Here is a 113,977-nt window from a genome sequence, read left to right as displayed (position 1 = left end):
ATGGCGAATGCGCCGTGCTGTCCGTGGACGCCACGCTGCCGCTGACCGACATCGTGTGCCGCGCCCGAAGCTGGCAGGTCCTGCCCGCGGCGCAGGCCGACACCTTCTCCCAAAACCCATAACGCCAGGAGACAAGCCCCATGCAATCCGATTCCCCCGCAGTCCGGCCCAAGCCGCGCCTGCAGCACTTTGCCGAGGTGCTGATGGTGCTGGCCCTGGCCGGCATGGTCATTGCCGTGTTCGTCAACGTGGTGCTGCGTTATGTGTTCCATACCAGCATCGTTTCCTATGAGGAAATCTCGCGCCTGCTCTTCGTCTGGCTGGTGGCCATTGGCGCCATCGTGGCTGCGTTCGAGGGCAGCCACCTGGGCTTCGACCTTGTGACATCGCGCGTGGGGCCTGGCGCGCGCAAGGCGCTGTTCTGGGTGTCGCAGGCGCTGGTCCTGGTCTGCATGGGCCTGCTGCTGTGGGGCTCCTGGGCCCAGGTGGAGGCCGGGCTGAACAGCTACAGCACGGTGCTGGGCTATCCGCTGGCCCTGGGCGCCGCGGCCACCCTGGTGCTGGCCGTCGGCCTGCTGGTGGTGTCGCTGCGCGACCTGCGTCGCGGCGCGCCGGCGGAAAACCATGCCGAAACGACGGTCGAGTAAGGAGTACGCACCATGGTTGTGACCCTGATCTTTCTGGCCGTGCTGATTGGTGGCATGGTGATCGGCATGCCCATCGCCCAGGCACTGGTGCTGACCGGCGTGGCGCTGATGTGGCACCTGGACTTCTTCGACTCGCAGCTGCTTGCGCAGAACCTGCAGGCCGGCTTCGACAACTTCCCGCTGCTGGCCGTGCCCTTCTTCATCCTGGCCGGCGAGCTGATGAATGCAGGCGGCCTGTCGCGCCGCATCATCGACCTGGCACGTGCCTATGTGGGCCATATCCGTGGCGGCCTGGGCTATGTGGCCATTGGCGCGGCGGTGCTGCTGGCGTCCATGAGCGGCTCGGCCATTGCCGATACCGCCGCCCTGGCCACCATCCTGCTGCCCATGATGCGCGACCAGAAGTATCCCGACAGCTACAGCGCGGGCCTGCTGGCCTCGGGCGGCATCATCGCCCCCATCATTCCGCCGTCCATGCCCTTCGTCATCTACGGCGTGACGACCAACACCTCGATCAGCAAGCTGTTCCTGTCGGGCGTGGTGCCGGGCCTGATCATGGGCGTGTTCCTGATCTTTGCCTGGTGGTCCATCGCCCGCAAGTACGACCTGTCGCGCGGCGAGCGCATGGCCTGGGGCCAGCGCCTGAAGGCGCTGGCCAAGAGCTTCTGGGCCATGATGATGCCGGTCATCATCCTGGGCGGCCTCAAGGGCGGCGTGTTCACGCCCACCGAGGCGGCCGTGGTCGCAGCCGTCTACGCGCTGTTCGTGTCCATGGTGATCTACCGCGAGATGACATGGAGCCGTCTGTACGCCGTGTTCCTGGCCGCCGCCAAGACCACGGCCGTGGTCATGTTCCTGTGCGGCGCCGCCACGGTGACGGCCTACATGATCACCCTGGCCGACCTGCCCAACATGCTGGCCGACAGCTTCTCGGGCCTGCTGGGCAGTCCCGTGCTGTTCATGGCCACGATGATGCTGTTCCTGCTGGTGGTGGGCACGGCCATGGACCTGACGCCAACCATCCTGATCTTCGGCCCCGTGTGCGCGCCGCTGGCCGTCAAGGCCGGCATCGATCCCATCTACTTCGGCTTCATGTTCATCTATGTGGGCTGCATCGGCCTGATCACGCCGCCCGTGGGAACGGTGCAGAACGTGGTCGCCGGCGTGGGCCGGCTGCGCATGGAGACCGTGATCAAGGGCACGAACCCGTTCCTGATGGTCTATGTGCTGCTTGCCGTGCTTTTCGTGATTTTTCCGCAAATCATCCTGGCCCCTCTGCGCTGGATGCATTGATCCCTCACTACAACCCAAGGAGATGAACATGCGTATTCCCTTTGCACTCGCCGGCCTGATGGCCGCCGTCACCACGCTGGCCGCCACGGGCCAGGCCATGGCCCAGGACTTCAAGCCGCGCATCGTGCGCTTCGGCTATGGCCTGGTCGATGAGTCCAACCAGGGCCGCGCGGTGCGCTTCTTCGCCAAGGAGGTCGAGAAGGCCACGGGCGGCAAGATGAAGGTGCGTGCCATCGGCAATGCCTCGCTGGGCTCGGACACGCAGATGCAGCAGGCGCTGATCGGCGGCGCCCAGGAGATGATGGTCGGCTCCACCGCCACCCTCGTGGGCCTGTCGCCCGAGATGGCCGTCTGGGACACGCCCTTCCTGTTCAGCAATGTCAAGGAAGCCGACGCCGTGCTCGACGGCCCCGTGGGCGAGAAGGTCAAGGCCACGCTGGAGCCCAAGGGCATGGTGGGCCTGGTCTATTGGGAAAACGGTTTCCGCAACCTCACGAACAACAAGCGCCCTATCGCCAAGATGGAAGACCTGGCCGACGTGAAGCTGCGCGTGATGCAGAACAACGTCTTCCTGGACAGTTTCAAGGCCCTGGGCGCCAATGCCGTGCCGCTGCCGTTCTCCGAGCTGTTCACGGCGCTGGAGACCCGTGCCGTCGATGGCCAGGAAAACCCCTTCAACACCGTGCTGTCCAGCAAGTTCTATGAAGTGCAGAAGTACCTCACGGTGTCCAACCACGTCTACAGCCCCTGGATCGTCACCGTCAGCAAGAAGTGGTGGGACACGCTGAGCCCGGCCGAGAAGAAGGTGCTGCAGGATGCCGCCGTCAAGAGCCGCGAGTTCGAACGCAAGGACACGCGCGAGGAAGCCGCCAAGGCCCTGGCCGACATCAAGGCCAAGGGCATGCAGGTGAACGAGCTGCCCGCCGCAGAAGCCAGCCGCATGCGCGACAAGCTCGCGGCGGTGAATGCCGGCATTGCCAAGACCGTGGGCCAGGGCACATGGGACGAGGTGCAGGCCGCCGTCAAGCAGGCGCGCGCAGTGAAGTAAGCTTCGGTGCAGGGCCGGACGCACCTGGGAGGGATGCTCCGGCCGACATTTCCCGAAAAGACAACGCCATACGGCGCTAAAGCAATAAAGCGATAGAGCGACAGAGAGAAAACGCGCATCAGCGCATCCGCAGGAACCCCGCATGAGCACCATCCACCCCATCGTCGAGCAGGTCACGCGCCGCATCCGCGAGCGCAGTGCCCAATCACGCGCCGCCTACCTGGAGCAGGTGGACGCCATGGCCGCGCGCCCGCCCGGCGCCCAGTCCATGGGCTGCGCCAATGTGGCCCATGCCTTTGCGGGCATTCCAGGCGGCGACCGCATACGCATCGTGGAAGAGAAGGCGCCCAACGTCGCCATCGTCACCGCGTACAACGACGTGCTCTCGGCCCATGCGCCGCTGGCACGCTATCCCGACATCCTCAAGGACGAGGCGCGCAAGCTCGGCGCCACGGCGCAGGTCGCCGGCGGCGTGCCGGCCATGTGCGACGGCGTGACCCAGGGCGCGCCCGGCATGGAACTGAGCCTGTTCAGCCGGGATGCCATTGCCATGGGCACGGCCATCGCGCTGTCGCACGACGTGTTCGACGCCGCGCTGATGCTGGGCATTTGCGACAAGATCGTGCCGGGCCTGCTGATCGGCGCCCTGCATTTCGGCCATCTGCCCACGGTGTTCGTGCCGGCCGGCCCCATGACCTCGGGCCTGTCCAATGGCGACAAGGCCAAGGTGCGCGAGCAGGCCGCGCAGGGCCTGGTGGGCCGCAAGGAGCTGCTGGCCGCGGAAACGGCCGCCTACCACGGCGAAGGCACCTGCACCTTCTACGGCACGGCCAACAGCAACCAGATGCTGCTGGAGGCCATGGGATTGCATGTGCCGGGAACGGCCTTCATCAACCCGGCCGAAGGCGAGCGCGAACTGCTCACGCGCGAGGCCATGCGCAGCGCGCTGGCCATCACCAAAAACCGCCGCTTCGCGCCCATTGGCCATGTGGTGGACGAGCGCTGCATCGTCAACGCCATGGTGGCCCTGCTGGCCACGGGCGGATCGACCAACCACCTGATCCATTGGGTGGCCGTGGCGCGTGCGGCAGGCATCGTCATCGACTGGAATGATTTTTCGGAACTCTCGGGCGTGGTGCCGCTGCTGGCCCGCGTCTATCCCAACGGCAGCGCCGACGTGAACCAGTTCCAGGCCGCAGGCGGGCCGGGCTATGTGATCGGCCAGCTGCTGAAGGCCGGTCTCATGCATGGCGATGTGCTCACCGTGCGGCCCGAGGGCCTGCAGGAATTTGCGCGCATTCCCGCCGTGGAAGATGGCCATCTCGTCTGGCACGAGGCCGAAGTCTCCGGCGACCTGTCCGTGCTGCGCCCGGCCGATGCGCCTTTCAGCGCCACGGGCGGGCTCAGGCTGCTGTCCGGCAACCTGGGGCGCAGCGTGATCAAGGTCAGCGCCGTGCCCGAGGACCGCCATGTGGTCGAGGCGCCCGCGCGCGTCTTCGACTCGCAGGAAGCGCTGCAACAGGCCTTCAAGGCCGGCGAGCTGGACCGCGATGTCATCTGCGTGGTGCGCTGGCAGGGTCCGCGCGCCAACGGCATGCCCGAGCTGCACAAGCTCACCCCACCGCTGGCCGTGCTGCAGGGCAAGGGCTACAAGGTGGCCCTGGTCACGGACGGCCGCATGAGCGGCGCCTCGGGCAAGGTACCCGCCGCCATCCATGTCTCGCCCGAGGCCTGCGTGGGCGGGCCGCTGGCACGCCTGCAAGACGGCGACCTGGTACGCCTGGACGCCGTGGCCGGCACCCTGGCCGTGCTGGTCGATGACACCGAATGGCAGCAGCGGCCCCTGGCCACCATGCCGCAGGCACTGCGCCAGGCCAACGGCCGGGGTTTTGGCCGCGAACTGTTTGCCGGATTCCGGCGCCACGCGCTCAGCGCAGAAGAGGGAGCTTGCACATGGATCAACGACTGACAGCACTGGCCATCATGCAGGACGCGCCGGTCATCCCGGTCATCGTCCTGCACAACGTCGCACATGCCGTGCCCATGGCCCAGGCCCTGGTCGCGGGCGGCATCCGCGTACTGGAAGTCACGCTGCGCACGCCCCAGGGCCTGGCCAGCATCGAAGCCATTGCACGCGCCGTGCCCGAGGCCATCGTGGGCGCCGGCACCGTGCGCAGCGCCGCCGATGCCCGCGCCGCCGCCAATGCCGGTGCGCGCTTTGCCGTGAGCCCCGGCTACACCGGCGCACTGGGCCAGGCCTGCCAGGGCCTGCAACTGCCGCTGCTGCCCGGCGTGGCCACCAGCGGCGAAATCATGGCGGCCCAGGATGACGGCTTCGACGAGCTGAAATTCTTCCCCGCCGTACAGGCGGGCGGCACGGCCATGCTCAAGGCCTGGCAAGGCCCGTTCGGCGACGTGCGGTTCTGCCCCACGGGCGGCGTGTCTCCAGACAATGCGGCGCAATTCCTGGCGCTGTCCAACGTGGTCTGCGTGGGTGGCTCCTGGCTGGTGCCTGCCCATGCGCTGGAGCAGGGTGACTGGCAGCGGATCACCGCACTGGCCCGCGAAGCCAAGGCTCTGGGTACCGCCTGACGAAAGGGCCGGTTGGACGCAGCGGGGCGCTGCGGCACAATCGTCGCCCTCCAGCCAGACGAGAGGGCCGCCGCCATGATGAAGATCGACTCCACCACCGTGCAGCTTGTGCTGGCCATTGCCGAGGAGGGCAGCATTTCGCGCGCGGCCGACAGGCTGCAACTGGCGGTGGCGGCGGCCTCGCGGCGGCTCAGTGACCTGGAGCAGCAACTGGGCGCCAGGCTGTTCAAGCGGCAGCCCCATGGAGTGCGCGCCACCGAGCCTGGCCTCAAGCTGCTGGCCCATATCCGCCAGATAGGCAACCTGGTGGAGCGCCTGGAGGCCGACGCCCAGGCCCTGGGCCGCGGGCGCGACGGCCGCATCATCATCGGCGCCCCCAAATCCGCCATCCTGCAGTTCCTGGCCGCCGATATCGCCGTCACCCAGCGCCGCTATCCCCACATCACGCTGCAGGTGATGGAGGAGAACAGCCGCATCGTCCAGCAACTGCTGCGCGACAAGGTCATCGACATCGGCATCTTCGAGAAGACCAGCGGCTTCGTGGATCTGCCACGCTCCGACTACCGCAAGGACAGCCTGGTGCTGGTCTACAGCCGCAGGCATTTCAGCTTTGCCGTCGAGCCGGTGGTACTGGACCAGTTGCTGGACTGCCCCATCGTCAGCCTGGGCCGGGGCTCGGCCATCCTGGCCGCTTTGCGCCGAGCCCACCGCAGCCGGGGCAGGGTGTTCCGCAACGATTTCGCCGTCAGCGGCTTCGACACCATGCTGGCCCTGGTGCGCGAAGGATTGGGTGTGGGACTGATGCCGCCCGGCGTGCTGCGCAGCTTCCACCCTGAGCCCGACCTGGGTTGGGCCGCCCTGGAAGGCGACTGGCACGAGCGCAGCTATGTGCTGTCCTTCATCGAAGGCCAGGCCCAGGAACAGGCGCTGCGCAACGTCGTCGCCGCCCTGTTGCAGGGCGAATGCGCGATCTGACCCTTCTGGTTTCGCGGATTGCGAAACCAGGCATGCGGCGCACAGGCTTGCCGCGATATCGGCGCCCGGCGACAGTCACTGCACAACAACGATGTGCAGGAGACAGACATGAAACGCCGCGACTTCATCGCGGTCGGCGCCACCGCGCTGGCCGCACCCTGGGCAGGGGCCGCGCCCCCGGCCTCCGAGCTGCCCAAGGGGCCCGCCAAGATCCTGGTGGGCTGGGCGCCTGGCGGCGGCACCGACGTGTTCGCGCGCATCGTGGGCCAGAAGCTGTCCGAGGTCTGGGGCCGGCCCGTGATCGTGGAGAACAAGCCCGGCGCCACGGGCTCGCTGGCGGCCGAGTACTTTGCCAAGACCCGCTTCACAGAAGGCATCAACCTGCTGATGGCCCATGTGAACACGCACGCCATCTCGCCGCAGATCTTCAAATCCATCACCTATGACCCGCTCAAGGACTACGCGCCCATCGCCCTGATCGGCGCAACGCCCCACATCCTGGTGACCAGCAGCAGGAACGGCCATGCCTCGGTGCAGGAAGTGGTGGAGCTGTGCCGCAAAAGCCCCGGCAAGGTCAGCTTCGGCTCTTCTGGCACAGGTTCGGTGCAGCACCTTGCGGCCGAGATGTTCAACATGGCGGCAGGTGTCAAGAGCATCCACGTTCCCTACAAAGGATCCGGCCCCATGCAGACCGACCTGATCGGCGGTCAGATCGACTTCAGCTTCGACACCATGACGGCCGCCACTGCCCAGGTCCGCGCAGGAAAAATGCTGGGCATCGCCCAGACCCGCGTGAACCGTGCCAAGGGATTCCCGGCCATGCCCACCATGGACGAGCAGGGCTTCAAGGGCTTTGACGCATCGAGCTGGTACGGCGTCGTCGGCCCGCGCGACATGTCCAGGGAACTGGCCCAGCGCATCAATGCCGACATCAACCGCGTGCTGGCCATGCCCGACGTGGTCAGCCGCTTCGACGGATACGGCGTGGAGGACGGCGGCGGCTCCGTGGACAAGTTCGCGGCCTTCATGGCTGCCGAATACAAGAAGTGGGGCGACGTGGTGCGCGCCGCAAAAATCACCGAAGAAAGCTGAGGACCCGGCATGAGCAATCCCCAATCCAACCCGCTGCAACTGCCCCTGCAAGGCATCCGCGTGCTCGACGTCAGCCAGGTCATGGCCGGCCCATTTGCCTGCATGCTGCTGGCCGACCTGGGCGCCGATGTCATCAAGGTCGAGCCTCCGGGCACCGGCGACCAGACGCGCGGCGCCATGGGCTTCAAGATGAAGGGCCCGGACAGCATGGGCTTTCTGAACATGAACCGCAACAAGCGGTCGCTGACGCTGGACCTCAAGAGCGACGAGGGGCGTGAGGCCTTCTACCAGCTGGCCACGACGGCCGATGTCATCGTCGAGAACTACCGGCCAGGCGTGGTCCAGCGCCTGAAGATCGACTATGAAAGCATTCGCCGCATCAACCCGCGCATCGTCTATGTCAGCATCTCGGGCTTCGGCCAGAGCGGTCCCTGGGCCCAGCGGCCGGGGTTCGACCTCATGGCCCAGGCCATGTCGGGCGTGATGAGCGTCACCGGCTACAAGGGGGAGAAGCCCGTCAAGGCCGGCGTGCCTGTGGCCGACATCGGTTGCGCACTGTTCGCCACCTACGGACTGCTGGCCGCCTACATAGGCGCACAGAAGACGGGGCAGGGCCAGCACATAGACGCCTCGCTGTTCGACTCGGCCATGGCTTTCTCGATCTGGGACATGTCCGAATACTGGGGCACGGGCGTGCCGCCCGCGCCACTGGGCACCAGCAACAAGATGAGCGCCCCCTACCAGGCCGTGAAGGCGCGCGACGGCTACTTCGTCATGGGAGCCACCAACCAGAAGCTCTGGGCCAGGCTGTGCGCGCTGCTCGGGCGCACGGACCTGGTGGAGCACCCGGACTACGCCACCGTGGCGCTGCGCCTCAGGCACCGGGAGGCATTGATAGAGGCGCTGGAAGCGGAGTTTGCCCATCACGACAGCGCCGACTGGGTGGACCGCATGCTGGATGCCGGCATTCCCGCAGGCCCGCTGCTCACCTATCCGCAGGCCTTCGAGGGCGAGCACGGCCAGCACCGCGGCATGTGCATGGAGATCGACCATCCCATCGAAGGCAAGGTCAAGAACATCGGCTTTCCCGTCAAGATGCTCGGCACGCCCCAGCAGGTGCGCCGCCATCCGCCGCTGCTGGGCGAACACAACGCAGAAATCATGGCCGAGCTCCAGGCACTGAAGGCCGCCGCATGAGCACGGCCCTGCATGAATCCGTGGCACTGACAGTTCACGCCGGGGGCACGGCCGAGATCCTCATCGACCGTCCCGAACGCCACAACGCCATGAGCATGCCCATGTACGAGGCCTTGCTCACGGCCCTGGAACGCTGCCAGGCCGATGCGGCCATCCGCTGCCTGATGCTGCGCGGTGCGGGCGGCAAGTCCTTCATCTCGGGCACGGACATCGCCTACTTCAAGGACTTCCATGACGGCCGGCAAGGCCTTGCCTACGAAGCCTTCGTGGAGCGCGTGATCGACGCCGTGGAGCGCGTCGCCGTGCCCACCATCGCCGTTATCGACGGCTGGGCCGTCGGCGGCGGCCTGGCCCTGGCCACGGCATGCGACTTTCGCATCTGCAGCACCGGCTCGCGCTTCGGTGCACCGATTGCCAAGACGCTGTCCAACACGCTGTCATCACGCAACATTGCACGCCTGGTGGCCGGCCTGGGCGTACCGCGCGTCAAGCGCATGCTGCTGCTCGCGGACTACCTGTCGGCCGGGCAGGCCGAGATCTGCGGGTTCGTGCATGCGGTCGTGCCGGCAGATCAGTTGCAAGCCCAGGCCCAGGCGCTGGCCGAGCGGCTCATGGCCTTGTCTGCGACCACTCAGTCAGCCGTCAAGGAAAGCCTGAGGCGCATGGTCGTGGAACAGCGACTGGAGGATGAGGATTTGGTGTCGGCGGTTTACGGGAGTGCGGAGTTTCGCGCGGGGGTGGCGGAATTCAACAGGCAATGATTTGAGCCAGCCTTGCCAGAATATGGCGCAATCCTACAAATTGCTTGGCTAAACTCCACAGCCTGGAAAGAGGCGGTAGTTGCATTCTGGGCCTGCAAGAGAAGGCCGGTTGCTGCGCGTAGCCGTCCCTCAGATCAACGCAGCCCGAGAAATCCCATGCAAATCAAGAAATGCATTTCCGTCCTGCTGGCCAGCAGCTTCATTGCCCCGGCCGTGCCTGCGCTTGCGGGCGAAGAGACTGTGCAACTCATGTCCAACGGCCGCTACCAGACCTACAGCCTGCCCGACGACGCGCAGCAGGTGCAACTGGTCGAGACCGTGGCCGGTAACTGCAGCTACAACCGCAACTGGGGCTATGACCTTGGCCGACGGGAGATGTGGGTCAAGGACGGTTGCGGCGGGCGTTTCCGCATCCTCACCGGCCAGGCCCAGGGCGCGCAGGGCCAGGAGGGCGAGAGCGACAACACAGGCGCCTGGATTGCCGGTGCCGCCGTGGCAGCGATTGCAGGCGCTGCCATCTTGGCCAACAAGCGCGACAAGGACCGCGAACGTGACCGCGACGACCAGTGGAACGATGACCGCTATCCGGGCTACCCGGGCCAGCAGCCCGGCTATCCCTCTTGGGGCGGGCGGGAGATCCGGGGCCAGAACGGCCTGTGCCTGGATATATCCGGGGGAATTCGCCCGGGCAATGGCCTCATCGTCTACCACTGCAGCGGCGGTGAGAACCAGCGCTTCACGTTGACGCGTGACGGCGAGATGCGCGTGGGCGACCTGTGCCTGGACGTGGCCGACGGCAACACCCGCAATGGTGCGCGGGTGATTGCCTGGCAGTGCCGCAACCAGCCCAACCAGAAATGGGACTGGAGCCGTGGCCAGATCCGCAGCCGCTTTGCCAACAAGTGCCTGGACATCGAAGGCGGCAATGCCCGCCCCGGCCAACCCGTGATCGTCTGGTCCTGCGCCGGCGGCCCGAACCAGCGCTGGAACTGAGGGCGCTTGTTGCACAAGCTCTCTCCCGCGCCCGGGCCAGTGCCCGGACGCAACGCCGTCGCGGGCTTGCGGCGGCGGGGGCCCTTGCAGTGGCTGGGCCTGATCACTGGCGCCGTACTGCTGGGCGATGCCGTGGTGCTGATGGCGCGTGGCATGTTCAATCTGGGCGTGACGCTGCCAGCGGTGCTGGGCCTGCTGTTCATGGCCTGCAGCTTCTGGCGCTCGGCCATTGCGCGCAGGCTGCGCGCCAGTGCATGGCTGCGGCGCGCCTGGTGGCTGGGCTGGGCGGCGTTGGCGATGTGGCTGGTCAGCCTGTTGGTGTTCTGGGCGCACCTGCTGTCCGCCTCGTCCGGGTTGCCACCGGAACAGCCGGTGCAGGCCATCGTGGTGCTGGGCAGTGCCACGCGTGACGGCCAGCCGTCGCTCACGCTGGCCCAGCGGCTGGACCGCGCTGCCGTGCTGGCCGCCCGCCATCCCAAGGCGCTGGTGCTCACCAGCGGCGGGGTGGACTTTGGGGAAAGCGAGAGCGAGGGCGCCATCATGGCGCGCTATCTGCAGCAGCGCCACGGCCTGCCGCCCGAGCGCCTGCTGATGGAGGAGCGCAGCACCAGCACGGCGCTGAACCTGGCCTGGAGCCTGCCCCTGCTGCAGGCGCGCGGGGTGGCGCCGCAGGCGGCAATCGCCATCGTCACCAGCGACTTCCACACCCTGCGCGCCGGCTGGATAGCCGAGCGCAGCGGCTACGGCCAGGCCTTTACCGTGGGTGCGCCCACACCGGTGACGATCCGCGCCAACGCCTGGCTGCGAGAGTACTTTGCAGTGATCAGCGGTTGGCTGCTGGGGGAATTCTGAGCCGTCTGTGCGATGGGCTGCGGCCTTGCGGATTGGCTCCACAATGTGATTCTTCACAAATCAACAGGAGTGAGACAGTGGCAAGCGAACAGCGTCCTTTCCGGGTTCTGGGCATACAGCAGGTGGCCATCGGCGGCACCGATAAGCAGCGCATGAAGCGCCTTTGGGTGGACATGCTGGGCCTGACCCAGACCGGCACATTCCAGAGCGAGCGCGAGAACGTGGACGAAGACATCCTGGCCATGGGCCAGGGCGCGAACAAGGTGGAGGTGGACATCATGCAGCCGCTGGACATCGACAGGAAGCCGGCCGTCCACACCACGCCGCTGAACCATATCGGCCTGTGGATCGACGACCTGCCGCTGGCCGTGCAGTGGCTGACGGCGCAGGGCGTGCGCTTTGCGCCCGGCGGCATCCGCAAGGGCGCGGCCGGCTACGACATCTGCTTTCTGCACCCCAAGAGCAATGACGAGTTTCCGATCGCTGGCGAGGGCGTGCTGATCGAGCTGGTGCAGGCGCCGGCCGAGGTGATCGCCGCCCTGGGCTGAGAGGCCTTCAGGCGAAAGGCTGGACACGCCGCTCGGCATGCTCCAGCAGCCACAGCCTTTTTCGGGCGCGCGTCATGGCCACGTACAGGCGGTTGCGCTCCAGAAAGGCCAGCGCGTGCGGGGCCGAGGCCGGAAAGCGGCCAGGCTCCATGAAGGGCAGGGCGACATGCTCGTATTCCTTGCCCTTGGCTTCCTCGATGGTGCTCAGATGAAAATCGAAGCCGCGCTCGGCCCGCACGGTTCGTTCGAAGCGCGTGGCCATGGCGGCCACCTGGGCCAGCATGTCGGGCACGGCCATGCCCGCCACCGAATCCATGAAAGCCTTCACGCGCTGACGCAAGGCCGCCGTCTGGGCCTGCGACAGGGCCACGCCAGCAAAAAGGCCCCAGACATCGGCCTGCTCCAGCAGGCTGCATGCGTCTGACTGAAGCGCCAGGGGCAGTTGCAAAAAGCGGCCAAAGGCCTGGAAGTTGCGTTGCCCGCCCTGCAGGCTGGACTGGTTGCCCAGGAATCGCCAGATGATCTGCGGGTTGTGCAGCATCTCGCCCGCCATGCGCTGGGCCAGCGTATGGCGGCTTGACGGATCGGCCATGTCGGCGCCATCCACGCTGCCCTTGCCGTAGAAAAGCGCACCTTCCACAAAGGCCGCCAGGATCTCGCTGCCCAGCACGCTGACCTCGGCCTTCCATGACAGCGCCTGCATGCCATGTGCATAGCAAAGGCCCAGCAGCAGGGCGATTTCGCGCTGCAGGTAAAAGCGCTTGAAGCCGTAGAAGCTGGCGGACTTGCCGGCGCGGTGGATGGCCCATTCCAGCGCGCAGGCATCCTGCTCATGGCGCAGGATCACGGTCAGCGAGGGATTGCGTGCGATGGCGGAAGGCGGCTCGCCTGGCGCAGCGGTTTCCGGGGCACGTGCCAGGCTGGCCTGGATCTGAAGCAATTGGTCAATGCACTCGCTGTCATCGGCATGCTGCAGCTGGTGCACGGTGCTGAAGCGCGTGGGCGCTGCAGTCAGCCCAACGTTGAACAGCGCATTGACCGCCTTGGCGATCTGCGGGCCAAAGCGCCGCGACTGGGTCAGCGCCAGCGTGGCCGTGGCCTGGGGCAGGAAGTCATCGAGCTGGTGGAGCTTGTCGCGGAACACGGACCAGGCCTGTGCCTCGATGTGCTGGTTGAAGTCGCCTGCGCCCAGAAAGGCGCAGCCGCTGGTTCCGACCAGGGCGCGCAGCAGTTGCAGCGAGGCCGGGTCCAGGTCATGCATCTCGTCGAACACCACCAGGTCGTAGCGCGGCAGGTCCAGCGCCTGGCCCTGCAGGGCGTCGCTGGCCAGTGCATGGCTGCAGTCGCCTTCGGCGTAGTACAGCGGGTCGCCGCAGTGGTCTATGCGGCGGCGCTCGTACTCGAAGAACAGGCCGGCCATGCGGTAGTCGAGCAAATACTCCTCGCAGAAACTCGCCAGTCCCATGCCTTCCTCGGCCAGGCGCTGGGGCAGCAACGACTTCTTGGCGCTGAGGTTGAAGTCCCAGAAGGCGTCCAGATCCAGATCGCCGGGCTGCTCGAACAAAGGGTCGGGCTGCCAGGCCAGCCGCTCGCACAACGCGGCATGTGCCTCGCGCACACGGGCCTGCAGTGCCACGCGGTCGGCCAGAAAACGGGCCCCAGGATCGCGGCGGCGGATCTGCTGGGCCGCCCAGCGCTCCACCGTGGTGATCTGTACCTGGGGCGGCACCTCGCGCACCAGTTGCTTCAGCCGGTGATGAAAGGCCGCCACGCCGGAGCGCGAATAGGCCAGCACCAGGATGCGCCGGGCCTGGCCGCTACGGCAGGCCTGGACCACCTTGCAGGCCAGCGTCGTGGTCTTGCCCACCCCGGCCAGCGCAGCCACGATGGCCGAACGACCCTCATGCGCCAGGATGGCCTGCTGCTCGCGCGACAGCAGCAGCGGCTTGCCGTGATCGGCAGGAAATTCCAGGGAGTGCAGTGACATGGGGGAGAAATCTGAGCGAAAGCGGCAAAAACGGGGAAAGCAGGTTCAGGCGCAGGCCGTCTGGATTGGAAACCGCGTGGCGACGACGGCGGGCACCCATTGTGGTCGTTTTGGAGAGGCATCTGGCAGGTATTGGGAATCCATTGCTGTGCCTGTAGACGCATCTTTTGAAGCGCTCGCCGGACAATTGGGCGATGTTGACCGCCGATGGCTGCGCGCTTGCGGCATGAAGAAGTCACCGAGGGAAACTTCTGCCAAAACACACCCAACATCGCTCAAAAATAAGCGAAGTTCACTCTTTTTGCAGCCCCTGAAAATGGGGAAACTATTTTTGGCAGGGAGCCGGCTTTTTCATTCCCAAAGCTTTTTTTGCTCATCAGAATGAAAAAAGCAGACCCACAGAGGAGTTTTTGATGACCGCCTGCAGCACCGCCCCGACGACTTCCGACAGCCCCGCACAGCCTGCGGCCGGCAGCCCATTGCAATGGCACGCACGCCCCTCCAGAAGCGACACGCTGCCGTTTGACGGCGCCTGGAGCGTGCAGGCCATTCAGGAACTGCTGGACAAACCCTTCATGGACCTGATGTTCCAGGCCCAGAGCGTGCACCGCGAGCACTGGCCCGCTGGCGACATCGAGCTGGCCACGCTGCTGTCGGTCAAGACCGGCGGATGCCCCGAGAACTGCGGCTACTGCCCGCAGGCGGCCGAGTTCGATACCGGCGTCAAGGCGGAAAAGCTCATGAGCGTGGACGAAGTCACGCGGGCCGCCCAGGCCGCCAAGAACGCGGGCGCCACGCGCTTTTGCATGGGCGCGGCCTGGCGCGCGCCCAAGGACCGCGACATCGAGAAGATGAACGAGCTGATCGGCGCCGTGAAGGGTCTGGGCATGCAGACCTGCGCCACGCTGGGCATGCTCCAGCCGCACCAGGCGCAGTCGCTGCGCGAAGCGGGCCTGGACTACTACAACCACAACCTGGACACCGCGCCCGAGTACTACCAGGACGTGGTCAGCACGCGCCAGTACCAGGACCGCCTGGACACGCTCAAGGCCGTGCGCGGCGCGGGCATCAGCGTGTGCTGCGGCGGCATCATCGGCATGGGCGAGACGCCTGTGCACCGCGCGGGCCTGATCGCCCAGCTGGCCAATCTCAACCCGCATCCCGAATCCGTGCCCATCAACAGCCTGGTGCGCGTGCCGGGCACGCCGCTGGCGGACAGCGAGCCGGTCGATCCGCTGGACTTCGTGCGCGTGATCGCGGTGGCGCGCATCACCATGCCCACGGCGCGCGTGCGGCTGTCGGCGGGCCGGCAGCAGCTGGGCGACGCCGTGCAGGCCCTGTGCTTCATGGCCGGCGCCAATTCCATCTTCTACGGGGACAAGCTGCTGGTCACCGGCAACCCCGATGTGGAAGCCGACACCACGCTGCTGCGCAAGCTGGGCCTGAGCGGCACGCGGACCTCGGTACAGGAGTGAGCTTTTTGAGCTTTTGAGCTAGCGGCTCAGGACTGCGGCCGGCCGCTGCCTTGCGCGGCGGCGGCCGCATCGTCGTCACCGGCATCGAGCAGCCGGGCCGCACGGTTGCTCAACGCGGAATCCGCACGGAAATAGCCCAGCACCGTATTGACGCTGCTGTGCCCCGTCAGCGCCATGGTGTCGGGCAGGGGCACGTTCTGGCGCCCGGCCTCGGTCACAAAGCCCGAGCGCAGGGAGTGCGCTGAAAAGTCGCCCTCCACGCCCGCCAGCGCGCAGCGCTGCTTGACGATGTCGCGCACGGCGGCCGGCGACAGGGGCTCGCCCACATGGCCGCCTTTGCGGATGCGCCGGAAGATCGGCCCTTCCTGTATGGCGGCGGCACGCAGCCAATCGGCCAGCGCCTGGGCCGCGCGCCCGGTCACGGGCTTGTGGTTCTCGGGCGCATCCCGCCCGGACTGGTTGGTCTTGGAGTGCGCCAGCGTGTAGATGAATTCCTGCGGCCCCACGGCGCGCAGATGGCGCATGTCGGCCCCGGCCACCTCCGAGCGGCGGCGCCCGCCGCTGGACCAGGCGAACAGCAGCAGGGCCCGGTCACGGCGGCCGCGCAGGCTGTCATCGCAGGTCTGCAGCAATTGCTCCAGCAAGTCGCGCGTCAGCGCATCCTTTTTGGCGGGCTGCTCGCCGCGCCGTGCATAGGCCTTGCGCGTGCGCGACATCAGCTCGCGCACCGCGCCGTCCTGGCAGGGGTTGGCCAAACCGTGCACCCGATGGGCCTTGGACAGCACCGCCATGCGGTGCACCAGCGTGTTGTGCGACAGGGAGCCTTCGCGGGCCTTGTATCCGGCCTCGACAAGGGCGCGGTCCATGTGCGCCGGCATTTCACTGGCCAGGCCCGCGCCCGTCTGCCGCTGGGCGTGGTCGATGATGAACTGCAGCACACAGGCCACATCCAGCGGCAGCTGCATCTGCCGCTCAAAGCGCAGCGCATGCCAGGCGGCCCAGTAGCGCATCGCACTCTGGTAGCTGTTTCTGGTGTTGGTGGATTCGCCCTCGCGCAGCAACTCGCGCACGGCCTGCTGGGCGGCAGGCTCCAGCCCCGCAGAGGGCAGGGTGCTGCCTTGCCTTGTGTCTTCCAGAGACTGGTCTTGGGGAGTCAGCGGAAAAGGGCCGTTGCGCATCCGTGGATTGTCGCCCGGCGCAGCAGGGCTGCCCACCGCGGAGCCTGCGGCCATGCAGGCCATGCAAATTTCAGTTTCCAAGCTTTCCAGAGGCTGCAGCGGCCTTTTGCCTGGGCAAAGCCGTGTAATGTGCGTATCCATACTGTATGAAAATTTCATATGTAATATTTAATACATGACACATATGATGTATTACACAATATTAAAATAACTCACGATAACAATCACTTATCGTTAGTAATCTGGAAAATAGTTCACGATATGCAGAAAACATCCACCCGCGGCGTGCAGGAAGCCGATGTCTGGGCCGCGGCAGACGCCTTGATCGCCCAGGGCCTGCGGCCGACCATCGAGCGCGTGCGCCAGCAAATCGGCCGAGGCTCGCCAAATACCGTCAGCCCGATGCTGGAGACCTGGTTTGCCACCCTGGGCCAGCGCCTGGGCGTGGCGGCAGGGCAGGGCGAGCTGCTGCCCTCGTCCGTGCCCGATCCCGTTCAGCGCCTGGCGCAGCAACTGTGGGACGCCGCCCAGGAAGCCGCCATGGAATCCGCCCGCGCCGCCCTGCAATCCCGAGAGGAAGCAGCCCAGGCCACGCAGGCCCAGCTGCAGGAGCAGCAAGAGCAAATGGCGCGGCGCGAGGCGTCCATGCAGGCGCAGAAAGAGGCCATGGACCAGGCCCTGCAAGTGGCCCAGGCGCAGTCGCAGGATCTTTCCCGCCGGCTGGATGAAATGCAGCAGCAGCTGCAGGACCGCGACGAGCGCCTGGAGGAAATGCGCGATGCGCTGGCCGAAGCGGCCCGCCAACGCGAGGCGCTGCAGCAAAAGCATGGCGAGGAAATGCAGTCCGCCGCGCTGGAGCGCCAGCGCATGGCCGAGCAATACGCGGGCAATGAGCGCCACATGCTCAACGAAGTGGACCGCGCGCGCCAGGAACTGGCGGCTGCCCGCAAGACCGCCACCGAGCAGGACCGCAAGGCAGCGACCCGCCTTGCAGAGCTGCAAGGCCGCTATGAAAAGAGTGAGGAGGAGCAGCTGGCCCTGCACTCCCAGCTGCAGACTGCCCAGAACGCGGCCACGCTGGCACAGGAGCGTGCGGCGGATCTGCGCAGCCTGCTGGAGGCACAGCAGCGATTGGCCGGCGCCGCCGTGCCCGATGCGGGCGCAGCACTGCCCTTGGGCCGGCGCGCAAGCCTGTCCGCCGCGCGCCGCTCCATGACGCGCCTCAAGGACAGGCGGGGCTAGCAGTCAGGGCTCGCGCCCCTTGGTGGCCGGGTCAGGACTGGAGTCGAAAGCCTGCCACCACGTCCGCCAGTTGCGCGGCCTGCTGCTGCAGCGACTGCGCCGCGGCCGTGGCCTCTTCGACCAGGGCCGCGTTCTGCTGGGTGGAATGGTCCATCTGGCTGACGGCCGTGCCGATCTCGGCAATGCCCGTGCTCTGTTCCTGGCTGGCGTTGCTGATCTCGGTGACGATGGCCGTCACGCGCTGCACGCTTTCCACCACCTTGCCCATGGTGGCGCCCGCGTCCCGCACCAACCGGCTGCCGGCATCGACCTGGCCCACGGAGTCGTCGATCAGCGCCTTGATCTCCTTGGCGGCGGTGGCGCTGCGCTGGGCCAGGGTGCGCACCTCGGAGGCCACCACGGCAAAGCCCCGGCCCTGTTCGCCGGCGCGGGCCGCTTCCACGGCGGCGTTCAGCGCCAGGATGTTGGTCTGGAAGGCAATGGAGTCGATCACGCCGATGATGTCGGCAATGCGGTGCGAGGACTGCTCGATGCCGCCCATGGTGCGCACCACCTGGTCCACCACGGTGCCGCCATGCGTGGCGATGTCCGAGGCGCTGCTGGCCAGCTGGCGCGCCTGGCGCGCATTCTCGGCGTTGTGCTGAACGGTGGCGGTGAGCTGCTCCATGGCGGCAGCGGTTTCCTCCAGCGAGCTGGCCTGCTGCTCGGTGCGTGCCGACAGGTCCTGGTTGCCGCTGGCGATTTCGGTGGAGGCATGGCGCACGGTCTCGGACGAGTCCCTGATGCGCACCAGCACCGAGGCGATCTTGTCGGTGAAGTGGTTGAACGCGCGTGCGATCTGCGTCAATTCGTCGTTGCCTTGCACCGACAGGCGGCGCGTGAGGTCGCCGTCACCCGAGGCGATGTCTTCCAGCGCATCGCGCACCACGGCCAGCCGGCGCGTGACGCGGGCGATGACGGCGCCCAGCAGCGCAATCGCCAGAATCAGCGAAATGGCAACGATGGCGCCTGATACCTTGAGCAGCGAACCCAGCGCGGACAGCGCCTCGTCGCGCTGCACGGCCACCACCAGTTGCCAGTCCGTGCCGGGTACGGCCTGGCCGTAGAACAGGAAGTCCTTGCCGCCGACGGCCGTGCGCATGCCGGTGTCCGCCTTGGGCAGGGCCTGGAGGGCGTCGGCACGCAACTGGGGCGAGAGCGCGGAGACGGGCTTGAGCGTGAGTGCCGGATCGGGATGGGTGACGATGGCGCCCGCCTCATCCACCAGGAAGGCAAAGCTGCCCGGCGTCGGCCTGATGGCGCCCACGGTGCGCACCACGGTGGTGAGCAGCACGTCCGCACCGACCACGGCATGGGGGTTGCCGGCGGGGCCGACCGGCTCGGCAAAGGTCACGCCCACCTCCGGTGGTGAGACGAACAGATAGGGCGCCGTCACGACGGGGCGGCCTTCCTTGAGCGCCTGTCTGAACCAGGGACGGGCCGTCACGTCGTAGTCGGCCGCCATCTCGTTGAGGAAGAACATGCGCTTGTCGGTGTAGCCGAAGTAGGCATCCGAGAAGCCGCCGCCGTCGCGCAGCGCCTGGACCACGGCATGCGGCTCCGGCGTATCGACCGCCTGCGCCAGGGTATGGGTCAGCAGGCGCTTGGTGGCCACCCATTCGCCCAGAACCTGGGCCTGGGCGTTCACCAGCTGGCGGCTCTGGTCGTCGAGTGTGGACAGCACATGGCGCTGCACCGTGAAAAAATTGGCAATGGCCAGGGCCAGCATGGCCACTGTGACGATGGCAACGCTGAGCGCGATGAGTCGCGCACGCAGGGACTGGAACATGGGGGATCAACTAATTGCAAAAAGATGCTACATACGTTAGCAAATTTTCATGACAACAAGCATCCTTGGCACAGGTGCCCCCTGGCGGCTGAAGCCCTTGCGGGGAATTGCCCCCCTTCAGCGCTGTCAGCGCTCCCCCGCCAGCAGCCTGCCCAGGGCCTCGTAGGCAGGCAGCGAGGTCGGGTCATTGGCCGCATTGCCCGCCACCGGATGCGAGGCAAAGCGCGCAATCACCATCTGGGCCTTGGGATCGATGTAGACGGTCTGCCCATGCACGCCGCGCGCCGCGAAGGCGCCATGGGCGTTGTGCGTGACCCACCACATGTTGCGGTAGGTCCAGCCCGGCAGCAGCTTGTAGCCGGCCTTTGCAAAGGCGGCCGCGTCGCCGCCCCGGCGTATGTCGTCCACGGCCGCTGCGGGAACGATCTGCTGACCGTTGAACTGGCCCCGGTTGCGCAGCATCTCGCCAAAGCGCGCCAGGTCCCGCAGGCCCAGGTTCAGGCCGCCGCCTGCAAAGGGCGTGCCCGTGGAGTCCACCGACATGTAGGCATCCTGCTCGGCGCCCAGGCGGCTCCAGATGCGCTCGGACAGCAGATCGGCCACCGATTGGCCGCTCACGCGCGCCAGCACCCAGCCCAGCGCATCGGTGTTGGCCGTGCGGTAGCCGAAGGCCTTGCCGTGCACGCCTTCGGGCTTCACGGTCTGCAGGAATTCGTAGTAGCTGCGCGGCCCGGTGTAGTCCTTGGCCTTGGGCAGCGGGTTGCCGGCCGCTGCATGCGCCCAGACCTCGGCCTGCGGGTCCGCATAGTCTTCGCTGAAGCGTATGCCCGTGGTCATGTCCATGAGTTGGCGCACCGTGGCATTGCCGAAGGCCGAGGCCGCCAGCTCGGGCACGTACTCCGACACGCGGCGCGAGGGATCGAGCTGACCCTCGGCGGCCAGCATGGCCGCCAGCGTGCCGACAAAGGACTTGGTCACCGACATGGCGCCGTGCTGGCCTTCGGGCCTGAGCACGCCGAAGTAGCGCTCATAGACCACGCGGCCCTTGTGCAGCACCACGATGCCGTCGGTGTAGTTGGCCTTGAGCGAATCGCGCCAGGTCATGGGCTGGCTTGCCCCCAGCGGCGTGAAGCGCAACTCGTCGATGTCGTCGCGCAGCGCCTGGGCCAGCGGCGCCGCAGGCGCCAGGCCGCGCGAGACATTCACCGTGGGCATGAGCTGGCGAAAGTGCGAGACGCTCCAGCGCATGGCCGGGAACTGGAAATAGGAGCCGTCCTCGAAGCGCAGCATGCGGTCCGGCGGTGGCGGCGAGCCCACCATCCAGCCCAGCCTTGCGGGGTCGCTGGCATCGGCATCGGGATAGGAGGGGGTCTTGGCGGCGGACCCTGCCGTGGCTGTGGCCAACACGAGGCTGCCAGCCAGGGCGCCCATGAAATGTTTGAGCTGCATGGTGGCAACCATACTACGGTTGCCAGCCACGCTGGGCCTTGGCCAGGCCTTGTCCCAGGCCTTACACCGCGCCTTGCTCCCAGCCCTCCAGCACCAGCTTGCCGCGCGCCTTGCCGGACTCGATCAGCGCATGGGCGCGGCGCAGGTTGGCGGCGTTGATGGGGCCCATGCGCTGGTCCAGCGTGGTGCGGATCAGGCCGGCATCGACCAGGGCCGCGACTTCGTTCAGCAAATGGTGCTGGCCGATCATGTCGTCGGTGCCGAACAGCGAGCGCGTGAACATCAGCTCCCAGTGAATGGAGACCGCCTTGCGCTTGAACAGCGTGGCGTCCAGCGAAGCCGGGTCGTCGATCAGGCCGAATTTGCCCTGCGGTGCGATGGCCTCGACGATCTGGGGCAGGTGGGCGTCGGTCTGCGTCAGGCTGACGATGTAGTCCACCGCGGGATGGCCGATGCGGCGCAACTCCTCGGCCAGCGGCAGGCTGTGGTCGATCACATGGTGGGCACCCAGTTCACGCACCCATGACCGGGTCTCGGGCCGCGAGGCCGTGCCGATCACGGTCAGGCTGGTCAGGCGGGTCGCCAGCTGGGTCAGGATGGAGCCCACGCCCCCAGCCGCGCCAATGATGAGCAGGCTTTTGCGGCTGGGCTGCTTGCCCGGCGCCACGCCCAGGCGGTCGAACAGCATCTCCCAGGCCGTGATGGCCGTCAGCGGCAGGGCGGCGGCCTCGGCAAAGTCCAGCGATTGCGGGGCATGGCCGACGATGCGCTCGTCCACCAGATGCAGTTCGCTGTTCGTGCCCTGGCGCGCAATCGATCCTGCGTACCAGACACGGTCACCGGGCTGGAACAGCGTGACCTCGGGGCCGACGGCGCGCACGATGCCGCTGGCGTCCCAGCCCAGCACCTTGTATTCGGGGCCGTCCGCGCTGCGCGAGGCGCTGCCGCGCACCTTGGTGTCCACGGGGTTGACGGACACGGCCTTGACCTCGACCAGCAGGTCGCGCCCCTGAGGCACAGGCTCGGGCAGGGTGATGTCGAGCAGGGACTCGGGATGGTCTATGGAATGGGCGTTTTGATAACCGACGGCTTTCATGCGGGTGTCCTGCAAGGAGTGGAAAGAAGATGGCGCCATCTTGTCCTTGATAGGGATTTTGTTAAATGGCTTTTCCTTTGAACTAAGCTTCAAATAATTTTTGAAAATCAATGCCCGGCGACCTCCATGAAAAGCCTGCAGGACCTGGATATCTTCGTGCGCACCGCAGACAGCGGCAGCCTCTCGGCCACGGCACGCGCACTGGACCTGACGCCGGCGGCGGCCAGCGCCGCGCTCAAGCGGCTGGAGGCCGAGCTGGGCGTGACCCTGTTCGTTCGCTCCACGCGCAGCCTGCGGCTCACGCAGGAGGGCGAGTTGTTTCTGGAGCACTGCCGCCCCGCGCTGGCCGGCCTGCGCCAGGTGAGCGACCAGTTGGCGGGCGGCCAGGCCGCGCTGCGCGGCACGCTGCAGCTGGCCGCCCCCTCCGACCTGGGCCGCAACGTGCTCATGCCGTGGCTGGACGAATTCCAGCGCCTGCACGCGGGCGTGGACCTGCGGCTGCACCTGTCCGACCGCGTGGCCAATGTCTACAGCGAGCCCGTGGATGCGGCCTTTCGCTATGGCAAGCCGCAGGATTCCAGCCTCGTGGCCTTGCCCTTGTCGGATACGCACCGCCGCGTGCTCTGCGCCGCACCGGCCTATCTGCAGGAACGCGGCGCCCCCGCAACGCCCCACGATCTGGCCGGCCATGACTGCCTGTGCTTCATGCTGGGCGAGGAAGTGCACGACCGCTGGAGTTTCTGGCCGTCAGGGCAGGGGGCGGCGCCACCGCAACCCGTCCATGTCCGCGTGCGCGGCCGCAATGTGGCCAACGACGGTGACGCCGTGCGGCGCTGGGCCGTGGCAGGGCGGGGCATTGCCTACAAGTCTTACTTCGATGTGGCCGAAGACCTGGCCCAGGGCCGGCTGATCGCGCTGTGCACCGACTGGACGACCGAGCGCGTGCCGCTCTACCTGGTCGCGCCCACGCGCAGGCAGTTCACGCCGCTGGTGCGCGCGCTGCGGGATTTTGTGGCGGTGAGGCTGGCGGAGCTGGAGGCGGCGCAGCCCTGATGCATCACGATGCCTGCTGCGGCGCCAGATCCACTGGCCCGTGCACATGGTGCTCCGCGCAGACCTGCCGCGAGAGCACATGGGCCTCCACCACCTGGGCGGCATTCCCGGTCGTGAGCCGCCCATACCAGACGCCATCCGGATAGACGATGGCCAGCGGGCCATGGTTGCAGGGGTACTGGCAGCTGGTCTGCAGCAGGCGCAGCCTTGCGCGCAGTTCACTGCTGGCCTGCACGGCCTCGCCCAGGCTTTGCCAGACGGCCACGGCGCCCAGTGCCGTGCAGCGCGGCCCCGTGCAGACCAGGGCGTGGTGCTGGTGATCTGGCACCTGGGACCAGGCCTGGGGATCGTGCTGCCAGTGGTCGCCAGCAGTCTCGGCAATGTCGGGGGCCTGCAGGGCCTGGGCCATCTGCGACAGCAACAGCGCGGGCATGGCGGCAGCGCCCAGCAGATGGTCGGCAAACCGCACCTGCACGGTCTGGTCCGGCAGTTGCGAGCGCCAGCGCATGGCCAGCTTGTGCAGCCAGCGCAGCAGGGCAGGCTCGTCGGGCGAGAACAGGGGCAGCACGACGATGGAGCGGGCCGGCAGGCATTGCTGCAGCGCATCGGGCAGCGAGGGCGCGGCCTTGTCCACAAAGGCGGTGACGACCTTGCAGCCCGGCTCCAGCGTCGGGCGCAAGGCATCGGCCAGTTCGATCAGGCTTTGGCGCGAGGCGGCACCCGTGCCGCCACGGCCCAGCACGATCACGGCGTCGGGCCCGGGCGGAATGGATGTTTCAGAGGAGTTCATCGGGAATAAAGCTGATGCGCAGCCGGCCGGTGGCGGCATGGGTGTCCACCTCGGCAGCCACGCCATAGACCTGGCCGATGGTGGCCGGGGTCAGTACCTGAGCCGGTGTGCCATGGGCAACGATGCGGCCTTGTTCCATGAGATAGAGACGGTCGCAGTAGTGGGCGGCGATGTTGAGGTCGTGCAGGGCGACGATGCTGCTGATCTGCAGGCGCCGGACCAGTGACATCAACTCCAGCTGATGGCGTATGTCCAGGTGGTTGGTGGGCTCGTCCAGCAGCATCAGCCGCGGCTGCTGGGCCAGCGCCCGGGCCACGAGCACGCGCTGCTTCTCACCGCCGGACAGGCTGGAAAAACGCCGCTCCTCCAGCGCCAAGGCATCCACCTGGGCCAGCGCCTGCCGCATGCAGGCCAGGTCCTCGGTGCTGTCGCCCGCCCAGGGGGACTGGTGGGGAATGCGGCCCATCATCACCGCCTCGCGCACGGTGAAGTCAAAGCTCTGGGGCGCCTCCTGCGCCAGGACCGAAACCTGGGCCGCGAACTCGCGCGCCGTCATGTCACGGATGTCGCGCTGGTTCAGCAGCACGCAGCCTGCGTCGGGCCGCAGCACGCGGTAGAGCATGCGCAGCAGGGTGGATTTGCCACTGCCGTTGGGTCCGATGAGCCCCAGGCATTCGCCGCTGTGCAGGGTCAGGCTGGCATGGTCCACGATGCGCCGGGCGTCGGCACGCCGGGCATCGGCGCTCCAGCAAAGGTCCTGGGCTTGCAGCTTCATGGTCCGCGCCCTCCCTGCACCGGCTGGCGCACCAGCATCCATACGAAGAAGGGGCCACCGATCAGCGAAGTGATCACGCCCACGGGCAGCTCCATGGGCGCAAAGGCAGTGCGCGCCACCAGGTCCACCAGCACCAGCAGCAGGGCACCGGCCAGCGCAGCCACCGGCAGCACGCGCCGGTGGTCCGTTCCCACCAGCATGCGCGCGGCGTGCGGCACGATCAGCCCCACAAAGCCGATGGCGCCGCTGACCGCGACCATGGTGCCCGTCAGCAGCGATACCACCAGGAACAGTGCGCGCCGCAGCCGTGCCGTGTCCACGCCCAAGGTGGCGGCGGCCTCGTCACCGGCCAGCAGGGCGTTGAGGGGGCGCGTCTGCAGCCCCAGCCAGAGCATTCCCGCAGCCAGCACGGCGGCGGGAATGCCCAGCTCTTCCCACTGCGTGCCCGCCAGGCTGCCCAGCGTCCAGGTCAGCAGGGCGTTGGCCAGGTCGCGCTGGCCCGATGACAGGGTGATCAGGCTGGTCACGCCCGCCAGCACATAGCCGATGGCCACACCACCCAGGATCAGCCGCGTGGCATGGATGCGGCCCTGGGAGCGCGCCAGCAGGTAGACGGCGACGGTGGCCGCCAGCGCCCCCGCAAAGGCCCCGGCCGTGAGGGCGTACATGCCTGCCGATGCCAGCGCACCGAAGGCCAGCACGGCCACGGCGCCCACCGACGCACCCGAGGACACGCCCAGCAGATAGGGATCGGCCAGCGGATTGCGCACCATGGCCTGCATGATGGTGCCCACCACGGCAAGCCCGGCGCCCACCAGGGCCGCCAGCAGCACGCGCGGCATGCGGATCAGCCAGACGATCTGCTGGTGCTGCGGCGTGATGCCCTCCAGCGGCGGCGGCTGCATGCCCAGCGCCTGCAGCAGCCGGCTCCAGGCAATGCGCCAGACCGTGCCGGCCGGCATATCCACGGGCCCCCAGGTGATGGCCAGCGTCATCACCAGCAACAAGGCCGCGAACAGCAGCAGGCACCAGGCGCGGGCGGCGCCCGGGCGCCTGGGCCAGCGGAACTCAGTTGGCCGCATGGCTGGTCGCCGGCATGCGGTCGGGGTGCAGGGCCTGGGCCAGGGCACGGGCCCGCGCGATGTTGCGCGGGCCGGGTGTGGCCTCGGCATAGGTCATCACGAAAAACCGCTTCTCCCGGATGGCATCGACGCCGGCCAGCTCGGGCCTGGCCAGCAGGAAATCGATCTTGCCCTGGGCATCGGGCTGGCCGTAGTCGATGACGACGATCCACTGCGGGTTGCGCTGCACCACGTCCTCCCAGTTGCCCGCGGGCCAGTTGCTGGGAATGTCGTCGAAGATGTTGCGCCCGCCCGCTTCCTCGATCATGGCTTGCGGCATGCCGTAGCGGCCCACGGTCACGGGGATGTCCTGGCCGCTGTCGTAGACGAAGACCGCGGGCCGCTGCCGCACGCCCTGCATGCGCGCGCGCAAGTCCCTGAGTTCGTGCTCCAGCCCTTGCGCCAGTTGCTCGGCATGTGCGTCGATACGGAAGATGCGGCCCAGGTTGCGCAGGTCGGTCAGGCCGTCCTCCAGCGCCACCTGGCTGCGCGGCCCCACGTGGATGCAGGATTCGGACAGCACGTACGAGGCAATGCCGTGGCGCTGCAGCACCTCGGGCGTGACCTGGCCCTGGCGGAAACCGTAGCTCCAGCCGCCGAAGACAAAATCTGCCGAGGCGCCCAGGATGGCCTCCAGGTTCATCTCGCGCTCGGCCAGCCGCGGCACGCGGGCCAGCTGGGCCTGGAAGGCCGGGTCGATCTGCTTGGCCTGCGTGATGCCGCTGTAGCCCACCAGCCGGTCGCCCAGGCCCAGGAAGAGGAACATCTCGGTGATGTTGACGTCATGGGTCACGGCGCGCAGCGGTGCGCTGGCATAGGTCACGGGGCTGCCGCAGACATTGACGGTCACGGCCGCCTGCGGCGCGGCTGGCGATGCCGGCCGTTCGCTGGCGGTGCCGGAATCACTGCGCGAGCAGCCGGCCAGCAGCAGGGTGGCTGCCAGGGCGCCAGCGCAGAGGCCGCGGAGGCTTTTGGAGCGCGCCATGGCCATCAGAACCGGATGTGGGCCGCGATCTCGAAGCGGCGGCCCTGGCCGACCAGGAACTGGCTGCCGTAGCTCGATCCCACATAGACCCTGTCGGCCAGGTTGCGGCCGATCAGGCTCAGCGTGGTGCGCTGGTCCATCTGCCAGCTCAGCGCGGCGTCCGCCACCGTGTAGGCGGGCAGGCTCACAGTGTTGGCGTTGTTGCCGAAGCGGTCACCCACGTAGCGCAGGCCCAGCGAGGCCTGCCAGGCTCCCACGCGGTAGTGGCCCCAAAGGTTGGCCGTGGTCTTGGCCACGTTCTGCGGACGGTTGCCGGCGCGGTTGCCGCCGGCCTCGATGAGCTTGTCGAACTGGGCATCGACATAGGACAGGTTGCCCTCCAGGCGCAGGGCGGGCGTGGCCTGGAAGGCGGCGGTGGCTTCCGCCCCGCGCGAGGACTGGCTGCCGCCCTGGATGGAGATGGCCGGGCGGTCCGGGTCGCGCGTGATGATGTTGTCCTTCTTGATGTCGAACACGGCCAGCGTCCACTCGCCGCGCCCGTTCGCCACCTGTTGCTTGATGCCGATCTCGGCCTGGCGGCCCTTGCTCAAGGCATAGGCGGTATTGGCCAGGTTCAGCGAAACCAGGCTGTTGACGGGATCGTGGCCGGAGCTGAGCTGGCCGTAGACATGGGTGTTGCGGGCCAGCTCATAGGTCAGGCCCAGGCGCCATGACGTGGCGGCCAGCGTCTTGTCGAAGTCCGTGCCGCCCACCAGGGAGTGGCTGGCAAAGCTGTAGACATCGCGGCGCAGGCCGGCCATGGCCAGCCAGCGGTTGCTGATGCGCCAGGCGTCCTCCAGGTACAGCGCGTGCTGGGTCACGCCGGTTTCTGTCTTGGCTGCCGTGGCATCGGGGCTGGCCCAGCTGCCGTGCACGGGATCCCAGGCCGAGACCGTGGACGAGCCGCCATAGGGCGAATTGTTGGACAGCCGCAGGTTGATGCGCGCGGCCTCCCAGCCCATGGCGATCTTGTGCGCCCCCCGGTCCACGTTCAGGCCCAGGCGGTTGCCGGTCTGCTCCAGGTCGTGCAGGATTTCCAGGTAGTCGGAGCGGCCCACGGTCCAGGTGGCGGGGTTGAGCGCATAGGCCTCGATGTTGCGCCAGTGGCGGTCGGACTGCACGTGGTACAGCTCGTTGCGCACCGTCAGCCAGTCATTGGCCTTCCATTGCACCTTGGCGCGCAGGCGCTCGTCGGCATAGCGCAGCACGCTGTCTTCGGCGTTGTAGTTGCGGTCGCGCAGCGACTCCACCACCTTGCCGTCCAGGCCCGGCGTGCCCCAGTAGCGGCTGGGCTTTTGCACGCTGCGGTCGGCGATCAGGTCGATCTGCAGGTCGCTGGTGGGCTCCAAGCGCAGCGTACTCATGAACTTGCCGTTGCGCGACTGGTCCAGATCGCGCTCGCCTGCGCTGCGGGCGGTGTAGCTGTCGATGCGGTAGCTGGCATAGGCGCCCAGGGCGCCGGTCACGCCCAGGCCCAGGCGCAGCGTGTCGTCCGTGCCCGCGCCCAGCAGCACCTCGGCCGAGCTGGTGCGGCTGGGCTGCTTGCGGATGGCGTTGACGGTGGCGCCCATGGTGCCGCTGCCATACATCAGCGAGGCCGGCCCACGCAGCACGTCGATGCGCTCGTAGCCCCAGCTGTCACCCGGATAGGCCGTGGTGCCCGCGGCCACGCCCAGCACCATGCCGTCTTCGGCCACGCCCACGGAATTGACACCCGCAAAGCCGCGGCTGCTGAAGGACAGGCCACCGTTGCCCGGCGTGCTGCTGGACGTCAGGCCCACGGTGCGCGTGACGGCGTCCACCAGGGCGTAGTCGCCGCGCTCCTGCATCTGCTCGGCGGAGACGCCGTCCACGCTGGCCGGCACTTCCTGGTTGGAGACTCCGGTATGGCTGGCAGAGCGCGCAGGCTGGGCCAGTTGCTGGCCGATGCGTTCGGCCTGGCCGGTGACTTGGACCTCGGGCAGGGCGGTTGATGGCGGCGTTGGGGTGGGCGTTTGTGTTTGAGCCTGCGCCGGCAGGCAGATGAAGGCGCAGGCCAGGGCCAGCGGGCTCAGCCGCACGGAAAGGGACTGGGCAGCGCGAGCGCTGGAAACGCTGGAAAAGGAGGAATGCATTTCGAACATCGGTCTTCGACCGTCTGATGCGAAAGCAAGGCACTGCCGCCTCTCCAGCCAGCGTGGAAGAAAGGGGAGCAGGGCGTTGCCATCCGCACCCCGCAGACAGTCAAGAAAACGCCTGCACAGCAGGCGGGAAACGCAGCAGGCCGGTCTCCGGGCTCACAAGCGGCGCAAGGACATGCCTTGCGCCCAGCGCCCCGTCTTCCCAATCCACCCGCGAAAAGCTGCATGTTGCAGACCACGCCATGAACCAGTGACAGCCTGTCATCGCCCCTCCGCAGGGTTGCGGAGACTGGCGGGACAGGCATGGAGCGCCTTGACTTGTTTACCGTTGCGGGGGCAGCCAAGGCCTGTGCCGGCAGCGCAAAAAGCATTTGCTGGCAGTCACCTTGTTCCCGTTTCATCCCCATGGCTGGCATGCGGACACCTGTTGCACGGATGCCTTTGCAGGCGCGGCATTATAGCCAGCGGCCTGTTTGCAGAGCCTTTGGCGCCTGGGGCACGTCGTGCAAAAGCAGCTCCAGACCCAGCCACTCGCCACGGTGAACGCGGCTGATGGCATGCCGCAGGTGCACGCGGTAAAAGCCTGCCGCACCGCGCACCGGGCGCGGCCCTGTGGCGATGATGGCCGCATCCCCCAGGCCCAGCGGCAGCACCATGGGGCGCGATTGCATGCGCGGGCGCTGCTCGGTCATCACGAATTCGCCGCCCTCGAAATCCTGGCCCGGCCGGGACAGCAGCAGCACCAGCTGCAGCGGAAACACCGCCGCACCTTCGCCGTACGAGCGCAGCGGGGCATGGCCCGCTTCCGGCACGCGCAGCAGATGTGGCTGTGGCTGGGTCTGGCCGGCTTGCCGGCCCGGACGCATGAAATCCTCGAAGCAGCCTGGCAACTCAGGCTGCATGCCCATGTGTTCGCGCCAGCGGTTGGCCAGGGCCAGCAGATGCCCGTACAGCACCGGGCGCCATGCCTGCACGGAGGGCGGCAGGCCAGGCACGGCGGCCGCCTCGCGGGCCAAGGCGCGGCTTTCATCCGCAGTCAGCAGCTGCGGCAGCAGGGCATGGCCTTCGGCGTCGAGCTCAGCGGCAATCCGCGCCCAATCCAGGCGGGCGAAGCGATCCTGGCTGTTGAGCCTATCCATTTCAGACCGTCCAACCATTCAGCCCGCCTTGCGAAATGTGAGATTGATGCGCCGCCCGCCCAGCAGCGGGTGAGGCTGGTCCTTGAGCGGCAACACGCCGTGGTGGCGCAGCCGATCCACACCGCCCCAGACCACCACGTCGCCATGCTGCAGCGGCACCCTGGCCGTGCTGTCCGCCCGCGCCAGTCCTCCAAACAGAAAAGTGGCCGGCATGCCCAGGGACACCGAGACAATGGGCGCGCCCAGATCGCGCTCGTCGCGGTCCTGGTGCAGGGAAAGCCGGGTGCCGGGCAGGTACTGGTTGATGAGGCAGGCATCGGGCACAAAGCCCTCGAACCCCGCCGCCGCCGCCGCCTCGCCGGCCAGCCGGACAAACAGGGCCGGCATGGCGGGCCAGGGCTGGCCGCTGACGAGGTCGATGGCGCTGTAGCGGTAGCCGCTCCTGTCGCTGGTCCAGCCCAGCGCGCCGCAGTTGGTCATGGCCACCGACATGGTGAAGCCGCCCGGCGTGACCAGATGGCGCAGCGGCGCCCGCGCCGCAATGCCTTCGACCGCCTCCAGCAACTGCACGGCCTGGGGCAGGGCATGGCCGCGCAGCACCACGGATTGCGGACCTATGGATTCGGCCCCGGCGGGATGCTCATCGGCAAAGAGATCCAGCGTGCTCATGCCGGCCATCCATCAAAGTGCGTCATGAAAGATCAGCCCCACGGTATGGCGATGGCCGCTGTGGATGCGGCTGACGCCATGGCGCATGGCCACGCGGCGGTAGCCGCTGCGCCGCCCGGGCACGGGCCGGTGGCGCACGGCCAGGACCAGCGCATCGCCCTGGTCCAATGCCATCACATCGGCCCGCTGCCGGTCGCCATCGGCCTGGGTGATGACGAATTCTCCCCCCGCAAAATCCTGCCCGGGCCGCGACAGCAGCAGCACCACCTGCAGCGGGAACACATGCTCTCCATAGACATCCTGGTGCAGGCAGTTGTAGTCGCCCGCACCGTATTGAAGGATAAGCGGCGTGGGCCGCAACTGGCCCTGCGCGTGGCAGCGCGCCAGGAAGTCCTGCAGCCGGACCGGATAGCGCACCTCCAGCCCCATGCGCTGGTTCCAGAGATTGGCCACCGGCGCCAGGCGCAGATACAGCTGCTCGCGCAGGCGCTGCAGCAGCGGTGGCAAGGGGTAGTCGAAATATTGGTACTCGCCGCGCCCGAAACCGTGGCGTGCCATGACGATGCGGGAGCGAAAGCCGTCTTCCCTTGCGTAAAGAGCGGCCAGCTCGCGGCACTGCTGCGCATCCAGCAGGCCGGGCAGGCGCGCGCAGCCTTGCTCATCGAGCTGGTGCTCCATCTGCGTCCAGTGGCAGGGCAGGGCGGATTCGCAAGCTTCGTTGTCGAAAAGACGGAGGTTGTGCATGGCGGGCGGAGTTGGCGGTATGGGCGCTGTGGGCAATTGCCGCAGTCTAGGGCGCCGCCGCAGCGCCTGCATCCCGCTTCTTGCAGTGGACAGAATGTCAACCGGTGGGAGCGCCTGCCAGCCGCCTGCTGGACAGGCCTGGGAGGGCCGGCTGGCGGCTGCAATTGAACAATCGCGGCATTCCTGCAAACGCCTCAGGCCCGCCATGTCCAGCAACGTCCATCACCTCTATCTTTTCTTCGATACGCCCCTGCAGCTGCGCCGCGTGCAACTGATCTGCCAGTACCTGGCCCGGCAGTCCTGGGAGCAGGCCGAGCGCTGGATCCATGAGCTGGACCCCGCCCTGGACCGGTCCGCGCTGTGGGATGACGACTGGGCCAATGCCAGCGCCCTTGGCCATCCCCAGCACCTGGAACTGGGCTTTGACACCCGCACCACGGCCGGCATGCCCTGGCGATTGCTGGAGACGCTGTTCCAGCACGGGCTGCAGGCGGCGGTGCTGCATGTCTTCTACGACCAGGTGGGCGAGAGCGAGCGCTACCACTTCGATGCCGGCCAATGGGTCAGCCACCACGCCTGGCTGTCCCGTTACCCGGAGCGCCAGGTGCTGGTCGATACGGATGGCGAGGTCTATCCGCAGCCCGGCCAGGAAGAGGGCGCCGACGGCACCGCCCTCACCAATCCGGCCCAGCCCATGGCCATCACCCGGCTGCGCGAGCGGGACCAGGAGCGTGACCGCCAGGCCCAGGAATCCGTGCAGGCCCTGCTGGACACCATGGCCAGCCTGCGCAAGAGCGGCGTCTCGCCCGTGCAGGGCATCGTGGGGCTGTTCATGCTGCGGGCTGGCTTTCGCGGGCTGTGCGAGGCCGTGGCCTTCACCGTCATTGCGGCCCTGGCCTTCAGAGGCAAGGGACTGTGGCTCTGGCTGGCTCTGGGATTGGTGCTGGCGGTGGTGCTGCCTCTGTACCGCATGGCCGGCGCGCGACGGGAGTTTGCGGGGCAGGGTGGCGGCGATGCCGCATCCTGAGACAATCCGCGCTCGGCCAAATGAAACAAATTGCACAAGACCCGCTGAATCCCAGGAGAGGGTGAACAGGATGAGGATACGGACCATGGCCCCGGCAGGATGGATCTGCGCCAGCAGGCGCTGTTTTCCTGAGCGGAGCCGTCGCTGATGCAGCCCACCGCCATTGAACAGGGTGCTGCCGTGGCACCAGGCGTTCACGAGGATTTCGGCCATTTGCTGGGGCTTTACATGCGCCGCATCCGCGCCAGCGCCTCGGGCGTGGCCACCGAGATCGGGTTGAGCCGGGAGGCCGTCAACAACTGGAGAAACGGCGTTTCCCTGCCCAATCCGCGCTCGCGCGACCGGCTGGCCGCCTGCGCCCAGTACCTGCGCCTGACGGAGGCGGAGACCAATCGCCTGTTTTCCGCCGCCGGCTTTGCCACGGAGTTTCCGTTGCAGGCCGCCGCCGCCGGCGCCCAGCCTTTTGCAGGCTTCATGGACCGGCTTTTCGCCCAGCTGGCCCAGGCCAGGCCCTATGCCATCTCCATGCTGCTGTCACCCGCGCACTGGGGGCAGCCTCCGTTTCGCCAGGAACTGCTGCTGCGCGCCCGCGCCCAGTATGGCGCCGAGGCGGTGTTGCACCTCCAGCCGCCCTACAGCGTGAGCACGGCTGCGGCCGACTACTTCGCGGCCCTGGGCCGGCAATGCGGACTGGGCGAGGTAGGCTCGGACTACGAATTCGAGGCCCTGCTGGAAAAGCGCCTGCTGGCCGGCGGCCGGCTGTTCTGCCTGGTCAGCCGCTTCGAGCAGGGCACGGCGCAGCTGCGCGAAACACTGGCCGGCATTCTGCGCAGCCTCAGCGAAATGCACAGCGGCCGCCTGCACCTGCTGCTGTGCGGCAGCGAGGCCCTGGCCGACCTCAAGTACCGCAGCGGCGATCTGTCGCTGCTCAACATCGGCCAGGTGGCCCACTGGCCCGATCCCACGCGGGAAGACCTGGCCTTGATGGCGCGCCAGCGCTGGCCGGGCACGGCCTGGCCGGCCGAGGTCATCGAGGCATTGCAGGCGCTGACGGGCGGGCATCCCGCGCTTTTCGAGGAAGCGCTGCAATGGCTGGTGGAGCAGGGCGTGGGCGTCGCTTCAGTGCACTCGCCCCTGCTGCGCGCCCATCTGGTGGCCAGCGCGCGCCTGTGGCAGACCTTGCTGCCCCTGGCGCAGGAACCTGCAACGCGCGAGCAACTGCGCAGCCTGGTCGATGCGGCATCGCTGGGCCGTGCACGCCCCTATCTGCAGGATGCCGTGCTGCGGCGCCTGTTCTGGGGCAATCTGCTGCAGGTGCGCGGAGCAGGCGAGGGCGCCTATCTGCACTGGCGCTGCGACATTGCCCGCGAAGCCGCCGTGGCGGTGCTGCAGGCATGAGGGGCCTGGACCGGCTTGTGCAACTGCCCAAATCCTGGTGGCGCGCCGCGCTGCTCGCCTTGGTCACGCTGTTCATCGGCACGGCCATCCTGCTGCCCCGCTACAACCCCGTCACCCGTGGCAGCCTGCTGGGCGCGGAAAGCTCGGGCCGGGTCTGGAACGAGATCATCCTATGGCGCCTGGCCCTGATGGACTATGTGGGCCAGCATGAAGGCTGGCCGCAGGACCTGGCCAGCGTGGCGCCGGACATTGCCGAACCGCGCGTACGCATGAGTTCGCCCAGGCCATTCGTGCTGCAGGCGGACGTGGTGCGCGACAGCCAGATGGGCGTGCTCGCCGGAACCCAGGTCCTGCTGCAACTGGACATGCAACGCCGGGACTGGAGCTGCCAGGGCGGCCTGCCGCCCACTCCGCCGCGCTACCTGCCGCTGAACTGCAGCCCCTCGCCGGGCCAGCCCGAGCATGAACCCTTTGGATGGCTGCGCAGCGTCATCTGGACCAGCGCCCTGGTCTTTGGCGGCCTGGCCCTGCTGTGGCTGGTGCGACATCCGCTGATAGGCCCGGCACAGCTCAAGCCCGAGCGCCTGCGCCGCAAGCCCTACCAGCATCTACCCCAGCTGGACCGGCTGCTGCGGCTCACCGGCCGCCGCTCCGCCGTCTTGCGCACCGCAGGCATACGCCCGCCGGACTGGCAGCGGGCCCTGCGGCTGGCCCACGCCAGCCCCGCTGCCCGCGTGCGCGCCCTGGCCGAACGCCTGTCCGCCACCTGCAAACCGGCCGAAGGCGAATGGCCCATGCCCGGCGACATGTTCGAGTGGACGCTGCCATCCGAGCTGCCCATCGCCCTGGGCCGCTGCCTGGTCTATGCGCCGCCAGCGGAGCTGGAAGAGGGCGAACTCGTGCGCCAGCTGCGCCTGCTGCAAACCGGCGGCGATGTGGTGCTCATACTCAGTCCCCTGCATCCCCAGTCGCCCATGCCGCTGCTGCAGCGCCATGCCCAGGACCGCGCCAATCTGCACGTGCTGCTGGACAGCCCTGGCCAGACCGAATGGCTGATGGGCGGCGATCCGGACCAGGTGCTGCTGCGACTGCTGGCCACGCAGCTGCAGGTCACGCGCATATCGCCCTACCAGACGCGCGGCGGCGTGACGCGCGAGGACGTTTTCTTTGGCCGCGAGCGACTGCTGGCACGCGTGCTCAACCGCGAACCGGCCAACTACCTGGTCGTGGGAGGACGCCAGCTCGGCAAAAGCAGCCTGCTCAAGGCCGTGCAGCGGCGGCTGCAGGAGCATCCGGCCATCGCCTGCCACTACATCTCGCTGCGCGACCACCGCCTCACGCCGCGCCTGGCCACGCAGTTCGGCCTTCCCGTGGAAACACCGCTGGAGGCCATCATCGAACACCTGCAGAAGCAGTCGCAGGGCAGGCGGCTGTACCTGCTGATCGACGAGGCCGACCTGTTCTTCCGCGACGAAGCCCGCAATGGCTACCCCCAGCTCAGCGCCTTGCGCGCGCTGAGCGAGGAGGGCCGTTGCTGGTTCATGCTGGCGGGATTCTGGGATCTGTACGCGGCAGCGCTGCTCGACTACCAGTCGCCGCTGCGCAACTTCGGCGAAATCCTGGCCATTGGCGGATTGGAGCCAGCGGCATGTCACGCCCTGGCCACCGAGCCGCTGCGCAGGCTGCGCCTGGGCTTTGCCAACGACGCTCTGGCCGAACGGCTGATAGAGGCCAGCGGCAGGCGCGCCAATCTGGTCGCCATCCTCTGCCAGGAATGCCTGGAAGCGCTGGGCGCCGACGAACGCGTCATCGAAGAACGCCACCTGCGCCAGGCCATGGCATCCCAGCCAGTGCAGGACGCGCTGGTAGGCTGGGGCCGCCTGAGCACCGATGAACAGGCCTGCCGCCTGGACCGCATCGCCGTCTATCACACGGCCCAGCAAGGACAGACCAGCCTGGCCGCACTCGACGCCCTGGTCCAGTCCCACGGCGCCACCGGCCAGGCCCAGGCCTTGCGCCGGTCCCTGGCGCGCCTGCAACTGGCCTATGTCCTGCGCAGGGATGAAACGCACGGTGTGCACGATGCATGCTACGTCTTCACCATCCCGCTGTTGCAGCGCCAGTTCGAGCCGCAGGAAACCGCGCTTTTGCTGAAGCAGGAGCTTGAAGGCCTGGAAACCGTCTTGAACAGCTGAAAACGAAGCAGGCGAGACACTGGAGGAGTGCCTTGCCTTGGTTTTCAGGCTGCTACCTGAGTTTGTGATTTAACATAATATACAGACCACCCGGGCCGCAGCGGTCCCGACGGCGCCTAGTGTCAGGGCGCTACCGATCAGAAATTTGCGCACCATACGCGACTTGCACGCGCTTTCGCGCTCCCCTTCCAGGGCCGCGATGACCATCCATTTCTGAGCGTCTTCTCCCATTTCTTCGGCCAGCGCGCCCGCGATTGAGGGGCTCAGGTTGCCCCGCTGCTTGGCGGAGTTGAGGGCGTTTCTCGACAGGTTTAGGCGCTTGGCCCAGCCTCCTGCGGAGTCCTGCTCTAGGGCTCTTTCCAGCAGTTCCATGGTGGTTTGCATTGCTTTTCCTATCTTTGTTGCGTACTCGCTACGTGTACATGTTAATACTCAGTTTGTACACGTAACGAGTACGTGATACCGTCCGCTCCGCTTGTACACGTTGTGTGAGCAAAACCCAAACGGAGCTCAAATGATTCAAATCTCGGTGAAGTCGACCGACGTCCGCAACCAACGCGGCAACGCCAAGGCCTCGGGCAAGCCTTATGACCTGAACTTCCAGACCGTCTACGTGCACACGTTCGATCGGAATGGCAAGCCGAACCCCTACCCGGAAAAGACCGAGATCATCCTGGAGAAGGATGAGCAGGGCGCTGCCCTGTATTACCCGGTCGGCGAGTACACGCTGGACCCGCGCTCGTTCTACGTGACGCGCAATGGCGACCTCGCCCTGCAGCCCAAGCTGCTGAAGATCACCCCGAAGGCGCAAGCCGCTGCCTGAAGGGGGCCACCATGGACAACGCTGCACGCGAAGCCATGGCAGAAGGGGCGCTCCTGGCGCTCCTTTTTTGCTTCAACTCGCACCAGTCCGCCGCAAAGGCGGATCGCGTCACGGTCTCGCTGACCATTGGTGACGACGGTGTTGTGTACACGGATGCCAGCTACTGGGCTGGGGACGTGCCACTGGGCGGTCAGGGCTTCTGATGACTGCCGCAGTGCGCCTGCTGCCTGTGTACCGCGCCGATGGTCCCAGCGACATGGCGCGGCACCTCTTCGCGCTCAAGCAAGGGCTGCTCGATCTGGAGTTCATCGAGCGCGCTCGGCGCCTGCCACCGGACTTTGATCGCCGGGTCTATGACCTGCATTGGCGCCTGCGCGCCTGGGCGGCTTTCATCATTGAAGTGGGGTGCTGGGCATGAGTGCATCTAGCTTGTTACAGCGACCAGGTGTGTCGGTCCTCTTCGCTCGTTCCGATTCCTGTTACTTCGGCCTGGCTGCTGATGTGTGGGATGCGGAGCGCGATGCGCGCGGCTATGCCGGTGCCAATCCTGTCGTCTGCCACCCTCCGTGCCGGGGCTGGGGGCGCCTCCGTCATTGGGCCAAGCCTCGCCCAGACGAAAAGGCCCTGGCCCTGTTTGCTGTTGAGCAGGTGCGCCGTTGTGGTGGCGTGTTGGAGCATCCATGGGGCTCCACGTTGTGGCCCGCTGCTGGCCTGCCTCATCCGGGCCACGTCGATGCATTCGGCGGCTGGACTCTTCTGGTGGATCAGGGGTGGTGGGGCCACGCAGCGCCGAAGCCGACCTATCTCTACATCGTCGGTTGTAGTCGTGAGCAGGTCGGCGATTTGCCCGTCCAGTTACACCGAGCTGCCGGCCGCACGCTGAAGCTTTCGCCCGCTGATCGGGAGCGCACGCCACCGGCATTCGCCCGCTTCCTCGTTGACCTCGCGGCCAAGTGCGCCGGCTCGCAGTTACAGCGGTCGATCGCAGTTACAGCGAGCGCCGCGCCGGCCGCTGTTACAGCTGACCAGGACCGCTGTAACAGCGACCTGGCTGCGGAGCGTCGTGCCAGGGCAGTTGCAAAGCGTGCCGCATTCCGTGATTGGGCTGGAGCATGAGCGAATTCCGCTTCAACGAAGACACGCGCCCGGCCTTCCAGCCCTGGCAGCAGTCCGCCCGCATGGGTGGGGCTGTGGAGGCTTGGCGCGCCCGTTCTGTGGCCTCTGCTCAGGCTCTGGCCGACGCGCAGGGCGAGAAGGCGCGAAGCGCCGGGCTTGTCTCACTATCAACAACTTGCAAGGGTGTTTCGGTAGTTGATTTCTTCACTGAAAACACCATTGAAATCGACAACCAAAAAACCCGCCTGACACGCATGCGCAAAGCGCTTGGCGTGTCGGCCAAGTGCCTGCACAACCAGGGTCCAAAAAATCAGCGTGTCTGGATGCTCACGCTGACCTACGCGGGCACAAATCGCGACTGGCGCCCGGAGCACATCAGCCGCTTTCTGGACGGTCTACGCAAGTGGCATTACAGCCGCACGGGCGAGAAAAAAGTGCGCTACGCATGGGTCGCTGAGCTCCAGCGACGCGGCGTGATCCATTACCACGTTGTCGTTTGGCTGGATGCCGGTCTGACGCCCCCGAAGCCCGACCGTGCATGGCGTGCACGTGGCGTCTGGCAGGCGCCCATGTGGGGCCATGGCATGTCCAACCGCGTCGAGGCCTATGCGCCGGTCGCGTACTTGATGAAGTACGCGACGAAAGACGTTTCCAAGATTCAAGGGGGATTCCCGCATGGTGCACGAATTCACGGGGCAGGGGGCCTGGATGAGTCTGGCCGTGGTTGCCGTCGCTGGGTGCTTTGGCCTGCGTATGTGCAGGGCAATGCCGCGATCACAGACCGCTTCCGGCCTTCGAAGGGCGGCGGCTACGTCAATGCTGAAACGGGAGAGCTTCTCTTGCCTGAGTTCGCCCCAACGGGCGGCGGTTTTTCGCGCTTTGTGCGCATCCGGCACACCCCGAGGCGAATCGAAGCGCATGGGCCGTTCATGTGGATCGGCGGCGCTGGTGCGGAGGGGCCCCGCTTGCGGGGAGGTACCGCACCTGCGCCGTGAACAACGTTACTTAGGAGGTTGCTTTGTCCAGTTTGACTGACGCTGAAGTGCAGCGGTACGCGAATTACTTGATCCAGATGACAGTGCTCGGCGGCTTGATCGGCGCGGTGCTGTGGGATGTCGTTCGCTGCGTTGCCATAGCCCTTTTTTGCCGTATTGAGTCCTCGGCTTCTCGCAGGACTCGAATCTATGTCGCTCGCATGCGTGCCAAAGCCCTGCATCGCCAGCGTGCCGATTTTTCTTCAGGAGTAAAGCCATGAGTGCCTATGTCTGCTACGGCTGCGGATCGTTTTTTGAGACGGAACAGGAGGAGGGTTCCGACGAAGTTGCGTGCACAGAGTGCGGCTCCGTCGATACGGACTCGGAAAGCGATTACCAAGACTTCGTGAACAGCTGATGTCTGGCTACTTCGTCTGCACTCAGCCCGGCGAAATGCCCTGCCAGCCAGGGCACCAGCTCGCGGTAACAGAGGTCACTTTGCAGGATCTCGCCGCGCTGGGAATCACTCCCGGCAGCGTGTCCGCATCAGTGGGTATCGGCTTCGGCCTTGTCTTCGCGCTCGCAATGCTCGGCTTCGGCCTGGGCGTTGCCTTGCGCATGGTTCGCAGGTTCTGAGATTGCAGGCCAGAGCCCTGCGGCTCTGGGGTGCAAGTTCGCACCTTTTTACAACTTTTTTTGAGGAAAAAATCATGTTCGCAAACACTCGCAATCTCGCTCGTAAGTACGGCGCAAAGGCTGCTGCCGCTGGCATGGCTATGGCTGTGACCGCATCGCATGCTGCTGGCATGGATGACCTGCTTGACTCCATCGACCTGTCCGGTATCGCTACCAAGATCGGCGCGATCGCGCTCGTCATTGTCGGCATCGCGCTGGTGATGAAGGGCCCCTCGGTCGTCAAGCGCATCATTGCCAAAATCTAACAGGCGTTAGGCATGTTGGTCGTCGCCCTGGTCGTCGCTGTTCACGCTGCTTTTGCGCTGATCGGCGCGATCGGGGCGATTTGTTTTTTCATGCTTGCGAGGATTTGACGTGGGCATTAATCGCATTCACCAATTAATATTTTTCCTGCTCCTGCTAATTGGCCTAAATAGCTTAAGCAGTGCTGCGGTGCCCAAAGTCACTATGTACGGTGTTAGTGACCCCACATATGCGGCGGCAGTTGGCCGGTATGCTAGTCCATCGGCATTATGCGCGGCGCTTGTGGCGGAGGTTAATCGACGCACTGCTGTATCTTCTCCTGGAGTCGTTTTCGGGGTTAGGGTCGTTGGCACTGAGTTTTGTTTTGCCACCCGCGATGGTTTTGATTATTCGAAATTCTGGATTACCACAAATGCGGATCAGTGCCCCATTAACTCGACTGCTTCGGGAAGTGCTTGTAAGTGTGATGCAGGATATGAGGAGTATGACAACAAATCGTGTGTCCCTGAAAAGCCGAAAGGTTGCCCAGCAGGCCAGCATGAGGAGGGCGGCGCATGTGTGCCGGATCAATGCAAATCTGGCGAAATTCGTGTGAATGGTCAATGTGTGCCAGACCCCAATAAGCCAGAAGAGCCAAAAAATTGCAAAGCGGATGCATTGGGGCCGATGTTTCCTTTAAGTGAAAAAGCTGGATCAGCATTATGTGTGGGTGGGTGTATTGTCGTTGTTAGCAATGCAGTGGTTGAAGCCGACGGACAAAAGCAAAGACAAAGCTATCAATCAGGCGGGACGTGTAATGAGCCTATGCAGCCCGGTGATGGTGGCGGCACAGGTGGGGGTACAGGCGGGGGCACCGGTGGCGACACTGGTGGGGGTACAGGCGGCGACACTGGGGGCGGTACAGGTGGTGACACTGGCGGCGGCACTGGGGGCGGCACTGGGGGCGGTACGGGTGGTGGCACGGGCGGCGGTACAGGCGGTGGCACTGGTGGGGGCGATGGTGGTGGGGGTGATGGTGGGGACGGGGGTGGTAACGGTGGTGGCACGGGCGGCGGCACTGGCGGGGGTAATGGCGGTGGCACAGGGGGCGGTACGGGTGCTGATACTGGCGGAGGTAAGGGGGACGGAGACGGGGAGTGCAAAGGCTCTGATTGCGATGACAACACTGGGCCTGCACTGCCTGGGAAGCCTGGATTCGGAAAAATAGGCTCTTTTGAGCAACCAAAGCTTTACAAGAAAAAATACATAGATGGTCCTGGCGGCGTATTCCAATCAAAAATGAACGATATAAAAAATGCGCCAATATCGAATCTCGTTGGCGAATTAATGCCAAAAGTTTCCGATGGTGGTACGCCTCCATCTTGGATTATTGATCTTGATTTTGGTCGTGGTTTGAACTTCGGCTCGCACGATATTTCACCGCCAAGCTGGTTATGGGGGGTGCTTAGAGCAATCACCATTCTCTCCGCGCTATTGCTTGCGCGACGTCTTATTTTTGGGGGTTAAATCATGCTCAATTGGCTCAAAGGCACAATCACGGGCATCATTGATTGGCTCAGTGGGACATGGAAACAATTCGTTGACTGGATCGGCGATTCAGTATCTGCGTTTGTCAAATATGTTAGTGATCTTGCTGTTAATATTTTTGAGGCAGCTTGGGACATGTTGACAGATATGATTAGCTGGTTAATCGAGCAACTTCTGGATATTGTGGTGGGTGCTGCAAACTCTCTTGATATTGGAGGCTTGCAAGGCTTTGGTGCTGGTTTGGGGTTGCCGGAGGAAATTCTGAACGTTATGGCTCTGTGTGGCGTCGGCTCTGCCGTCAGTATCATCACTGCTGCTATTGGCGTTCGTCTTGTGCTGCAGCTCATACCATTTACAAGGCTTGGATCATGAGTGTCAATGGACTTGAGGGCATTCCAGGCTCCGGTAAGAGCTATGAAGCCGTTGCGTATCACGTCCTGCCCGCGCTGCGGTCGGGGCGCAAGGTCATTACAAACCTGCCTCTGAACATCGACGCATTCGCGGCTATCGATCCTTCGTGGCGTGATCTGATCGAGATTCGGACTAGGCCGGCGCCGCGCATCGGTGATTGGAATGCCGCAAACATCGCTGAGCATGAGGCGTTTCGCTTGTGGACCGACCGCGAGCCTGAGCCACAGCCCGAAAACATCTTCACATTTGGGAGCGTCTGGGACTACTACAGCACATGGCGTGGCGACAAGGATCAAGGCCCGCTATACGTCATTGATGAGTGCCACGTCGCGTTGCCCAAGCTTGGCACTCCTGACGCTGTTGTGCAGTGGTTCAAGTTGCATCGACACTACAACGCTGATGTGCTGCTGATGACGCAATCTTTCCGCGACATCAACCAGCCCATTGCGCAGCTCATAGCTACGCGCATCGTGTGCCGCAAAGCGGACATCCTGGGCAACGCTGATGAGTACATTCGCAGGGTTCATGCAGGCTACCGGGGCGCGGCAATCCAGACGGATCGCCGTAAGTACGAATCCAAATATTTCGGGCTCTATAAAAGCAACACCCAGAGCAGCGGATCTGCAGAGTCCAAGGCGCAGGATCTCTCGCCCCTGAATGTGAAGCTCAGGCGCTTCACCTGGGCATTTTGGGTTGTCGCCATTGGATATGTGGCCTATGCGTTTTGGCCCAGCGACGACACAAGCGTCTGGGGCCACAAGACCGCGCCTGCAGCCAAAAAATCGGCCGCTGTCGTGCAGCATGCCCCGGCCGCTCAACAGGCCCAGCAAGGCCCCGCCGAGGCCCCGCAGCAGCTTGCAGGTACGTCGGTGCCCCCAACTGCACCTGAGGTCAAAGACCCACTGTTCGGCAAGCTGCTGCACATGACTGGCGACATCAGTAAGCAGGGCAGGGACCAGATCACATTTGTGGTCAGCAGTGAGGGGCGCCGCGTGTTTGACCTGACCAGCGATGACTTGGTGCAAGCTGGCTACAAGGTCCAGCGTCTTGCAAATTGCATGGCCACGGTGACATATCTAAGCGTTGTGCGGCCCGTGACATGCGATGCACCGTATACGGCCAGCGGTAGAGGCGATAAGCCTGTCGTGATCGACACTGCAACCGGCGCCCGTAGTGACAGGCCTACGCCTGGATTGGTGCAGCACCAGGACGCGCCGCAGGTCGTTGCTCATCAGGAGCCGCAGCACGAGGGATATAGCGCTGGTCTCGCGCGCCGCAATGCTCAGGTGCGCTCAGCAATGATCAATTGAGGGGTATGGGGCATCCGTCCTATGTCAACAGATTGATTCTGTTACAACCTGTCAATGCGAATCAAATCAGTGACAGGATTTCTCTTTCTACTTGTGATCGGCTCTGCAAATGGGCAGATTTTTCGATGTGGTAATACATATAGCAATCAACCTTGTCAAGGGGCTAAGGAGGTCGATACATCGCCCGCCGTTTCAGATCCAAGGGGTGCACAAACAAAAGAGATTTTTTTGTGTCGGGCTGCAGCAACTGGACGGCTGTATTGGAATCATGAGCACTGCTCCGCACGTGGCTGGTCTGTTGAGCGGATTGCACGTGTCCCGAAGCATGCATCCTGGGATGATCAAGTCGCAATGGCGCGCAGTCAAAAGCGCAACGCGGAATCTCTGACGAGTGTTCCTTACTCCTCAGGCTCGCAAGCTCCATCGAACCAATCAGACTGCCAGCAGCTAGACGAGCGCATCAAACGGCTTGACAGCATGGCGCGAGTCGATAGCAGGCCTTGGATTACCGAAGAGCGCCGGATTGCCAGGGATAAGCAATTTAGGTTGCGATGCTGACTTTGGGGTATGGGGCATCGCCCCATGTAAGCGTCTTGTCGCGCGACGTGCCCGGCGTCATAGGGTAGGGTGTTTCTAGCGCGCCTGAGTAAGCTTCCTGCGCGTTTCGGGTCTGCATCTGTCGTATCGTTGCGGTCGCGCATGCGCAGTCATTGCCGCGCCCCTTGTGTCTCGCATTGCACGGTTCAACTTTCGCGCTCTAGAAAACAACCCGCGAAGCGGCTCTGCTATACGCAGATATCAATTCCTGCTTTGTGGTAGACGGAAAATTGGGCCATTTGCTGCGCCGTGGCCTCTGGAAAGCTCCCTCTCCATTCTCAACAATTGCTTGACAAGCCGATCATTTTCACGCCTGAGACTCTGCGCCAGTGCAAAGTACTGCGCTGCATGATTTGCGGCTGTCACGTCAGCGGTCCGCAGGCCCCATGTTGACTCCCAAAAAAGGGCAAGCATTACTGATCGCGGTGCTTGCCCCCGGGCTCTGTATTTGCGAAGCGTCGGTACCGACACGTCGATGAGCTTGGCTATTTCTTTTTCGCTGGCCTGGATGTTATCAAGCAGGCTATGCAGATGGGGCAGGCCAGCAGGTCGTGGTGATCTGAACATCGTTAAAAAGCCGCAGGGTATGCGGCTAGATGTTCGCTGGTCCTTGGAAAAGCGCTCTCGATCTAGGAGCGTATACGATTAAACATAATATACATCGTATCAATCAAAGCATCGCGGCCTCCATCAACCCCATCTCGGCGCTGCTCATGAGCGCTTCGATGTCGGTCAGAATCAGCATGCGTTCGACATCGCCGCTCTTGAAGCATCCCATACCCACGATGTAGCCGGCATCCACCGAGGCACTCATCCGGGGCGCCGGCTTGATGTTGTCCGCGCCCAGCGCCAGAACGTCCGACACCGAATCGACCACCACGCCGATGACCCGTCCGCGCACGTTCAGCACGATGACGACGGTGAAATCGGTGTACTCGGCCGACTCGCAACCGAGCTTCAGGCGCAGGTCGACGATGGGCACGATCACGCCACGCAGGTTGATCACTCCCTTGATGAAATGCGGTGCGTTCGCAATGCGGGTGGGTGCCTCGTAGCTGCGGATCTCCTGTACCCGCAGGATGTCGATGCCGTATTCCTCGCCACCCAGGCGGAAGCTGAGGAACTCGTTGGGCATGGCGGCCACTGCCTTGGCAGCCCGTGTTGATGAGGCGGCTGTCGTCTGCGCCGTAACCGGTGCTACCGTTGGGCGCTCTTCAATCATGGCGGTCATCTTCGACTCCTTGGAGATTGGGGGCGGGTTCTGGCGCGGCGAGCCGCGCTCAGAACGACGTCCAGTCGTCAGTGCCGGTCTTGGCAGGTGCGATAGCGAGCCGGCTCGACTCAGAGGTTGATGCTGGGGCTGCAGCAGCCTTCGCCTTGAATGCCGGCCGGGCGATGTTCTTGGCACGGTCCGGGCCGCGACGCTCGACGGCAGCAGCGTTGGCCGCTGGGGCCGCAGCGTGGGTCGAGCCTCCAAGTCCTTCATGCGACAGCTTGAACACCGCCACGGCCTGCACCAGTTTCTGGGCCTGGCCCTTCAGGCTCTCTGCGGCGGCAGCGCTCTCTTCCACAAGCGCCGCGTTCTGCTGCGTCACCTGGTCCATCTGGCTGACGGCCTCGCCGACCTGCCCGATGCCGGAGCTCTGCTCGACGCTGGCCGAGGTAATCTCGGCCACGATGTCACTCACGCGTTGGATCGAGGCGACGATCTCGCCCATGGTCTTGCCGGCCTCGTCCACCAGCACGGTGCCTTGCTCCACCTGCTCGACGCTACGGCCGATCAGGGCCTTGATTTCCTTGGCAGCCTCAGCGCTGCGCTGCGCGAGGCTGCGCACTTCAGACGCCACGACAGCGAAGCCGCGGCCCTGCTCACCTGCGCGGGCCGCCTCAACGGCTGCGTTGAGCGCCAGGATGTTGGTCTGGAAGGCGATGCCGTCGATCACGCCGATGATGTCGCCGATCTTGCGGCTGCTGTCGCTGATGCCTTGCATCGTGGTGACGACCTTGCCGACCACCTCGCCACCTTGCGCAGCGACGGCCGAGGCGCCCTGAGCGAGTTGATTGGCCTGCTTGGCGTTGTCGGCGTTGTTGCGGGTGGTGGTGCCCAGCTCCTCCATCGTGGCGGCCGTTTGTTGCAGGGCACTGGCTTGCTCTTCGGTGCGCTGGCTCAGGTCCTGGTTGCCCTGTGCAATCTCGGAGCTGGCTGTCGCCACGCTGTCGGCACCACTGCGAATGGCGCCCACCACGCTAGACAATTGCTGCTGCATGCTGCCCATAGTGCGCAGCAGGTCACCTTCTTCACCCCTCACTCCGAGATCGATCGACTGATCAAGCTCCCCTGCCGCAATGCCCGATGCCACACGACTGACGTCGCCAAGCACGGCGCTGGTGCGACGACGCAGATAAAGTAGCCCGGCGAGCAGGCTCACGATGAGCAATGCCGTCGAGGCCATGGCAAGTTTCGACCATTGCTGCCGCGCCGCCACGGCTGCGGCCAGCTGTGCTGACGTGCGCTCATCGAGAAGAATCAGGAACTCGTCCACGGGTTTCATGATCTTGGCTTTGTACTGGTGGTACGCCAAGTCGTGCATCATCCCCAGAGCCTTGGCCTTGTCGGGTTCAGCTTGGCGCGTGAACCCACCTTTGCCGTCGTCATAGAGGCCCTTCACCATGTTCATGGCGATGGTTTCAGTGCGCGCCAGATCATCTGAGTTGGCCTTGGCTTCGGCCAGCTTGGCGAGTTCGTTGTCTGCAAAGCCGGCCCGCTTCATCAGATCAAGCAGCGGCACCGTTTCGCCTGCAGGACGCACGTTTTGCGCATCGGCTGCCCGGAAGTCCCAATAGATCCGCTCGTAGGCCTGAGGCCGTGGCAGCTTGCCATTGCGAATATCCAGAATCTCGATGTATTGCTTCTCCCACTTGGCGTCACCGGTGGCCACGTAGGTGCGCGCCAGTCGGGTGAGATCGTCAGAGCTTTGCCGCAACTCATCGGCCAGCAGGTAGGACTGGTATCGCCTGGCGGCGGTTTCGTCGGCAAGAGCGCTGCTGCGGTTGCTCATGATGGCTGCGCCAATGGTGGCCGCGCCAAGAACCAGCAGGAGAGCGGCACCAAAACTGTAGGCTTTTCTGATCTGGAGTCTCATTGTTGTTCCTTCCACTGTGCTCTCGCCCTCGACCAGGACGATGGAGTTGAGTTCGCCATGCAGGCTTGACCTGGCTTGGCGCAGAGCATGGGGCTTGCGACTTTTCAGCCCCCCTGGGGTCGCCTCAGAAAACGGAAAATAAAGCACGCTAAGCCGGTTGCAGCGGTCGTAGCGGCCTGAACTTGCCCGCGCCGATCTTGGCGCTGCTGCGCCAGAGGTAATCGCCGGTGAGGTTGATGTGCTCCCAACCGAGCGGCGACAGGTACTGCAACAGCGCGTCATCAACGGCATGGCCGTTGCCACGCAGCGCGTGCGCAGCCCGTTCCAGATAGACCGTGTTCCACAACACGACGGCAGCCGTTACCAGATTGAGGCCGCTAGCCCGGTAGCGCTGCTGCTCGAAACTGCGGTCGCGGATTTCACCCAGGCGGTTGAAAAACACTGCCCTGGCCAGCGCATTGCGCGCCTCGCCCTTGTTCAGGCCGGCATGCACGCGGCGGCGCAGTTCCACGCTTTGCAGCCAGTCCAGGATGAACAGCGTGCGCTCGATGCGGCCCAGCTCGCGGAGCGCCACGGCCAGGCCGTTCTGGCGTGGGTAGCTGCCGAGCTTTCGGAGCATCAGGGAGGCCGTCACCGTGCCCTGCTTGATCGAGGTGGCCAGCCGCAGGATTTCGTCCCAATGGGCGCGGACGTGCTTGATGTTGAGCGTGCCGCCGATCATGGGTTTCAGCGCGTCATAGGCGGCGTCCATCCATCCGTCCGGAAAGCGCTCATTCTCTTTCCCTGAATGGGGTCGTTTGCGGGAGGGGGCGGAATCCTACGCTAAGGCTTTGGCCAGCGATATTCTCCGGTGAGATTGATGTGTTCCCATCCGAGCGGCGAAACATGGGCCAAGAGATCGGGCGATAGCAGCTTTCCATCGCGTTTCTGGTTTGCAACGACCTCGCCGAGCTTCATGGTGTTCCAGAAGATGATGATGGCGGCGAGCAGATTCATGCCGGCGATGCGGTAATGCTGGCCTTCGGCGGAACGGTCGCGGATTTCACCGCGGCGGTGGAAGCTGATTGCCCGCTTCAGCGCATGATGAGCTTCGCCTTTGTTGAGCCCGATCTGGGCACGCCGTTGGAGTTCGGCATCCAGAATCCAGTCGATCATGAACAGGGTGCGCTCGACGCGACCGACTTCCCGCAGGGCTGTCGCGAGCTCGTTCTGCCGCGGATAGGAGGCGAGTTTCCGCAGAATCTGGCTTGGCGCGACGGTCCCGGCAGCAATGGTGGCGGCGATGCGCAGGGTGTCGGGCCAATTGCGCTCGATCATGGCTTGGTTGACCTTTCCGCCGATCAACGCTCGCAGGTGCGCCGGGGCGGCCGACGGATTGAACGCGTAGAGCCGTTTGGATGGCAGGTCGCGGATGCGCGGAGCGAACCGGTAGCCGAGAATGGCACATGCGGCAAAGACGTGATCGGTGAAGCCGCCCGTGTCGGTGAACTGCTCGCGGATATGGCGTCCAGCATCGTTCATCAGCAGGCCATCGAGGATGTAAGGCGCTTCGCTTGCCGTTGCAGGAATCACCTGGGTTGCGAACGGCGCATATTGGTCGGAGACGTGGCTATAGGCTTTCAGGCCCGGGGTATTGCCATATTTCGCGTTGACCAGGTTCATGGCCTCACCTTGCTCTGTAGCGACGAAGAACTGTCCGTCGCTCGAAGCCGACGTGCCCATGCCCCAGAACCGGGCCATGGGTAACGCTGCCTGTGCCTCGACCACCATGGCCAGCGCCCGGTCATAGGCTTCGCCCTCGACATGCCACCGTCCAATGCGGATCAATTCCCAGAAGGTGTGGGTGTTTGTCGCATCCGCCATTTTGCGCAAGCCGAGGTTGATCCCTTCCGCCAAGATAACGTTCATTAGCCCGATCCGGTCAGCGCAGGGTGCTCCTGTGCGCAGATGGGTGAACGCTTCGGTGAAGCCGGTCGCCGCATCCACCTCCAGCAGGAGATCGGTGATGCGCGTGGGCGGGATCTGCTTGTAGAGATCGAGCACCAGATCTTCGGCGCCTGTCGGCGCGGCGGCTTCGAGTTTCTCGATATGCAGAACGCCGTTTTCAATCGACCCGCCCGGGATCGTGCCTGCGCGAGCGGCACGGCCAAGCTCGCGCAACCGCATGTCGAGGCGAGCTTGCCGGTCTGCCAGCCATTCCTCCGGCCGCAATGGCACAGCGAGACGACCGCCTTCCGCGATGGCTTGTGCCGGAACGAGTGCGTGTTTCAGATCGCCATAGCGCCGGGACCTAGTAAGCCAGACATCTCCGGAGCGGAACGCATCGCGCAGATGGAACAGCACCGCGATCTCCCATAGGCGAGCGTCGCCAGCCCTCTGGGCCCGAAGGTGGCGATGCCATTTCGAGCTGGGCCGCAAGAAGCTGGTCATCGCGGCATCGTTCAAACCGGTACGAAGGGCCGTCACCGCTTCCAGAAGCGGCAGTGCAACGGGCGCAGCTCGCAGATCGAGCAGGCGCAACATGCGTGGAGCGTATCGGCGGAAGCGGTGATAACCGTCGAGCACATGGTTGAGCGGATCGTCGGCCATGGTGGCGGTGAGCCTGGTTGCCATTGCAACAAGGGTTTTGAAGCCGTCCCACCCTGATCCGCTCGCGATGACGTCGCCCAGCGGCTGGCCATCATCCTGTGCATCGACCAGGGCGCCCCCGATCTCGGCGAAGGATTTCAGGGTGTCACGCACCACCCCCGCTTCGTCTGCGACCTTTGCATGGCAAATACGCTCCGAAGCACGGTAGAGACGGCCGACGATCCGGTCGTGGGTTTCGACCACTGCGTCGGCCAACATCGCCTGCCATTCCGAGACGCAAACAGCCAAGATCGCAAGCCGCCTGTCCTCCGGGAGATCGCGCATGCCGTCGGCATAATACCGTTCACCCTGCCTGCGCAGACGAGTCACCCGATGGGCAGGAACGCCGGCAAGCAGATCCTCGGGGAGATCGACGCGTTGCAGATATTCGAGCCGGTCGAGCAGCCGGTTGGCCGACGAAGAGTTCGAGCCAGGCTCGAACTGGCGCAGCCACACAAAACGGGTCACCCGATCATCAGCCGTCTCCTCGAGCAATGCCAGCAACTGTTCTCGGATCGACATAGGCAGACGAATGGCGATCCTCGTCTCGATGCGTCGCTCGGCATCGACGAGAGCCGCGGCACAAAGCCGCTCGATCGTGGATGTCGCGGGAAGGACAGTGCGGGTGCGTCGGCACTCGGCTACGAAGCGACGGGCGATATCCTCGTTCGACACCGCCATCTCGGCTTCTCGGAACAACCATTCCTTCAGCTCGCTCGCACCACGTCCGGAGAAGGTGCGGAAGCCGTAGAGCCCCCGTAACTCGGCAAGATGCTCGTGCCGTGTTTCCTCGCGGGCAGCATAGTCTACGAGATCGTCGGCACCCAGGCCAAGCTGCGCTCCGATAAATTCGATGACCTCTGCAGGGATCAGTTCGCCTGGAGCCAGCACCCGGCCGGGATAGCGCAGGACACACAATTGCAGGGCGAAGCCGAACCTGTTGTGAGCGCGCCGACGCAGCCTGATATGCCCAAGGTCTTCATCACTCAGCGTATAGTGCTTGAGCAAATCCGTCTGTGAAGTCGGCAAGCGCAACAGCGCGTCTTTCTGCCGATCGGTTAGAGTGACGCGACGCGGCATACATGTTCCTTTTTCAAAATCTGATAGCGTTCAAGACGCTTTGTTTATGAAGCTGGTTGAGATACATTTCCAGAGGTCAATGCAATCGTGGCCGAAGCGCCGCCTCAAACCAACGTTTGTGATACATGCTGATCGGATATGCCCGCGTCTCCAAAGCCGATGGCTCGCAGTCTCTCGACCTGCAGCACGACACCTTGCGCGCCGCAGGTGTCGAACGGGACAATATCTATGATGATCTTGCTTCCGGCGGTCGTGATGATCGCCCTGGCTTGACTGCCTGCCTCAAGTCATTGCGTGACGGCGATGTGCTGGTGGTCTGGAAGCTCGATCGCCTCGGACGATCGCTTGCCCATCTGGTCAACACGGTGAAGGAGCTGTCAGACCGCAAGATCGGCCTGCGGGTTCTGACTGGAAAGGGCGCTCAGATCGACACCACGACTGCGTCCGGTCGCATGGTGTTCGGAATCTTCGCCACCTTGGCCGAGTTCGAGCGGGATCTGATCCGAGAGCGCACCATGGCGGGTCTCGCCTCCGCGAGAGCGCGCGGTCGCAAGGGCGGACGAAAATTCGCGCTCACCAAAGCTCAGGTGCGTCTCGCGCAAGCCGCCATGGCCCAGCGCGATACTTCAGTTTCCGATCTCTGCAAGGAACTCGGCATCGAGCGCGTCACTCTCTACCGATATGTCGGTCCCAAAGGCGAGCTCAGAGACCATGGAAAGCATGTTCTCGGACTTACGTCGCAACTCGTTTCTTTTCGCAAGTTGAGCCACCTCCGCGCTTCATCAGAAAACTGAAGGAACCTCCATTGAATCGAACTAATATTTTTTTTGGTGAATCGCATTCTGACTGGTTGCCTGTCAGAGGCGGAGAATCTGGTGATTTTGTTTTTCGACGTGGTGACGGGCATGCCTTCGCGAAAATCGCACCTGCTTCCCGCCGCGGTGAGCTCGCTGGAGAGCGTGACCGCCTCATTTGGCTCAAAGGTCGAGGTGTGGCTTGCCCCGAGGTCATCAACTGGCAGGAGGAACAGGAGGGTGCATGCTTGGTGATAACGGCAATTCCGGGAGTACCGGCGGCTGATCTGTCTGGAGCGGATTTGCTCAAAGCGTGGCCGTCAATGGGGCAGCAACTTGGCGCTGTTCACAGCCTATCGGTTGATCAATGTCCGTTTGAGCGCAGGCTGTCGCGAATGTTCGGACGCGCCGTTGATGTGGTGTCCCGCAATGCCGTCAATCCCGACTTCTTACCGGACGAGGACAAGAGTACGCCGCAGCTCGATCTTTTGGCTCGTGTCGAACGAGAGCTACCGGTGCGGCTCGACCAAGAGCGCACCGATATGGTTGTTTGCCATGGTGATCCCTGCATGCCGAACTTCATGGTGGACCCTAAAACTCTTCAATGCACGGGTCTGATCGACCTTGGGCGGCTCGGAACAGCAGATCGCTATGCCGATTTGGCACTCATGATTGCTAACGCCGAAGAGAACTGGGCAGCGCCAGATGAAGCAGAGCGCGCCTTCGCTGTCCTATTCAATGTATTGGGGATCGAAGCCCCCGACCGCGAACGCCTTGCCTTCTATCTGCGATTGGACCCTCTGACTTGGGGTTGATGTTCATGCCGCCTGTTTTTCCTGCTCATTGGCACGTTTCGCAACCTGTTCTCATTGCGGACACCTTTTCCAGCCTCGTTTGGAAAGTTTCATTGCCAGACGGGACTCCTGCAATCGTCAAGGGATTGAAACCTATAGAAGACATTGCTGATGAACTGCGCGGGGCCGACTATCTGGTATGGCGCAATGGGAGGGGAGCAGTCCGGTTGCTCGGTCGTGAGAACAATCTGATGTTGCTCGAATATGCCGGGGAGCGAATGCTCTCTCACATCGTTGCCGAGCACGGCGACTACCAGGCGACCGAAATTGCAGCGGAACTAATGGCGAAGCTGTATGCCGCATCTGAGGAACCCCTGCCTTCTGCCCTTCTCCCGATCCGGGATCGCTTTGCAGCTTTGTTTCAGCGGGCGCGCGATGATCAAAACGCAGGTTGTCAAACTGACTACGTCCACGCGGCGATTATAGCCGATCAAATGATGAGCAATGCCTCGGAACTGCGTGGGCTACATGGCGATCTGCATCATGAAAACATCATGTTCTCCAGTCGCGGCTGGCTGGTGATAGATCCCGTCGGTCTGGTCGGTGAAGTGGGCTTTGGCGCCGCCAATATGTTCTACGATCCGGCTGACAGAGACGACCTTTGTCTCGATCCTAGACGCATTGCACAGATGGCGGACGCATTCTCTCGTGCGCTGGACGTCGATCCGCGTCGCCTGCTCGACCAGGCGTACGCTTATGGGTGCCTTTCCGCAGCTTGGAACGCGGATGGAGAAGAGGAGCAACGCGATCTAGCTATCGCGGCCGCGATCAAGCAGGTGCGACAGACGTCATACTAGATATCAAGCGACTTCTCCTATCCCCTGGGAACACATCAATCTCACCGGAGAATATCGCTGGCCAAAGCCTTAGCGTAGGATTCCGCCCCTTCCCGCAAACGACCCCGTCTAGCCGACGACTGGAAGCAAGCCCGCTCCGATGCGGCGCAATAATCTTCGAAACCTCGTGAATGGCGGTATCCTGTCTGGCAAGATACCGCTCATTTCCCTTGTCCCGTGGCGGCCGGTCATCGACCGCCAGCTCGGCCGTGAGGTCATGGGCATCGTGCAAAGCGGATCGGTGTCGTGGCAGTTGGGGCGGCAAAGGGGCATAAGCCTCTAATCTGTTGTAGATGAACGCAGCCGCTCGAAACCAGCGATGAGGCTGTCGAGTCCGAAGTTGAACGCAGCATCCATGCCGTCTGTTTCCAACTCGTGAAACAGATCGTGCAGGAAGGACGACGGTGCTTGCTCGGACACATCTGGCCTGTCCGGAACTCTCTCATCGGCATCAGATGCCTGCTGCTCGAGAACGGAACCGACCACATAGTGACTGACCGCCCGGAGCGCCCAAACGGCGCGCTTCGGACAAAAGCCCTCCGCGCAGAGAAAGCGTATTTGCGTCTCGGCGGTGCCAAAATTCGGTTCTGTCGGTCGAGTGCCGGCATGGATACGCGCGCCGTCCCGATAAGAGAGCAACGCCGTTCTGAAGCTCAGGGCATTCTCTTTCAGGAACACCCGCCAGTCCTCATTCTCTTCGGGTAGCGAGCGGGTATGGCGTTCCGCCAGCATCGCCTCGGCGAGCGCATCAAGCAGCGCTCGCTTGTTCTGGAAATGCCAGTAAAGCGCAGGCTGCTGAACCTTGAGGCGTTCAGCGAGCTTCCGCGTCGTCAGGCTGTCCATGCCAACCTCGTTCAACAGCTCTAGCGCCGCCGCGATCACGGTGCCCTTGTCCAGTTTGGTCATTCACGTTCCTTCGCCAGTGCTTGACAATTTATCACCGATAAGTTATATTTCCATCTCCTTATCGTTGATAAAGTCGCTCCATTGAGCGGCGCTGGAGTTTCAGGTGCGCAGCTCTGCCATCATTGCCCTGCTGATCGTGGGTCTTGACGCCATGGGTCTCGGCCTCATCATGCCCGTCCTTCCGACGCTTCTGCGTGAGCTTGTGCCAGCAGAGCAGGTCGCTGGACACTATGGTGCCTTGCTGTCGCTCTATGCATTGATGCAGGTCGTCTTCGCGCCCATGCTTGGACAGCTTTCGGATTCTTACGGTCGGCGTCCGGTACTTCTGGCTTCTCTTGCAGGAGCCGCAGTCGATTACACGATTATGGCATCAGCGCCGGTCTTATGGGTGCTCTATATCGGCCGACTCGTGTCCGGCGTCACGGGCGCAACCGGAGCTGTAGCAGCCTCAACCATTGCCGATTCGACGGGGGAAGGTTCTCGCGCACGCTGGTTCGGCTACATGGGGGCCTGTTATGGGGCGGGCATGATTGCCGGGCCAGCACTTGGTGGCATGCTCGGTGGTATCTCTGCTCATGCCCCGTTTATCGCCGCCGCCCTTCTCAACGGGTTCGCGTTCCTGCTTGCCTGCATTTTCCTCAAGGAGACTCATCACAGCCATGGCGGGACCGGAAAGCCGGTTCGCATCAAACCATTCGTTCTGTTACGGCTGGATGATGCATTGCGCGGGCTAGGTGCGCTTTTCGCAGTTTTCTTCATTATTCAACTGATCGGCCAAGTGCCTGCAGCCCTATGGGTCATATATGGCGAGGACCGTTTTCAGTGGAACACCGCGACCGTTGGTTTGTCGCTCGCGGCGTTTGGGGCAACACATGCGATCTTCCAAGCGTTTGTTACCGGCCCGCTTTCAAGCCGGCTTGGAGAGCGGCGCACGCTGCTGTTTGGCATGGCTGCGGATGCGACTGGCTTCGTTCTTCTGGCTTTTGCCACGCAGGGATGGATGGTGTTCCCGATTCTGTTGCTGCTTGCCGCCGGGGGTGTTGGCATGCCGGCCTTGCAGGCAATGCTCTCAAACAATGTCAGCAGTAACAAGCAAGGGGCTTTGCAAGGAACGCTAACGAGCCTCACCAATCTAAGCTCTATCGCAGGACCGCTTGGCTTCACAGCACTCTATTCTGCCACCGCCGGGGCATGGAACGGTTGGGTTTGGATTGTCGGCGCGATCCTCTATTTAATATGTCTGCCAATACTACGCAGACCATTCGCAACTTCATTGTGATTTAGTCATGGCGATTTGGCATGCGTAGACTTAGGAGAAATGACGGATTAAATCTGTTGAGCAATCATCTCCTTTCGGGGCGAGTGCCAATGATGACCTTAGTTCACACTCTCGCTGTCGCCGAATATCTCAACTTCCGTCACGCCGCCAACGCGCTCGGCGTTGCACAGTCCAGCGTCAGCGCCCGCGTGAAGGCACTGGAAGAAGACCTCGGCATCCTCTTGTTCGAGCGTCATGCGCGCGGCGTTCGGCTGACCGAGGCCGGACGCCATTTCGTCGAGCGGATAGCCGTAGGTATTGACCAACTCGACCATGCGGTGAAAACCGCCGGCATGGCGGCAGCCGGAGAAAGCGGCCGGCTTCGTATCGGTATCCATGCCCTGATTCCGCATAGCTTCCTCGCAAAGCTGATCGGCCAATACCGCAAGGATTACCCCGATGTTGAAGTCGAGATCGCCGAAGGCCCGGCCCGTGAAGCGGTGGTGCAGCTTCGCGCCGGCAGGTTGGACGTGGCGTTCGTCGCGGGCACGCCCCAACCACCCGACTGCCATTCCCGTCGCACATGGACCGAACCGCTCTTGGCGGTGCTACCGGAACGGCATCCGCTCGCCAAGCGGTCAGCCGTCACATGGCCCGATTTGGCAGGCGAGACGTTCCTTGCGTATAGGAAGTTCAAACGCCCTTTTCGGGCAGTCTGCTGGGTAGGCGGCGGTCGCGCAAGCCCCGTTTTGGGCACGGATCGGACGTCTGTGAGTGGGATTTCGGCATCGCGGGGCCACGCAGCGGCGTTGTCAGCAGCCATGCTTCGCTGATTCCCGACAGCGGGCCGAGCGCCGCCCTGCGGATCGTGGCCGCATCGGCTCGGATTCCGGTTTCGCCGTCGGCTGTGCAGCCGGCAGATCGTCACGCGGCTTGCACTGGCGGCGCGCGCGCTGCGGGCCTGTAGTGCGCTTCTTCCCGCGCGCCGTGCTTCTCGAAGTGGGCGAGGATGGCGCGGATGGCGGTGGGTTCCTCGATGCTGGCGACGATCCGCACGGTGCCACCGCAGTGGACGCAGGCGGTGACGTCGATGGAAAAGACCCGCTTGAGCCGTTGCGCCCAGCTCATCGCACGGCGCTTCTCCTCGGGGCTGCGCGGCGCGTCGTGGGCGCTGACGTCCACTGGCGCCGCATCGCCCGCAGGCCGCTTGCCGCGCCCCGAGGGCGTCAGCTGCGCACGCAGGTTTGCATTCGGGGCGAATACGCCGTGGAAGCGGGTGAGATGCGCGCGAGGTGGCGGGACCAGCGCCGCCAGCTTGGCGATGAAATCCACCGGATCCCATTCCACATGCGTGGTGCCATTGCGCCACGGGGTCTTGAGCTGGTAACGCACCCTGCCCTGGAGCGCTATCGACAGCCGCTTCTCGCTGATCGCCGGGCGCGTGATGTAGCGGCACAGCTTTTCCAGCTTGTGGCTTTCGTGTGCTTCGGCCGCCACGCCGGCATGCAGTGAGAAGCCGCCGACCTTGCCGGCTTCGCCCTCCAGCGAACCGGCGTCACCGGGCAGCGTTTGCAGCGTGACGACCTTGCAGCCAGCGTCGCGGCCGGTGGCGATGCGGTAGGTGATCGAACTCATCCGCAGCCCATCCATGCTGTCGTCGCCTGCAGCGCTGTCTGCCAGGAAGGCCGATTCGCCCTCCCCTTCGAGCCAGCCTTTGCGCGTCAGGTGCCGACACACCCGGTGCGCGATGGTAGCTGCCAGCTGGGTCAACTGCGCGGTGGTGGGCGCACGGGCGCGGTGCAGGCGCAGTTCGCGCCGCGGCAGCTCGGTGGCTTCCACGTACACGCCGTCGAGCCACAGCATGTGGAAGTGGATGTTCAGGTTCAGCGCGCTGCCGAAACGCTGGATCAGCGTCACCGCGCCGCACTGGGCGCTGGCGCGGTCGATGCCGGCTTGATCGGCCAACCAGCCGGCGATCACGCGCTGCACGATGCCCAGCACCGGGCCAATGGCTTCTGGCTTGCTGGCGAACAGGAAACGCAAGGGGTACGGAAAGCTCAGCACCCATTGCCGCACAGGCCGCGGGCCGAACACCTCCTCGACCAGGTGCCGCGCACTCTCGGCCATGCGTCGCGCGCCGCAACTCGGGCAGAACCCGCGCTTCTTGCAGGAGAAGGCCACCAGCCTCTCTGCACGGCAGTGCTCGCACACCACCCGCAGGAAGCCGTGCTCGAGTACGCCGCAACGCAGGTAGGCATCGAACGCCTCGCGGACATACCCGGGCAGCGAGCGGCCCTCCGCTTCGATCCGTGCAATGAAGTCCGGGTAGTGCGCCTCTACCAACGCGTACAGCAGCGTGCGCTCGGGCGCGTGGCGCGCGTACCGCGAACCGGTGTGGGCGGACGGCAGTGGCGCGCATCCCGCGGCTTGCCGCCGGGATGTGGCGAGGCGCGGCACGCAGCGCTCCGGTGCGGGGACGGCTGCTCAGTGTTGCGCCTGTGTTCGCACGTTCGTATCGGTGCGTTCTGATCTTCGCGTCAGACATTGCCGCGGCGCGGGCACAACAAAAAGCCCGGCATCGCTGCCGGGCTCCGGCCCCGTCCTTGGGGCCTTGATGTCGGGTCGTTGCCGGGATCGGACCGCGCTGGCGCGGTCCGGTTCCCTGACGACCGGGCCAACCGGATCAGAAATCCATGCCGCCCATGCCGCCCATACCGCCAGCACCCGGCATGGCCGGCTCTTCCTTCTTCGGCACTTCGGCCACGACCACTTCGGTCGTGATCGCAAGGCCGGCGACGGAAGCGGCGTGCTGCAGGGCCGAGCGGGTCACCTTGGTCGGGTCCAGGATGCCCATGGCGATCATGTCGCCGAACTCGCCGGTGGCGGCGTTGTAGCCGTAGCTGCCTTCGCCGGCCTTGACGTTGGCCACGATCACGCTCGGTTCTTCACCGGCGTTGGCCACGATGGCGCGCAGCGGGGCTTCCAGCGCACGGCGGGTGATGGCGATGCCCAGGTTCTGGTCTTCGTTGATGCCCTGCCAGGGCAGATCCGTGCACAGCACCTTGCCGTAGAAGAACAGCAAGGCCGCCAATGCCTGACGATGCGTGGAGACCGAAACCTTGCGCTCGTTCGCCAGCCAGGACAGAAATGCCTCGACTTCGCTGCTGCCCAAGGTTGCCGGGTGACGCACACCGTGGAAACGGATGAAGGCACGAACCCAGTGGACATAAGCCTGTTCGGTTCGTAAGCTATAATGCAAGTAGCGTATGCGCTCACGCAACTGGTCCAGAACCTTGACCGAACGCAGCGGTGGTAACGGCGCAGTGGCGGTTTTCATGGCTTGTTATGACTGTTTTTTTGTACAGTCTATGCCTCGGGCATCCAAGCAGCAAGCGCGTTACGCCGTGGGTCGATGTTTGATGTTATGGAGCAGCAACGATGTTACGCAGCAGGGCAGTCGCCCTAAAACAAAGTTAGGCATCACAAAGTACAGCATCGTGACCAACAGCACCGATTCCGTCACACTGCGCCTCATGACTGAGCATGACCTTGCGATGCTCTATGAGTGGCTAAATCGATCTCATATCGTCGAGTGGTGGGGCGGAGAAGAAGCACGCCCGACACTTGCTGACGTACAGGAACAGTACTTGCCAAGCGTTTTAGCGCAAGAGTCCGTCACTCCATACATTGCAATGCTGAATGGAGAGCCGATTGGGTATGCCCAGTCGTACGTTGCTCTTGGAAGCGGGGACGGATGGTGGGAAGAAGAAACCGATCCAGGAGTACGCGGAATAGACCAGTCACTGGCGAATGCATCACAACTGGGCAAAGGCTTGGGAACCAAGCTGGTTCGAGCTCTGGTTGAGTTGCTGTTCAATGATCCCGAGGTCACCAAGATCCAAACGGACCCGTCGCCGAGCAACTTGCGAGCGATCCGATGCTACGAGAAAGCGGGGTTTGAGAGGCAAGGTACCGTAACCACCCCAGATGGTCCAGCCGTGTACATGGTTCAAACACGCCAGGCATTCGAGCGAACACGCAGTGATGCCTAACCCTTCCATCGAGGGGGACGTCCAAGGGCTGGCGCCCTTGGCCGCCCCTCATGTCAAACGTTAGACCGCTATGACAGTCGCCCTCGACGAAGTATCTGAACTAAAGAATTTGCTTTCACCCTTGTTGGATGAATGCACTTTTGAAGAAGTTGAGTATGGTCAGTCAGATGCTCGAGTGATTCGAGTTCTATTTCCTGATCGCAATACCGCGTATCTAAAGTACGCCTCCGGATCTTCTGCTCAAGAAATTCTTCAAGAGCATCAGCGCACTAGATGGCTCAGAACACGAGCTCTCGTACCGGAAGTGATCTCATATGTCTCGACTTCAACTGTCACCATCCTGTTGACAAAAGCATTGATTGGCCACAATGCCGCTGACGCCGCAGATGCAGATCCAGTTATTGTTGTTGCAGAGATGGCACGAGCGTTACGCGACCTCCATTCGATCTCGCCTGACGATTGCCCATTCGACGAAAGGCTCCACCTGCGACTGAAGCTGGCTTCGGGCCGTTTGGAAGCCGGGTTAGTTGATGAGGAGGACTTTGATCACGCAAGGCAAGGCATGCTGGCGCGGGATGTTTACGAGCAACTTTTTATACAAATGCCTGGAGCGGAGCAGCTGGTAGTCACACATGGCGACGCCTGTCCCGAGAACTTCATCTTCCAAGGTAATGCCTTCGTCGGCTTCATAGACTGCGGTCGGGTCGGGCTTGCCGATAAGTATCAAGACCTGGCGCTTGCATCGAGAAACATTGACGCGGTATTTGGACCAGAACTCACTAACCAGTTCTTCATCGAGTATGGAGAGCCAAATCCGAACATAGCTAAGATTGAGTACTACCGGATCTTGGATGAGTTCTTCTAAGCGCGGTCTAACAATTCGTTCAAGCCGAGATCGCTTCGCGGCCGCGGAGTTGTTCTGTAAATTGTCACAACGCCGCGGCCGCAAAGCGCTCCGGCTTAACTCAGGCGTTAGCCTGCTTTTTATTCCTGCTCATTTCAGCCCATGAATATTCAAACGCCATTTACCCTCGCAAGCGTTTATCCGCTGGGTGTTTGGCGTTCGCTCGGGCTTCGCCTGCGTGGGTTGCGCCAGTTTCAAGCCTTTTTGGCCTCTAGCCCTTGTGCAGCAAGCGCAAGCAGCTATTGTTTTCGTAGTCCGTGGCCTGTGCGGTCACTTTCGTTTTTGCGCTTTGGGTCTAACCCGGCGCTCAAGCCGACCCGCATGCTGCGGGCGGCTTACCTAGTCCGTTAGACGGCAAAGTCACAGACCGCGGGATCTCTTATGACCAACTACTTTGATAGCCCCTTCAAAGGCAAGCTGCTTTCTGAGCAAGTGAAGAACCCCAATATCAAAGTTGGGCGGTACAGCTATTACTCTGGCTACTATCATGGGCACTCATTCGATGACTGCGCACGGTATCTGTTTCCGGACCGTGATGACGTTGATAAGTTGATCATCGGTAGTTTCTGCTCTATCGGGAGTGGGGCTTCCTTTATCATGGCTGGCAATCAGGGGCATCGGTACGACTGGGCATCATCTTTCCCGTTCTTTTATATGCAGGAAGAACCTGCATTCTCAAGCGCACTCGATGCCTTCCAAAAAGCAGGTAATACTGTCATTGGCAATGACGTTTGGATCGGCTCTGAGGCAATGGTCATGCCCGGAATCAAGATCGGGCACGGTGCGGTGATAGGCAGCCGCTCGTTGGTGACAAAAGATGTGGAGCCTTACGCTATCGTTGGCGGCAATCCCGCTAAGAAGATTAAGAAACGCTTCACCGATGAGGAAATTTCATTGCTTCTGGAGATGGAGTGGTGGAATTGGTCACTGGAGAAGATCAAAGCGGCAATGCCCATGCTGTGCTCGTCTAATATTGTTGGCCTGCACAAGTATTGGCTCGAGTTTGCCGTCTAACAATTCAATCAAGCCGATGCCGCTTCGCGGCACGGCTTATTTCAGGCGTTAGATGCACTAAGCACATAATTGCTCACAGCCAAACTATCAGGTCAAGTCTGCTTTTATTATTTTTAAGCGTGCATAATAAGCCCTACACAAATTGGGAGATATATCATGAAAGGCTGGCTTTTTCTTGTTATCGCAATAGTTGGCGAAGTAATCGCAACATCCGCATTAAAATCTAGCGAGGGCTTTACTAAGCTTGCCCCTTCCGCCGTTGTCATAATCGGTTATGGCATCGCATTTTATTTTCTTTCTCTGGTTCTGAAATCCATCCCTGTCGGTGTTGCTTATGCAGTCTGGTCGGGACTCGGCGTCGTCATAATTACAGCCATTGCCTGGTTGCTTCATGGGCAAAAGCTTGATGCGTGGGGCTTTGTAGGTATGGGGCTCATAATTGCTGCCTTTTTGCTCGCCCGATCCCCATCGTGGAAGTCGCTGCGGAGGCCGACGCCATGGTGACGGTGTTCGGCATTCTGAATCTCACCGAGGACTCCTTCTTCGATGAGAGCCGGCGGCTAGACCCCGCCGGCGCTGTCACCGCGGCGATCGAAATGCTGCGAGTCGGATCAGACGTCGTGGATGTCGGACCGGCCGCCAGCCATCCGGACGCGAGGCCTGTATCGCCGGCCGATGAGATCAGACGTATTGCGCCGCTCTTAGACGCCCTGTCCGATCAGATGCACCGTGTTTCAATCGACAGCTTCCAACCGGAAACCCAGCGCTATGCGCTCAAGCGCGGCGTGGGCTACCTGAACGATATCCAAGGATTTCCTGACCCTGCGCTCTATCCCGATATTGCTGAGGCGGACTGCAGGCTGGTGGTTATGCACTCAGCGCAGCGGGATGGCATCGCCACCCGCACCGGTCACCTTCGACCCGAAGACGCGCTCGACGAGATTGTGCGGTTCTTCGAGGCGCGGGTTTCCGCCTTGCGACGGAGCGGGGTCGCTGCCGACCGGCTCATCCTCGATCCGGGGATGGGATTTTTCTTGAGCCCCGCACCGGAAACATCGCTGCACGTGCTGTCGAACCTTCAAAAGCTGAAGTCGGCGTTGGGGCTTCCGCTATTGGTCTCGGTGTCGCGGAAATCCTTCTTGGGCGCCACCGTTGGCCTTCCTGTAAAGGATCTGGGTCCAGCGAGCCTTGCGGCGGAACTTCACGCGATCGGCAATGGCGCTGACTACGTCCGCACCCACGCGCCTGGAGATCTGCGAAGCGCAATCACCATCTCGGAAACCCTCGCGAAATTTCGCAGTCGCGACGCCAGAGACCGAGGGTTAGATCATGCCTAGCATTCACCTTCCGGCCGCCCGCTAGCGGACCCTGGTCAGGTTCCGCGAAGGTGGGCGCAGACATGCTGGGCTCGTCAGGATCAAACTGCACTATGAGGCGGCGGTTCATACCGCGCCAGGGGAGCGAATGGACAGCGAGGAGCCTCCGAACGTTCGGGTCGCCTGCTCGGGTGATATCGACGAGGTTGTGCGGCTGATGCACGACGCTGCGGCGTGGATGTCCGCCAAGGGAACGCCCGCCTGGGACGTCGCGCGGATCGACCGGACATTCGCGGAGACCTTCGTCCTGAGATCCGAGCTCCTAGTCGCGAGTTGCAGCGACGGCATCGTCGGCTGTTGCACCTTGTCGGCCGAGGATCCCGAGTTCTGGCCCGACGCCCTCAAGGGGGAGGCCGCATATCTGCACAAGCTCGCGGTGCGACGGACACATGCGGGCCGGGGTGTCAGCTCCGCGCTGATCGAGGCTTGCCGCCATGCCGCGCGAACGCAGGGGTGCGCCAAGCTGCGGCTCGACTGCCACCCGAACCTGCGTGGCCTATACGAGCGGCTCGGATTCACCCACGTCGACACTTTCAATCCCGGCTGGGATCCAACCTTCATCGCAGAACGCCTAGAACTCGAAATCTAACGTCCGTTCGGGCATCGAGGTCCATGTCGGGGTGGGACGGGCCCGTGGCTTCAAGATCACTTGCAGTCCGACCGCGATGTCTTGGTTGCGCGAGAGGTTGTCGATATCCTCCACTTCCATCATCAACCCTGGATAATGCCGCCGCCGTCATCGCCGCCGACGCCCGTGCCGGGCTTTTCGGGCCTGTCAGGCTTGCTCGGCCTTCAGCCTGCCTGGGCGAGATCTCCGGCGGACGGATTAACGGCGGAGCTTCGCCGCCTTTCGTGCGTGTGAAGGCCGAAGATAGTTCTCTCAAAAACATCCGTTTATGAGAGATACCAAATGTCATTTTCAGAAGACGACTGCACCAGTTGATTGGGCGTAATGGCTGTTGTGCAGCCAGCTCCTGACAGTTCAATATCAGAAGTGATCTGCACCAATCTCGACTATGCTCAATACTCGTGTGGGCTCTGTTGCAAAAATCGTGAAGCTTGAGCATGCTTGGCGGAGATTGGACGGACGGAACGATGACGGATTTCAAGTGGCGCCATTTCCAGGGTGATGTGATCCTGTGGGCGGTGCGCTGGTATTGTCGCTATCCGATCAGCTATCGCGACCTTGAGGAAATGCTGGCGGAACGCGGCATTTCGGTCGACCATACGACGATCTATCGCTGGGTCCAGTGCTACGCCCCGGAGATGGAGAAGCGGCTGCGCTGGTTCTGGCGGCGTGGCTTTGATCCGAGCTGGCGCCTGGATGAAACCTACGTCAAGGTGCGGGGCAAGTGGACCTACCTGTACCGGGCAGTCGACAAGCGGGGCGACACGATCGATTTCTACCTGTCGCCGACCCGCAGCGCCAAGGCAGCGAAGCGGTTCCTGGGCAAGGCCCTGCGAGGCCTGAAGCACTGGGAAAAGCCTGCCACGCTCAATACCGACAAAGCGCCGAGCTATGGTGCAGCGATCACCGAATTGAAGCGCGAAGGAAAGCTGGACCGGGAGACGGCCCACCGGCAGGTGAAGTATCTCAATAACGTGATCGAGGCCGATCACGGAAAGCTCAAGATACTGATCAAGCCGGTGCGCGGTTTCAAATCGATCCCCACGGCCTATGCCACGATCAAGGGATTCGAAGTCATGCGAGCCCTGCGCAAAGGACAGGCTCGCCCCTGGTGCCTGCAGCCCGGCATCAGGGGCGAGGTGCGCCTTGTGGAGAGAGCTTTTGGCATTGGGCCCTCGGCGCTGACGGAGGCCATGGGCATGCTCAACCACCATTTCGCAGCAGCCGCCTGATCGGCGCAGAGCGACAGCCTACCTCTGACTGCCGCCAATCTTTGCAACAGAGCCTCCGTCGCCATGCTCACCTCGCTTTGGTGCACACGAGTATTGAGCATAGTCGAGATTGGGGCACTGTTGCAAATAGTCGGTGGTGATAAACTTATCATCCCCTTTTGCTGATGGAGCTGCACATGAACCCATTCAAAGGCCGGCATTTTCAGCGTGACATCATTCTGTGGGCCGTACGCTGGTACTGCAAATACGGCATCAGTTACCGTGAGCTGCAGGAGATGCTGGCTGAACGCGGAGTGAATGTCGATCACTCCACGATTTACCGCTGGGTTCAGCGTTATGCGCCTGAAATGGAAAAACGGCTGCGCTGGTACTGGCGTAACCCTTCCGATCTTTGCCCGTGGCACATGGATGAAACCTACGTGAAGGTCAATGGCCGCTGGGCGTATCTGTACCGGGCCGTCGACAGCCGGGGCCGCACTGTCGATTTTTATCTCTCCTCCCGTCGTAACAGCAAAGCTGCATACCGGTTTCTGGGTAAAATCCTCAACAACGTGAAGAAGTGGCAGATCCCGCGATTCATCAACACGGATAAAGCGCCCGCCTATGGTCGCGCGCTTGCTCTGCTCAAACGCGAAGGCCGGTGCCCGTCTGACGTTGAACACCGACAGATTAAGTACCGGAACAACGTGATTGAATGCGATCATGGCAAACTGAAACGGATAATCGGCGCCACGCTGGGATTTAAATCCATGAAGACGGCTTACGCCACCATCAAAGGTATTGAGGTGATGCGTGCACTACGCAAAGGCCAGGCCTCAGCATTTTATTATGGTGATCCCCTGGGCGAAATGCGCCTGGTAAGCAGAGTTTTTGAAATGTAAGGCCTTTGAATAAGACAAAAGGCTGCCTCATCGCTAACTTTGCAACAGTGCCCTTTCTTGTACACAAGTTGGCAGTGGAATTTATTAAAGAAACGAATTGCGTTTTAATAATTGGACCAACAAAAATATTCTCGACAACGGCCGATCTTCGTGTATGCTCCGCCACTCGCCGCCGTACGGACCGCATGCACCGCAACGGTTCGCAGGCCCCGGCACCAGGCATTCAGAGTGTTTGGATCAAAAAAGACAGGAACCCACACACGGTAATCCTGCGCATATTCACGCCAATCCTTTTTTACAGGAATTCCTGCACACTCACAGTGCAGCGAGCACGTCCATACCCCATGCCTGCGGCCATGGGTTTCTGTGTTTGTCAAATATTGCAAGATATCCTGACATTCAGCTTCTGACAGGAATGGAAGGCTGTTCCACGTCAAGGAACTGACATGCGAATCTGCTAGCGGTGCTCTTGCCGGCACAGCCACAAAGCACGTCCTCTCTGATAATCCATTCACAGCCAGATTCCAGCCCTCCATACTGAAAAGCCTCCATCGATAGATGGAGGCCATATTCCCGCGCGCCCACGGCGATCCGCGCGCCAGATGCATCCGACGCGCGTCGCCGCAGCAGCAAGCCTGCGGAAGAAGACTCAGGCTTCGCGGTTTTCCTTGATGTTGAAGCCCATCTGGCTCTCGGCGCCCTTGCCGCCCTGGTTGGTCTGTTCCCAGTACTGGGTCTTGACCTTGGCAGCCTGGAACGAGTAGTTCACGGTCACGGTGTCAGAGGAGTTGGCGCCGCTGACGGTCACGTTCGTCACCATGACATCGGTCAGGGTGATCTTGGTGAACTCGATCTGCGAGCCGCCGGCCTTGCACAGCGAGATGTCGACCTGGCCCAGGTGCTTGCCCGTGGCGCAGTGCTTGAGCACGGCGGGGTAGCACTTGTCCACCTTGGCGATGACGTTCAGGTCATGAAAGCTCACCTTGCCGGCGCCGGCACCACCGCCGCTGGACATGGTGTTGGGCTGGGTCGCGCCCCAGGTGAAGGAGTCGATGTCGGTCCAGCCCTTGTGGTTGGAATCCTGGGATTCGCCACTGGCGCCCTCGACCTTCATGAACATATCAACGGACATTGCACACCTCTCGAACTAATGGATTAAACGTTCGCATGCAACCCAATAGCCTGATTGCATCGGATAGTTCACATGCGAACAAAGGGGAAACCACTCTCGGGTAGAGCGCACGAAACCGATTCACTTAACACGTGATTCAGATCAGTGCGGCGCATACCCTGTATGGTCAAGGAATGTATTGACGATCGCCTGCAATCCTCACTGTCGTGAACCGCCCTCCTTTGTTGGAGCCGCGATGATAGTGGATAAGGCCAGAAAAATACAAACAATTGAGCAGACTGAATTGTTACGGCGGATACATCTGAAAAAAAATGTATCCACCTCATATCCATTCGATTCGTGTCATGGCTTTTTGCGGAACTCAAGCTACACTCACGCCGCATTCGGAGTCCGATTGAAATACGATCTTGTATTCATGACGAATCCATGACGCTCGTCTTTGGCCCCCGGCTTCAGACAATAGGCTGATTGAGGAAAACCAACGGGTTGCAGAGACGCATTGCCGGCGTGATGCCGGCTTTCTCCTTGCCCAATGGCCTCGAACAGGTTCGGCACCCTGGCTGCGCTACAGACATCGCCCGCCAGGGTGGGAAACAACATCTTGGGTGGGATTGCATGGATAGCGAAGCAGCATGTTCGACCAACTGCCTTCCGGCAGGTGTCCAGATTGGCGAATACCGCGTGCTCGATGTCATCGGCGAAGGCGGTTTCGGCATCGTCTACAAGGCCCGTGACCTCTCGCTGGACCGCGAGGTCGCGATCAAGGAGTACATGCCTTCGGCCCTGGCCGGACGGCAAAGCTCCCATCAGGTGCACGTGCGCTCGCAGCACCGTGGCGCGTTCGACGCCGGGCTGCGCAGCTTCATCAACGAGGCCCGCCTGCTGGCGCGTTTCTCGCACCCCACCCTGGTGCATGTCTACCGCTTCTTCGAAGCCGGTGGCACGGCCTACATGGTGATGCGCCACTACGAGGGCCAGACGCTGGGCCGCGTGCTGCAGGCATCGTCGGGCCGCATCGACCAGGCCCAGCTCAGCACCCTGCTGGCCCCGTTGCTCGATGTGCTCGAGGTCCTGCATGCCGAGGACTGCTTCCACCGCGATATCGCGCCGGACAACATCTTCGTGCAGCGCGATGGCAGCCCCGTGCTGCTGGATTTCGGCGCCGCGCGCCGCATCATCGGCGACATGACCCAGGCGCTGACCATGGTGCTCAAGCCCGGTTTCGCACCCATCGAGCAGTACGTGGACGACGGCGCGATGCCCCAGGGCGCGTGGACGGACATCTACCAGGTCGGCGCCCTCATTCACCAGGCCGCCACGGGCCGCACCCCGGCCACCTCGGTGGCTCGCATGGTCACGGACCCCATGCAGCCGCTGACCTCCGAGCAGGTTCCCGGCTACTCCGACGCTTTCCTGCAGGGCATGCAAAAAGCCCTGGCCGTGCGTCCGCAGGACCGGCCCCAGTCGATTGCCGAGCTGCGCAGCCTGCTGGGCCTGTCTGCCGGAAACCGGGTGGCGCCTGCGCCTGTGGAGCCCAGCCCCATCTACATCCCGATCACGACGCCTGCGTCCGTTCAGGCCGCCATGGCCAGCGGGTCGGCATCCGCGCAGGCACCCCGGTTCCTGCCGATCACGGAAACCTACGTTCCCGCCCCCACCCCGCAGGTTGCGCCCGTGGCGACGGTCATGCCGGTGGCACCCGCTACGCCTGTGGCGCCTGTGGCGACGGTTCCACCCGTGGCCCCGGCATCACCGGCCCCCGGCACACCTGCTGCCATGGCGACGCCTCAGATGGCACTCCCATCTGCGCCTCAGGCATCCGCAGCCGACCCGATGGGCCTGGGCAACGGGCCGTTCATCGACATCGACCAGGCACTGCCAGGCATGCCGGCGCCTCAGGCTACGGTTCAGGCTACGGCTTCAGCACCTGCACCCGTTCCCGAGCAGCCCGCCGCAGCGTCGGCCGCTCAAGGCAAGCCTCCGGCTGTCCGGCCTCCAGCTGCGGGGGCCCAGGCTGCGCCCAAGGCCAGGCGCAGCAGCATTGCGGTACCGTTGGCCATCGGCGCCCTGGTGCTGGCTGCCATCGCGGGTGGCGGCATGCTGTGGTACGACCATTCCCAGGACCAGGCACGCGCCAAGACCCTGGCAGCACGCGACAGCCTGGCCTGGCAGCAGGCGCAAAGCCAGTCCAGCCTGGCACGCCTGCAGGACTACCTGGACAGCTTCCCCGAAGGGCAGCACCGCACCGAGGCCCAGGCGCTGCTCAAGCAATTGCTCAACGAGGCCTCGCTGGCCTCCACGGAGCAGGTGCAGCCCATGACCTCGCCTGAACAGCAGGCCGCGTTGCCCGAGATTGCACCTTCGCAGCCCGAGCAGAGCACGCCCGTCGCCCCCGTCACGGTGGCCACCGGGTCCGAGCCGTTGCCCACCGAGCCGCCCAAAACCGAAGCCCGCCCCGTCAAGCCCGCGGCGGCCACGGGCAAGGTGGTGTTCAGGGTCGTGCCCTGGGGCTATGTCTCCGTGAACCGCGCCCCGGCACGCACCAGCCCGCCGCTGACCCAGATGGAGCTTCCAGAGGGCGAGTACCGCATCGACATCAGCAACCCGGGTGCCGCCTCTACGGTGACGAAGACCATCACGGTCACCAAGGGCGAGTCGGTGACCGTGAACCATCTTTTCGAATGAGCGCGGCCCATGGCTCGACTGATGAACCACCGCTGGCGATGGATGCTGTGCACTGCAGTGCTCGGCCTGCCCTGCCTGGCGCATTCCCAGGCGGCATGCGAAGAGGCAGCGCCCGCCCAAACCGGCTCGGCAGGACGACCGCAGCTGGCGCAGGGTATTGCGCTGTTCGAGGCGCGCGACCTGGCCCAGGCCGAGCGTGCGCTGCAGGCTGCGCTGTTTGCCGGGCTGGCCGATCCCATGGAGCGGGCCTCCGCCCACAAGTACCTGGCCTACACCTATTGCACGCACAAGGAATGGGCGCGCTGCGAGGCGGCCTTCGACTCCGCGTTCTCCGCACACCCCGGCTTTGCACTGCAGGCCTACGAAACCACGGGCACGCCATGGAGAGATGCCTACGGCCGCGCCCAGGACCGCTGGATCCAGCGCTGCCCTTCCGCACAGCGGCTGCGCACGGCGCCGGCGGCCCCCACGGCCGGTGGCTTTGCATTGAACAGCCGCGTGATCACCTCGATCACCGCACTGACACCCGGCCTTGCTCCAGCGCGCTCCACCGCGCTGGCCGCACGGTCTGAAACGCCGCGGACAGATCACAACCTGCGCCTGAGGGTCAGCCCCTGGGCGAATGTCTTGATCAACGGCAAGCCGTCCGGCGTCACCCCTCCCGTCGTGCTGCTCAAGCTGGCGCCAGGCTCCCATACGGTGGAGTTGCGCAATCCCGGCTTCGAGAGCTATCGGCAGGTGATTCGCATCACCGACGGCCAGTCGGTGACCCTTTCCCATGACTTTGATGCCCGCTGACCATGTCCATGACCCTGACTATCCCTCACTCCATCCAGCGCCTAACCCTTGCCCTGGCCGTTGCCTTCGGCCTGGCCGCCTGTGAAACCGCTCCCAAGCCCGTGGAGCCCGAGCCGGCCCCGGCCGTGGTCCAGCCTCCGGAGCCCGTCAAGCCCGTGGACCCCGTGGTGATCAAGGAGCAGGAGCTGGTCGAAGCCATCCAGCTCTACGTGGACGGCCGCTATGAGGACGCCATAACGGCGCTGACGCCCCTGTCCACCGCGCAGGAACTGCCCATGAGCAGCCAGGTCAAGGCGCTGAAGTACATCGCCTTCAGCCACTGCGTGGAAGGCCGCCGCAAGCCCTGCCGCCAGCACTTCGACATGGCCCTGGCCCTGGACCCCACCTTCCAGCTGACCGAGGCCGAAAAGGGCCATCCCACCTGGGGCCGGGAGTTCAACAACGCCCGCGCCGCGCTGCGCAACAAGCGCCCTGCGCCCGCGCGCAAAGCCTCCTGAGGCCTCACTACGCTTCCTGAAAACTGCCTAGCCTAAGACTCCATGGACAAAATCGAACTCAGGGTCGTGGACCACGATGGCGTTCCGGTCGATCGCCACTGGCATGCCGTATTCGGCATGGCCGGCGGCACGATCGGACGCAGTGGCCAGAACAAGCTCATCATCTCGGACCCGGACGCTTCCGTCGCGCGCGTGCACGCCATGGTCAGGCTGGATTCCGAGGGAGCCTTTGTTGCGAACCTGAGCGAGCGCGATCCCATCTGGGTGGCAGAACAGCCCGTGCGTTCGGGCCAGGAAGTGGCCCTGCCCCTGGGCGCGCGCATCCGCATCGGCGCCTACACCCTGGCCGCCGTGGCGCCGGGCACACCTTTCGAGGCACGGCCTTCAGCTGCAATGCAAAACGCGGAAGCAGCGCCACTGGCAGAGGCAGCGCCGCTGGCAGACGTATTGCCTGCCGCCGCCCCCGGCATCGCTGATCCCTGGGAAGGCCTGGCGGCACTGAGCCTGGATGCCATCCAGACCCCTGCCGTGCCTTCGACCGAGAGCGCCATCCCGCCCGAGCAGGCTGCACTGGCCATGCCGCAGCCCGCCAAGGCGCAGCATCGCCCCCTGCTGATCCCCAATGATTTCGACCCCTTTGCCCCGCCGCCCGAGCAGGCTCGGCAGCAGGAAGAAGGCTGGGCCGGCCTGCCATCGCAAGGCACGGGCGAGCTGATACAGCAGCGCCATGACGGCATGGTCCACACCCTGCCGCTCAAGGGCCTGAGCACCGAGGCCTTGCATGATGCCTCCCATACCGGCCTGCCTTCGTGCTTCGAGCAATCCCAAAAGCTCGACCCGCTTGCGCTGTTCGACCAGGGCGGCCTGCCCGCCGATGCGCAACCGCTGCAGCAGGCCTCGGGCCGGGGCTCCGAGCTGGGCCAGGCCTTCAATCTGCCGCGCATGCAGTCGCATGCGCAGCCCGCAGAGCCGGTGCTCCCGCCTGTGATCGATACCGTGATTCCTGCAGGGCAGGAGCAGCTTCCTGTACAGGTAGAGGCGCAGGTACAGACGCAGGTACAGGACATTCCGGTTGCCGCGCCTGCCCCGGCGCCCGTGCCCCAGATCCCCGCCGAGCCGGCCGCGCTGGGCGGACTGCTGCCCACCAATGGACTGGATCTGGACCTCTTCAAGTCCGGTCTTGCCCACGTCGCGCCTGTCGCACCCGTCGCGGCCGTCGCCAGGGCTGCCGTTGCCGCTGCCTCGCCCCCCCTTGGCACAGGCGCCGACGTCGATATCCCCGCGGCCTCCAGCATCCTCGGCCAGGGCGACGCCGCCATTCCCATCGGCGCCCTGCCCTCCACTGCCGCGCCTGTCGATATTCCCGTGCAGTCCCAGCCGGCCGCCAACGCCGATCTGCAGGCACTGGCCGCAGCCTTCATGGAGGGCGCAGGCCTGAACCCGGCCAAGACCCATTTCGAGGTCACACCGGAATTCATGCGCACTTTCGGCGAAGCCCTGCGCATTGCCGTGCAGGGCACCATCGACCTGCTGGCCGCGCGCTCCGAGATCAAGCGCGAGTTCCGCGCCGGCGTGACCATCATTGCCACGGGTGCCAACAACCCGCTCAAGTTCCTGCCCAATTCCGAGGGCGTGCTCATGCAGATGGTCCACCAGACCTTCCCGGGCTTCATGAAGCCGCTGCCCGCCATGCAGGACGCCTTCCAGGACCTGCATGTGCACCAGCTGGCCCTGATGGCCGGCATCCGCGCCGCCTATGCCGAGGCCTTGACCCGGTTCGACCCGACCGAGCTGGAGCGCCGCACAGAAACCAACCCCGGCCTGCTGGACAAGCTGCTGACCAATGGCCGCAAGGCCGCGCTGTGGGATGACTACAAGCACAACTTCGACGTGCTGCGCCGCCATGCCGAGGACGACCTGATGGCCTTCTCGGGCCGCACCTTCGTCGAGGCCTACGAAAACGCCGAGCAGTCCGTGAAAGGCCAGCCGTGATCGCCTACCTCGACGGAGACGGCCACCGCTACAGCATCCAGGTGGCCAGCGCCTCCCACAGCGGCAGGCGCTCCAGCAACGAAGACGCCATGGGCCTGATGGACCTGGGCGCCGGCGGCCTGTGCTGCACGCTGGCCGACGGCGCAGGCGGGCATGGGCATGGCGAACTCGCTGCCCAGCTCACCGTGCAGGCCGTGGTGGATGGCTTCCGGCAGAACCCGCTGTTCGCCCCCGCCAGCCTGGCCTCCCTGATTTCCCAGGCGGAGCACCGCGTCAGCGGCCAGCAGTCCACCTCGGTCTCGCGCATGCACATGAGCGCCACCGTGGTGGTGCTGTGCATCGATACCGAGCGGGGCCGCGCGCTGTGGGCGCACTGGGGTGACTCGCGCCTGTACTGGTTCCGCGCGGGCCGCATGCACCTGCGCACCGAAGACCACAGCCTGGTCCAGCAGCTGCTGCACGCCGGCCTGTACGAAGAGGACGACCCGCGCCGCCTGCCCAACCGCAACGTACTGGCCGGCGCCATTGGCGCCGAGGGCCAGGTGCCGCCCAGCATCCGCGCCGACGCCGTGGCCCTGGAGCCCGGCGATGTCTTCCTGCTGTGCTCGGACGGTCTGTGGGAAGGCATGCACGAGTCGGAAATGGAGCAGTTGCTGGCCGCCAGCCAACGCCCCGACGAGTGGATACAGCGCATGGTCGGCCGCGTCGTATCCAGCGGCAACCCGCACCAGGACAACCTCAGCGCGCTGACGGTGTGGATCTGCCCGCGTGAAACCAATGACTGACATCGAGACAGGAGAAGCCATGTGGAGATCACAGGAACCGCAGGGATCGCAGGGGCGCCGGCAGGCGCTGCAAACGCTGGGCGCCTTGGGCCTGGGCACGGCCGTGGTGACCGGCCTGGCCGGCTGCGGCTCCCTCAACCCCCTGAGCCGTGCGCCCGAAGTGGCGCCAACGGCCGTGCCCACCGCCATATTCGAAGTGGTGGCGGACATGGATATCAATCCCGACCGTGAAGGCATTCCCAAGCCCGTGCTGCTGCGCATCTACGAGCTGCGCGCCTCCGCCGCCTTCGACCGCGCCGGCTTCTTCGACCTGCAGGACAAGGACGATGGCCAGCTGGGCAGCGACTTCGTGCGGCGCGAGGAATTCCTGGTCGCGCCCGGCCAGCGCCAGGTCATAGAACGCAAGGGCAACCCCGATGTGCGCGCCTTCGGCCTGTTCGCCGCCTACCGCGATCTGGAGCGCAGCACCTGGCGCGCCTCGGCCGCGGCGCCCAACTCCGTCGAGCTGCGCCGGCGCTGGTGGGGCATGGGCTCCACCGAAAAGCTGCAGCCCGTGCGCTACCAGGTGCACCTGACCCGCGAAGAGGTCACCGTCCGCATTCAACCCGCATCCCAATAAACGCACATCTATCCACCATGGTCTGGCAACGCAAAGTCATCTGGGCCGAGGGCATGTTCCTTCGGCCCCAGCACTTCCAGCAGCAGGAGCGCTTCCTGTTCCGGCAACTGCAGTCACGCAGCCTGCCGGGGCAGCCCTTTTTCTGGGGCTTCTCGGAACTGGAGCTGGACACCGATCTGCTGCGCATGGGCAAGCTGGGAATCCGTTCGGCCCACGGCGTGCTGCCCGACGGCACGCCGTTCCAGCTGCCGGGCGACGACGAGGCCCCCACGCCGCTGGACATCGGCAAGGACTTCAAGGACATGGTGGTCCACCTGGCGCTGCCGCTGCGCCGCTTCTCGGGCAGCGAGGTCACCTTTGGCGAAGGCACGCAAAGCCCCGCGCGCTATCTCAGCGATGTGACCGAAGTGGCGGACAGCAACGACGTTGGCGCCCAGCCCGCCGAGGTGCAGCTGGGCCGGCTGCGCCTGAGCCTGCGCCCCGCCCACGAGCTGACCGAAGGCTGGGTCAGCCTGCCCGTGGCCCATGTGGTGGAGCGCCAGGCCAGCGGCGGCGTGCTGCTGGAGCCCGGCTTCATCCCCACCGTGGTCAACAACGGGCCCAGCTCGGTGCTCAACACCTTCTGCAAGGAAATCCACGGCCTGCTGCGCCAGCGCGGTGAAGTGCTGGCCCAGCGCATGATCCAGCCCGAGCGCGGCGGCATCGGCGAGGTCGGCGACTTCCTGCTGCTGCAGCTCATCAACCACTGGACGGGCGCGGCCCAGCACTGGGTGCGCACCGCCAGCATCCACCCCGAGCGCCTGTTCGAGGAACTGTTGCGCCTGGCCGCCGAGCTGACCACCTTCGACCACGAGCGCCGCCGCCCCGAGGTGCTGCCCGCCTACGACCACGACGACCTGCGGCGCAGCTTCCCGCCGCTGATGCTGGAGCTGCGGCGCAGCCTGTCCTCGGTGCTGGAGCAAAACGCCATCCAGATCCCGCTGCACGACCGCCAGTACGGCGTGCGCGTGGCGCTGATCCCGTCCACCGAACTGCTGACCACCTGCGACTTCGTGCTGGCCGCCCATGCCCAGACCACGCCGGAATTCCTGCGCACCCACTTTCCCACCCAGACCAAGCTGGGCCCCGTGGAGCGCATACGCGACCTGGTGAACCTGCACCTGCCCGGCGTCACGCTGCGGCCGCTGCCCATTGCCCCGCGCGAGATTCCCTACCACGCGGGCTACAACTATTTCGAGGTGGACACCACGCACGATCTGTGGAACCAGCTGCAAAGCTCCGGCGGCCTTGCCATGCACGTCTCCGGCGAATTCCCCGACCTGCAACTGGAGTTCTGGGCCATCCGCCGCTGACGGCGCGACGCATCTTCCGACATGAACAGTTCCAACATCAGCCACCAAATGCCCTGGGGCGGCGACGCCGACACGGGCCGTGCCGAAGGCGCGGCCAGCGCCGCCCCCGCGCCTGCCGGCCAGGAGCCGCTGCGCTCCAACCTGCCCGACGTGGTCAGCGGCGGCAACCCGCTGGTGGCCGCCGCCAACCGGCTGCTGAACCTCATCCCCCAGATCCGCGCCATGGTCACCAACGAGGACCCGCGCGCGCTGCAGCAACTGCTGCTCGAGCACATCCGCGAGTTCGAGCAGCGCGCAGGCGCCAGCGGCGTGCCCATGGAAACCATCATCGGTGCACGCTACTGCATCTGCACGGTGCTGGACGAGACCGCCGCCCAGACGCCCTGGGGCAGTGCCGGCGTCTGGCCCAAGCACAGCCTGCTGGTCGCACTGCACAACGAAACCTGGGGCGGCGAGAAATTCTTCCAGCTGCTGGCCCGCCTGGTGCAGACGCCGCACCAGCACATCGACCTCATCGAGCTGCTGTACTACTGCGTGATGCTGGGCTTTGAAGGCCGCTACCGCGTGATCGACAACGGCCGCGCCCAGCTGGAAACGCTGAAGGCGCGCCTGCTGCAGCTCATCGAATCCACGCGTGGCGACCGCAGCAGCCTGCTGTCCGTGCACTGGCGTGGCGTGCAGCGCCTGGCCTCCCCGCCCTGGGCCATGGTGCCGCTGTGGGTGGCCGCGGCCATCACCTTGCTGCTGGCGTTCTTCATCTACCTGTGGTTCAGCTACCGGCTGTCCAACAGTTCGGACGACCTGTTCGCCGCCATCAACGAGATCCGCTTCCCGCGCACCTCGGCGGCTGCCACCGTCGCCACGCTCAAGCCGCGGCTGCGCCAGTTCCTGGAGCCCGAGATCCGCGAAGGCCTGGTCAGCGTGCGCGACGAGGCCGACCGCAGCACCGTCATCCTGCGCGGGGACGGCCTGTTCGACCCGGCTGCCACCGTCGTCAAGCCCCGCTACGTGCAGGTCATCCACCGCGTGGCAGCGGCGCTGGACGAAGTGCCGGGCAAGGTCGTCGTCAATGGCTACACCGACAACCTGCCCATACGCACGGCACGCTTCCCCTCCAACTGGAACCTGTCGCAGGAGCGCGCCCAGGCCGTGTCCCAGATGCTGGGCGGCTCGCTGCGCGACCGCCAGCGCCTGCATGCCGAAGGCCGTGCCGACAGCGACCCCGTCGCCCCCAACAACACCGCAGAAGGCCGGGCGCTGAACCGACGGGTGGAAATCGTCCTGCTGGTCGCGCCCCAGCAACGTGACCAGCAACTGCAGGCCCTGCCTGCCGCACCCGAGACCAGGAACTGATCCCATGATCCGTCGCATCGCCTCATGGCTGTTCAACCGCTACATGCTGGAGCTTCTGGGCCTGGTGGCCCTGAGCCTGCTCATCTGGTTCGTCGGCCCGCTCGTCTTCATCCAGCCCTACCAGCCGCTGGGCAGCCCCACCGTGCGCTGGTGGATCATTGCCGGCCTGTTCATCCTCTGGTTCCTGCGCCTGCTGCTGCGCTGGTGGCGCGCACAGCGCATGAACGAGCACCTCATGACCGGCCTGGCCCGCCTGACCTCGCCGCGCGAGGCGGACGGCACGCCCGCAGCAGGCTCCGAGGAAGTGGCCGAGCTGGAGTCGCGCTTCAAGGAAGCCCTGGACACGCTGAGCAAGACCCGCTTCGGCCAGACCGAAGGCGGCCTGTTCGGCCGCTGGAACAAGCGCTACATCTACCAGCTGCCCTGGTACCTGATCATCGGCTCGCCGGGTTCGGGCAAGACCACGGCCCTGATCAACTCGGGGCTGGACTTCCCGCTGGCGGCCCAGTTCGGCAAGCGTGCCATCCCCGGCATAGGCGGCACGCGCAACTGCGACTGGTGGTTCACCGACCAGGCCGTGCTGCTGGACACGGCCGGCCGCTACACCACCCAGGAAAGCGATGCGGAGCAGGACAAGGCAGCCTGGAAGGGCTTCATGCAGCTGCTCAAGCGCTTTCGCGGACGCCAGCCGGTCAACGGCGTGATCGTCACGCTCAGCGTGCAGGAACTGCTCAGTGCCAGCGATGCCGAGCGCGCCCAGCTGGCCCAGCTGATCGGCCTGCGCCTGAGCGAACTGTGCGAGGAACTGACCATCCGCTTCCCCGTCTACGTGCTGGTCACCAAGAGCGACCTGCTGGCGGGCTTCAACGAGTTCTTCGGGGCCATGAGCCGCGAGGAACGCGCCCAGGTCTGGGGCTTCACCTATCCCTATGACGAAAAGACCCAGCGCTCGCCCGCCAGCGACCCGCAGGCCGCCAGCGCCCTGTACATGGAGGAATTCGACGCCCTGGTCGCCCAGATCAACCGCCTGCTGCCCCAGCGGCTGATGACCGAGCCCGACCTTGCGCGCCGCAGCCTGCTCTACGCACTGCCCCAGCAGTTTGCCGGCCTCAAGGACGTGGTGCGCGACACGCTGGATGCGGCGTTCTCCGCCTCGCGCTTCAAGGAAAAGCCGCTGCTGCGCGGCGTCTACTTCACCAGCGGCACGCAGGAGGGCATGCCCTTCGACCGCGTGATGTCGGCCCTGTCGCGCCGCTTTGCGCTGCGTGGCCGCCTGCCGGCCGATGCCGTGCCGCAGCAGGGCCGCAGCTACTTCCTGGAGTCGCTGTTCAAGGACGTGATGTTCAACGAGTCCGGCCTGACCGGGCGCAACGCCAAGAAAGAGCGCCAGCTGCGCCTGATGCAGGCCGCCGGCCTGTGCGCCCTGCTGCTGGCCCTGGGCGGCGCGGCCCTGGCCTGGACGCTGAGCTACGAGAACAACCAGCGCTACCTGAACGAAGTGGCCGACAACGCCGGCACGCTGCGCCAGGCCGTGGAGGAATCCAAGGCCACCGACCCCGACAACGTGGTCGCCCTGGTGCCCATGCTCAACCACGCGGCGCGCGTGGCGCAGAGCAGCCGCTTCGAGGAATCGGCCCCGCTGGGCTGGCGCTGGGGCTTGCTGCAGGTGCCCAAGGTGCAGACGGCCGCCCACGCCACCTACCTGCGCCTGCTGGAAGACGCCTGGCTGCCGCGCCTGAGCAGCCATGTCGCGCGCTCGCTGCGCCAGGTCAGCACCGGCAGCCCCGAGGCCAGCTACGAAACGCTCAAGGCCTACCTCATGCTCTACGAGCCCGACCACTTCGACGCCACCTTCGTCAAGGCCTGGCTGCGCAGCGATTGGGAAAACACCCTGCCCCAGCATCTGGTGCAGGCCGGCCTGGTGGAGCAGCTGTCCGAGCACCTGGACCGCCTCATCGACGGCCGCGTGGTGGTCTCCGCCCAGCCCATCGATGCCAGCCTGGTCGCCGAGGTGCGCCAGCGCCTGGCCCAGATGTCGCCCGCCCAGCGCGCCTACAGCCGCCTCAAGCAGCTGCTGAACACCGGCGACAAGCTGCCGCCCGACTTCAGCGTGGTGCGTGCCAGCGGGCCCGAGGCGCCCCAGGTCTTTGCGCGTGCCAGCGGCAAGCCGCTCACCCAGGGCATCAGCGGCCTGTTCACCTATGACGGCTACCACGGCCTCTTCCTGCACGAGCTGCCCAAGGTCACCACCTTGCTGGCCAAGGAGGAAACCTGGGTGCTGGGCCAGGCCGAAGGCCGGCGCAGCGTGGCCCAGGAAGTGCTCACGGGCCAGCTGGCCAACGAGGTCAAGCGCCTGTACCTGATGGAGTACGCGCGCCTTTGGGAAACCTTCCTGGCCGACATACGCCCCATACGCACGGCCTCGCTGGAGCAGGCCGGCGAACAGGCCCGCCTGTACTCGTCCGCCAACTCCAGCCTGGAGCAGTTCATCCGCGCCGTGGCCCGCGAGACCACGCTGGCCCGCCGCCCGGACCAGCAGGAAGGCGGCAGCTCGGGCAGCACCAGCAGCTGGCTGGGCGAGAAGCTGCAGCGCATCCGCGAGGAACAGCACCAGCTCAGCCGCCTGACCGGCAAGCCGCTGAACGTGGGCGGCATGCTGGCCACGGGCACGCTGGAGGCCGACATCGTGGACTTCCGCTTCCGCGAATACCGCCGCCTTGCCACCGGCAACGGCTCGGGCCCGGCGCCCATCACCGCCAGCCTGCAGGTGCTCAACGAGGCGGCGGCCGTCATCGCCTCGGCGCGCCAGCAGGTGATCCAGGGCGGCGGCGTGCCTCCCTCGCTGAGCGGCACGCTGGAGAAGGTGCGCTCGGAAGCCAAGCGCGTGCCGCCTCCGCTCAACAGCATGTACGAGGCCCTGGCCACGTCCACCTCGTCCTTCGTGGGAAGCAGCGTGCGCAGCACGCTGGGCGGCAACCTCAACGCCACCATCGGCGACTTCTGCCGCCGCGCCATCCTGGGCCGCTACCCCTTCACGCGCAGCGCCACGCGCGACGTGACCACGGACGACTTCGCACGCCTGTTCGCCACCGGCGGCACCATGGACGAGTTCTTCCGCACCCAGCTGCAGACCATGGTGGACATCTCCACCGTGCCCTGGACCTTCAAGCAGGGTGTGGACGGCACGCCGGTGGGGGGCTCTGCCTCGCTGGCCGCCTTCCAGCGCGCAGCCTCCATCCGCGACGTGTTCTTCCGCGCAGGCGGCAACACGCCCGGCATCCGGCTGGAGATCAAGCCGCTGGACATGGATGCCTCCATCTCCCAGATGGTGCTGGACGTGGACGGCGAAATCGTGCGCTACCAGCATGGCCCGCAAATCCCCAAGGCCGTCTCCTGGCCCGGCACGCGCGGAACCGGCCAGGCACGCCTGCAGATCACGGCCGCCGGCGCCCAGAACACCGGCATCGTGACCGAAGGCCCCTGGGCGCTGCACCGCCTGTTCGACCGTGCCCAGATCCTGCCGGGCAACTCGCCCGAGCGCTTCACGGCCATCTTCACCATCGACGGACGCAAGCTGCGCATGGAAGTCACCACCAGCAGCGTTCTCAACCCATTCCGGCTCAAGGCCATGGAGGAATTCGAATGTCCGGACCGGCTGTGAACGCCATGACCCTCCAGCGACCCTGCGCCGCCTGGTGGGGCAAGCTGCCAAGCCAGGGCGATTTCGTCGGCCGGCGCATGCCCCACGCACTGACCATGCGCTGGGACGAATGGCTGCGCAACGGCATGGACCAGTTGCGCAGCGATGCGGCCGACGAATGGTCCACGCGCTTCGTGCACTCGCCGCTGTGGTTCTTCCTGTGCCCCGCCTCCATCCTGGGCCAGCCCATGGTGGGCGTGATCGGGCCCAGCTCCGACCGCATCGGCCGGCTCTTTCCACTGGCCATCATGGCCACGGTGGACGGCAGCTCCGGCATGCCGGCGTCGGACCAGGACATCGAGCGCTTTCTGAGCGGCGCCCGTGATGCGCTCATCGACGCCCGGCGCCTGCCCCTGTCGGCCCAGCAGCTCGACGAGCGGCTGGCCACCCTGCAATGGCCGTTCCAGCAGGACGGCCGCGCGCCGGACAGCGCCTCCATCCACAGCCTGCTGGCGGACCTGGACATGGGCGCCTCGCAAGGAAACGCCGCGCGCCTGCCGCGCATGGACTGGCGCGCCTGCATGCGCCCGGGTTCCACCACCTCCGTCTGGTGGATCTCGGCCACGCCGCGCCACGCCCATGACGAAGTGGTCCAGCACGACGTGCTGCACCGCCGCCTGTTCACCCGGCTGTTCAAGGGCGCCTGAGTTCGTCCAGAGCGCGCCGCCCACTCCACACCGTACCCAAGCAACACCGACCCACCCATGGCCACTATCCAGGACCTGCTGACCGAGACCGCCGCCGAGCCGCCCTGCGGCCCGGACCTCACCTATGACAACGACTTCCAGGCCATGGAAAGCGCTGCACAGGGCAAGGTAGAACAGCAGTTCGGCGACACCGTCATCCCCGCCGAGCCACCGGACTGGCGCGACGTGGAGCGCCAGGCCTCGGCACTGATGCAGCGCACCAAGGACCTGCGCGTGGCCGTGCTGCTGTGCCGTGCCTGGACCATCCTGCACGGCCTGCCCGGCACGCTGCAGGGCCTGCAGCTGTGCTGCGCCCTGCTGGAGCGCCACTGGGAGCATGTCCACCCCCTGCCCGAGGATGGCGACGACTACTTCATGCGCATGAACGCCCTGGGCACCTTGTCGGACGTGACAGGCTTTGTGCGTGACCTGCGCAACGCCGACTTCCTGCGCGGCGCCCTGGGCCAGATCAGCGTGCGCGACGCCGAACTGATGGCCAAGGGCAACGTGCCCGAGGACCTGCCGCACCTGACCGCCGACGAATTGCGCATGGCCTCGGCCCGCGCGCATGCCGAGGGCCACGAAACCCTGCTGGCCGTCACCCCTGCGCTGCAGGAACTCGACCAGATCCGCGCCTGCTGCGAACAGCACCTGCCCAGCCACCAGCAGCCCGAACTCGACGGCCTGCGCCAGCTGCTGCTGGCCCTGAGGCAATGGCAGCCGCAGTCCACAGGCGATGCCGACACGGCCGCCGAAGCCGATCCGGCCGCACGAACCGGCACAGAGGGCGGCACAGAGGGCGGCACGGCGGCCCACCCCGCGCCCGGCTCGGCACCCGCCCCGGCGCGCAACCGCGAACAGGCGATTGCCCAGTTGCTGGAGATCGCCGCCTTCGTGGAGCGCACCGAGCCCTCCAACCCCGCCCCCCTGCTCATCCGCCGCGCCGCCCGCTTCATGCGCATGGGCTTCATGGACATCCTGCGCGAGCTGTCGCCCGACAGCCTGGCCCAGGTGGAAGTGATCACGGGCGCCCATCTGCAGGAGCAGCAGACATGAAGGCCACCGCCAAGAACGAGGCGCTGTTTAAACGAAAGGATGCAAGCAATGCTTGAAGTCGACAAGAACGGGATGGTGATCAACAACGCACGCATCCTGCCGCGACGCACAACGGCCATTGAGCGCGCGGCCATGCCCACGGTCCGAGGGATCATCGTCCACCAGACGGGTTCCTCCACGGAGCAGGCTGTTTTCAACAGCTACCTGGTCCCTGGCGCCAACGGGGCGCACTTCCTCATCAGCAAGCAGGGCACGATCTACCAGACAGCTTCGCTGTATCGGCGGACCAACCACGTTGGCAACGTGCGCGCACGCTGCCTGGCAGAGCATCGGTGTACTGCAGCGGAGATCAAGCAGTACAGCAAGAGCGGCCCCAAGGCTATCAGCCGCACGGAGATGACCAAGAGCGTCCCTGAGCGCTACCCCTCCAACCTGGACAGCATCGGCATTGAAATCGTTGGCGTCGCGTCGTTGCCTCCGAGCAAAAAGATGCCCCCGAATCTCACGCCCAAGAAGCAGCAGGAGTTCATCAACGAAAACGCCGTCTACGAGGCAGTGAACGGGCCTCAGCAAAGCGCGTTGAGCTATCTGGTGGAAGAGCTGAAGAACAGCCTGCAGATTCCAGGAACCGAAATTCATCGCCACCCGGCAGTCAGCTACAAGAACGTTACCGAAGCGGAGACCGCGACATGGCCATGAAATGGTGTCTCGCCGTAGCGTTTGGCTTCGCCGTGACGGCCTTTGCGGATACACGCTCCAAGCCCGTCATAGAGCGCATCACGATACCGGTCAGCGCCGCCAAAAGCGAAGATCCGAATATCCATTGCGATTCACTGCGCATTGACGAAAAGCGTGTGCGCTATTTCCTGCGCCACGCCAGGCCCAGCAGCCAGTTCAATTACGCGCGTGCCTATGAAACCGGTAGCTGCAGCGCCAGTGCCGTCGTGCGCTTCAAGGGTGGCCGCGAAGTCCGGCTGGCCATCGATGACGGCACAGGCTGGGGAACCACAGAGAGCAAACGCTCCGTGTCCTACCTCTATTGCGAAGCCTGCACTGATCTGCTGGAGCCGGACTTCGACTTCAAGGAGCCAGCGTCCCCATGACATCTGTGCCTTTCCACGGCTTTGACCGTTTCCACAGGGCCTCTTGCGCCCTCGGCCCTTCGGTCCGCCGCAAGGCGGGACTCCAGGCTTTTTACTTCTGCGACCTATTTTTTTCTTGAAAGGAACACCCGCATGTCGCTTACCAAAACCGGCAAGAGTGGTCAGAAATTCATCGCGCGCAACCGTGCCCCGCGCGTGCAGATCGAGTACGACGTCGAGATCTACGGCTCGGAAAAGAAGGTGCAGATCCCCTTCGTGATGGGCGTGCTGGCCGATCTGTCGGGCAAGCCGGTCGATCCGCTGCCCGAGATCGCCGACCGCAAGTTCCTGGAAATCGACATCGACAACTTCGATGCGCGCATGAAGTCCATCAAGCCCCGCGTCGCCTTCCAGGTGGACAACACGCTGACGGGCGAGGGCAAGCTCAACATCGACCTGAGCTTCGAGAGCATGGAGGACTTCTCCCCCGCCGCCATCGCGCGGCGCGTGGGCGCGCTCAACTCGCTGCTGGAGGCCCGCACCCAGCTGCACAACCTGCTGTCCTACATGGACGGCAAGCAGGGCGCCGAGGAGCTGATCGGCAAGGTGCTCAAGGACCCTGCGCTGCTCAAGTCGCTGGCCGCCGCGCCCAACATCACTGCACCGCAGGCCTTGGGCCCTGCATCCGAGGCTTGAGGCAGCACATCAGGAAGGCAAGCACGTCATGAATACCGCAACCCAACTCGAACAATCGACCCAGGCGCTGGCCGGCAGCGAATTCGGCAGCCTGCTGCAAAAGGAATTCAAGCCCAAGACCGACCAGGCCCGCGAAGCCGTGGAAGCGGCCGTGCAGACGCTGGCCCAGCAGGCCCTGGGCTCGGCGATCACGCTGTCCAACGATGCCTACCAGACGGTGCAGGCCATCATTGCCGAGATCGACCGCAAGCTGTCCGAGCAGATCAACCGCATCATCCACCACGACGACTACCAGAAGCTCGAAGGCGCCTGGCGCGGCCTGCACCACCTGGTGACCAACACCGAGGTGGACGAGATGCTCAAGATCCGCGTCATGAACATCTCCAAGAAGGAGCTGCACCGCAACATGCGCCGCTTCAAGGGCGTCGGCTGGGACCAGAGCCCCGTCTTCAAGAAGGTGTACGAAGAGGAATACGGCCAGTTCGGCGGCGAGCCCTTCGGCTGCCTGGTGGGCGACTACCACTTCGACCACAGCCCGCCGGACGTGGAGCTGCTCGGTGAAATGGCCAAGGTGGCCGCCGCGGCCCACTGCCCCTTCATCTCCGGCGCGGCGCCTGCCATCATGCAGATGGAATCCTGGCAGGAGTTGGCCAACCCGCGCGACCTGACCAAGATCTTCACCAACACCGAGTACGCCGCCTGGCGCAGCCTGCGCGAGTCCGACGACGCCAAGTACATCGGCCTTGCCATGCCCCGCTTCCTGGCACGCCTGCCCTACGGCGCGCGCACCAACCCGGTCGATGAGTTCGACTTCGAGGAAGAGACCGACAGCGGCGACCACGGCAAGTACTGCTGGGCCAACTCGGCCTACGCCATGGCGGTCAACATCAACCGCTCGTTCAAGTACTACGGCTGGTGCACCTCCATCCGCGGCGTGGAATCGGGCGGCGCGGTGGACAACCTGCCGGCCCACACCTTCCCCACCGACGATGGCGGCGTGGACATGAAGTGCCCCACGGAAATCGCCATCAGCGACCGCCGCGAGGCCGAACTCGCCAAGAACGGCTTCATGCCCCTGGTGCACCGCAAGAACTCGGACGTGGCCGCCTTCATCGGCGCCCAGTCGCTGGCCAAGCCCGCCGAGTACTACGACTCCGACGCCACGGCCAATGCCAACCTGTCGGCGCGCCTGCCCTACATGTTCGCCTGCTGCCGCTTCGCGCACTACCTCAAGTGCATCGTGCGCGACAAGATCGGCTCCTTCCGCGAGCGCACCGACATGGAGCGCTGGCTCAACGACTGGATCATGAACTACGTGGACGGCGACCCGGCCAACTCCTCGCAGGAGACCAAGGCCCGCAAGCCCCTGGCCGCCGCCGAGGTGCAGGTGCAGGAAGTCGAGGGCAACCCCGGCTACTACACCTCCAAGTTCTTCCTGCGCCCCCACTACCAGCTCGAAGGCCTGACCGTGTCGCTGCGCCTGGTGTCCAAGCTGCCTTCCGTGAAGCAGGGCGCGAAGTAAGACTGCCCGCCCACCTGGCTCCTGGTGCCGACACGCTCGCACCAGGGCCAGGCCCCATAACAAGAAACAGGCCTGGAGAAGCTTTCCCCTCCAGGACCCAATTCAGAGAGGCTTTTCATGCCCTGGAATGTAGACAACGCCGTCGCCACCCTGCAGACCAATGCGCGCGCCAGCTCCGCCGGCTACTGCGCGCGCTATGTGCGCGATGCGATCGGCGCTGGCGGCATCGCACTGCAGCGCACGCGCGATGCCAAGGACTACGGCACCAGCCTGGTGGCCGCCGGCTTCACACGCTACGACGCCATGCCCGAAGGTGGCTACAAGAAAGGCGATGTGGCGGTGATGGAGGGCTTCACCTCATCGCCCGCCGGCCACATGCAGATGTTCGACGGAAGCGTCTGGATCTCGGACTTCAAGCAGAACGGTTTCTGGGCAGGCCCCGGCTACCGCACCCACAAGCCCGCTTTCAAGATCTACCGCCATCCCTGATGCGCCCATTGAGCCACGCCATGAACGCCTGTTCCAAAACCTTCTTCACCCTGCTGCTGGCCGGCACGGCCTGCGCCACGGTGCAGGCCGCCCCCGTCACGACAACAGCAACGGCAGCGGACATCACCACCCTGTTCGCCGACGCCCTGCATTGCCGCATCGAGTTTCCCGATGGCCGCGACGAAGCGCTGGCCCAGCGCCTGCGCGCGCAGGGCGTGACCGTGGTGGACCGCGCGCCCGGCGAAAGCCTGGACCTGCTTTATCTGTTTGCCACGCCGCTGGAGATCGATGGCACACAGGTGTCCTCCATCACCGTGCGCGGCGGCAGCGGCAGCATTGTCGCGGCGCGCGCCACGGGCAGCCTGCAGGCCCTGGTCCAGCGCACCAAGGCCGGGCCGCAGGCGCGCAGCAGCTGGAGCCTGGAAGGTTTCGGCGAGCTGCCCGCCCAGTACGCACGCGCCATGCCGCTCAGAAAGGGCCTGGACGAGACGCCTCCGCGCATCGTCATCGGCCATGTGGATGGCGAGGCGCCCGACGCCGTGCGCTGGGGCTGCCGCTCCTACGACGACTGACCGGGGCGCAGCCGCACCCCGCCCCTCTCTTTTTCCTGCGTTTTCACCATGCCCCTGCCCAGCTTCACCTCACAGCTTTCCCTGGACGAGCAACTCAAGGCCCTGAAGGACCAGATCCGCCAGGCCCCGGCCTCGGCGCCCCTGCGCGTCTACTACTTCCAGCTGCTGTGCGTGCTGGGCGAATGGCAAAAGGCACTGGAGCAGCTGCAGCTGTGCGCCCAGCTCGACCCGTCGTGCGAGCCCATGGCGCGCGCCTACCGCGAGGCCATCCGCTGCGAAGTGCTGCGCGCCGAGGTCTTCGCCGGCAAGAAAAAGCCCTTCCTGATGGGCGAGCCCGCGCAATGGCTGGCCTGCCTGATCGACGCCCTGGCCCATGAAGGAGCGGCCGCCCAGGACCTGCGCGCCCGCGCCCTGGACGAGGCGCCCGCCACCGCAGGCCACATGGGCGAGCACCGCTTCGAATGGCTGGCCGACAGCGATACCCGCCTGGGGCCCGTGTGCGAGCTGCTGGCGCACGGCAGCTACTACTGGCTGCCCTTCGACGCCATTGCACAGATCGGCTTCGAGCCCGTGCAGGACCTGCGCGACCTGATCTGGCTGCCCTGCGAGGTCACGCTGCGCGAGGGCGGCGCGCTGCAGGGCTTCATGCCTGCGCGCTATCCGCTGGCGCCCGGCGATGACGATGCCGTCCGCATGTCGCGCCGCACGCAGTGGAGCCCGCTGGACACAGGCTCCTTCGATCCTGACGAATCCTCGGGCCACGTGGCCGGCCACGGCCAGCGCACCTGGGTCACCGACTCCGAGGACTTTCCCATGCTGCAGGTGCGCCAGTTGGCGCTGGACACCGCCACGCGATGACGGAGCAGGCCATGCACGGAACAGTCGCCCCCGCGTCCCCGCAAGCCCTGCGCTGCCTGTGCTCGCTGCTGGCCGCCTTGCTGTGCCTGGGCCCATGGCCTGCATCGGCCTCCAGCCACGGCCCGGCCAATGCCCTGCGCTGCGGCTGGTTCGACAATCCCACGCCCGCCAATGCCTCGTTGACCGATCGCGATACCGACTGGACCGTTGGCGTGCAGGGCGGCCACCAGGCCCAGGGCGACTGGCCCCGCTTTGCAAACCGTGACTGGGTGCGTACCGGCCATGGCAGCCACGGCTATGGCTGCGCCTGCATGAAGGTGTCCACCGATGACAAGGAGCAGATCGTTCAGATCTTCTCCGCCCGTTCGCGCCCTCTTTCCGCCTGCCGCCAAGACCCGGCGTTGAAGGCGAAGGAGCCCGTGATCCCCTTGGCGGCTGCCCGGCCGGCCGGTTCCTGAAGAAACAAGCCATGCGCCCCAGTCCCCTCAACCCCATGCCCACGCTGCGCACGCGCCAGAACCAGGCGACCGCAGCCAAGGACCGGCTGCAGCCCGCCCTGCTGGACCGGCTGACCGACCATGAGCCCCATCTGCGCACCGAGCGGCCCGACGCGGTCTTCGTGAACGAATCCCGCCTGCGCGAGGCCCTGCTGCGCGACCTGGGCTGGCTGCTCAATGCGCGCGATGCCTGGGACCACGTGGAGATGGAGGGGCTGGAGCATGTGCAGCGCTCGGTCATCAACTACGGCATGCCGCCGCTGGCCGGCCAGCTGCTGTCCGAGCTGGACTGGAGCCATGTGGAGCGCAGCATCCGCGAAAGCATCCTGGCCTTCGAGCCGCGCATCCTGCCCAAGACGCTGGCCGTGACGCTGCTGGCCTCCACCGAGCAGCTCAACCACCACAACACGCTGCAGTTCGAGATCCGCTGCCAGTTCTGGTCCATGCCCTATCCGCTGGAGCTGCTGCTCAAGACCAGCCTGGACCTGGAGACCGGCCAGGTTTCGCTGCAAAACCTCAGGGCCTGAGCCCGGACGCCGCCACACACACCATGAATCCCCGCCTCGTCGAGTACTACAACCGCGAACTGGCCTATCTGCGCGAGCTGGGCGCCGAGTTCGCCGCCGCCTTCCCCAAGGTGGCGGGCCGCCTTTCCCTGCACGACACCGATGTGGCCGACCCCTACGTGGAGCGCCTGCTGGAGGGCTTCAGCTTTCTGAGCGCGCGCATCCAGCTGAAGATGGATGCGGAGTTCCCGCGCCTGTCCCAGCGCATGATGGAAATGGTCTGCCCCCACTACCTGGCGCCCACGCCATCCATGGTGGTAGTCCAGCTCAAGCCCAGCGCCAAGGAAGGCAACCTCGTGGACGGCTTCACCCTGCCCTCTGGCAGCGTGCTGCGCACCCACAAGTCACAGGAAGAGCAGACCATCTGCGAATTCCGCACCGGCGGGCCGCTGACGCTGTGGCCGCTGGAGATACGCCAGGCGCGCCTGGGCGGCCCGGCGCTGGACCTGCCCCATGCCCTGGTGCCCCAGCTGGGCGAGGCCGGCGGCCACCTGCGCCTGCAGCTGGCCACGCTGGACGCCTCGCAGTGCATGCAGCTGGCGATGGACCAGCTGTGGGTCTACATCCATGCGGGCGATGTCGTCGCCTCCCACCTGCAGGAGCTCATCCACACGCAGGCGCTGGCCATCGTGGTCCACCACCCGCAGGACCCGCGCCAGGTCTGGGACGTGCTCCAGCCCGATGCACTGCGCGCCGAAGGCCATGACAGCGAGCAGGCGCTGATTCCCTATTCGCACCGCGCCTTCCAGGGCCACCGTCTGCTGCACGAGTACTTTGCGTTTCCCTCGCGGCAGCGGTTTTTCTCGATCAACGGCCTGTCGCGCAGCATGCGCCGCATCGCCCATGACGGCGTGGGCATCACCGTGCTGCTGCGCCGCGCCGCACCCACGCTGGAGCCGCAGATCGACGCGGCCAAGCTGCTGATGCACTGCATTCCGGCCATCAACCTGTTCGAGTACACGGCGGACCGCCTGCATGTGGCCTCCAACGTGCACGAGTACCACGTCATCCCCGACCGCACGCGGCCGCTGGACTTCGAGGTCTACGGCGTGCAGGCCGTCACCGGCCACCACGAAGGCAAGACCCAGGACCGCGAATTCGCGCCGCTGTACGCATCCACGCACGGCCTGCACTCCACCGAGCAGGCCTACTTCACCACGCGGCGCGAGCCCCGGCTGTTTTCCGAGCGCAGCCTGCGCAGCGGCCCGCGCACGCAGTACCTGGGCTCGGAAGTCTTCATCTCCCTGGTGGACCAGCGCGAGGCCCCTTTCTCCGACGACCTCAAGCAGCTGTCCATGCACACCCTGTGCACCAACCGCGACCTGCCCCTGCTCATGCGCGTCAACCAGCCGGGCGGCGACTTTGCGCTGCAGGAATCGGCGCCCGTGGAATGGGCCCGCGCCATCGCCGGCCCCAGCGCGCCCATCCCCGCCGTGGCCGACGGAGGCCTGACCTGGCGATTGATCTCCCACCTGAGCCTGAACTACCTGGCCATGACCGACCTGTCCGACGAGGAAGGCGCGGCCACGCTGCAGGAGCTGCTGCGCCTGTACCTGGACCTGGGCAACCACCAGCTGGCCGGGCAGATCGCCGCCATCCAGGGCATGCGCATCGAACCCATCACGCGCCGCCTGCCCCAGCACCGCCAGCTGGTCTACGGCCGCGGCGTGGGCGTGCACCTGAGCGTGGACGAGCCGGCCATGGCCGGTGTCAGCCCCTGGCCCCTGTCCAATGTGCTGGAGCGATTCTTCGCCCGCCATGTGGGCGTCAACAGCTTCACCGAGCTGCAGCTGCACTCGCGCCAGCGCGGCCCCGTCGCGCGCTGGACTCCGCGCCCCGGACAAAGGCCCGGCATATGAGCAACGCCGCGCACGCTCCCCTTCCCCAGCCGGTGCCCGATCGGGCCCCGGCGCTGCCCACCGCGCAGGTGGCCGTTTCCGCGTCCGAGGACGCCCGGGCGCGCCTGTTCTGGCAGCGCCTGAGCGCCAGGCCCTACCAGTTCGACCTGATGCACAGCCTGCGCTACCTGCAGGCACGCCATCCCGCGCTGCCGCGCCTGGGCCAGGCCACGCGCCCCAAGGACGAGCCGCTGCGCCTGGGCCAGGACCCGTCACTGGCCTTCGCCCCTGCCACCATCGCCGAGATCCTGCCCTCGCGTGCCGGCGAGCCCGAGCGCATGACGGTCTGGAACTTCGGCCTCTACGGCCCCAACGGACCGCTGCCCACGCACATCACCGAATACGTGCGCGAGCGCCTGCGCCAGCATGACGACGCCACGCTGGCACGCTTTTCCGACATCTTTCACCACCGCATGCTGCTGCTGCTGTTCCGCGCCTGGTCGGACGCACAGCCCACGGCATCGCTGGACCGGCCGGGCGAAGACCCCTTCGGCCGCTACATAGACAGCTTCATCGGCACCGGCCTGCCCAGCCAGCGCGCGCGCGACCACGTGCCAGACCACGCCAAGCGCTTCATGGCCGGCCATCTGACCCGCTGGACGCGCAATCCGGAAGGCCTGTGCCAGGCCCTGTCTCACTACTTCCAGATTCCCGTGAAGCTGGAAGAAAACTGCCTGCACCACCTGGAGCTGGAGCCCGAGCAGCAGACCCGGCTGCAGGGCCGCCCCTGCAACTCTCGACTGGGAGTGGACGCCGTCGTGGGCTCGCGCGTGCCCGATGCGCAAAGCAAGTTCCGCCTGGTGCTCGGCCCGCTGGGCCTGGCGCAATACCAGCAGCTGCTGCCCCAGGCCGCACTGTTCCAGACCCTGGTGGACTGGGTGCGCAACTACCTGGGCATCGAATTCGCCTGGGACTACGTGCTGGTGCTGCGCCGCCAGGAAGTGCCTGCCGCCCGGCTGGGCAGCAGCACCCAGCTGGGCTGGACCACCTGGCTCACCCACGCCGAGCCCGCCCAGGACGCGCGCGACTTCCGCCTGGACCCCGAAGCCTGGCTGCGCCAGCGCCGCCAGCCCGTGCGCGGCCGGCCACCGTCCGCGCCAGCGTCCCGCTCCCCAAGCCACTGAATCACCGAGCCACTGAATCACCGAGCCACTGAATCACCACTTCCAGCCTGCACACATGCCCACCGTACAGATCAAGTTCCCGCACAACGTCCCGGTCCCTTCCACGCTGACGCTGGTCGAAGGCAACCGCCTGCGCGTCAAGATCGAGGCCGTCGCAAAGACCTACAAGCTGGGCGCCAGGATCGATGCGCCCAGCATTCTTGCGGCCCAGCCCCCCGTACACAACGCCCGCGCCGACAGCTGGCAATTCGACTTCGTGGCGCAGCAGCCCGGGCTCACCAAGCTCAGCATCGTGGCGGTGCAGGGAACCGGGCTCAGCGTCATGCCCGCAGCCATCACCGTGCAGGTGGAGAAAAGCATTTCGCTGCCTGCGCAGAGCACGACGGAGGGGATGCTGGCAAGGCTGTTCCTGGCGGAAAGCGTCTCGCCGGGCGACACCGCCGAGGCATGGGATCTGAGCAACGTGAAAACCGGCATGCAATGGATGCGCCGAGTGATCGAGAACCGCCTGAAGAGCGATAAGCCCGAAGACTTCATGGCTCGCGGTGCCACCAGCGTCGAGGACATCGTCATGGCAGATGACCGGGGATCGGTCCAATTCCATGGCTTCAACGTCTATCCGAAGCTGGGCCCCGACATTGCCAAGAACCTCCGCGACTATGTGGACAACGCCAACAACGGCTTGCACCCCAAACGCAAGGCCTATCTGGACTTTGTGCAAGCAGCCTTGGACGTTGCCACCGGGCCGGTCCCGCCGGACCCCACACCCACCGGCCTATTTGCCTGGAGAACTGCGAAATCCAAATCTCCCGGCGCCGATTTCATGCAGCACGCCGCGCTGGCTAGAAACATGTTCTACACACATGCCCGGCTGCGCAAACGCGACTGATCCCCAAACACATCGAAAACCAAGGAGGACACTCCATGTCACCAACCCATACCGGATCAAGCGCTTTGAAACCGCATCGCCATTTCCCAATGGCCAGCCTTGCCACTGCCATTGCAGTGAGCGCCTGCTTGATGGGTGCCCAAGCCTCCGAATCATCGCAGCCACCAGCATCGCCGGCTGAAATCAGCAGCCAGCAAACCGAGCCGACGGCTGCCGACTACTCTCGGCCTGCGCAGGAAAGAGTCGCGTCCATGACTGCGCTGCGGCAGTACCTGAAGTTCAAGGATGAAGTCTGGAAAACCCAAAGAGCCCGCCAGAGCAATACCTTTTGCTTCGTGCAGCAGCGTCCCGACCATCCGTCCGATCCCGAACCGAACGTGTGGATGGTCTGGCTCAATGGCGGCGAGATCGTCAATATGGGCTGGCATCTCTATTCGCCCAAAACGCTGACGAAAGAAGACGCCAAAGCGGATGGTGAAAGCCTGGCAAGAATGAAATCCATCAAGCTCGCGACCGACGTGCGGGAAACGGCCCAGGAAATCTACGGTAGCAGCTTCCTCGTCGAACGCGCCTGGGTGAACAGACTGCTGGCGCAGTGCAAGGCCAAGGGCCGCACCATCAAAGTGGCTCCTGCCCGATAGCCACATGCCGCATATCGGACGCAACCGCTTTCCCGGGCCATGCCGTTTCAGGCAAGGCCGTCGCCTGCTCGCAAGGTGTCTGCTGGCCACCCTGGCGGGATCGGCCCTGCCTTTGCTGGCAGCGCCTGAAAGCGGGCGGGCCTCCGATTTCTCGCGTCCGGCGCAATCCCTGGTTCCTTCTCCAGCCGCCCTGCGTATCTATTTGAAGAGCCGCCAGGCATCGACTGGCCCCGGAAAGCCTGCTGCCCTCCAGCGCTTTTGCTTCGTGCAACAGCACAACCGCAGCGCAGTCCCTGCGCGATCGTCGGTCTGGATGGTCTGGCTCGAAGGTGGCCAGATCGCCAATCTGGGGCAGCGCCGCTTCACCGCCAAACCATCGCCGGATGAAGCGCAATGGGATGGCGATGCCTTGTCTGAAGCCAAGACCATCCACCTCGCCGCCGACGTCCGTGAAACGGCGCAGGAAACGACCGGCAGCAGCTTCCTCGTTGAACGCGCCTGGGTCGACCGGCTGCTGGCGCAGTGCCGGGCCAAGGGCCGCAAGGTCGAAGTCCGCCCCTAGCCAGCATTCCCGGCCCCCATTCATCCACTCTTTTTCCGCACCCAAGATCCATGACAGAAATCAGCCGCCAATCCCTCTTCGGCAAGCTCAACCCGCTGCTGTTCAAGTCGCTGGAAGGCGCCACCGTGTTCTGCAAGCTGCGCGGCAATCCCTATGTGGAGCTGGTGCACTGGCTGCACCAGCTGCTGCAGGAAAACGATTGCGACCTGATCCGCATCCTGCGCCACTTCGACATCGCCTCCGACCGCCTGGCCGCCGATGTGCTTCGCCGCCTGGACCAGCTGCCGCGCGGCGCCACCTCGATCAGCGACTTCTCCGAGCACATAGAGACCGCCATCGAGCGCGGCTGGGTCTATGCCACGCTGATGTTCAACGACAGCCAGATCCGCAGCGCCTATCTGCTGTCGGGCATGGTGCGCACGCGCTCGCTGGCCAATGAGCTGCGCTCCATCTCGCGCGAATTCGACAAGATCTCCGAGCCCGCGCTCAGCGATGCCTTCGCCCGCCTGCTGCCCGACTCGCCCGAGGCACGCATGCGCGCGGCCGATGGCAGCGGGCTGGAAGGCACGCCGGGCGAAGCCAGCCAGGCCACGGGCACCGCGCCCGGCCAGGGCGGCGCGCTGCAGCAGTACACCGTGGACCTGACGGCCCGCGCCAAGGCGGGCGAGCTGGACCCGGTCACGGGCCGCGACGACGAAGTGCGCCAGATGGTGGACATCCTGCTGCGCCGCCGCCAGAACAACCCCATCCTGGTGGGCGAGGCCGGCGTGGGCAAGACCGCCGTGGTCGAAGGCCTGGCCCTGCGCATCGCCCAGGGCGACGTGCCGCCGCCGCTGCAGGGCGTGGAGCTGCGCGTGCTGGACGTGGGCCTGCTGCAGGCAGGCGCCAGCATGAAGGGCGAGTTCGAGAACCGCCTGCGCGGCCTGCTGGACGCCGTGCAGTCCAGCACCACGCCCATCGTGCTCTTCATCGACGAAGTCCACACCCTGGTGGGCGCGGGCGGCCAGGCCGGTACGGGCGATGCCGCCAACCTGCTCAAGCCCGCCCTGGCGCGCGGCACGCTGCGCACCATCGGCGCCACCACCTGGGCCGAGTACAAGAAATACATCGAAAAAGACCCGGCCCTGACACGCCGCTTCCAGCTCGTTCAGGTGCACGAGCCCGACGAGCCCCGCGCCGTGGACATGCTGCGCGGCGTGGCCGCCAAGCTGGAAAACCACCACCAGGTGCGCATTGCCGCAGACGCGGTGGCCGCGGCCGTCAGCCTGTCGCACCGCTACATTCCCTCGCGCCAGCTGCCCGACAAGGCCGTCAGCCTGCTGGACACGGCCTGCTCGCGCGTGGCCATGGCCCTGCATGCCACGCCCGCCCAGCTGGAAGCCGTGCAGCGCCGCATCGAGGCCCTGGGCGTGGAGCAGGAAGTGCTGCTGCGCGAGGCCGCCCTCGGCCTGCCCACGGCCGAGCGCCTGCAGGCGCTGGAAACCGACCTGGCCAGCCTGCGCGAGCGCCAGGCCACGCTGGCCGAACGCTTCGGCCAGGAAAGCGCGCTGGCCCGCCGCATCCTGGAAACCGAGGCCGCCCTCATGGGCCTGAAGCCGCCCGTCTTCTCCACCGGCGCCGCCGCAGACCCGTCCGCTGCGGCACCGGAGACGGCCGCCGAAGCCACCGCAACCGAACCTGCCGAGCCCCCCAGCGTGGCCGCGCTGGAAGCGCTGCGCCGCCAGCTCGCCGAGCTGCAGGGCGATGCCCCGCTGCTGCAGCCCGTGGTCGATGCCGGCGTGGTCGCCGCCGTCGTGGCCGAGTGGACCGGCATTCCCGTGGGCCGCATGGTGCGCGACGAGGTGCAGTCCGTGCTCTCGCTGGCAGACACGCTGGAGAAGCGCGTCATCGGCCAGCGCCATGGCCTGGAGGCCATCACGCGCCGCATCCAGACCTCGCGCGCGCGGCTGGACGATCCGGGCAAGCCCATCGGCGTGTTCCTGCTGGCCGGTCCCTCGGGCGTGGGCAAGACCGAGACCGCGCTGTCCCTGGCCGAAGCCCTGTATGGCGGCGAGCAAAACCTCATCACCATCAACATGAGCGAGTTCCAGGAGGCGCACACCGTCTCCACCCTCAAGGGCGCGCCACCGGGCTACGTGGGCTACGGCGAAGGCGGCGTGCTCACCGAGGCCGTGCGCCGCCGCCCCTACAGCGTGGTCCTGCTCGATGAAATCGAGAAGGCCCACTCCGACGTGCACGAGATGTTCTTCCAGGTCTTCGACAAGGGCTGGATGGAGGACGGCGAGGGCCGCTACATCGACTTCAAGAACACCGTCATCATCCTGACCTCCAACGTGGGCTCGGACCTGATCGCCAACATGTGCCGCGACCCGGACCTGGCGCCCACGCCGGAAGGCCTGGCCCAGGCCGTTCGCCAGCCGCTGCTGCAGACCTTCCCGGCCGCGCTGCTGGGCCGCCTGACGGTGGTGCCCTACTACCCCATCTCCGACGCCATGCTGGAGCAGATCATCCGGCTGCAGATGCTGCGCATACAGCGGCGCATCGAGGAACGCCACGGCGCGCAGTTCAGCTTCGACGAAGCCGCCGTGGACCTGGTGCGCCGCCGCTGCAGCGAGGTCGAGTCCGGCGCGCGCATGGTGGACGGCATCCTCACCCAGAACCTGCTGCCGCGCATGGCCACCCACTTCCTGCAGGCCACCGTGGAAGGCCAGGAACTGCAAAGCCTGCACGCCGGCGCCAACGGCGACGACTTCACGCTGGACGTGCGCACCCGCGCTGCGGAGCCCGCATGAGCGGGCGCCGTCTTCCACGCGCCACCACGGCAGTGATTGCCGCCGCACTGCTGGCAGCCCCGGCCGCGCAGGCACTGGACCTGGGCGCCATCGGCCAGGCTGCCGACACCGTGCAGCGGGCCTCGGGCGCCGCCACGGCCGGCCAGCAGGCGCTGGAGGCCGGCCGCAGCGCGGCCAGCACGGCCACCAACGCGGCCGCCGGTGCTGCCAGCGAGGCCCGTGCCTGGTGGGACCGCAACCAGGCCCAGCCCGAGGCGGCACAAGCGCCGCCCTCCGGCGCCGCCCCCGTGCAGGACGACCAGGGCGGCCCACGCCGCGTCATGGCCGTGCTGGGCGACGCCTGGACGGACAGCGCCCGGCGCGGGCAGGCCGTGGTCGCGCTCATGGACCAGGGGCCGTACCTCGTGCAGCGCCAGGCCGCCCATGTGGCGCCGGCCAAGTCGCAATGGCTGGCCCTGCCGCGTGGCGACAGCACCGGCGTGGCCATCGAACTGCCCAGCGACCCCGAAGGCACGACCTATGACCTGTCCACGGGCCGTGCCCGTCCCGGGGGCCGGGGCGTACGCATCTTCGCCCTGTCCGTCCATGCCGACGTGCCCCAGCGCGCGGGCCGGCGCAGCCTGGACGCCATAGAACAGCACGCCATGCTGCGCGCCAGCTCCGTGCGCACCGAATGGCCGCGCCAAAGCGGCGACATCCTGGAGCCCACGGGCGGCAAGCTGCTGGTCTGGGCCAGCGATGCCACGCAGCGCTTCCCTTCCGGCTTTGGCGCCGACGGGCGCCTGTTCACCGCCGACGACCCCATGGTCACCCTGCCGCGCGGCTACACCGTGGTCACGCTGGAGCCGCAGGGCCTGCGCTTCGACCGTGCCCGGGAAATCGCCCTGGCCTTCCACGCCGTCCAGCCCGCGCAGGACATCGACCTGTCCCGCCTGGGCGCAGGCGATGCGGCCCAGGCCCTCATCGGCCTCATCGCCGAGCGCCACCCGCTGGCGGCCGCCAGCGGCTTTGATGCCGGCAAGCTGCGTGCCGACTACGGCCAGCGCCTGCAGACCGCCGCCGAGCGCGGCGACAGCGCCGCACAGGCCCAGGCCCTGGCAGAAATGGGCCAGCGCCTGGGCGATGGCCAATACCGCGTTCTGCTGCCCGGCGGCCAGGACTGGCCTGCCCGCAGCGACCGGGGCCTGTCCCCGCAGCTGCTGGCACGCGGCAGCGTCAACCTGCCCATGCCGCGCACCTGGCTGCGCGAGGACGGCCGCATCGCCATCACCAGCGTGGCGCCAGGCTCTGCCGCCGCCAAGGCGGGCCTGCAGCCCGGCAGCGACATCCTCGCCATCGAAGGGGAAAGCCCGGCCCGCTACCTGGACCGCATTGCCCCCGCCTCGCTGCGCGCCGGTGCCGACGCCCGCCGCGCCGACCTGCTGGCGCTGGACCTGGGCACGCCCGCCACGCTGAGCCTGCGCACCGCAGCCGGCACACCCTCGGCCAGCCAGGAGCAGACCCTGCGCCTGGACGCCGCCCCCGCCGCCACCACGGCCCTGCCTGCGGCCGAGCCCGCCCTGGCTTCCTTCCTGCTGCGCAGCGCCCAGGGCGGCAACCTGGCCTACATCGCCCTCGACAGCTTTGCCGACGGCGCCACCGGCCAGCTCAACCGCTGGGAGGGCGCCCTGGCCGCCGCCACCCAGGCCAGGGTCACGGGCCTGGTCATCGACCTGCGCGCCCACCGGGGCGACGACGCCTACCAGCTGCTGCCCCACATGCTGGCCTCGCTCTACACGCGCGACAAACCGCTGCGCATGCAGGACGCCGCCCAGCGCCTGTTCGACCCCGCCGCCCGCGTCTGGCGCAGTCGTGGCGGCCTGGGCCTGCCGGCCCAGCTGCCGCTGGCCGCCTCGGGCGCGCCCTTCACGGCCCCCGTCGCCGTGCTCACCGGCCCCGGCTGCGCCGGCCCCTGCGAACTGTTCGCCGCCTGGCTGCAGCACAGCCAGCGTGCCGACATCGTCGCCAACAGCGCCACGGCCGGCGCCACCGGCCCTGCCACGCGCGTGCACCTGCCGGCCGGCTTCATCGTGCAAGTCCCCCTGCTCGCAGAAACCGGCCCCGCTGGCGGTAACCCCACCTCCGCGCAGGCCCAGGGCGTCGCCCCGCGCCTGCGCGTTCCCGTGGATGCGGCCTTCACCGCCTCCGTCCAGGCCGGTGGCGACCCTCTGCTGGATGCCGCCGTGCTCCACCTGGATCGCGCCCGCGCTGCGCAGGCGTCGCGCTAGACCCGCAACCCACCCTATTCCAAAGAGCTTCGACCATGCCGCTTGCCATTACGAGCCAACCCGCAGGATCTCAATTCGCCATCACCGCCGATGCGCAAATGCCCACCATTACCGTGACTGCCGTCTTGCAGAACGAAGCACTGCCTGCGGGAGCCACGCCCATCTATGAATGGTCGGCCACTTTGATTTACGACGGCGGCAGCGATGTCAGCAAGACACGGTTCGGAAACAAGCAGCGCACCCAGCACAGCCCCATCGCGTCGCAGACCAGTGCCAACGCCAGTTGGCACATTCCCTTCACCGAAGTGCGAGGTGGCAGCCTCACCGTACAAGTCATCTTGCGTGCTGGAGGCTTGGAGCGCCGTGCCAGCGTCAGCTGGCTCATCGTGGGCCAAAACCCATCGAGCACGGCCATTCGAGCATTCGCCAACGGCATCGGTGCAGACAGAGTCGTGTTCCGCAAGAAGATGCGGCAGGAAAGTTCACTACATCAGTTCCTGTCACCTCCCGGCCACTGGCCCAAGTACAGCAGTGACGGCAAAGGCGGTGTGGGTCTATGCCAGCTCACAACGCCACCGCCTACCGCAGACCAGACCTGGAGCTGGAAAGAGAATGTGCGCGGCGGCTGGACGCTTTATCAGGAAAAGGAGCGCTTCGCCCGCAACTACCCGCGCAACGTACGCAAAAGCCAGCAATTCAGCAACCTAGTGACTGCCTGGAACCAGGCACGGGCAAGGCAGGGGCTGCCAGCCATTCCCGTGGAACTGCCGGACTACACGGCCGAGCAGTTGGAACGCGACACACTGCGCGGCTTCAACGGCTATGCCAATGGCCTCCACGAGTACCGCGTGCGCCAGCAGGACGGTCAGCTGTTTGTCACGATCAACCCCGCTGGAACACTGGGACTGGCTGAATGGGAGCAGGTTCCGGTTTCAGAGCGCGGCACCAAGGGCGATCCCAACTATGTAGAAAACGTGCTGGGCAGGGAGGACTTCTAGCCATGCCCGCCCGTTCTATCGTCATCCACCTCATGACGGCTGCCGCAGCCATGGCTGCCATAGCGATGGCCGTGGGCTGCTCTTCCAGCGCCGACCAGATGGGGGCCGCCGCACATCCTTCGGCCACACTCGCTACGGCAGCAACGGCCAAGGCACTCGCCCCCACAGACCGCAGCCAGTATCGCTATCTGTATGCCGTGTACTGCAATGGCCGAGTGGATCGACTCGATCTGAAAAGCCGGACCAAGACAGGCAGTTTTCAGCTCTCCGAGCGAAGTGGCGAACCACCCGCGGTGCCAGTGCAAAGCGCAAGCACCTCCTTCGCCGACAGCTGCCAGATTCGCCCCGCAGCTACGGGCGACATGCAGGATCAGGCCGCAGGCCTGGTGAATCTGGTCGCAGGCGATGGCACGGGCGCCGCTGCCGATGGCCGACAGTCCTATCGGTTGCTGACGTTTTCCCTGCCCGGCTGGACCTTGCTCGGAACCCGTGACCTGGGCCGCTTCGAGAACGGCCAGCCGCACATGCGGCGGGCCAAAGACGGCTCCCTTTTCGCCGTACACAAGGCGGATGGCGACCTGCGCACGCAGTTGACGCAGCAGGCAAGGGCATACGCGGGTGGCGAATCCCTGGAGGATCTCCGGGCGGAGGAAACGTCGGCAGGCCGCGTGCTGCTGAGCTACCGCCTCCCGGGAGCAGACGGCTTGGGCTTTGCGCTGTCGGACCGCGAGCGCGCACTCACGGTGCCGTTGCAGGCGCTGCCCGGCCAAAGCCTGGCCCCGGGATGGCGCCTTGCGCCAGGCGGCCGCTACGTGCTGCTGACCCTGAACAAGCTCGTACCCGTGGAGCGGGGCCTGCAGCAGTTGGCCACCACCGGCGAGATGCGCCTGTACGACGCACAAGGCCGCCAGCTGGCCACGCTGAACGATGCCCGCGTCGCTGGGCCCTCCATGGTCTTGATGCCCAAGGAAGACCTGGACCGCGACACACCGCGCACGGCCGGCCACTGGCTCAACATCGCGCTCACCCCGGATGGACTGGCCGTGTTCGCCGATCCACTGGGCAACTACCACTTCGTCGAACTGGGACATGTCTTCGGCCTGGACCCGGTCGTGGGCCTGGACCCCGACGACTACGACAGCCGGCTGCCTGGTCTGGTCTATGCAGCGCAATAAGCAATCCCTTTCCATGCACCGAAGCGCCACCGGCAGCGCCATCGGCTTGGCGCTGCTGTGCCCTGGCCTGGGCATGGCTGAGACGGCGGCCCCCACGGCACCCGTCCAGAACCCCCACCGCTATCTCTACGCCGTGTACTGCAACGGCACCGTTGACAGGCTGGACCTGGTCCAGCAAACCAAGACAGGCAGTTTTCAACTGTCAGAGCGCAGCGGCAAGCCTGCGGCCATTGCGGCGCTGCCACGGCCAGGAGTTCGACCTGGCGGCTGCCTTGCCCGCCCTGTCGTCACGCAGGATGCGCAGGACAGCAGTGACGGGGTGGTGAACATCGTCGCCAGCAGCCGGCTGGACCCCGATGCGGACGGCCGCAAGCCCTACCAGCTGCTGACCTTCGCCCTGCCGGGCTGGACGCTGCAGCAAGCGCGCAATCTGGGCAGCTTCGATGCATTGCCCCGCCTGGCCCGCGCCGCTGACGGAACCCTGGCCGTGCAGCCCCAGGACAAGGACCCGGCCGCCGCAATGGCCGCGCAGGCCCAGGCATGGTCGGCAGGCAATGTGCTGTTGATCTATGCCTTGCCCGGGCAGCGCGGCATGGGCGCCGCGCTGGCACTGGGCGCAGAGGCGCGCATCGTGCACCTGGCCGAGTTCCGCAGCGGTGGCAACGACATCCCGCCCGACCTGCACCTGGCGCCGGGCGGCCGGTTTGTGCTGGCCAGCCTGAAGCGCGCCATCCCTCTGGGCGAGGGCCTGCGCAAGGTCGAAGCCACCGGGGAGCTACGGCTGTATGGCGCGGATGGCCGGCAGACCCGGGTGTTGAACCAGGCGAGCCTGGCCGGCAGCGTGCTGGCCCGGAGCCTGTCCCGCACGCTGGACCCGGACCAGCCCAGAACCGACAACGACTGGTTCAACGTAGCCCTGACGCCGGGCGGCCTGGCGGTTTTCACCGACCGGCGCGGCAACTACCAGTTCATTGCGCTGGGCCAGCCCTTCGACAGCGACCCCGTCACGGATGACGCCCAGGATGACGCCGACGGCGCCCGTCCAGGGCTGGTGTACGCAGCCCGATAGCAGCAGAGGACCTTCCAGCCACCCCATGCAAGCCCTTCATCGACCGGCGCACGCAGGCCCCGCCATCCAGGCCTGAAGCCCCGACCCCTCTTCCACCCCAAGCACCGCGAGATCCGACACCATGACACGCAGAGTCACCATCAACACCCCCCTGGCAGACCAGCTGCAGCTGCGCCGGCTGCAGGGTCGCGAGGAAATCAGCCATCTGTTCGCCCTGGAGATCGACCTGCTCAGCGAAAGCGACAGCATCGATCCCAAGGCCCTGCTGGGCAAGGGCGCCACCGTGGTGGTGGAGACCCAGGACGGCGGCAAACGCTACATCGACGGCCTGGTCACGGCCTTCGGCATGCGCGGCCAGGACGAGCACCGCAACTTCCTGTACCGCGCGCGCCTGTCGCCCTGGCTGTGGCTGGCCACGCGCCGCAGCGACTTCCGCATCTTCCAGAACAAGACCGTGCCGGACATCATCAACGAGGTCCTGGGCATCTACGGCCACCCCATGCAGCAGCGCCTGACGCGCTCCTACCGCACCTGGGAGTACTGCGTGCAGTACAACGAGACGGACTTCCAGTTCGTCTCGCGCCTCATGGAGCACGAGGGCATCTGCTACTACCACCAGCACAGCGCGGGCCAGCATGTGCTGACATTGGGCGACGACATCGTCGCCTCGCACGACCCGCTGCAGGGCGGCGCCGTCATCCCCTTCCACCCGCCGGGCAAGGCCGCCGTGGCGCGCGAGGAATGCATACACGCCTGGGAGCTGCACCAGCGCGTCAAGCCCGGCCGGCACTACAACGACGACTACGACTTCAAGAAGCCCCGCGCCGAGTTGTCCAACATGCGCCGCAACCCGCCCGGCCACGCGCACGACGCCTATGAAATCTACGAATGGCCGGGCGGCTACACCGAAACCGGCGACGGCGAGGACTACATCCGCGTGCGCCTGCAGCAAAGCCTCACGCGCCAGAGCACGGTGCAGGGCAGCTCCAACCACCGCGCCATGGCGCCGGGCTACACCTTCACGCTGGACAACTACCCGCGCGGCGACCAGAACCAGGCCTACCTGGTCACGGCCGTGGACTACGCCTTCGAAGAAAACCCGCGCGTCAGCGACGGCGGCAGCGGCGAGGGCTCGACACAGAAATTCGTGCTCCAGGCCCAGCCCACCAGCCTGCCCTTCAAGCCCCAGCGCATCACCTCCAAGCCGCGCACCACGGGTCCGCAGACCGCCGTCGTCGTCGGCCCTGCGGGCGAGGAGATCTGGTGCGACCAGTACGGCCGCGTCAAGGTGCAGTTCCACTGGGACCGCATCGGCGGCATGAACGAGAACTCCAGCTGCTGGATGCGCGTGGCCACCAGCTGGGCCGGGCCGGGCTTTGGCGCGGTGCACATCCCGCGCATCGGCATGGAAGTCATCGTGGACTTCCTCAACGGCGACCCGGACTACCCCATCGTCATGGGCTGCGTCTACAACGCCTCCAACATGCCGCCCTGGGCGCTGCCGGCCAACGCCACGCAATCGGGCATCAAGACCAGATCCAGCAAGGGCGGCGCCCCGGGCGCGGGCCTGAAGAACGGCCAGGGCGACGCCAACGCCATCCGCTTCGAGGACAAGGCGGGCGCCGAACAGCTGTGGCTGCATGCGCAGAAGGACCAGCTCACCGAAGTCGAGAACGACGAGGACAAATGGGTGGGCAACGACCGGCGCAAGACCATCGACCGGGATGAAACCAACGTCATCCACCGCGACCGAACGGAGACCGTGGACCGCGACGAGACCATCACCGTGCACAACAACCGCACGGAGCGGGTGGACCACAACGAGAAGATCAGCATCGGCGACAACCGCAATGAGGATGTCGGCATCGACGAGAACATCTCCATCGGCAAGAACCGCAGCAAGACCATAGGCCGCAACGAGAAGGACAAGATCGGGAACAACTGGTCGATCAAGGTGGGCAAGATGAAGACCGAGACCATCGGCATCGCCTACATGCAGAACGTGGGCGTGGGGCGCATGGAAAACGTCGGCGTCGCCTACAACCTGAACGTGGGCGCCATCATGGCCACCATCGTCGGCAGCACCCAGACCACGAGCGTGGGCAGCAGTCAGTCCACCAGCGTGGGCAGCACCAAGACGACCACGGTCGGCACCACGTACTCGCTGACCGTTGGAGGTGGCGGCGGTGGCGGATCGTCGGCAGGTGGGGGCGGTCTGGCCAGCAACGTGGTTGCGCCGTCCGACAGCGGCTCGGGTGGTGGCGGCGGCGGCTCCAACATCACCATGGACGCGCAAAGCGTCGCCATCACCGTGGGCAGCAGCAGCCTTGTGCTCAAGGCCGACGGAACCATCACCGTCAACGGCAACAGCATCCAGCTCATCGGTGCCAACGACGTCACGACCTCCTCCGGCGGCATCCATGAAAACTGATTCACATCCCCGCCACGGCCGCCCTCACCCCAATTTCCCAGGAGCACATCCATGACCGCACTGCAACGCCCAGCGCAGGCGCAATCCACCGACATGGCCTCGGGCTTGCAGCCCGCGCAGGTTCTGCATCCCCAGCAGGAGGACGGCAGTATCGCCATCCAATGCCTGGGACAGCAATGGCAGGCCGTTGCCTCCACCCACCTGCCCAGGCTGGTGAGCGGGCAAAACGTGCTGGTCGCCATGCCGGCTCCAGAGCCAGGGCAGCAAGATCTTGCCCCCTTGATCGTCGCCGCCTGGCCTGCAGCGGGTGCGCCCGCCTGCCCGCCCTGGGAGTTTGATCGCGCCAGCGGCGCGCTCAGCCTGCGCGTGGCCAGCCTGGAGCTGGAAGCCGTGCAGAGCGTGCTGCTCCACTGCGCCGACACGCGCCTGCAGTTCACCCGCGATGGGCAGGTGCAGGTCCGGGGCCAGACCATCACGGCCGCCGCCGTCGAAACCCACCGCATTGAAGGTGGCTCCATCGAACTGAATTGACCAGGCCGCCGAAGGCAACGCGCCCAGCGAACGCGGAATGCCCGCACGCCCTTTCCTTCGCCTCGACCGCATGAACACGCCAACCATTCTTTCCCGCGCCAATGCCGCCCCGCCACTGCCCGGAATGCTGTCGCGCCAACTGGCCACGGCCATCCGCGCCTATGGCCGCCGGGCGCCCCTGCTTCGTACCGAGTACACCCTCAGAGCCCTGAAGGCCACCGACCAGCGGCTGGACATGCTGATGGCAGCCTGCCGCTACTACGGCGGCACCGCAGCCCAGGACGAAGCTGCAGCTTCCCACGCCCAGGCCCTGCCCACGGACCGTGCCGGAGCGGTGCTTGTCCGCATCGCCCTTTCCGAAGCCCACGAGGCAGATGCCGCGCAGCGCCTTGCCTTGATTGCGCAATTGCTCCAGGAGCAGCCCGTTGCCGTGCGTGATGGCCTGTGGTTCCATGCCGCCGACGACACCTGCGGCCTGTTGCTGTCATCCGGCGACGACCGCTTGCTGGCCCTGGGGGTGGAACTGGCCGGCCTGCTGGCATTGCCGATCCACCTGGACGCGGTACACGCAGCGGCCAAGCGTGGCGCTGACACTGAAGCCTGCCTGCTGGCCTGCGCACGCATGGGCCAATTGCCCGATCAGGCCGCGCCCCGGCTGGCCGCAGTGCTGCAAGGCTACGACCTGGCGCTGCAACGCCGTGCGCTGGAGGTCCTCTGCGTAGCCGGTGGCGGCCTGCTGCAGCGGGAGCTTGCGCGCTATATAGAACGCCTCACTGCCAACGACGGCCCCACGGAAGCCTCCCACCCCGGACTCTGGACCTCGGCCGCAGACACTGCCATGGCACTGTGGACTGCCCGCCAGCCTGAGCAGGCACTTGCCGCAGTCACGCAAGGCCTGCGCCTTCCTCCCGACACAGTGCTGCGCGCCGTGGCGCTGGCCGGCCGTCTGCCAGCGCTGCTGCCCACCCTGCGCTTTATCGAGCAGCAAGACAGGCCTGTCACGCCGGCCGAACGCGATCTGCTGCGGCTGGTATTTGGCAAGGTACCAGGCGAACTCACCCACACGCATGGCCGGGCGCCCGCGCGCATCGCCGCACTGCGCGCCCTGGCCTGCGAGGTCTTTTGCGCCAATGGCTGCCAGGGGCTGGAGCCCGGGCATATCAGCGACTGGACAGATCCCGCGCTCAAGGAGCGTCTCTGGGCGCTGGACGGTATCCGCCTGCGCGCCGGGCAGCCATTGCACACGCTGCTGCCGCTGGAAGAAGCCTTCGACGTAGGCCACAGCCTGCGCCGCTGGCTGTATGTGGAGCACGCTGCCAACACCGGCCGGCCGTTCCCCCTGTCGCACGAAGACCATGCCCAACGGCAGATGACTGCGGTAGAGACGATCCAGCTCATCAGCAGCCTGGAAGACAAAGCGGCGGCGCCATGAACTGCAGCATCGTCAACAACACCCCGTTTGCCGCCCAGGCCTTTCCCCATATGGACGCGCAGGGCAAGCACATGCTGGCCCTCGTTGCCAAGGGAACCTGGGAACTGGCGGCCAGCGCCACGGGCATTCCAAGGCTGCGGCCTGCCGAGCGCCAGCGTGCCATTCATCGTGCCGGCGTGCTGCGCCCTCTGGGCAGCCTTGCAAAGGACGAAATCCAGGCGGCCGTACTGGACCCGCGTGCCCAGCAGCCCTGGATGGTCTGTGAACCGGAGCATGTACCGCCCAAGCCGTGGTTTGACCTGCTGCTCGACGCCTGTGCCGTATCGCCGAACGGGCGACCTGCCCTCAGCATCGATGTCGCCGTGGACTATGCAAGCCAGGGGCGCCAGCACCGCCTGGCCGCACTGCGGGCGTTCAGCCCGCGCCTGTGGCTCAAGGACTTCGGCCAGTTGTCGGCCAAGGAACTGGGGCCGTCACTTCGCATCCCCTTGCTGCGGCCCTTTGCCTTTGGCGGACAGACACTGGATGGCAAGGACAACGTGCTCGTGGACGAACGCAACCCAGACGGCATGGGTTTCTACGGCACGGCAGCGCAGGCGGCCTCGTCTCCCCTGCCATGGATGCAAGCACTGGACAGGCCCATCAAGCACTGGGACGACACCGTGCCGGACGAGGCCCTTGGCCTGGGCCTGGTACCGCCCCACCACCAGCCACGTCGCGGCTTGCAAGGCAGCTTTGACGATGCCTGGCGCCAAAGCCGTGCCCCGCTGCTGCCTCTGGACCACGATTTGCGCCACCGCAACGCTGCCCCCGAGTCGCTGCAGCTTCCTCATCCGCCGATTGCCGGCGACGTGCTGACCCTGCACCACATGGGCGATGAACCGCTGCTGCGCTTCGTGTGGCCGCGCGTGGCGCTTGTGGCGCAGGCAGAAACCGCCGGCGGCACCCTTTTGCCTCCGCAGGAACTGCGGTGGGACACGCTGGCGGTAGACACGGAGCAGGCCGACGCCTCACTGCTGTGGCGCGCCCTGCTGCCCCTGCCCGCACAGGAACGCATCGCCGTGGTCCATCTCACGGCCCATGAAAACGCACCCGCTGCCATCGCAGCCCAGCAATGACTTCCCGCATGTCTGCATCGAACACGACACCCCACTCTCACGGCCTGTGGCGCATCCAGCATGCCGGGGCAGTCACCTGCATAGGCACCAGCGCCTGGCAGTCCGCCGCCTCCTGGGCCGGCATGCAAAAGCGCATGCGCAAGCTCGTCGTGGCCGCCGTCAGCCCGCACCCCGTCACCATCGCACCCTGTCCAGAAATCACTGAAGGCGCGCAGGACACGCCACGCCTTGCCAAGCTGCTGGGCGCGGCACTGGCCGACCTGGTGGCGGACCTGCAGGCCCGGCCCGCCAACGACCCGGTGGCGCTGCCCCGCCGCATCCTGCTCGCAGTGCCCCAACGTCTATCCGCCGACGATGCCACTGCGCTGTGGCGCCAGACGCTGGCTGCACTGGAACGCTGGGCAGGCCCGCAGGCATCAGCCCCCCTGATCGACATACCGTGCACGCCCGTATTCGGCGGTCATGGCGCAGGCTATGCCGCCTTGCAGAGCCTGGGCACGCCCACCTCGGCCAATGACCATGCCCTGCTGTTGGCCGTAGACAGCCTGCTGGACGAAACCACCCTCGTACAAGCCCATGCCCAGTCAGCCCTGTTGACAGACAGCCGCCCTCACGGGCGCATCTCCGGTGAAGCTGCTGCCGCCCTGCTGCTGCGGGCCGCAGCAGACACGTACTACCGGGATGACCGCCATCTGGTGCTCCACGCACCCGCGCTGGCACGCGGCGCAGGGCCCCACAGGCTGCCGCAGCAGCAGGCGGATGCAGCGCCGCTTGCCCAGGTTCTGCGCGGCGCCCTGGACGGCGCTGGCTGGAAAGAGGAGCACGTTGGCTGTGCCGTCTCTGATTTCGACGGATCGGACTGGCGAGCAGCCATCCAGATCATGGCCAGAGCCAGATTGGACGGGAGCTTCCAGCCCGACACCTGGGAGCCTGCCGCCATGACCGGCCAGGTCGGCGCCGCCACCGGCCCCTTGCACTGGGCCCTGGCAGCCCAGCGCCTTCGCCACGATGCACGCCCGCCCAACTCCATCCTCAGTTGGGCGCTGGATGAAGGCGAGGAAGTGGCCGCCGTGGCGCTGGAACGCACCATCCGCATCCAGTCCACTCGCAACGCATACCCCATCCACAGCGGCAACGGCGCGGCAACGCAGACCTTCTCGGCCCGCTTTCTGCAAAGCAAGGAGTCCTGAACACCATGGGCACGCACATCTTCAGCGGCGGCGATGGCGCCATCACCCAGACAGCCAACGCCTGGACCTTCGACCCGGCCACCCCGGTCCACCTCAAGCCCAAGGGCGACCCCGGCGTGGCCTGGCACTCCAACAACAGCAGCGCCATCAAGGTCCCGCTGGGCACCGTCAAGGAATACGGCACCGACATGGCCAACCGCTACGGCGCCATGGATACCGGCAAACACGATCCGGTCAGTGTCATCGTGGGCCTGTTCACCAAGGTCAAGGACCACGTCAACCAGCACGTCACCTACGTCAAGTCTGTCGTCCATGAAGCGGGCGAAATGGTGGTCAACGGGGTCACCACGCTGACCAATGCCATCCTGATCAAACTGGCGCCTGAAACCGCCAAGATGATCGAGAACGGCAAGAACGTGCTGACCGGCATGGAACTGCGGCATTTCAGCGCGGCCGGTCAGGCCCAGGCCGAGGAATTGCTGGCAATGCTCAAGGACCCAGACACCTACATGGGCCTGGCCGTCTCCATCGGAGCCACCGCCGTGCAGGGCGTCCCTGTTCTGGGTCAGGCCGTAGGTGGTGCCGTCATGGTGGACCGCGCTGTGGGCACCGGCCAGGCCGCCATACAGGCAGCCGAGGAAATCCGCAACATCACAGCCAACTGGGGCTCGGAGATGACGCCTGCGCAAATGGAAAACGCACGCATGCAACTGGCGCTGTGGCTCATGGGCAGCGGCATGGCCGTGCTGGCGGCCCTGACAGGCAAATTCAAGCGCAAAACCAAAAGCCAGGGCAATAGCGATCAGCACCCCACCACCGAGCACAGCGACACCAAGAAGCCCGATGGCAAAGGCCCCTGCTCGCAGTGCGCCACACGCTTGCCCGTCATCCTTTCCACCGGCCAGAAACACCTGGACGAAACCGATTTCACCCTCTCAGGCCCCATCCCCATCGTCTGGCGGCGCCGCTACATCTCGGGCCTTGCCGAAGAAAGCCCCTGGGGCCGGGGCTGGAGCCATGAATTCACGCAGGAACTGCGCCTGTCAGCCGATGGTTGCGTGCTGGCAGACGACACAGGCCTGTACGTCACATTGCCCTCCCTGGCCGTGGGAGCCGAGCATTTCGACATCTATGAAAAGTTCACGCTCAGCCACCCCGAACCCGACCTCTGGGCCATCACCTACAAGGAAGGCCTGTCCCGCCTCTTCCGCCGCGAAGCACCCGAGCAATGGCGCCTGCCGCTGGCCGCGCTCCAGGACCGCGACGGCAACACCGTGCAATTGCATTGGAAATACGCCCTGGGCTCGGACGAACCCGCCACAACGCAGACCTGGAGTGCACGCTACGCCGCAGGCCATGGTGCTGCCCCCGCCACACAGGGCAAGCCACCCGCGCCCTTCGCCCGCCCCCTGCTCGCCGGCCTGAGCGACACCGCAGGCCGCCGCCTGCACCTGCACTGGAGCGCGCCAGGCACACTGCCGCTGGACGCCTTTGCCGGCGCACGCCTGACTGCCGTGGTCCTGCATGCCCCGGAGCACGCCCCGCAAACCCTCGCCCAGTACGCCTATGACGCCCAGGGCCAGCTCATCTCCACCCACCACGGCAGCCAGCCCTACCGCCAATACGCCTGGCGCTCCGGCGTGCTGGTGGGCTACCGCAAATCCAGCGGGCACCGCTACTTCGCCCAGTACGACATTGAAGGACCCCCAGGGCCGCGTGCTGCGCTCCTGGTGCGCCGACACGCCGGTCCCGGGCCAGGACGACGACCGCTTCACCTACCTGCCCCATGAGCGTGTCACGCGCCACACCGACGGCCTGGGCCGCACCACCGCCTACCACTGGGATGCGCGCTTCAACATCATTGCCACCGTCATCGCGGAAGGCACGCCCGAACAGATCATCGAGCAGACGCCCCACCGATGCCACCGGCGCCTCCACAGGCCGCATAGACCCCCTGGGCCGCCGCACCACCCTGCGCCGCGATGCACGCGGCAACCTGGTCCAGATCATCGACGCCATGGGCCATGCCACCACGCTGCAATACAACCCGCTGGACCTGGTCACCACGCTGCGCGACGCCCTCGGCCACGAATGGCAACAGGAATACGACAGCCGGGGCCACCTTGTGCAGGCCACCGACCCGCTGGGCCGCACCACACACTACCGCCATGACGCCCGGGGCCGCACCGTGGAAGTCATTGACGCCAAGGGAGGCTCCAAGCGCCTGGCCTGGGATGAGGCCGACCGCCTTGTGGCCTACACAGACTGCTCGGGCCAAACCACGCGCTTCGCCTACGACGCTCTGGGCCAGCCCGTGCTGCGCACCGATGCGCTGGGCCAGCAGACCCGCTATGAATACAACGATGCGGGCCAGCTGATACGCGTCATCGAGCCGTCCAGCCCCGCAGGCCCCAGCAGCCAGCCCGCCAGCCCCACCCACCTCTACGTCTGGAACGGCGAAGGCCACCTGCTGGCCTACACCGACCCCATGGGCCAGAGCACCCGCTACACCTACGACGGCATGGGCCGCCCGCTCACCAGGATTGACGCCGCAGGCCGCAGCCTCGCCTACCACTACGACCGCGCCGGCCGCCTCATTGCCCTGGACAACGAGAACCACGCCCGCACCCACTTCCGCTACGACCTGCGCGACCAGCTCACCGACGAAGTCGGCTTCGACGGCCGCTGGCAGCGCTACATCTACAACGCCGCCGGTGAACTGACCCACGTCATCGAGGCCGGCGGCAGCGACGCCGGGCCCGGCAAGGTCACCTGCTTCGAGCGCGATGCCCTGGGCCGTCTGCTGGCCAAGCGCGCCCTGGGCCACACCGGCCCCGCGGAAGAAACCACCTACCGCTACGACGCCCTGGGCCGCCTGACCCAGGCCGGCAACGCCGCCTCCCACCTGGCCTTTGCCTATGACCCCGTGGGCCAGTTGCTCAGCGAGACCCAGACCCTGCAGGCTCTCGGCAATGCCACAGGCCAGGCCCGCCAGAAACTGCAGCGCAGCCTCTCGCACGGCTATGACGAACTGGGCAACCGCACCCACACCCGCATGCCTGACGGCCGCACCCTGCACTGGCTGTTCTATGGCTCGGGCCATCTGCACCAGATCAACATCGAGTCCCTCCAGGTGCCAGGCCAGCCCCCGGCCGCACACCAGGTCATTGCCGACATGGAACGCGACGCCCTGCACCGCGAAGTGCGCCGCAGCCAGGGCGCCCTGTCCAGCCGCTACGACTGGGACCCTGCCGGGCGCCTGCTGCGCCACCGCGCAGCGCTGAAAGGCAGCGGCCACGTGATCCGGCCCGGCAGCGGCAGCCTCAACGCCACGCTGGAGCGCGGCTACGCCTACGACGCAGCAGGCCAGCTCATCGCCCGAGCCGACTCCCTGCGCGGCCGCCAGGACTTCCGCTACGACCCCACGGGCCGCATCCTCGCCAGCCTCCCGGCACAAGGCAGCCCGCTGGCCCGCGAACTGTTTGCCTTCGACCCCGCCGGCAACTTGCTGGACTCCATACCCCGGCAAAGACGGCCAGCCCGTGGACACCACTCTTGGGCGTGGTGGGCGACAACCGCCTGCGCTTCTACCAGGACCTGCACTTTGAATACGACGTGCACGGCAACGTCACCCAGCCGCACCCGGGGCAACCAGAAAGCCGGTACCCAGGAAGTACTGGACCTGACCTGGAACGCAGACCACCAGCTCATCGAATCGAACACCACACGCCACGGAGTCACCCAGGCCACGCGCTACGCCTACGACCCCGCTGGGCCGGCGTGTCGCCAAAAGCGATGCCTTCGGCAGCACCCACTACCTGTGGGATGGTGACCTCATGGTGCACAGCCAACGGGGCGCAAGGCAGGCGCTTTACATCTACGAGCCGGGGAGCTTTGTGCCGCTGGCCACCGTGCAGGGCGCGGGCGAAGAGCACAGCACCTACTGGTACCAGTGCGACCAGATCGGCGCGCCGCTGGAGCTGACCGACGAGCAAGGCCAGGTAGCCTGGGCGGCGGACTACAAGGTCTGGGGTGAGGCGGTCATGCGCAGTGTGTTGCGGACCGGCACCGATGATCGGCCGGTCAGCGCTCGGGCTTGGGGCTCCAAGCCCGTTGCACCACCTCCACCGCCGCCCGTTGAGCAGCCCTTCCGCTTCCAGGGGCAGCAGTTTGATGAGGAGACGGGGCTGCACTACAACCGGTTTCGGTACTACGATCCGGCGGTTGGACGGTTTGTCCATCAAGACCCAATTGGGTTGGAAGGAGGATTGAATTTATTTAGATTTGCACCAAACCCTCTTATTTTCCTTGATCCACTTGGATTGCATTGGACATCACAAGACAGAAAATCAAATGGGCAATTTGGAAATAAGCCTAGATGCGAGTGTGATGATTCTTGTCCTACACTACACAGGCCTTACATTAGAGCAGATGTAAGGGCAACCGTTGAGATGAAAGCTGCCAAAAATGCAGCAGGAGAGTTTTTAGATGCAAACGAGCTGACGCCAATTAAAGGAGCTTATCATCTAGGTCATAAACGTGGCCATGAATTTTGGAGAGAGAAGGCGGCAGCAGAAAAAAAATGCATGAGTCAAGCCCTGTTTAATGATCATATGAACAACGCCAACTTCTATCAAATAGAAGATCCTAAACTAAATATGAGCCACAAATACGAACTACCATGAAAAATAGTACCAAAATTCACTCAGAAATGATGGATGCATTTGTTTCAGATGATTTTGAAGCAATGAAGAAACTAATATCATCAGGTTTGGCAAGTGTAAATTCTGCCGATCCAAGGAGAAATTGTCAGACAACGCCCTTAATGCGCGCAGCCATGAGTGATGAGAATAATAATTTTCTTAAATGGCTCATAGCTAATGGTGCCAACGTCAATCAAAAGGACAGTGCCAACTGGACGGCTCTGCATTTTAGTTGCGAATACAAATGCAAGAGAAATATAGAATTTCTCATCCAATCTGGGGCTTCCGTAAACGAAAAAAATAGCACTGGAGCAACTCCACTCCTAAGATTGCTCGCTCAAAATACGTCAGATAATTTCGAACTGGCAAAAATTCTTATAATTAATGGAGCCGATCCATTTCTACAAAACAATGCTGGAGTTTCTCCAAATGACGTTAATCCGGACCTAATAAAAAGCCTGATTAATAATTGAGCAAAATATTAGCCACTGAATCTTGGTGTAATAATTTTCGAGGTTATTCTCATAATAATTCTTGAGCAAAATCCAATCTATTATTAAAAACTTTTTAACAATTTCAAACCAATATTAAACATAAACCATTTATTTATGATATTAAGTTAGCTCTAC

The 113,977-nt window shown here is 65.1% G+C and carries 104 protein-coding genes, 4 pseudogenes and 1 riboswitch (1 of these 109 cut by a window edge); of the genes and pseudogenes, 85 read left to right on the top strand and 23 right to left on the bottom strand.

The genetic code is table 11. The features are described from left to right. The 13 genes from ACFPFG_RS00545 to ACFPFG_RS00485 all read left to right on the top strand — a co-directional run. A protein-coding gene (locus ACFPFG_RS00545) for a gluconokinase (protein ID WP_380104384.1) crosses the window boundary here: on the top strand, positions 1-122 show its end. Its footprint begins 466 nt before the window's first position; only the last 122 of its 588 coding nucleotides appear in the window; its start codon lies beyond the left edge, outside the window; the stop codon is at positions 120-122. Positions 123-140: 18 nt separating this feature from the next. After that, positions 141-647, top strand: a complete 507-nt coding sequence (locus ACFPFG_RS00540) for a TRAP transporter small permease (protein ID WP_183018059.1) — start codon at positions 141-143, stop codon at positions 645-647. 12 nt (positions 648-659) lie between these two features. Further along, the gene (locus ACFPFG_RS00535) at positions 660-1,940 is read left to right on the top strand and encodes a TRAP transporter large permease (protein WP_380104382.1); all 1,281 of its coding nucleotides are present in this window, start codon (positions 660-662) and stop codon (positions 1,938-1,940) included. Between the two features lie 28 nt (positions 1,941-1,968). Beyond that, positions 1,969-2,988: a TRAP transporter substrate-binding protein gene (locus ACFPFG_RS00530; protein ID WP_380104380.1), complete on the top strand. Its 1,020-nt coding sequence runs from the start codon at positions 1,969-1,971 to the stop codon at positions 2,986-2,988. A gap of 142 nt (positions 2,989-3,130) precedes the next feature. Then, on the top strand, positions 3,131-4,957 hold the full coding sequence (gene edd, locus ACFPFG_RS00525; RefSeq protein WP_380104378.1) for a phosphogluconate dehydratase: 1,827 nt from the start codon (positions 3,131-3,133) through the stop codon (positions 4,955-4,957). Continuing rightward, positions 4,942-5,580 (top strand): bifunctional 4-hydroxy-2-oxoglutarate aldolase/2-dehydro-3-deoxy-phosphogluconate aldolase, encoded by a 639-nt coding sequence (gene eda / locus ACFPFG_RS00520; protein WP_380104376.1) that lies wholly within the window; start codon positions 4,942-4,944, stop codon positions 5,578-5,580. The genes edd and eda overlap by 16 nt, the downstream gene beginning before the upstream one ends. 75 nt (positions 5,581-5,655) lie before the next feature. Then, complete coding sequence (locus ACFPFG_RS00515) at positions 5,656-6,555, top strand: LysR family transcriptional regulator (RefSeq protein WP_380104374.1); 900 nt, start codon at positions 5,656-5,658, stop codon at positions 6,553-6,555. A 108-nt stretch (positions 6,556-6,663) separates the two neighbouring features. After that, positions 6,664-7,647, top strand: a complete 984-nt coding sequence (locus tag ACFPFG_RS00510) for a Bug family tripartite tricarboxylate transporter substrate binding protein (RefSeq protein WP_183018062.1) — start codon at positions 6,664-6,666, stop codon at positions 7,645-7,647. A 9-nt stretch (positions 7,648-7,656) separates the two neighbouring features. Continuing rightward, positions 7,657-8,844, top strand: coding sequence for a CaiB/BaiF CoA transferase family protein (locus ACFPFG_RS00505; RefSeq protein WP_380104372.1), 1,188 nt, complete (start codon positions 7,657-7,659; stop codon positions 8,842-8,844). Next, complete coding sequence (locus tag ACFPFG_RS00500; RefSeq protein WP_197956264.1) at positions 8,841-9,605, top strand: enoyl-CoA hydratase; 765 nt, start codon at positions 8,841-8,843, stop codon at positions 9,603-9,605. Before ACFPFG_RS00505 ends, ACFPFG_RS00500 begins: the two co-directional genes overlap by 4 nt. Before the next feature lie 156 nt (positions 9,606-9,761). After that, positions 9,762-10,598: a lectin gene (locus ACFPFG_RS00495; RefSeq protein ID WP_380104370.1), complete on the top strand. Its 837-nt coding sequence runs from the start codon at positions 9,762-9,764 to the stop codon at positions 10,596-10,598. Positions 10,599-10,607: 9 nt separating this feature from the next. Continuing rightward, positions 10,608-11,450 carry a YdcF family protein gene (locus ACFPFG_RS00490; RefSeq protein ID WP_380110193.1) on the top strand — a complete coding sequence of 281 codons (843 nt, stop codon included), beginning with the start codon at positions 10,608-10,610 and terminating at the stop codon, positions 11,448-11,450. 77 nt (positions 11,451-11,527) lie between these two features. Next, the gene (locus ACFPFG_RS00485) at positions 11,528-11,998 is read left to right on the top strand and encodes a VOC family protein (RefSeq protein ID WP_380104368.1); all 471 of its coding nucleotides are present in this window, start codon (positions 11,528-11,530) and stop codon (positions 11,996-11,998) included. A 7-nt stretch (positions 11,999-12,005) separates the two neighbouring features. Here the strand turns inward: ACFPFG_RS00485 and ACFPFG_RS00480 are convergent, their stop codons facing one another. After that, positions 12,006-13,985 carry a UvrD-helicase domain-containing protein gene (locus tag ACFPFG_RS00480; RefSeq protein ID WP_380104366.1) on the bottom strand — a complete coding sequence of 660 codons (1,980 nt, stop codon included), beginning with the start codon at positions 13,983-13,985 and terminating at the stop codon, positions 12,006-12,008. On the opposite strand from ACFPFG_RS00480, the gene ACFPFG_RS00475 reads away from it, so the two are divergent. Together ACFPFG_RS00475 and bioB are read left to right on the top strand one after the other, a co-directional pair. After that, positions 13,984-14,370 carry a hypothetical protein gene (locus tag ACFPFG_RS00475; RefSeq protein ID WP_380104364.1) on the top strand — a complete coding sequence of 129 codons (387 nt, stop codon included), beginning with the start codon at positions 13,984-13,986 and terminating at the stop codon, positions 14,368-14,370. The two genes, ACFPFG_RS00480 and ACFPFG_RS00475, sit on opposite strands and share 2 nt — an antisense overlap. Positions 14,371-14,398: 28 nt before the next feature. Next, complete coding sequence (gene bioB, locus ACFPFG_RS00470) at positions 14,399-15,460, top strand: biotin synthase BioB (RefSeq protein WP_380104362.1); 1,062 nt, start codon at positions 14,399-14,401, stop codon at positions 15,458-15,460. Between the two features lie 26 nt (positions 15,461-15,486). Here bioB and ACFPFG_RS00465 read toward each other — a convergent pair whose 3' ends face one another. Then, entirely contained in the window at positions 15,487-16,692 is a 1,206-nt protein-coding gene (locus ACFPFG_RS00465) for a site-specific integrase (RefSeq protein WP_380104360.1), read from the bottom strand. A 207-nt stretch (positions 16,693-16,899) separates the two neighbouring features. Here ACFPFG_RS00465 and ACFPFG_RS00460 point away from each other — a divergent pair, with 207 nt between their 5' ends. Next, on the top strand, positions 16,900-17,880 hold the full coding sequence (locus ACFPFG_RS00460; RefSeq protein WP_197956260.1) for a DNA-binding protein: 981 nt from the start codon (positions 16,900-16,902) through the stop codon (positions 17,878-17,880). A 31-nt stretch (positions 17,881-17,911) separates the two neighbouring features. Here the strand turns inward: ACFPFG_RS00460 and ACFPFG_RS00455 are convergent, their stop codons facing one another. From ACFPFG_RS00455 to ACFPFG_RS00445, 3 genes are all read right to left on the bottom strand, one after another. Next, positions 17,912-19,708: a methyl-accepting chemotaxis protein gene (locus ACFPFG_RS00455; protein ID WP_380104358.1), complete on the bottom strand. Its 1,797-nt coding sequence runs from the start codon at positions 19,706-19,708 to the stop codon at positions 17,912-17,914. A gap of 126 nt (positions 19,709-19,834) precedes the next feature. Then, positions 19,835-21,157 carry a serine hydrolase domain-containing protein gene (locus tag ACFPFG_RS00450; protein WP_183018072.1) on the bottom strand — a complete coding sequence of 441 codons (1,323 nt, stop codon included), beginning with the start codon at positions 21,155-21,157 and terminating at the stop codon, positions 19,835-19,837. Positions 21,158-21,218: 61 nt separating this feature from the next. Next, entirely contained in the window at positions 21,219-22,253 is a 1,035-nt protein-coding gene (locus ACFPFG_RS00445; protein ID WP_183018073.1) for a zinc-binding alcohol dehydrogenase family protein, read from the bottom strand. 126 nt (positions 22,254-22,379) lie between these two features. On the opposite strand from ACFPFG_RS00445, the gene ACFPFG_RS00440 reads away from it, so the two are divergent. Further along, positions 22,380-23,306 (top strand): LysR family transcriptional regulator, encoded by a 927-nt coding sequence (locus tag ACFPFG_RS00440; protein ID WP_312376694.1) that lies wholly within the window; start codon positions 22,380-22,382, stop codon positions 23,304-23,306. A 4-nt stretch (positions 23,307-23,310) separates the two neighbouring features. On the opposite strand, the gene ACFPFG_RS00435 is transcribed toward ACFPFG_RS00440, so the two are convergent. The 8 genes from ACFPFG_RS00435 to ACFPFG_RS00400 form a co-directional block, all read right to left on the bottom strand. Next, entirely contained in the window at positions 23,311-24,096 is a 786-nt protein-coding gene (locus ACFPFG_RS00435; RefSeq protein ID WP_312376698.1) for a (2Fe-2S) ferredoxin domain-containing protein, read from the bottom strand. After that, positions 24,083-24,871 (bottom strand): ABC transporter ATP-binding protein, encoded by a 789-nt coding sequence (locus ACFPFG_RS00430; protein ID WP_380104355.1) that lies wholly within the window; start codon positions 24,869-24,871, stop codon positions 24,083-24,085. Before ACFPFG_RS00430 ends, ACFPFG_RS00435 begins: the two co-directional genes overlap by 14 nt. Further along, positions 24,868-25,953: a FecCD family ABC transporter permease gene (locus ACFPFG_RS00425; protein ID WP_380104353.1), complete on the bottom strand. Its 1,086-nt coding sequence runs from the start codon at positions 25,951-25,953 to the stop codon at positions 24,868-24,870. Before ACFPFG_RS00425 ends, ACFPFG_RS00430 begins: the two co-directional genes overlap by 4 nt. Continuing rightward, positions 25,940-26,983 carry an ABC transporter substrate-binding protein gene (locus tag ACFPFG_RS00420; protein WP_380104351.1) on the bottom strand — a complete coding sequence of 348 codons (1,044 nt, stop codon included), beginning with the start codon at positions 26,981-26,983 and terminating at the stop codon, positions 25,940-25,942. Before ACFPFG_RS00420 ends, ACFPFG_RS00425 begins: the two co-directional genes overlap by 14 nt. Then, positions 26,983-29,139, bottom strand: coding sequence for a TonB-dependent receptor (locus ACFPFG_RS00415; protein WP_197956254.1), 2,157 nt, complete (start codon positions 29,137-29,139; stop codon positions 26,983-26,985). Before ACFPFG_RS00415 ends, ACFPFG_RS00420 begins: the two co-directional genes overlap by 1 nt. A 121-nt stretch (positions 29,140-29,260) precedes the next feature. Then, a riboswitch (cobalamin riboswitch) is annotated at positions 29,261-29,579 on the bottom strand. A gap of 12 nt (positions 29,580-29,591) precedes the next feature. Then, on the bottom strand, positions 29,592-30,275 hold the full coding sequence (locus ACFPFG_RS00410) for a 2OG-Fe(II) oxygenase (RefSeq protein ID WP_197956253.1): 684 nt from the start codon (positions 30,273-30,275) through the stop codon (positions 29,592-29,594). 18 nt (positions 30,276-30,293) lie between these two features. Further along, positions 30,294-30,944 carry a DNA oxidative demethylase AlkB gene (gene alkB / locus ACFPFG_RS00405; protein ID WP_380104349.1) on the bottom strand — a complete coding sequence of 217 codons (651 nt, stop codon included), beginning with the start codon at positions 30,942-30,944 and terminating at the stop codon, positions 30,294-30,296. 12 nt (positions 30,945-30,956) lie between these two features. Continuing rightward, positions 30,957-31,688, bottom strand: a complete 732-nt coding sequence (locus ACFPFG_RS00400) for a 2OG-Fe(II) oxygenase (protein WP_380104347.1) — start codon at positions 31,686-31,688, stop codon at positions 30,957-30,959. Positions 31,689-31,893: 205 nt separating this feature from the next. Here ACFPFG_RS00400 and ACFPFG_RS00395 point away from each other — a divergent pair, with 205 nt between their 5' ends. From ACFPFG_RS00395 to ACFPFG_RS00385, 3 genes are all read left to right on the top strand, one after another. Further along, positions 31,894-32,715 (top strand): hypothetical protein, encoded by an 822-nt coding sequence (locus ACFPFG_RS00395; protein WP_047218680.1) that lies wholly within the window; start codon positions 31,894-31,896, stop codon positions 32,713-32,715. Between the two features lie 147 nt (positions 32,716-32,862). Further along, positions 32,863-34,113, top strand: coding sequence for a hypothetical protein (locus ACFPFG_RS00390; protein WP_380104346.1), 1,251 nt, complete (start codon positions 32,863-32,865; stop codon positions 34,111-34,113). Beyond that, positions 34,110-36,308, top strand: a complete 2,199-nt coding sequence (locus ACFPFG_RS00385; RefSeq protein WP_380104345.1) for an AAA family ATPase — start codon at positions 34,110-34,112, stop codon at positions 36,306-36,308. The genes ACFPFG_RS00390 and ACFPFG_RS00385 overlap by 4 nt, the downstream gene beginning before the upstream one ends. A 69-nt stretch (positions 36,309-36,377) precedes the next feature. Here the strand turns inward: ACFPFG_RS00385 and ACFPFG_RS00380 are convergent, their stop codons facing one another. Then, on the bottom strand, positions 36,378-36,692 hold the full coding sequence (locus ACFPFG_RS00380; RefSeq protein ID WP_374621963.1) for a hypothetical protein: 315 nt from the start codon (positions 36,690-36,692) through the stop codon (positions 36,378-36,380). A 130-nt stretch (positions 36,693-36,822) separates the two neighbouring features. Here ACFPFG_RS00380 and ACFPFG_RS00375 point away from each other — a divergent pair, with 130 nt between their 5' ends. The 11 genes from ACFPFG_RS00375 to ACFPFG_RS00325 all read left to right on the top strand — a co-directional run bounded on the left by ACFPFG_RS00375 (position 36,823) and on the right by ACFPFG_RS00325 (position 43,408). Beyond that, complete coding sequence (locus tag ACFPFG_RS00375; RefSeq protein WP_374621966.1) at positions 36,823-37,131, top strand: single-stranded DNA-binding protein; 309 nt, start codon at positions 36,823-36,825, stop codon at positions 37,129-37,131. An 11-nt stretch (positions 37,132-37,142) separates the two neighbouring features. After that, entirely contained in the window at positions 37,143-37,334 is a 192-nt protein-coding gene (locus tag ACFPFG_RS00370) for a hypothetical protein (RefSeq protein ID WP_034367001.1), read from the top strand. Then, positions 37,334-37,549: a hypothetical protein gene (locus ACFPFG_RS00365; RefSeq protein ID WP_374621970.1), complete on the top strand. Its 216-nt coding sequence runs from the start codon at positions 37,334-37,336 to the stop codon at positions 37,547-37,549. The genes ACFPFG_RS00370 and ACFPFG_RS00365 overlap by 1 nt, the downstream gene beginning before the upstream one ends. Next, positions 37,546-38,247 (top strand): hypothetical protein, encoded by a 702-nt coding sequence (locus tag ACFPFG_RS00360; RefSeq protein ID WP_380104344.1) that lies wholly within the window; start codon positions 37,546-37,548, stop codon positions 38,245-38,247. The genes ACFPFG_RS00365 and ACFPFG_RS00360 overlap by 4 nt, the downstream gene beginning before the upstream one ends. Beyond that, positions 38,244-39,242: a rolling circle replication-associated protein gene (locus tag ACFPFG_RS00355; RefSeq protein ID WP_374623392.1), complete on the top strand. Its 999-nt coding sequence runs from the start codon at positions 38,244-38,246 to the stop codon at positions 39,240-39,242. Before ACFPFG_RS00360 ends, ACFPFG_RS00355 begins: the two co-directional genes overlap by 4 nt. A 256-nt stretch (positions 39,243-39,498) precedes the next feature. Next, positions 39,499-39,639, top strand: a complete 141-nt coding sequence (locus tag ACFPFG_RS00350) for a hypothetical protein (protein WP_374623389.1) — start codon at positions 39,499-39,501, stop codon at positions 39,637-39,639. Next, the gene (locus ACFPFG_RS00345; RefSeq protein WP_374623386.1) at positions 39,639-39,857 is read left to right on the top strand and encodes a hypothetical protein; all 219 of its coding nucleotides are present in this window, start codon (positions 39,639-39,641) and stop codon (positions 39,855-39,857) included. The genes ACFPFG_RS00350 and ACFPFG_RS00345 overlap by 1 nt, the downstream gene beginning before the upstream one ends. 74 nt (positions 39,858-39,931) lie before the next feature. Beyond that, positions 39,932-40,162, top strand: a complete 231-nt coding sequence (locus ACFPFG_RS00340; protein WP_374623383.1) for a hypothetical protein — start codon at positions 39,932-39,934, stop codon at positions 40,160-40,162. A 109-nt stretch (positions 40,163-40,271) separates the two neighbouring features. Next, complete coding sequence (locus ACFPFG_RS00335; RefSeq protein ID WP_374623380.1) at positions 40,272-41,666, top strand: hypothetical protein; 1,395 nt, start codon at positions 40,272-40,274, stop codon at positions 41,664-41,666. A 3-nt stretch (positions 41,667-41,669) separates the two neighbouring features. Next, entirely contained in the window at positions 41,670-42,059 is a 390-nt protein-coding gene (locus tag ACFPFG_RS00330) for a DUF2523 family protein (RefSeq protein ID WP_374623377.1), read from the top strand. Continuing rightward, a complete protein-coding gene (locus tag ACFPFG_RS00325; RefSeq protein WP_374623374.1) occupies positions 42,056-43,408 on the top strand; it encodes a zonular occludens toxin domain-containing protein in 1,353 nt (450 codons plus the stop codon). Before ACFPFG_RS00330 ends, ACFPFG_RS00325 begins: the two co-directional genes overlap by 4 nt. A gap of 1,267 nt (positions 43,409-44,675) precedes the next feature. Here the strand turns inward: ACFPFG_RS00325 and ACFPFG_RS00320 are convergent. The 4 genes and pseudogenes from ACFPFG_RS00320 to ACFPFG_RS00305 all read right to left on the bottom strand — a co-directional run bounded on the left by ACFPFG_RS00320 (position 44,676) and on the right by ACFPFG_RS00305 (position 50,856). Next, positions 44,676-45,236: a chemotaxis protein CheW gene (locus ACFPFG_RS00320; protein WP_380104341.1), complete on the bottom strand. Its 561-nt coding sequence runs from the start codon at positions 45,234-45,236 to the stop codon at positions 44,676-44,678. Between the two features lie 49 nt (positions 45,237-45,285). Beyond that, positions 45,286-47,148 (bottom strand): methyl-accepting chemotaxis protein, encoded by a 1,863-nt coding sequence (locus ACFPFG_RS00315; protein ID WP_380104339.1) that lies wholly within the window; start codon positions 47,146-47,148, stop codon positions 45,286-45,288. A gap of 148 nt (positions 47,149-47,296) precedes the next feature. Beyond that, positions 47,297-47,896 (bottom strand): annotated as a pseudogene (locus ACFPFG_RS00310) (Tn3 family transposase); the annotation flags it as partial. A 74-nt stretch (positions 47,897-47,970) separates the two neighbouring features. Continuing rightward, positions 47,971-50,856, bottom strand: coding sequence for a Tn3 family transposase (locus ACFPFG_RS00305; RefSeq protein ID WP_006473469.1), 2,886 nt, complete (start codon positions 50,854-50,856; stop codon positions 47,971-47,973). Positions 50,857-50,981: 125 nt separating this feature from the next. Between ACFPFG_RS00305 and ACFPFG_RS00300 the strand changes: the two genes are divergently transcribed. From ACFPFG_RS00300 to ACFPFG_RS00285, 4 genes and pseudogenes are all read left to right on the top strand, one after another. Next, the gene (locus ACFPFG_RS00300) at positions 50,982-51,650 is read left to right on the top strand and encodes a recombinase family protein (protein ID WP_023434504.1); all 669 of its coding nucleotides are present in this window, start codon (positions 50,982-50,984) and stop codon (positions 51,648-51,650) included. Positions 51,651-51,661: 11 nt separating this feature from the next. Then, the gene (gene aph(3'')-Ib / locus ACFPFG_RS00295; RefSeq protein WP_001082319.1) at positions 51,662-52,465 is read left to right on the top strand and encodes an aminoglycoside O-phosphotransferase APH(3'')-Ib; all 804 of its coding nucleotides are present in this window, start codon (positions 51,662-51,664) and stop codon (positions 52,463-52,465) included. Further along, positions 52,465-53,301 carry an aminoglycoside O-phosphotransferase APH(6)-Id gene (locus tag ACFPFG_RS00290; RefSeq protein ID WP_000480968.1) on the top strand — a complete coding sequence of 279 codons (837 nt, stop codon included), beginning with the start codon at positions 52,465-52,467 and terminating at the stop codon, positions 53,299-53,301. The genes aph(3'')-Ib and ACFPFG_RS00290 overlap by 1 nt, the downstream gene beginning before the upstream one ends. Before the next feature lie 205 nt (positions 53,302-53,506). Then, positions 53,507-53,623: pseudogene (locus tag ACFPFG_RS00285) on the top strand (DUF3363 domain-containing protein); the annotation flags it as partial. On the opposite strand, the gene tetR(G) reads toward ACFPFG_RS00285, so the two are convergent. Next, complete coding sequence (gene tetR(G), locus ACFPFG_RS00280; protein ID WP_000163574.1) at positions 53,620-54,246, bottom strand: tetracycline resistance transcriptional repressor TetR(G); 627 nt, start codon at positions 54,244-54,246, stop codon at positions 53,620-53,622. The pseudogene ACFPFG_RS00285 and the gene tetR(G) overlap by 4 nt on opposite strands. Before the next feature lie 103 nt (positions 54,247-54,349). Here tetR(G) and tet(G) point away from each other — a divergent pair, with 103 nt between their 5' ends. After that, complete coding sequence (gene tet(G), locus ACFPFG_RS00275) at positions 54,350-55,525, top strand: tetracycline efflux MFS transporter Tet(G) (RefSeq protein ID WP_001257840.1); 1,176 nt, start codon at positions 54,350-54,352, stop codon at positions 55,523-55,525. An 89-nt stretch (positions 55,526-55,614) separates the two neighbouring features. After that, positions 55,615-56,337, top strand: coding sequence for a LysR family transcriptional regulator (locus tag ACFPFG_RS00270; RefSeq protein WP_223151157.1), 723 nt, complete (start codon positions 55,615-55,617; stop codon positions 56,335-56,337). A 91-nt stretch (positions 56,338-56,428) separates the two neighbouring features. Here ACFPFG_RS00270 and ACFPFG_RS00265 read toward each other — a convergent pair whose 3' ends face one another. The 3 genes and pseudogenes from ACFPFG_RS00265 to intI1 all read right to left on the bottom strand — a co-directional run. Beyond that, positions 56,429-57,961, bottom strand: a complete 1,533-nt coding sequence (locus ACFPFG_RS00265) for an IS91-like element ISCR3 family transposase (RefSeq protein WP_001747814.1) — start codon at positions 57,959-57,961, stop codon at positions 56,429-56,431. 226 nt (positions 57,962-58,187) lie between these two features. Then, positions 58,188-58,541 (bottom strand): annotated as a pseudogene (locus tag ACFPFG_RS00260) (TCP-1/cpn60 chaperonin family protein); the annotation flags it as partial. After that, a pseudogene (gene intI1 / locus ACFPFG_RS00255) lies at positions 58,542-58,841 on the bottom strand (class 1 integron integrase IntI1); the annotation flags it as partial. 160 nt (positions 58,842-59,001) lie between these two features. Between intI1 and aac(6')-Ib the strand changes: the two are divergent. The 9 genes from aac(6')-Ib (at position 59,002) to ACFPFG_RS00210 (ending at position 65,591) form a co-directional block, all read left to right on the top strand. Further along, entirely contained in the window at positions 59,002-59,556 is a 555-nt protein-coding gene (gene aac(6')-Ib / locus ACFPFG_RS00250) for an AAC(6')-Ib family aminoglycoside 6'-N-acetyltransferase (protein ID WP_012695458.1), read from the top strand. Between the two features lie 70 nt (positions 59,557-59,626). Then, positions 59,627-60,421, top strand: coding sequence for an aminoglycoside O-phosphotransferase APH(3')-XV (aph(3')-XV, locus tag ACFPFG_RS00245; RefSeq protein ID WP_019407932.1), 795 nt, complete (start codon positions 59,627-59,629; stop codon positions 60,419-60,421). A gap of 141 nt (positions 60,422-60,562) precedes the next feature. Continuing rightward, the gene (locus tag ACFPFG_RS00240) at positions 60,563-60,811 is read left to right on the top strand and encodes a DUF1010 domain-containing protein (protein ID WP_380104324.1); all 249 of its coding nucleotides are present in this window, start codon (positions 60,563-60,565) and stop codon (positions 60,809-60,811) included. A gap of 30 nt (positions 60,812-60,841) precedes the next feature. After that, entirely contained in the window at positions 60,842-61,474 is a 633-nt protein-coding gene (locus ACFPFG_RS00235; protein ID WP_000186237.1) for a type B-3 chloramphenicol O-acetyltransferase CatB3, read from the top strand. A gap of 156 nt (positions 61,475-61,630) precedes the next feature. Further along, the gene (locus tag ACFPFG_RS00230) at positions 61,631-61,978 is read left to right on the top strand and encodes a quaternary ammonium compound efflux SMR transporter QacE delta 1 (RefSeq protein WP_000679427.1); all 348 of its coding nucleotides are present in this window, start codon (positions 61,631-61,633) and stop codon (positions 61,976-61,978) included. Then, on the top strand, positions 61,972-62,811 hold the full coding sequence (gene sul1 / locus ACFPFG_RS00225) for a sulfonamide-resistant dihydropteroate synthase Sul1 (RefSeq protein ID WP_000259032.1): 840 nt from the start codon (positions 61,972-61,974) through the stop codon (positions 62,809-62,811). The genes ACFPFG_RS00230 and sul1 overlap by 7 nt, the downstream gene beginning before the upstream one ends. A gap of 127 nt (positions 62,812-62,938) precedes the next feature. Beyond that, on the top strand, positions 62,939-63,439 hold the full coding sequence (locus tag ACFPFG_RS00220) for a GNAT family N-acetyltransferase (RefSeq protein WP_000376623.1): 501 nt from the start codon (positions 62,939-62,941) through the stop codon (positions 63,437-63,439). Between the two features lie 506 nt (positions 63,440-63,945). Beyond that, positions 63,946-64,710: an IS6-like element IS6100 family transposase gene (locus tag ACFPFG_RS00215; RefSeq protein ID WP_001389365.1), complete on the top strand. Its 765-nt coding sequence runs from the start codon at positions 63,946-63,948 to the stop codon at positions 64,708-64,710. 176 nt (positions 64,711-64,886) lie between these two features. After that, positions 64,887-65,591: an IS6-like element IS26 family transposase gene (locus ACFPFG_RS00210; protein WP_001067855.1), complete on the top strand. Its 705-nt coding sequence runs from the start codon at positions 64,887-64,889 to the stop codon at positions 65,589-65,591. A gap of 649 nt (positions 65,592-66,240) precedes the next feature. Here the strand turns inward: ACFPFG_RS00210 and ACFPFG_RS00205 are convergent. Beyond that, entirely contained in the window at positions 66,241-66,723 is a 483-nt protein-coding gene (locus ACFPFG_RS00205; RefSeq protein ID WP_013802370.1) for an Hcp family type VI secretion system effector, read from the bottom strand. A 615-nt stretch (positions 66,724-67,338) separates the two neighbouring features. Here ACFPFG_RS00205 and ACFPFG_RS00200 point away from each other — a divergent pair. The 39 genes from ACFPFG_RS00200 (at position 67,339) to ACFPFG_RS00005 (ending at position 113,821) form a co-directional block, all read left to right on the top strand. Beyond that, complete coding sequence (locus tag ACFPFG_RS00200; protein WP_183018155.1) at positions 67,339-69,408, top strand: serine/threonine-protein kinase; 2,070 nt, start codon at positions 67,339-67,341, stop codon at positions 69,406-69,408. A 9-nt stretch (positions 69,409-69,417) separates the two neighbouring features. Beyond that, positions 69,418-70,206, top strand: coding sequence for a PEGA domain-containing protein (locus ACFPFG_RS00195; protein ID WP_312379341.1), 789 nt, complete (start codon positions 69,418-69,420; stop codon positions 70,204-70,206). Positions 70,207-70,214: 8 nt separating this feature from the next. Continuing rightward, a complete protein-coding gene (locus ACFPFG_RS00190) occupies positions 70,215-70,703 on the top strand; it encodes a TssQ family T6SS-associated lipoprotein (protein ID WP_232245804.1) in 489 nt (162 codons plus the stop codon). A 42-nt stretch (positions 70,704-70,745) separates the two neighbouring features. Then, positions 70,746-72,695, top strand: a complete 1,950-nt coding sequence (gene tagH / locus ACFPFG_RS00185; protein ID WP_380104299.1) for a type VI secretion system-associated FHA domain protein TagH — start codon at positions 70,746-70,748, stop codon at positions 72,693-72,695. Then, complete coding sequence (locus ACFPFG_RS00180; protein WP_380104297.1) at positions 72,692-73,480, top strand: PP2C family protein-serine/threonine phosphatase; 789 nt, start codon at positions 72,692-72,694, stop codon at positions 73,478-73,480. The genes tagH and ACFPFG_RS00180 overlap by 4 nt, the downstream gene beginning before the upstream one ends. A gap of 19 nt (positions 73,481-73,499) precedes the next feature. Continuing rightward, positions 73,500-74,099, top strand: a complete 600-nt coding sequence (tssJ, locus tag ACFPFG_RS00175) for a type VI secretion system lipoprotein TssJ (RefSeq protein WP_183021378.1) — start codon at positions 73,500-73,502, stop codon at positions 74,097-74,099. Positions 74,100-74,116: 17 nt separating this feature from the next. Further along, a complete protein-coding gene (gene tssK, locus ACFPFG_RS00170) occupies positions 74,117-75,451 on the top strand; it encodes a type VI secretion system baseplate subunit TssK (protein WP_183021379.1) in 1,335 nt (444 codons plus the stop codon). Between the two features lie 21 nt (positions 75,452-75,472). Further along, the gene (locus ACFPFG_RS00165; RefSeq protein ID WP_012205670.1) at positions 75,473-76,804 is read left to right on the top strand and encodes a DotU family type VI secretion system protein; all 1,332 of its coding nucleotides are present in this window, start codon (positions 75,473-75,475) and stop codon (positions 76,802-76,804) included. 4 nt (positions 76,805-76,808) lie between these two features. Further along, a complete protein-coding gene (tssM, locus tag ACFPFG_RS00160; RefSeq protein ID WP_380104294.1) occupies positions 76,809-80,465 on the top strand; it encodes a type VI secretion system membrane subunit TssM in 3,657 nt (1,218 codons plus the stop codon). Continuing rightward, positions 80,447-81,151, top strand: coding sequence for a type VI secretion system-associated protein TagF (gene tagF / locus ACFPFG_RS00155; protein WP_183021381.1), 705 nt, complete (start codon positions 80,447-80,449; stop codon positions 81,149-81,151). The genes tssM and tagF overlap by 19 nt, the downstream gene beginning before the upstream one ends. Positions 81,152-81,208: 57 nt before the next feature. Next, positions 81,209-82,246: a type VI secretion system protein TssA gene (gene tssA / locus ACFPFG_RS00150; protein ID WP_183021382.1), complete on the top strand. Its 1,038-nt coding sequence runs from the start codon at positions 81,209-81,211 to the stop codon at positions 82,244-82,246. Between the two features lie 48 nt (positions 82,247-82,294). Next, a complete protein-coding gene (locus ACFPFG_RS00145; RefSeq protein ID WP_183021383.1) occupies positions 82,295-82,945 on the top strand; it encodes a peptidoglycan recognition protein family protein in 651 nt (216 codons plus the stop codon). Continuing rightward, a complete protein-coding gene (locus ACFPFG_RS00140) occupies positions 82,936-83,349 on the top strand; it encodes a hypothetical protein (protein ID WP_183021384.1) in 414 nt (137 codons plus the stop codon). Before ACFPFG_RS00145 ends, ACFPFG_RS00140 begins: the two co-directional genes overlap by 10 nt. A 132-nt stretch (positions 83,350-83,481) precedes the next feature. Then, positions 83,482-84,024 carry a type VI secretion system contractile sheath small subunit gene (gene tssB / locus ACFPFG_RS00135; protein WP_013802360.1) on the top strand — a complete coding sequence of 181 codons (543 nt, stop codon included), beginning with the start codon at positions 83,482-83,484 and terminating at the stop codon, positions 84,022-84,024. A gap of 28 nt (positions 84,025-84,052) precedes the next feature. Continuing rightward, the gene (gene tssC / locus ACFPFG_RS00130) at positions 84,053-85,546 is read left to right on the top strand and encodes a type VI secretion system contractile sheath large subunit (protein ID WP_012205676.1); all 1,494 of its coding nucleotides are present in this window, start codon (positions 84,053-84,055) and stop codon (positions 85,544-85,546) included. A gap of 117 nt (positions 85,547-85,663) precedes the next feature. After that, positions 85,664-86,035, top strand: coding sequence for a hypothetical protein (locus ACFPFG_RS00125; protein WP_012205679.1), 372 nt, complete (start codon positions 85,664-85,666; stop codon positions 86,033-86,035). A gap of 20 nt (positions 86,036-86,055) precedes the next feature. After that, the gene (locus tag ACFPFG_RS00120) at positions 86,056-86,607 is read left to right on the top strand and encodes a hypothetical protein (protein ID WP_374623291.1); all 552 of its coding nucleotides are present in this window, start codon (positions 86,056-86,058) and stop codon (positions 86,605-86,607) included. Positions 86,608-86,655: 48 nt separating this feature from the next. After that, positions 86,656-87,465 carry a type VI secretion system accessory protein TagJ gene (locus ACFPFG_RS00115; RefSeq protein ID WP_374623289.1) on the top strand — a complete coding sequence of 270 codons (810 nt, stop codon included), beginning with the start codon at positions 86,656-86,658 and terminating at the stop codon, positions 87,463-87,465. Between the two features lie 11 nt (positions 87,466-87,476). Then, complete coding sequence (locus ACFPFG_RS00110) at positions 87,477-87,923, top strand: DUF4087 domain-containing protein (RefSeq protein WP_380104289.1); 447 nt, start codon at positions 87,477-87,479, stop codon at positions 87,921-87,923. A gap of 11 nt (positions 87,924-87,934) precedes the next feature. Continuing rightward, positions 87,935-88,489, top strand: a complete 555-nt coding sequence (gene tssE, locus ACFPFG_RS00105; protein WP_012205683.1) for a type VI secretion system baseplate subunit TssE — start codon at positions 87,935-87,937, stop codon at positions 88,487-88,489. A gap of 23 nt (positions 88,490-88,512) precedes the next feature. Then, positions 88,513-90,387, top strand: coding sequence for a type VI secretion system baseplate subunit TssF (gene tssF / locus ACFPFG_RS00100; RefSeq protein WP_183021388.1), 1,875 nt, complete (start codon positions 88,513-88,515; stop codon positions 90,385-90,387). Beyond that, complete coding sequence (gene tssG / locus ACFPFG_RS00095) at positions 90,384-91,550, top strand: type VI secretion system baseplate subunit TssG (RefSeq protein ID WP_259649318.1); 1,167 nt, start codon at positions 90,384-90,386, stop codon at positions 91,548-91,550. Before tssF ends, tssG begins: the two co-directional genes overlap by 4 nt. A 55-nt stretch (positions 91,551-91,605) precedes the next feature. Continuing rightward, positions 91,606-92,439, top strand: coding sequence for a hypothetical protein (locus ACFPFG_RS00090; protein WP_374623277.1), 834 nt, complete (start codon positions 91,606-91,608; stop codon positions 92,437-92,439). Positions 92,440-92,474: 35 nt separating this feature from the next. After that, on the top strand, positions 92,475-93,080 hold the full coding sequence (locus ACFPFG_RS00085) for a hypothetical protein (RefSeq protein ID WP_232245801.1): 606 nt from the start codon (positions 92,475-92,477) through the stop codon (positions 93,078-93,080). Positions 93,081-93,192: 112 nt separating this feature from the next. Then, entirely contained in the window at positions 93,193-93,642 is a 450-nt protein-coding gene (locus ACFPFG_RS00080; protein ID WP_380104285.1) for a hypothetical protein, read from the top strand. A 50-nt stretch (positions 93,643-93,692) separates the two neighbouring features. Continuing rightward, complete coding sequence (gene tssH, locus ACFPFG_RS00075; protein WP_380104283.1) at positions 93,693-96,434, top strand: type VI secretion system ATPase TssH; 2,742 nt, start codon at positions 93,693-93,695, stop codon at positions 96,432-96,434. Further along, a complete protein-coding gene (locus ACFPFG_RS00070; protein ID WP_380104281.1) occupies positions 96,431-98,701 on the top strand; it encodes a S41 family peptidase in 2,271 nt (756 codons plus the stop codon). Before tssH ends, ACFPFG_RS00070 begins: the two co-directional genes overlap by 4 nt. Before the next feature lie 35 nt (positions 98,702-98,736). Further along, a complete protein-coding gene (locus tag ACFPFG_RS00065) occupies positions 98,737-99,699 on the top strand; it encodes a hypothetical protein (RefSeq protein WP_197956218.1) in 963 nt (320 codons plus the stop codon). A gap of 2 nt (positions 99,700-99,701) precedes the next feature. After that, a complete protein-coding gene (locus ACFPFG_RS00060; protein ID WP_380104280.1) occupies positions 99,702-100,874 on the top strand; it encodes a hypothetical protein in 1,173 nt (390 codons plus the stop codon). Between the two features lie 13 nt (positions 100,875-100,887). Next, on the top strand, positions 100,888-101,943 hold the full coding sequence (locus ACFPFG_RS00055; protein ID WP_380104278.1) for a hypothetical protein: 1,056 nt from the start codon (positions 100,888-100,890) through the stop codon (positions 101,941-101,943). A gap of 121 nt (positions 101,944-102,064) precedes the next feature. Then, complete coding sequence (locus ACFPFG_RS00050) at positions 102,065-104,374, top strand: type VI secretion system Vgr family protein (RefSeq protein WP_380104276.1); 2,310 nt, start codon at positions 102,065-102,067, stop codon at positions 104,372-104,374. Positions 104,375-104,425: 51 nt separating this feature from the next. Then, positions 104,426-104,905 carry a hypothetical protein gene (locus ACFPFG_RS00045; RefSeq protein WP_380104275.1) on the top strand — a complete coding sequence of 160 codons (480 nt, stop codon included), beginning with the start codon at positions 104,426-104,428 and terminating at the stop codon, positions 104,903-104,905. Positions 104,906-104,975: 70 nt separating this feature from the next. Then, positions 104,976-106,337 carry a hypothetical protein gene (locus ACFPFG_RS00040; protein ID WP_380104273.1) on the top strand — a complete coding sequence of 454 codons (1,362 nt, stop codon included), beginning with the start codon at positions 104,976-104,978 and terminating at the stop codon, positions 106,335-106,337. Next, positions 106,334-107,455 (top strand): DUF2169 family type VI secretion system accessory protein, encoded by a 1,122-nt coding sequence (locus tag ACFPFG_RS00035; protein WP_380104271.1) that lies wholly within the window; start codon positions 106,334-106,336, stop codon positions 107,453-107,455. Before ACFPFG_RS00040 ends, ACFPFG_RS00035 begins: the two co-directional genes overlap by 4 nt. A gap of 8 nt (positions 107,456-107,463) precedes the next feature. Further along, positions 107,464-108,645 carry a hypothetical protein gene (locus ACFPFG_RS00030; RefSeq protein WP_380104269.1) on the top strand — a complete coding sequence of 394 codons (1,182 nt, stop codon included), beginning with the start codon at positions 107,464-107,466 and terminating at the stop codon, positions 108,643-108,645. 5 nt (positions 108,646-108,650) lie between these two features. After that, positions 108,651-110,435 (top strand): DUF6531 domain-containing protein, encoded by a 1,785-nt coding sequence (locus ACFPFG_RS00025; RefSeq protein WP_380104267.1) that lies wholly within the window; start codon positions 108,651-108,653, stop codon positions 110,433-110,435. A 71-nt stretch (positions 110,436-110,506) separates the two neighbouring features. Continuing rightward, the gene (locus tag ACFPFG_RS00015) at positions 110,507-112,477 is read left to right on the top strand and encodes a hypothetical protein (RefSeq protein WP_380104265.1); all 1,971 of its coding nucleotides are present in this window, start codon (positions 110,507-110,509) and stop codon (positions 112,475-112,477) included. 4 nt (positions 112,478-112,481) lie between these two features. Next, a complete protein-coding gene (locus ACFPFG_RS00010) occupies positions 112,482-113,330 on the top strand; it encodes an RHS repeat-associated core domain-containing protein (protein ID WP_380104263.1) in 849 nt (282 codons plus the stop codon). After that, positions 113,327-113,821 carry an ankyrin repeat domain-containing protein gene (locus ACFPFG_RS00005; protein ID WP_160856183.1) on the top strand — a complete coding sequence of 165 codons (495 nt, stop codon included), beginning with the start codon at positions 113,327-113,329 and terminating at the stop codon, positions 113,819-113,821. Before ACFPFG_RS00010 ends, ACFPFG_RS00005 begins: the two co-directional genes overlap by 4 nt. Positions 113,822-113,977 lie beyond the last annotated feature (156 nt).

Origin of the sequence: Delftia deserti, assembly GCF_042653485.1 — a bacterium.
GTDB classification, from domain to species: domain Bacteria; phylum Pseudomonadota; class Gammaproteobacteria; order Burkholderiales; family Burkholderiaceae_C; genus Comamonas; species Comamonas acidovorans.
This window is presented reverse-complemented; position numbering and strand designations above follow the sequence as displayed.

Bases quoted from the DNA above. Each gene is read 5' to 3' on its own strand.
- tssE (WP_012205683.1), top strand. From the start codon at position 87,935: ATGCGCCCCAGTCCCCTCAACCCCATGCCCACGCTGCGCACGCGCCAG.
- ACFPFG_RS00300 (WP_023434504.1), top strand. From the start codon at position 50,982: ATGCTGATCGGATATGCCCGCGTCTCCAAAGCCGATGGCTCGCAGTCT.
- ACFPFG_RS00420 (WP_380104351.1), bottom strand. From the start codon at position 26,983: ATGGCCATGGCGCGCTCCAAAAGCCTCCGCGGCCTCTGCGCTGGCGCC.
- edd (WP_380104378.1), top strand. From the start codon at position 3,131: ATGAGCACCATCCACCCCATCGTCGAGCAGGTCACGCGCCGCATCCGC.
- ACFPFG_RS00035 (WP_380104271.1), top strand. From the start codon at position 106,334: ATGAACTGCAGCATCGTCAACAACACCCCGTTTGCCGCCCAGGCCTTT.
- ACFPFG_RS00165 (WP_012205670.1), top strand. From the start codon at position 75,473: ATGAACAGTTCCAACATCAGCCACCAAATGCCCTGGGGCGGCGACGCC.
- ACFPFG_RS00445 (WP_183018073.1), bottom strand. From the start codon at position 22,253: ATGAAAGCCGTCGGTTATCAAAACGCCCATTCCATAGACCATCCCGAG.
- ACFPFG_RS00495 (WP_380104370.1), top strand. From the start codon at position 9,762: ATGCAAATCAAGAAATGCATTTCCGTCCTGCTGGCCAGCAGCTTCATT.
- ACFPFG_RS00190 (WP_232245804.1), top strand. From the start codon at position 70,215: ATGACCCTGACTATCCCTCACTCCATCCAGCGCCTAACCCTTGCCCTG.
- ACFPFG_RS00125 (WP_012205679.1), top strand. From the start codon at position 85,664: ATGCCCTGGAATGTAGACAACGCCGTCGCCACCCTGCAGACCAATGCG.
- ACFPFG_RS00380 (WP_374621963.1), bottom strand. From the start codon at position 36,692: ATGCAAACCACCATGGAACTGCTGGAAAGAGCCCTAGAGCAGGACTCC.
- eda (WP_380104376.1), top strand. From the start codon at position 4,942: ATGGATCAACGACTGACAGCACTGGCCATCATGCAGGACGCGCCGGTC.
- ACFPFG_RS00500 (WP_197956264.1), top strand. From the start codon at position 8,841: ATGAGCACGGCCCTGCATGAATCCGTGGCACTGACAGTTCACGCCGGG.
- ACFPFG_RS00005 (WP_160856183.1), top strand. From the start codon at position 113,327: ATGAAAAATAGTACCAAAATTCACTCAGAAATGATGGATGCATTTGTT.
- ACFPFG_RS00415 (WP_197956254.1), bottom strand. From the start codon at position 29,139: ATGTTCGAAATGCATTCCTCCTTTTCCAGCGTTTCCAGCGCTCGCGCT.
- ACFPFG_RS00240 (WP_380104324.1), top strand. From the start codon at position 60,563: ATGAATATTCAAACGCCATTTACCCTCGCAAGCGTTTATCCGCTGGGT.
- tssJ (WP_183021378.1), top strand. From the start codon at position 73,500: ATGTGGAGATCACAGGAACCGCAGGGATCGCAGGGGCGCCGGCAGGCG.
- bioB (WP_380104362.1), top strand. From the start codon at position 14,399: ATGACCGCCTGCAGCACCGCCCCGACGACTTCCGACAGCCCCGCACAG.
- ACFPFG_RS00060 (WP_380104280.1), top strand. From the start codon at position 99,702: ATGCCCGCCCGTTCTATCGTCATCCACCTCATGACGGCTGCCGCAGCC.
- ACFPFG_RS00330 (WP_374623377.1), top strand. From the start codon at position 41,670: ATGCTCAATTGGCTCAAAGGCACAATCACGGGCATCATTGATTGGCTC.
- tssK (WP_183021379.1), top strand. From the start codon at position 74,117: ATGGTCTGGCAACGCAAAGTCATCTGGGCCGAGGGCATGTTCCTTCGG.
- ACFPFG_RS00345 (WP_374623386.1), top strand. From the start codon at position 39,639: ATGTCTGGCTACTTCGTCTGCACTCAGCCCGGCGAAATGCCCTGCCAG.
- ACFPFG_RS00440 (WP_312376694.1), top strand. From the start codon at position 22,380: ATGAAAAGCCTGCAGGACCTGGATATCTTCGTGCGCACCGCAGACAGC.
- ACFPFG_RS00270 (WP_223151157.1), top strand. From the start codon at position 55,615: ATGATGACCTTAGTTCACACTCTCGCTGTCGCCGAATATCTCAACTTC.
- ACFPFG_RS00045 (WP_380104275.1), top strand. From the start codon at position 104,426: ATGACCGCACTGCAACGCCCAGCGCAGGCGCAATCCACCGACATGGCC.
- ACFPFG_RS00215 (WP_001389365.1), top strand. From the start codon at position 63,946: ATGACGGATTTCAAGTGGCGCCATTTCCAGGGTGATGTGATCCTGTGG.
- ACFPFG_RS00365 (WP_374621970.1), top strand. From the start codon at position 37,334: ATGACTGCCGCAGTGCGCCTGCTGCCTGTGTACCGCGCCGATGGTCCC.
- ACFPFG_RS00050 (WP_380104276.1), top strand. From the start codon at position 102,065: ATGACACGCAGAGTCACCATCAACACCCCCCTGGCAGACCAGCTGCAG.
- ACFPFG_RS00230 (WP_000679427.1), top strand. From the start codon at position 61,631: ATGAAAGGCTGGCTTTTTCTTGTTATCGCAATAGTTGGCGAAGTAATC.
- tagH (WP_380104299.1), top strand. From the start codon at position 70,746: ATGGACAAAATCGAACTCAGGGTCGTGGACCACGATGGCGTTCCGGTC.
- ACFPFG_RS00315 (WP_380104339.1), bottom strand. From the start codon at position 47,148: ATGAGACTCCAGATCAGAAAAGCCTACAGTTTTGGTGCCGCTCTCCTG.
- ACFPFG_RS00220 (WP_000376623.1), top strand. From the start codon at position 62,939: ATGGACAGCGAGGAGCCTCCGAACGTTCGGGTCGCCTGCTCGGGTGAT.
- ACFPFG_RS00025 (WP_380104267.1), top strand. From the start codon at position 108,651: ATGGGCACGCACATCTTCAGCGGCGGCGATGGCGCCATCACCCAGACA.
- ACFPFG_RS00430 (WP_380104355.1), bottom strand. From the start codon at position 24,871: ATGAAGCTGCAAGCCCAGGACCTTTGCTGGAGCGCCGATGCCCGGCGT.
- ACFPFG_RS00070 (WP_380104281.1), top strand. From the start codon at position 96,431: ATGAGCGGGCGCCGTCTTCCACGCGCCACCACGGCAGTGATTGCCGCC.
- ACFPFG_RS00085 (WP_232245801.1), top strand. From the start codon at position 92,475: ATGTCACCAACCCATACCGGATCAAGCGCTTTGAAACCGCATCGCCAT.
- tssH (WP_380104283.1), top strand. From the start codon at position 93,693: ATGACAGAAATCAGCCGCCAATCCCTCTTCGGCAAGCTCAACCCGCTG.
- ACFPFG_RS00200 (WP_183018155.1), top strand. From the start codon at position 67,339: ATGGATAGCGAAGCAGCATGTTCGACCAACTGCCTTCCGGCAGGTGTC.
- ACFPFG_RS00390 (WP_380104346.1), top strand. From the start codon at position 32,863: ATGCAGCCCACCGCCATTGAACAGGGTGCTGCCGTGGCACCAGGCGTT.
- ACFPFG_RS00425 (WP_380104353.1), bottom strand. From the start codon at position 25,953: ATGCGGCCAACTGAGTTCCGCTGGCCCAGGCGCCCGGGCGCCGCCCGC.
- tssC (WP_012205676.1), top strand. From the start codon at position 84,053: ATGAATACCGCAACCCAACTCGAACAATCGACCCAGGCGCTGGCCGGC.
- ACFPFG_RS00090 (WP_374623277.1), top strand. From the start codon at position 91,606: ATGCCCACCGTACAGATCAAGTTCCCGCACAACGTCCCGGTCCCTTCC.
- ACFPFG_RS00475 (WP_380104364.1), top strand. From the start codon at position 13,984: ATGGGGGAGAAATCTGAGCGAAAGCGGCAAAAACGGGGAAAGCAGGTT.
- ACFPFG_RS00065 (WP_197956218.1), top strand. From the start codon at position 98,737: ATGCCGCTTGCCATTACGAGCCAACCCGCAGGATCTCAATTCGCCATC.
- ACFPFG_RS00450 (WP_183018072.1), bottom strand. From the start codon at position 21,157: ATGCAGCTCAAACATTTCATGGGCGCCCTGGCTGGCAGCCTCGTGTTG.
- ACFPFG_RS00140 (WP_183021384.1), top strand. From the start codon at position 82,936: ATGGCCATGAAATGGTGTCTCGCCGTAGCGTTTGGCTTCGCCGTGACG.
- ACFPFG_RS00030 (WP_380104269.1), top strand. From the start codon at position 107,464: ATGTCTGCATCGAACACGACACCCCACTCTCACGGCCTGTGGCGCATC.
- ACFPFG_RS00510 (WP_183018062.1), top strand. From the start codon at position 6,664: ATGAAACGCCGCGACTTCATCGCGGTCGGCGCCACCGCGCTGGCCGCA.
- ACFPFG_RS00195 (WP_312379341.1), top strand. From the start codon at position 69,418: ATGGCTCGACTGATGAACCACCGCTGGCGATGGATGCTGTGCACTGCA.
- ACFPFG_RS00385 (WP_380104345.1), top strand. From the start codon at position 34,110: ATGAGGGGCCTGGACCGGCTTGTGCAACTGCCCAAATCCTGGTGGCGC.
- ACFPFG_RS00535 (WP_380104382.1), top strand. From the start codon at position 660: ATGGTTGTGACCCTGATCTTTCTGGCCGTGCTGATTGGTGGCATGGTG.
- ACFPFG_RS00145 (WP_183021383.1), top strand. From the start codon at position 82,295: ATGCTTGAAGTCGACAAGAACGGGATGGTGATCAACAACGCACGCATC.
- ACFPFG_RS00205 (WP_013802370.1), bottom strand. From the start codon at position 66,723: ATGTCCGTTGATATGTTCATGAAGGTCGAGGGCGCCAGTGGCGAATCC.
- ACFPFG_RS00530 (WP_380104380.1), top strand. From the start codon at position 1,969: ATGCGTATTCCCTTTGCACTCGCCGGCCTGATGGCCGCCGTCACCACG.
- ACFPFG_RS00120 (WP_374623291.1), top strand. From the start codon at position 86,056: ATGAACGCCTGTTCCAAAACCTTCTTCACCCTGCTGCTGGCCGGCACG.
- ACFPFG_RS00375 (WP_374621966.1), top strand. From the start codon at position 36,823: ATGATTCAAATCTCGGTGAAGTCGACCGACGTCCGCAACCAACGCGGC.
- ACFPFG_RS00290 (WP_000480968.1), top strand. From the start codon at position 52,465: ATGTTCATGCCGCCTGTTTTTCCTGCTCATTGGCACGTTTCGCAACCT.
- ACFPFG_RS00325 (WP_374623374.1), top strand. From the start codon at position 42,056: ATGAGTGTCAATGGACTTGAGGGCATTCCAGGCTCCGGTAAGAGCTAT.
- tssM (WP_380104294.1), top strand. From the start codon at position 76,809: ATGATCCGTCGCATCGCCTCATGGCTGTTCAACCGCTACATGCTGGAG.
- ACFPFG_RS00465 (WP_380104360.1), bottom strand. From the start codon at position 16,692: ATGGCCGCAGGCTCCGCGGTGGGCAGCCCTGCTGCGCCGGGCGACAAT.
- ACFPFG_RS00360 (WP_380104344.1), top strand. From the start codon at position 37,546: ATGAGTGCATCTAGCTTGTTACAGCGACCAGGTGTGTCGGTCCTCTTC.
- ACFPFG_RS00340 (WP_374623383.1), top strand. From the start codon at position 39,932: ATGTTCGCAAACACTCGCAATCTCGCTCGTAAGTACGGCGCAAAGGCT.
- ACFPFG_RS00435 (WP_312376698.1), bottom strand. From the start codon at position 24,096: ATGAACTCCTCTGAAACATCCATTCCGCCCGGGCCCGACGCCGTGATC.
- ACFPFG_RS00040 (WP_380104273.1), top strand. From the start codon at position 104,976: ATGAACACGCCAACCATTCTTTCCCGCGCCAATGCCGCCCCGCCACTG.
- ACFPFG_RS00305 (WP_006473469.1), bottom strand. From the start codon at position 50,856: ATGCCGCGTCGCGTCACTCTAACCGATCGGCAGAAAGACGCGCTGTTG.
- ACFPFG_RS00370 (WP_034367001.1), top strand. From the start codon at position 37,143: ATGGACAACGCTGCACGCGAAGCCATGGCAGAAGGGGCGCTCCTGGCG.
- ACFPFG_RS00010 (WP_380104263.1), top strand. From the start codon at position 112,482: ATGGTGCACAGCCAACGGGGCGCAAGGCAGGCGCTTTACATCTACGAG.
- tagF (WP_183021381.1), top strand. From the start codon at position 80,447: ATGTCCGGACCGGCTGTGAACGCCATGACCCTCCAGCGACCCTGCGCC.
- ACFPFG_RS00055 (WP_380104278.1), top strand. From the start codon at position 100,888: ATGCACCGAAGCGCCACCGGCAGCGCCATCGGCTTGGCGCTGCTGTGC.
- ACFPFG_RS00455 (WP_380104358.1), bottom strand. From the start codon at position 19,708: ATGTTCCAGTCCCTGCGTGCGCGACTCATCGCGCTCAGCGTTGCCATC.
- ACFPFG_RS00505 (WP_380104372.1), top strand. From the start codon at position 7,657: ATGAGCAATCCCCAATCCAACCCGCTGCAACTGCCCCTGCAAGGCATC.
- ACFPFG_RS00115 (WP_374623289.1), top strand. From the start codon at position 86,656: ATGCCCCTGCCCAGCTTCACCTCACAGCTTTCCCTGGACGAGCAACTC.
- ACFPFG_RS00320 (WP_380104341.1), bottom strand. From the start codon at position 45,236: ATGACCGCCATGATTGAAGAGCGCCCAACGGTAGCACCGGTTACGGCG.
- tssB (WP_013802360.1), top strand. From the start codon at position 83,482: ATGTCGCTTACCAAAACCGGCAAGAGTGGTCAGAAATTCATCGCGCGC.
- ACFPFG_RS00515 (WP_380104374.1), top strand. From the start codon at position 5,656: ATGATGAAGATCGACTCCACCACCGTGCAGCTTGTGCTGGCCATTGCC.
- ACFPFG_RS00395 (WP_047218680.1), top strand. From the start codon at position 31,894: ATGTCCAGCAACGTCCATCACCTCTATCTTTTCTTCGATACGCCCCTG.
- ACFPFG_RS00410 (WP_197956253.1), bottom strand. From the start codon at position 30,275: ATGGATAGGCTCAACAGCCAGGATCGCTTCGCCCGCCTGGATTGGGCG.
- ACFPFG_RS00350 (WP_374623389.1), top strand. From the start codon at position 39,499: ATGAGTGCCTATGTCTGCTACGGCTGCGGATCGTTTTTTGAGACGGAA.
- ACFPFG_RS00540 (WP_183018059.1), top strand. From the start codon at position 141: ATGCAATCCGATTCCCCCGCAGTCCGGCCCAAGCCGCGCCTGCAGCAC.
- tssA (WP_183021382.1), top strand. From the start codon at position 81,209: ATGGCCACTATCCAGGACCTGCTGACCGAGACCGCCGCCGAGCCGCCC.
- ACFPFG_RS00235 (WP_000186237.1), top strand. From the start codon at position 60,842: ATGACCAACTACTTTGATAGCCCCTTCAAAGGCAAGCTGCTTTCTGAG.
- ACFPFG_RS00210 (WP_001067855.1), top strand. From the start codon at position 64,887: ATGAACCCATTCAAAGGCCGGCATTTTCAGCGTGACATCATTCTGTGG.
- ACFPFG_RS00460 (WP_197956260.1), top strand. From the start codon at position 16,900: ATGCAGAAAACATCCACCCGCGGCGTGCAGGAAGCCGATGTCTGGGCC.
- ACFPFG_RS00400 (WP_380104347.1), bottom strand. From the start codon at position 31,688: ATGCACAACCTCCGTCTTTTCGACAACGAAGCTTGCGAATCCGCCCTG.
- tssG (WP_259649318.1), top strand. From the start codon at position 90,384: ATGAGCAACGCCGCGCACGCTCCCCTTCCCCAGCCGGTGCCCGATCGG.
- alkB (WP_380104349.1), bottom strand. From the start codon at position 30,944: ATGAGCACGCTGGATCTCTTTGCCGATGAGCATCCCGCCGGGGCCGAA.
- ACFPFG_RS00355 (WP_374623392.1), top strand. From the start codon at position 38,244: ATGAGCGAATTCCGCTTCAACGAAGACACGCGCCCGGCCTTCCAGCCC.
- sul1 (WP_000259032.1), top strand. From the start codon at position 61,972: ATGGTGACGGTGTTCGGCATTCTGAATCTCACCGAGGACTCCTTCTTC.
- ACFPFG_RS00480 (WP_380104366.1), bottom strand. From the start codon at position 13,985: ATGTCACTGCACTCCCTGGAATTTCCTGCCGATCACGGCAAGCCGCTG.
- tssF (WP_183021388.1), top strand. From the start codon at position 88,513: ATGAATCCCCGCCTCGTCGAGTACTACAACCGCGAACTGGCCTATCTG.
- ACFPFG_RS00110 (WP_380104289.1), top strand. From the start codon at position 87,477: ATGCACGGAACAGTCGCCCCCGCGTCCCCGCAAGCCCTGCGCTGCCTG.